This window comes from Telluria sp. RT2P19 (assembly GCF_059685725.1).
The window spans coordinates 1-113354 of record NZ_JCASIL010000013.1 but is presented as its reverse complement, the minus strand read 5'-3'; the positions used below and the strand labels follow the sequence as shown (position 1 = coordinate 113354).

At 67.0% G+C, this 113354-nt stretch carries 95 protein-coding genes, 5 tRNA genes, 2 pseudogenes and 1 other annotated feature (1 of these 103 running past the window's edge); of the genes and pseudogenes, 39 read left to right on the top strand and 63 right to left on the bottom strand.

Annotated elements, in window-relative coordinates; genetic code table 11:
- Positions 1–2152, bottom strand: partial view of a two-component regulator propeller domain-containing protein gene (locus AC56KW_RS16900; RefSeq protein WP_497171836.1) — the 5' portion only. 1730 nt of this gene lie to the left of the window's left edge; only the first 2152 of its 3882 coding nucleotides appear in the window; it begins with the start codon at positions 2150–2152; its stop codon lies beyond the left edge, outside the window.
- Positions 2153–2261: 109 nt separating this feature from the next.
- On the opposite strand from AC56KW_RS16900, the gene AC56KW_RS16895 reads away from it, so the two are divergent.
- The 6 genes from AC56KW_RS16895 (at position 2262) to AC56KW_RS16870 (ending at position 4696) form a co-directional block, all read left to right on the top strand.
- A tRNA-Arg gene (locus AC56KW_RS16895) sits at positions 2262–2338 on the top strand.
- A gap of 151 nt (positions 2339–2489) precedes the next feature.
- Positions 2490–2566, top strand: a tRNA-Arg gene (locus tag AC56KW_RS16890).
- Between the two features lie 93 nt (positions 2567–2659).
- Positions 2660–3307, top strand: a complete 648-nt coding sequence (locus AC56KW_RS16885; RefSeq protein WP_497171835.1) for an NUDIX hydrolase — start codon at positions 2660–2662, stop codon at positions 3305–3307.
- Positions 3308–3390: 83 nt separating this feature from the next.
- Positions 3391–3467, top strand: a tRNA-Arg gene (locus tag AC56KW_RS16880).
- Between the two features lie 713 nt (positions 3468–4180).
- Positions 4181–4257, top strand: a tRNA-Arg gene (locus AC56KW_RS16875).
- Positions 4258–4619: 362 nt separating this feature from the next.
- Positions 4620–4696: transfer RNA gene (locus AC56KW_RS16870), tRNA-Arg, on the top strand.
- A 704-nt stretch (positions 4697–5400) separates the two neighbouring features.
- Here AC56KW_RS16870 and AC56KW_RS16865 read toward each other — a convergent pair.
- Genes AC56KW_RS16865 through AC56KW_RS16855 form a run of 3 tightly spaced genes read right to left on the bottom strand, consistent with a single transcriptional unit; the run spans position 5401 to position 9837 of the window.
- Positions 5401–7293: a sensor histidine kinase, YfiR-like protein-associated gene (locus tag AC56KW_RS16865; protein WP_497171834.1), complete on the bottom strand. Its 1893-nt coding sequence runs from the start codon at positions 7291–7293 to the stop codon at positions 5401–5403.
- Positions 7293–7880 (bottom strand): TOL_0243 family YfiR-like periplasmic protein, encoded by a 588-nt coding sequence (locus AC56KW_RS16860; RefSeq protein ID WP_497171833.1) that lies wholly within the window; start codon positions 7878–7880, stop codon positions 7293–7295. Before AC56KW_RS16860 ends, AC56KW_RS16865 begins: the two co-directional genes overlap by 1 nt.
- Positions 7881–7896: 16 nt before the next feature.
- Entirely contained in the window at positions 7897–9837 is a 1941-nt protein-coding gene (locus AC56KW_RS16855; RefSeq protein ID WP_497171832.1) for a TOL_0244 family TonB-dependent receptor, read from the bottom strand.
- Between the two features lie 379 nt (positions 9838–10216).
- Between AC56KW_RS16855 and AC56KW_RS16850 the strand changes: the two genes are divergently transcribed.
- From AC56KW_RS16850 to AC56KW_RS16840, 3 genes are all read left to right on the top strand, one after another.
- Positions 10217–11053 carry a response regulator gene (locus AC56KW_RS16850; protein WP_497171831.1) on the top strand — a complete coding sequence of 279 codons (837 nt, stop codon included), beginning with the start codon at positions 10217–10219 and terminating at the stop codon, positions 11051–11053.
- 116 nt (positions 11054–11169) lie between these two features.
- Positions 11170–14208 (top strand): ATP-binding protein, encoded by a 3039-nt coding sequence (locus AC56KW_RS16845; RefSeq protein ID WP_497171830.1) that lies wholly within the window; start codon positions 11170–11172, stop codon positions 14206–14208.
- 144 nt (positions 14209–14352) lie between these two features.
- Positions 14353–15372, top strand: a complete 1020-nt coding sequence (locus AC56KW_RS16840; protein WP_497171829.1) for a response regulator — start codon at positions 14353–14355, stop codon at positions 15370–15372.
- 503 nt (positions 15373–15875) lie between these two features.
- Here the strand turns inward: AC56KW_RS16840 and AC56KW_RS16835 are convergent.
- A complete protein-coding gene (locus tag AC56KW_RS16835) occupies positions 15876–16295 on the bottom strand; it encodes a hypothetical protein (protein WP_497171828.1) in 420 nt (139 codons plus the stop codon).
- Between the two features lie 222 nt (positions 16296–16517).
- Here AC56KW_RS16835 and AC56KW_RS16830 point away from each other — a divergent pair, with 222 nt between their 5' ends.
- Positions 16518–18182, top strand: coding sequence for a response regulator (locus tag AC56KW_RS16830; protein ID WP_497171827.1), 1665 nt, complete (start codon positions 16518–16520; stop codon positions 18180–18182).
- 18 nt (positions 18183–18200) lie between these two features.
- On the opposite strand, the gene AC56KW_RS16825 is transcribed toward AC56KW_RS16830, so the two are convergent.
- The gene (locus AC56KW_RS16825) at positions 18201–18665 is read right to left on the bottom strand and encodes a hemerythrin domain-containing protein (protein WP_497171826.1); all 465 of its coding nucleotides are present in this window, start codon (positions 18663–18665) and stop codon (positions 18201–18203) included.
- A gap of 192 nt (positions 18666–18857) precedes the next feature.
- On the opposite strand from AC56KW_RS16825, the gene AC56KW_RS16820 reads away from it, so the two are divergent.
- Positions 18858–19580, top strand: a complete 723-nt coding sequence (locus AC56KW_RS16820) for a sensor histidine kinase (RefSeq protein ID WP_497171825.1) — start codon at positions 18858–18860, stop codon at positions 19578–19580.
- A 76-nt stretch (positions 19581–19656) separates the two neighbouring features.
- Here AC56KW_RS16820 and AC56KW_RS16815 read toward each other — a convergent pair whose 3' ends face one another.
- The 3 genes from AC56KW_RS16815 to AC56KW_RS16805 all read right to left on the bottom strand — a co-directional run bounded on the left by AC56KW_RS16815 (position 19657) and on the right by AC56KW_RS16805 (position 23103).
- Positions 19657–20958 carry an NAD(P)/FAD-dependent oxidoreductase gene (locus tag AC56KW_RS16815; protein WP_497171824.1) on the bottom strand — a complete coding sequence of 434 codons (1302 nt, stop codon included), beginning with the start codon at positions 20956–20958 and terminating at the stop codon, positions 19657–19659.
- A 104-nt stretch (positions 20959–21062) separates the two neighbouring features.
- On the bottom strand, positions 21063–21845 hold the full coding sequence (locus AC56KW_RS16810; RefSeq protein ID WP_497171823.1) for a LytR/AlgR family response regulator transcription factor: 783 nt from the start codon (positions 21843–21845) through the stop codon (positions 21063–21065).
- Positions 21835–23103 (bottom strand): sensor histidine kinase, encoded by a 1269-nt coding sequence (locus tag AC56KW_RS16805; RefSeq protein WP_497171822.1) that lies wholly within the window; start codon positions 23101–23103, stop codon positions 21835–21837. Before AC56KW_RS16805 ends, AC56KW_RS16810 begins: the two co-directional genes overlap by 11 nt.
- Before the next feature lie 287 nt (positions 23104–23390).
- Here AC56KW_RS16805 and AC56KW_RS16800 point away from each other — a divergent pair, with 287 nt between their 5' ends.
- Together AC56KW_RS16800 and AC56KW_RS16795 are read left to right on the top strand one after the other, a co-directional pair.
- Complete coding sequence (locus AC56KW_RS16800) at positions 23391–24068, top strand: hypothetical protein (protein WP_497171821.1); 678 nt, start codon at positions 23391–23393, stop codon at positions 24066–24068.
- Positions 24069–24376: 308 nt separating this feature from the next.
- Positions 24377–25621 carry a DEAD/DEAH box helicase gene (locus AC56KW_RS16795; RefSeq protein WP_497171820.1) on the top strand — a complete coding sequence of 415 codons (1245 nt, stop codon included), beginning with the start codon at positions 24377–24379 and terminating at the stop codon, positions 25619–25621.
- Here AC56KW_RS16795 and AC56KW_RS16790 read toward each other — a convergent pair.
- Both AC56KW_RS16790 and AC56KW_RS16785 read right to left on the bottom strand, forming a co-directional pair.
- Positions 25593–26081: a GNAT family N-acetyltransferase gene (locus tag AC56KW_RS16790; RefSeq protein WP_497171819.1), complete on the bottom strand. Its 489-nt coding sequence runs from the start codon at positions 26079–26081 to the stop codon at positions 25593–25595. The two genes, AC56KW_RS16795 and AC56KW_RS16790, sit on opposite strands and share 29 nt — an antisense overlap.
- The gene (locus AC56KW_RS16785; protein WP_497171818.1) at positions 26023–26964 is read right to left on the bottom strand and encodes an AraC family transcriptional regulator; all 942 of its coding nucleotides are present in this window, start codon (positions 26962–26964) and stop codon (positions 26023–26025) included. Before AC56KW_RS16785 ends, AC56KW_RS16790 begins: the two co-directional genes overlap by 59 nt.
- On the opposite strand from AC56KW_RS16785, the gene AC56KW_RS16780 reads away from it, so the two are divergent.
- Positions 26963–27388, top strand: coding sequence for a cupin domain-containing protein (locus tag AC56KW_RS16780; protein WP_497171817.1), 426 nt, complete (start codon positions 26963–26965; stop codon positions 27386–27388). The genes AC56KW_RS16785 and AC56KW_RS16780 overlap by 2 nt on opposite strands.
- Before the next feature lie 221 nt (positions 27389–27609).
- Here AC56KW_RS16780 and AC56KW_RS16775 read toward each other — a convergent pair whose 3' ends face one another.
- Both AC56KW_RS16775 and AC56KW_RS16770 read right to left on the bottom strand, forming a co-directional pair.
- Positions 27610–27936, bottom strand: coding sequence for a hypothetical protein (locus AC56KW_RS16775; protein WP_497171816.1), 327 nt, complete (start codon positions 27934–27936; stop codon positions 27610–27612).
- Between the two features lie 118 nt (positions 27937–28054).
- On the bottom strand, positions 28055–30733 hold the full coding sequence (locus tag AC56KW_RS16770) for a bifunctional acetate--CoA ligase family protein/GNAT family N-acetyltransferase (RefSeq protein ID WP_497171815.1): 2679 nt from the start codon (positions 30731–30733) through the stop codon (positions 28055–28057).
- A 54-nt stretch (positions 30734–30787) separates the two neighbouring features.
- On the opposite strand from AC56KW_RS16770, the gene AC56KW_RS16765 reads away from it, so the two are divergent.
- The 4 genes from AC56KW_RS16765 to AC56KW_RS16750 all read left to right on the top strand — a co-directional run bounded on the left by AC56KW_RS16765 (position 30788) and on the right by AC56KW_RS16750 (position 34570).
- Entirely contained in the window at positions 30788–30913 is a 126-nt protein-coding gene (locus AC56KW_RS16765) for a hypothetical protein (RefSeq protein WP_497171814.1), read from the top strand.
- A 449-nt stretch (positions 30914–31362) separates the two neighbouring features.
- The gene (locus AC56KW_RS16760) at positions 31363–31770 is read left to right on the top strand and encodes a hypothetical protein (RefSeq protein ID WP_497171813.1); all 408 of its coding nucleotides are present in this window, start codon (positions 31363–31365) and stop codon (positions 31768–31770) included.
- Entirely contained in the window at positions 31770–33179 is a 1410-nt protein-coding gene (locus AC56KW_RS16755) for a TolC family protein (protein WP_497171812.1), read from the top strand. Before AC56KW_RS16760 ends, AC56KW_RS16755 begins: the two co-directional genes overlap by 1 nt.
- Positions 33176–34570: a multicopper oxidase family protein gene (locus tag AC56KW_RS16750; protein WP_497171811.1), complete on the top strand. Its 1395-nt coding sequence runs from the start codon at positions 33176–33178 to the stop codon at positions 34568–34570. The genes AC56KW_RS16755 and AC56KW_RS16750 overlap by 4 nt, the downstream gene beginning before the upstream one ends.
- On the opposite strand, the gene AC56KW_RS16745 is transcribed toward AC56KW_RS16750, so the two are convergent.
- Positions 34567–35031, bottom strand: coding sequence for a hypothetical protein (locus AC56KW_RS16745; RefSeq protein WP_497171810.1), 465 nt, complete (start codon positions 35029–35031; stop codon positions 34567–34569). The two genes, AC56KW_RS16750 and AC56KW_RS16745, sit on opposite strands and share 4 nt — an antisense overlap.
- Positions 35032–35084: 53 nt before the next feature.
- Between AC56KW_RS16745 and AC56KW_RS16740 the strand changes: the two genes are divergently transcribed.
- Positions 35085–35309, top strand: a complete 225-nt coding sequence (locus AC56KW_RS16740; protein ID WP_497171809.1) for a hypothetical protein — start codon at positions 35085–35087, stop codon at positions 35307–35309.
- A 115-nt stretch (positions 35310–35424) separates the two neighbouring features.
- Here the strand turns inward: AC56KW_RS16740 and AC56KW_RS16735 are convergent, their stop codons facing one another.
- Both AC56KW_RS16735 and AC56KW_RS16730 read right to left on the bottom strand, forming a co-directional pair.
- On the bottom strand, positions 35425–38199 hold the full coding sequence (locus AC56KW_RS16735; protein ID WP_497171808.1) for a PAS domain S-box protein: 2775 nt from the start codon (positions 38197–38199) through the stop codon (positions 35425–35427).
- 167 nt (positions 38200–38366) lie between these two features.
- Positions 38367–40859, bottom strand: a complete 2493-nt coding sequence (locus AC56KW_RS16730; RefSeq protein ID WP_497171807.1) for a heavy metal translocating P-type ATPase — start codon at positions 40857–40859, stop codon at positions 38367–38369.
- Positions 40860–41051: 192 nt separating this feature from the next.
- Between AC56KW_RS16730 and AC56KW_RS16725 the strand changes: the two genes are divergently transcribed.
- The gene (locus tag AC56KW_RS16725) at positions 41052–42524 is read left to right on the top strand and encodes an aryl-sulfate sulfotransferase (protein WP_497171806.1); all 1473 of its coding nucleotides are present in this window, start codon (positions 41052–41054) and stop codon (positions 42522–42524) included.
- A 236-nt stretch (positions 42525–42760) separates the two neighbouring features.
- Here AC56KW_RS16725 and AC56KW_RS16720 read toward each other — a convergent pair whose 3' ends face one another.
- The 3 genes from AC56KW_RS16720 to AC56KW_RS16710 all read right to left on the bottom strand — a co-directional run bounded on the left by AC56KW_RS16720 (position 42761) and on the right by AC56KW_RS16710 (position 43886).
- Positions 42761–43087 carry a hypothetical protein gene (locus AC56KW_RS16720; RefSeq protein WP_497171805.1) on the bottom strand — a complete coding sequence of 109 codons (327 nt, stop codon included), beginning with the start codon at positions 43085–43087 and terminating at the stop codon, positions 42761–42763.
- Positions 43088–43158: 71 nt separating this feature from the next.
- Entirely contained in the window at positions 43159–43647 is a 489-nt protein-coding gene (locus AC56KW_RS16715; RefSeq protein ID WP_497171804.1) for a diguanylate cyclase domain-containing protein, read from the bottom strand.
- 101 nt (positions 43648–43748) lie between these two features.
- On the bottom strand, positions 43749–43886 hold the full coding sequence (locus tag AC56KW_RS16710; RefSeq protein WP_497171803.1) for a hypothetical protein: 138 nt from the start codon (positions 43884–43886) through the stop codon (positions 43749–43751).
- A 197-nt stretch (positions 43887–44083) separates the two neighbouring features.
- Between AC56KW_RS16710 and AC56KW_RS16705 the strand changes: the two genes are divergently transcribed.
- The 5 genes from AC56KW_RS16705 to AC56KW_RS16685 all read left to right on the top strand — a co-directional run bounded on the left by AC56KW_RS16705 (position 44084) and on the right by AC56KW_RS16685 (position 47962).
- Positions 44084–44617, top strand: coding sequence for a nuclear transport factor 2 family protein (locus AC56KW_RS16705; RefSeq protein ID WP_497171802.1), 534 nt, complete (start codon positions 44084–44086; stop codon positions 44615–44617).
- A 171-nt stretch (positions 44618–44788) separates the two neighbouring features.
- Complete coding sequence (locus tag AC56KW_RS16700; RefSeq protein WP_497171801.1) at positions 44789–45097, top strand: iron uptake protein; 309 nt, start codon at positions 44789–44791, stop codon at positions 45095–45097.
- 1 nt (position 45098) lies between these two features.
- Entirely contained in the window at positions 45099–46778 is a 1680-nt protein-coding gene (locus AC56KW_RS16695) for a PepSY-associated TM helix domain-containing protein (protein WP_497171800.1), read from the top strand.
- Complete coding sequence (locus AC56KW_RS16690; RefSeq protein ID WP_497171799.1) at positions 46771–47097, top strand: DUF3325 family protein; 327 nt, start codon at positions 46771–46773, stop codon at positions 47095–47097. Before AC56KW_RS16695 ends, AC56KW_RS16690 begins: the two co-directional genes overlap by 8 nt.
- Positions 47098–47323: 226 nt before the next feature.
- Positions 47324–47962: a superoxide dismutase gene (locus AC56KW_RS16685; RefSeq protein ID WP_497171798.1), complete on the top strand. Its 639-nt coding sequence runs from the start codon at positions 47324–47326 to the stop codon at positions 47960–47962.
- 63 nt (positions 47963–48025) lie between these two features.
- On the opposite strand, the gene AC56KW_RS16680 is transcribed toward AC56KW_RS16685, so the two are convergent.
- From AC56KW_RS16680 to AC56KW_RS16670, 3 genes are all read right to left on the bottom strand, one after another.
- Positions 48026–49033: a glycoside hydrolase family 43 protein gene (locus AC56KW_RS16680; protein WP_497171797.1), complete on the bottom strand. Its 1008-nt coding sequence runs from the start codon at positions 49031–49033 to the stop codon at positions 48026–48028.
- Between the two features lie 99 nt (positions 49034–49132).
- Positions 49133–51184 (bottom strand): TonB-dependent receptor, encoded by a 2052-nt coding sequence (locus tag AC56KW_RS16675; RefSeq protein ID WP_497171796.1) that lies wholly within the window; start codon positions 51182–51184, stop codon positions 49133–49135.
- Positions 51185–51293: 109 nt separating this feature from the next.
- Positions 51294–52064 (bottom strand): VOC family protein, encoded by a 771-nt coding sequence (locus tag AC56KW_RS16670; protein ID WP_497171795.1) that lies wholly within the window; start codon positions 52062–52064, stop codon positions 51294–51296.
- 587 nt (positions 52065–52651) lie between these two features.
- On the opposite strand from AC56KW_RS16670, the pseudogene AC56KW_RS16665 reads away from it, so the two are divergent.
- Positions 52652–53314: pseudogene (locus AC56KW_RS16665) on the top strand (L-dopachrome tautomerase-related protein); the annotation flags it as partial.
- 285 nt (positions 53315–53599) lie between these two features.
- Here AC56KW_RS16665 and fahA read toward each other — a convergent pair.
- The 7 genes from fahA to AC56KW_RS16630 all read right to left on the bottom strand — a co-directional run bounded on the left by fahA (position 53600) and on the right by AC56KW_RS16630 (position 62729).
- A complete protein-coding gene (fahA, locus tag AC56KW_RS16660) occupies positions 53600–54907 on the bottom strand; it encodes a fumarylacetoacetase (protein ID WP_497171794.1) in 1308 nt (435 codons plus the stop codon).
- 42 nt (positions 54908–54949) lie between these two features.
- On the bottom strand, positions 54950–55894 hold the full coding sequence (locus AC56KW_RS16655) for an alpha/beta fold hydrolase (RefSeq protein ID WP_497171793.1): 945 nt from the start codon (positions 55892–55894) through the stop codon (positions 54950–54952).
- Positions 55895–56008: 114 nt separating this feature from the next.
- Positions 56009–56986 carry a tripartite tricarboxylate transporter substrate-binding protein gene (locus AC56KW_RS16650; protein ID WP_497171792.1) on the bottom strand — a complete coding sequence of 326 codons (978 nt, stop codon included), beginning with the start codon at positions 56984–56986 and terminating at the stop codon, positions 56009–56011.
- Between the two features lie 87 nt (positions 56987–57073).
- Complete coding sequence (locus AC56KW_RS16645) at positions 57074–60058, bottom strand: sensor histidine kinase (protein ID WP_497171791.1); 2985 nt, start codon at positions 60056–60058, stop codon at positions 57074–57076.
- A gap of 150 nt (positions 60059–60208) precedes the next feature.
- Positions 60209–61411, bottom strand: a complete 1203-nt coding sequence (pcaF, locus tag AC56KW_RS16640) for a 3-oxoadipyl-CoA thiolase (RefSeq protein ID WP_497171790.1) — start codon at positions 61409–61411, stop codon at positions 60209–60211.
- Complete coding sequence (locus AC56KW_RS16635) at positions 61408–62067, bottom strand: CoA transferase subunit B (protein ID WP_497171789.1); 660 nt, start codon at positions 62065–62067, stop codon at positions 61408–61410. Before AC56KW_RS16635 ends, pcaF begins: the two co-directional genes overlap by 4 nt.
- Positions 62064–62729, bottom strand: coding sequence for a 3-oxoacid CoA-transferase subunit A (locus tag AC56KW_RS16630; RefSeq protein ID WP_497171788.1), 666 nt, complete (start codon positions 62727–62729; stop codon positions 62064–62066). The genes AC56KW_RS16635 and AC56KW_RS16630 overlap by 4 nt, the downstream gene beginning before the upstream one ends.
- Before the next feature lie 137 nt (positions 62730–62866).
- Here AC56KW_RS16630 and AC56KW_RS16625 point away from each other — a divergent pair, with 137 nt between their 5' ends.
- The 5 genes from AC56KW_RS16625 (at position 62867) to AC56KW_RS16605 (ending at position 67419) form a co-directional block, all read left to right on the top strand.
- Positions 62867–63676: an IclR family transcriptional regulator domain-containing protein gene (locus AC56KW_RS16625; protein ID WP_497171787.1), complete on the top strand. Its 810-nt coding sequence runs from the start codon at positions 62867–62869 to the stop codon at positions 63674–63676.
- A gap of 393 nt (positions 63677–64069) precedes the next feature.
- Complete coding sequence (locus AC56KW_RS16620; protein ID WP_497171786.1) at positions 64070–65524, top strand: pilus assembly protein TadG-related protein; 1455 nt, start codon at positions 64070–64072, stop codon at positions 65522–65524.
- A 50-nt stretch (positions 65525–65574) separates the two neighbouring features.
- A complete protein-coding gene (locus AC56KW_RS16615; protein ID WP_497171785.1) occupies positions 65575–65985 on the top strand; it encodes a hypothetical protein in 411 nt (136 codons plus the stop codon).
- The gene (locus AC56KW_RS16610; RefSeq protein ID WP_497171784.1) at positions 65972–66586 is read left to right on the top strand and encodes a TadE family protein; all 615 of its coding nucleotides are present in this window, start codon (positions 65972–65974) and stop codon (positions 66584–66586) included. Before AC56KW_RS16615 ends, AC56KW_RS16610 begins: the two co-directional genes overlap by 14 nt.
- A gap of 188 nt (positions 66587–66774) precedes the next feature.
- Positions 66775–67419, top strand: a complete 645-nt coding sequence (locus tag AC56KW_RS16605; RefSeq protein ID WP_497171783.1) for a VTT domain-containing protein — start codon at positions 66775–66777, stop codon at positions 67417–67419.
- Here the strand turns inward: AC56KW_RS16605 and AC56KW_RS16600 are convergent.
- The 11 genes from AC56KW_RS16600 to AC56KW_RS16550 form a co-directional block, all read right to left on the bottom strand.
- Entirely contained in the window at positions 67346–67864 is a 519-nt protein-coding gene (locus AC56KW_RS16600; protein WP_497171782.1) for a hypothetical protein, read from the bottom strand. The two genes, AC56KW_RS16605 and AC56KW_RS16600, sit on opposite strands and share 74 nt — an antisense overlap.
- Positions 67865–68086: 222 nt before the next feature.
- Positions 68087–70978 (bottom strand): TonB-dependent receptor, encoded by a 2892-nt coding sequence (locus tag AC56KW_RS16595; RefSeq protein WP_497171781.1) that lies wholly within the window; start codon positions 70976–70978, stop codon positions 68087–68089.
- Positions 70979–71102: 124 nt separating this feature from the next.
- Positions 71103–72065: a carbohydrate kinase family protein gene (locus AC56KW_RS16590; protein ID WP_497171780.1), complete on the bottom strand. Its 963-nt coding sequence runs from the start codon at positions 72063–72065 to the stop codon at positions 71103–71105.
- Positions 72062–73186 carry an ABC transporter ATP-binding protein gene (locus tag AC56KW_RS16585; protein WP_497171779.1) on the bottom strand — a complete coding sequence of 375 codons (1125 nt, stop codon included), beginning with the start codon at positions 73184–73186 and terminating at the stop codon, positions 72062–72064. The genes AC56KW_RS16590 and AC56KW_RS16585 overlap by 4 nt, the downstream gene beginning before the upstream one ends.
- A 14-nt stretch (positions 73187–73200) precedes the next feature.
- Positions 73201–75561, bottom strand: coding sequence for a GH32 C-terminal domain-containing protein (locus AC56KW_RS16580; protein WP_497171778.1), 2361 nt, complete (start codon positions 75559–75561; stop codon positions 73201–73203).
- Between the two features lie 60 nt (positions 75562–75621).
- Complete coding sequence (locus tag AC56KW_RS16575) at positions 75622–76599, bottom strand: family 43 glycosylhydrolase (RefSeq protein ID WP_497171777.1); 978 nt, start codon at positions 76597–76599, stop codon at positions 75622–75624.
- Positions 76600–76627: 28 nt separating this feature from the next.
- The gene (locus AC56KW_RS16570; RefSeq protein WP_497171776.1) at positions 76628–77512 is read right to left on the bottom strand and encodes a carbohydrate ABC transporter permease; all 885 of its coding nucleotides are present in this window, start codon (positions 77510–77512) and stop codon (positions 76628–76630) included.
- Positions 77509–78579: a carbohydrate ABC transporter permease gene (locus AC56KW_RS16565; RefSeq protein WP_497171775.1), complete on the bottom strand. Its 1071-nt coding sequence runs from the start codon at positions 78577–78579 to the stop codon at positions 77509–77511. Before AC56KW_RS16565 ends, AC56KW_RS16570 begins: the two co-directional genes overlap by 4 nt.
- Complete coding sequence (locus AC56KW_RS16560; RefSeq protein WP_497171774.1) at positions 78576–79859, bottom strand: extracellular solute-binding protein; 1284 nt, start codon at positions 79857–79859, stop codon at positions 78576–78578. The genes AC56KW_RS16565 and AC56KW_RS16560 overlap by 4 nt, the downstream gene beginning before the upstream one ends.
- On the bottom strand, positions 79856–80881 hold the full coding sequence (locus AC56KW_RS16555) for a LacI family DNA-binding transcriptional regulator (RefSeq protein WP_497171773.1): 1026 nt from the start codon (positions 80879–80881) through the stop codon (positions 79856–79858). Before AC56KW_RS16555 ends, AC56KW_RS16560 begins: the two co-directional genes overlap by 4 nt.
- Before the next feature lie 592 nt (positions 80882–81473).
- Positions 81474–81611 carry a hypothetical protein gene (locus AC56KW_RS16550; protein ID WP_497171772.1) on the bottom strand — a complete coding sequence of 46 codons (138 nt, stop codon included), beginning with the start codon at positions 81609–81611 and terminating at the stop codon, positions 81474–81476.
- Between the two features lie 537 nt (positions 81612–82148).
- On the opposite strand from AC56KW_RS16550, the gene AC56KW_RS16545 reads away from it, so the two are divergent.
- From AC56KW_RS16545 to AC56KW_RS16530, 4 genes are all read left to right on the top strand, one after another.
- Positions 82149–82685, top strand: coding sequence for a PEP-CTERM sorting domain-containing protein (locus AC56KW_RS16545; protein WP_497171771.1), 537 nt, complete (start codon positions 82149–82151; stop codon positions 82683–82685).
- Between the two features lie 605 nt (positions 82686–83290).
- Complete coding sequence (locus AC56KW_RS16540) at positions 83291–83452, top strand: hypothetical protein (RefSeq protein WP_497171770.1); 162 nt, start codon at positions 83291–83293, stop codon at positions 83450–83452.
- A 759-nt stretch (positions 83453–84211) separates the two neighbouring features.
- Entirely contained in the window at positions 84212–84301 is a 90-nt protein-coding gene (locus tag AC56KW_RS16535) for an AlpA family phage regulatory protein (RefSeq protein WP_497171769.1), read from the top strand.
- A 622-nt stretch (positions 84302–84923) separates the two neighbouring features.
- Positions 84924–85910: a LysR family transcriptional regulator gene (locus AC56KW_RS16530; protein ID WP_497171768.1), complete on the top strand. Its 987-nt coding sequence runs from the start codon at positions 84924–84926 to the stop codon at positions 85908–85910.
- 7 nt (positions 85911–85917) lie between these two features.
- Here AC56KW_RS16530 and AC56KW_RS16525 read toward each other — a convergent pair whose 3' ends face one another.
- From AC56KW_RS16525 to AC56KW_RS16485, 9 genes are all read right to left on the bottom strand, one after another.
- Positions 85918–86586 (bottom strand): methyl-accepting chemotaxis protein, encoded by a 669-nt coding sequence (locus AC56KW_RS16525; protein ID WP_497171767.1) that lies wholly within the window; start codon positions 86584–86586, stop codon positions 85918–85920.
- A 110-nt stretch (positions 86587–86696) separates the two neighbouring features.
- On the bottom strand, positions 86697–87359 hold the full coding sequence (locus AC56KW_RS16520) for a HAMP domain-containing protein (RefSeq protein ID WP_497171766.1): 663 nt from the start codon (positions 87357–87359) through the stop codon (positions 86697–86699).
- Positions 87347–87598 (bottom strand): hypothetical protein, encoded by a 252-nt coding sequence (locus AC56KW_RS16515; protein ID WP_497171765.1) that lies wholly within the window; start codon positions 87596–87598, stop codon positions 87347–87349. Before AC56KW_RS16515 ends, AC56KW_RS16520 begins: the two co-directional genes overlap by 13 nt.
- Positions 87599–87658: 60 nt before the next feature.
- Entirely contained in the window at positions 87659–88657 is a 999-nt protein-coding gene (locus AC56KW_RS16510) for a fumarylacetoacetate hydrolase family protein (RefSeq protein ID WP_497171764.1), read from the bottom strand.
- A 10-nt stretch (positions 88658–88667) separates the two neighbouring features.
- The gene (locus tag AC56KW_RS16505) at positions 88668–89480 is read right to left on the bottom strand and encodes a cyclase family protein (RefSeq protein WP_497171763.1); all 813 of its coding nucleotides are present in this window, start codon (positions 89478–89480) and stop codon (positions 88668–88670) included.
- 10 nt (positions 89481–89490) lie between these two features.
- On the bottom strand, positions 89491–90621 hold the full coding sequence (locus AC56KW_RS16500; protein ID WP_497171762.1) for an FAD-dependent oxidoreductase: 1131 nt from the start codon (positions 90619–90621) through the stop codon (positions 89491–89493).
- Positions 90605–90994 carry a Rieske (2Fe-2S) protein gene (locus AC56KW_RS16495; RefSeq protein WP_497171905.1) on the bottom strand — a complete coding sequence of 130 codons (390 nt, stop codon included), beginning with the start codon at positions 90992–90994 and terminating at the stop codon, positions 90605–90607. Before AC56KW_RS16495 ends, AC56KW_RS16500 begins: the two co-directional genes overlap by 17 nt.
- A complete protein-coding gene (locus AC56KW_RS16490; protein ID WP_497171761.1) occupies positions 90990–91946 on the bottom strand; it encodes a VOC family protein in 957 nt (318 codons plus the stop codon). Before AC56KW_RS16490 ends, AC56KW_RS16495 begins: the two co-directional genes overlap by 5 nt.
- A 289-nt stretch (positions 91947–92235) precedes the next feature.
- Positions 92236–93351 carry an amidohydrolase family protein gene (locus AC56KW_RS16485; protein ID WP_497171760.1) on the bottom strand — a complete coding sequence of 372 codons (1116 nt, stop codon included), beginning with the start codon at positions 93349–93351 and terminating at the stop codon, positions 92236–92238.
- 316 nt (positions 93352–93667) lie between these two features.
- Here AC56KW_RS16485 and AC56KW_RS16480 point away from each other — a divergent pair, with 316 nt between their 5' ends.
- Positions 93668–94720, top strand: coding sequence for a fumarylacetoacetate hydrolase family protein (locus AC56KW_RS16480; protein ID WP_497171759.1), 1053 nt, complete (start codon positions 93668–93670; stop codon positions 94718–94720).
- 141 nt (positions 94721–94861) lie between these two features.
- Here AC56KW_RS16480 and AC56KW_RS16475 read toward each other — a convergent pair whose 3' ends face one another.
- From AC56KW_RS16475 to AC56KW_RS16415, 13 genes are all read right to left on the bottom strand, one after another.
- Positions 94862–97312 (bottom strand): efflux RND transporter permease subunit, encoded by a 2451-nt coding sequence (locus AC56KW_RS16475; protein WP_497171758.1) that lies wholly within the window; start codon positions 97310–97312, stop codon positions 94862–94864.
- Positions 97309–98412 carry a WD40/YVTN/BNR-like repeat-containing protein gene (locus AC56KW_RS16470; RefSeq protein WP_497171757.1) on the bottom strand — a complete coding sequence of 368 codons (1104 nt, stop codon included), beginning with the start codon at positions 98410–98412 and terminating at the stop codon, positions 97309–97311. Before AC56KW_RS16470 ends, AC56KW_RS16475 begins: the two co-directional genes overlap by 4 nt.
- Positions 98413–98475: 63 nt before the next feature.
- Positions 98476–99828, bottom strand: coding sequence for a DUF1329 domain-containing protein (locus AC56KW_RS16465; protein WP_497171756.1), 1353 nt, complete (start codon positions 99826–99828; stop codon positions 98476–98478).
- 18 nt (positions 99829–99846) lie between these two features.
- Positions 99847–101556 (bottom strand): DUF1302 domain-containing protein, encoded by a 1710-nt coding sequence (locus tag AC56KW_RS16460; protein WP_497171755.1) that lies wholly within the window; start codon positions 101554–101556, stop codon positions 99847–99849.
- A gap of 286 nt (positions 101557–101842) precedes the next feature.
- The gene (locus AC56KW_RS16455) at positions 101843–102988 is read right to left on the bottom strand and encodes an MFS transporter (RefSeq protein ID WP_497171754.1); all 1146 of its coding nucleotides are present in this window, start codon (positions 102986–102988) and stop codon (positions 101843–101845) included.
- A gap of 172 nt (positions 102989–103160) precedes the next feature.
- Positions 103161–104387: a gallate dioxygenase gene (locus AC56KW_RS16450; protein ID WP_497171753.1), complete on the bottom strand. Its 1227-nt coding sequence runs from the start codon at positions 104385–104387 to the stop codon at positions 103161–103163.
- A 43-nt stretch (positions 104388–104430) separates the two neighbouring features.
- Positions 104431–104856, bottom strand: a complete 426-nt coding sequence (locus tag AC56KW_RS16445) for a nuclear transport factor 2 family protein (protein ID WP_497171752.1) — start codon at positions 104854–104856, stop codon at positions 104431–104433.
- Between the two features lie 23 nt (positions 104857–104879).
- Complete coding sequence (locus AC56KW_RS16440) at positions 104880–105578, bottom strand: alpha/beta fold hydrolase (RefSeq protein WP_497171751.1); 699 nt, start codon at positions 105576–105578, stop codon at positions 104880–104882.
- Between the two features lie 26 nt (positions 105579–105604).
- Entirely contained in the window at positions 105605–106288 is a 684-nt protein-coding gene (ligK, locus tag AC56KW_RS16435) for a 4-carboxy-4-hydroxy-2-oxoadipate aldolase/oxaloacetate decarboxylase (protein ID WP_497171904.1), read from the bottom strand.
- Positions 106289–106304: 16 nt separating this feature from the next.
- Positions 106305–107330 carry an amidohydrolase family protein gene (locus AC56KW_RS16430; protein ID WP_497171903.1) on the bottom strand — a complete coding sequence of 342 codons (1026 nt, stop codon included), beginning with the start codon at positions 107328–107330 and terminating at the stop codon, positions 106305–106307.
- Positions 107331–107361: 31 nt separating this feature from the next.
- The gene (locus tag AC56KW_RS16425; RefSeq protein WP_497171750.1) at positions 107362–108498 is read right to left on the bottom strand and encodes a 4-oxalomesaconate tautomerase; all 1137 of its coding nucleotides are present in this window, start codon (positions 108496–108498) and stop codon (positions 107362–107364) included.
- Between the two features lie 17 nt (positions 108499–108515).
- A complete protein-coding gene (locus AC56KW_RS16420) occupies positions 108516–109469 on the bottom strand; it encodes a PDR/VanB family oxidoreductase (RefSeq protein ID WP_497171749.1) in 954 nt (317 codons plus the stop codon).
- Positions 109466–110509 carry a Rieske 2Fe-2S domain-containing protein gene (locus AC56KW_RS16415; RefSeq protein WP_497171748.1) on the bottom strand — a complete coding sequence of 348 codons (1044 nt, stop codon included), beginning with the start codon at positions 110507–110509 and terminating at the stop codon, positions 109466–109468. The genes AC56KW_RS16420 and AC56KW_RS16415 overlap by 4 nt, the downstream gene beginning before the upstream one ends.
- Before the next feature lie 626 nt (positions 110510–111135).
- Between AC56KW_RS16415 and AC56KW_RS16410 the strand changes: the two genes are divergently transcribed.
- A complete protein-coding gene (locus tag AC56KW_RS16410) occupies positions 111136–111534 on the top strand; it encodes a hypothetical protein (RefSeq protein ID WP_497171747.1) in 399 nt (132 codons plus the stop codon).
- Here AC56KW_RS16410 and AC56KW_RS16405 read toward each other — a convergent pair.
- On the bottom strand, positions 111522–111662 hold the full coding sequence (locus AC56KW_RS16405; RefSeq protein ID WP_497171746.1) for a hypothetical protein: 141 nt from the start codon (positions 111660–111662) through the stop codon (positions 111522–111524). The two genes, AC56KW_RS16410 and AC56KW_RS16405, sit on opposite strands and share 13 nt — an antisense overlap.
- Positions 111663–112179: 517 nt before the next feature.
- Between AC56KW_RS16405 and AC56KW_RS16400 the strand changes: the two are divergent.
- A pseudogene (locus AC56KW_RS16400) lies at positions 112180–112884 on the top strand (IS3 family transposase); the annotation flags it as partial.
- Positions 112394–112510, top strand: a sequence feature (AL1L pseudoknot). Its footprint overlaps the pseudogene before it by 117 nt.
- Before the next feature lie 98 nt (positions 112885–112982).
- Positions 112983–113279, top strand: coding sequence for an IS66 family insertion sequence element accessory protein TnpA (gene tnpA, locus AC56KW_RS16395; protein WP_497171745.1), 297 nt, complete (start codon positions 112983–112985; stop codon positions 113277–113279).
- Positions 113280–113354 lie beyond the last annotated feature (75 nt).

Below are 113354 nucleotides of genomic sequence, written 5' to 3'. Positions count from 1 at the left end.
AGTGCAGCGCCGCGAATTCGAGGGTAAACACGGTGTCGCGGTGCGACAGCGTGATCTCGCGCCGCGTGGGCAGGTCGGGGATCGCGCGCGAGCGGTTCAGCACCAGCAGGTCGGTGATCGCAACCGTGGGTGGGAACGGATTGTCGCGCACGTCGGCCGGATGGAACGACGTCATGCCGCTGATGCCGCCGAAATGCAGTTGGCCATTCGCGCCGCGCCAGCCGGATCCGACGAAATACGAACCGTCGATCAAGCCATCCTTGGCCGTGTAGCTCTTGGTCTGGCCGTTCACCGGATCGACGCGCGTGATGCCGGCCGTGGTGCTGACCCACAGATTGCCGTCATCGTCCTCCAGGATGGCGCCGATCGACGGGGCAACCTCGGCGTCGGCGAAGGGATAGAAACGGAACCAGGTGCGCTGGCCGTCGCGCATCATGCAGTGCAGGCCGCCCGCGGTGCCCACCCACAGCGCACCCTTGGTCGATTCGTAAAGGTAGTTCACCCGGCTGTGGCGCAGACTGCCCGGGTCGGCCGGATCGTTGCGAAAGCGGGTGAAGGTACCAAGGGCGCGGTCGAACCTTTCCAGGCCCGACTCGGTGCCGATCCACACGACGCCGTGCCGGTCTTCGAGCAGCGCGCGGCCGTAGTTGTCACCCAGGCTGGTCGGGTCGAGTGGATTGTTGCGCCAGGTGCGCGTGGTTTCATGGCCGGGCTCCAGCGCCGACAGGCCGTCGCGGGTCGTCACCCACAGGGTGCCGTCGTGGCCGGCGCGGATCGCCTGCACGTGGTTCGCGTTCGGCCCCGGCCCCAGCGCCGCCCGTCCCATGCGCCCGTCGGGAGCACGCCACAGCAGGCCGGTCGCAGTGCCGATCCACAGCCGCCCGCGTGCGCGCGCCAGCGCAGTCACCCGGTCGCCGAGCAGTGCACCGGCCTTCAGGCGTGTGGCATGGCGGGTTGCCGGGTCGAGCAGGATCAGGCCGTCGCTGACGGTGCCGATCCACAGGTGGCCATCGGCGGCATCGGTGATGGCGCGCACCCGGGCGCGGCCGATGCCTTCCGTGTCGCCATAGCGCGCGAAGCCGCCGCTGGCCAGGTCGGTGCGGTTGATGCCGCCGAAGTACGTACCGACCCACAGGGTGCCGGTACGGTCGACCAGCACCGCCGGCACCTGATTGTCGGACAGGCTGTGCGGATCTTGCGTCGCGTTGCGGTAGCTGATGAAGCGGCCGCTGGAAGGATCGCGCCATTTGAGGCCGTCGTTTTCGGTGCCGACCCACAGCTGGGCGCCGCCGTCGTGGTAAAGAGTCCTGACGTGCACGTCGCCCATGCCGTCGGCCGCGCGCATGCGCTGGCGCCGCGGCTCACCCTCGCCCATGCGCCAGGCTTCGAGTCCCGACGCGGTGCCAACCCACAGCGTGTCGCGCGGCCCCATCGACAGCGCCAGTACGGTGTTGCGCTTGGTGTCCGCCGGCGGCGCGACCGCGAAATGCGTGAAGTGCGCGCTGCGTGGATCCATGCGGTCCAGGCCCGAGGCCGTGCCGACCCATAAGCCACCGGCATTGTCGAAGGCGAGCGCGTTGACGCGGTTGTCGCGCAGGCTGGAGCGCGCTTCCTGGTCGTGCACATGGGCCTGGTGGCGCCCGGTGGCCGGATCGAAGCGCAGCACGCCGTCGGTGGTCGCCAACCACAATGCGCCATCCGGCCCGGGGACGATGGCTACCACCGAACGCCGTACGCTGCGCCCGGCGTCGAGCAGCGCATGGCGCTGGAAGCGGCCGGTCGCCGGATCGTAGCGCGCCAGCCCGCCCTTGGTGCCAAACCACAGGTAGCCATCGGGATCCTCATAGGAAGCCGATACATAATTGTCGGGGAGGCTGGCGGGATCGTTGGTGACGTTGCGATACACATTGATCCGGTAGCCATCGAAGCGGTGCAGGCCGGCCTGGGTGCCGAACCAGATGAAGCCCTGGCGGTCCTGCAGGATGTTGATCACCGAATGCTGCGATAAACCGTCGTCGACCGACAGGCGTTCGAAACGCAGGCTGCGCTGGGCGGCGTCGGCGGGCATGCTGGCAGCGATGAGGGTGGCCAGGCACAGCAGCAGTACGAAGCGCAGCGGCCTTGCGAAGGCGGCGGAGGTAACACCCGGCATAGCGATCCAATGAAGTATTGTTCCGCCAAATCTACCAGAGGAATTTGCCGGCGTGAAATATTTTGAGTCTTCCAGAAATGACAAGCCGCTGCTATAATGCCTGTCTCGGGCGGCTGTAGCTCAGCTGGATAGAGTACTTGGCTACGAACCAAGGGGTCGTGGGTTCGATTCCTGCCAGCCGCACCAGAAAATACGAAGGGCCAGATCGCGAGATCTGGCCCTTTTCCTTTTCCTTTGCCGGCCCGGCTCGGCCGGAAACGGCTTTGCTTGCCCGATACGCAATTTGGCAATGAACCTTTGCCAAGACGGCGTCGTCTCGCTATAATGCCTGCATTGGGCGGCTGTAGCTCAGCTGGATAGAGTACTTGGCTACGAACCAAGGGGTCGTGGGTTCGATTCCTGCCAGCCGCACCAACCTTCTTCAGATAAGGGCACTTCGCAAGAAGTGCCCTTATTGCATTGGGCCTGCCATTCTGCCAGCCACGCCACTTCCGCCGCCATCCCGCCATGAACATCGACACCGTCCATCACCCGCAACCCGATGAGCGCGGCGATCCCGTGCTGATTTCGACACCGTCGCTGCCTACCGCACCCGGCGCCTGGCACGACCCGGCGCAGCTGGCGACCGTGATTCCGCTTGGCGCCCTGCCCCAGGCCTTGAACGGCGTGCCGTTCGCGCCATGGCTGGACGTGCCGGCCACGCATGCCGAGTGGGCCGGCGTCGCGGGCCAGGCCGACATCGTCGAGCCGGATTTTGCGCTGCCACGGTCGACATTCCCGGCCGCCGGAGTCGTGATCGTGGAAGACGATGGCCGGGTGTGGGCGGTGGCGCCGTCGAACCGGTTTGGCGGCTACGACGCCACCTTCCCGAAAGGCCGGGTCGATCCCGGCGTCAGCCTGCAGGCCACGGCGATTCGCGAGGCCTTCGAGGAATCCGGCTTGCGCGTCCAGATCGTGGCGCACCTGGTCGACTGCCCACGGACGCTTACCTATACCCGCTATTACCTGGCGCGGCGGGTCGGTGGCAATCCGGCGCTGATGGGATGGGAAAGCCAGGCCGTGCACCTGGCGCCGCAAGACCGACTGCCCACGCTCCTGTGCAATCCCAATGATCGGGTGATCATCGAGGCGCTGGCGCATGCACTTGCCCGGTAATGCCTCGTTTGAGCTCGCCGATGCAGAATTTCCCGATGAGCCTTTGCCAAGATGAATAAGCGCCGCTATAATGCGTGCCTCGGGCGGCTGTAGCTCAGCTGGATAGAGTACTTGGCTACGAACCAAGGGGTCGTGGGTTCGATTCCTGCCAGCCGCACCAACCGTTTTAAAGAGAATGGCTCAGAAGAAATTCTGAGCCATTTTTCTTTTCGCTCTTCGTGTTCACGCGAGACGGCAGCCGGCGGCTGGGCGGCTTGCGGCTTGCGGCTTGCGGCTTGCGGCTTGCGGCTTGCGGCCACAGCCTCCGATTTTGCTGTCGAATCGGCAATCGTGGCGCGCGCCGCGGAGATGGCTGCTCCATCGATGGCGAGCATGGGTCGCGACCTCGCGTCATACGTCACGCGATACATGTCGATCAGATCCTCCGCAGCCGGGAGGCCGTCAGACCAGTCGCCGCCCCAGGCAACCTCGACAAGCCGCTCGAGGGCAGCGTTCAATGGTTCGCCACCGCATCTGGAGATTGGCGGCCTCGCCGTCTCACCCGGGCGAGAAGCCACGCACATCCGGCGTGTGCTCGACGGTGTAGGGCACCATATCGTGCGCAATGATGCCTCGCTTCGGACAGCCGATTACCTCGGGGGAATGGCCCGGACGACTGGCCTGCACCGGTCGGACTCCCCCCACCTTAGATCAACGATATTCATGTGAAGTTCTCGCTTGTCGCGGCGCCACGCGTCGAGCGCGTGTTGCCATGAGAGGCAGAAGCGCCCAGTGGAAGGTGGCCCGGGCCGTCGAGCAGGCAGGTTCGGATGCCAGATGATGGCGACCAGCACTTTGCCAACTCGCCACATCCCGCTATAATGCGTGCCTCGGGCGGCTGTAGCTCAGCTGGATAGAGTACTTGGCTACGAACCAAGGGGTCGTGGGTTCGATTCCTGCCAGCCGCACCAACCGTTTTAAAGAGAATGGCTCAAAAGAAATTTTGAGCCATTTTTTTATCTGTCATCATACTGATCTCCCCCCTTCGCTGAATATCCGTCCGTCGAGACTGACCATGCTTGCAGCGCCAGCGCTTGCCAGGACTGTCACGGCAGTCGTTGTATGGACCCATGACCGCGATACGGTCCCGCACCCGGAGCGCTCGGTGAGCGGGGGCCGGTGCCGCGCCAGGCGTAACCAGTACAAGAGCGATTGAGCGCTGCACGGCCGTGGGCGGACCCGAGGCGCTCACAACGCTCCGACGAGCCTGCGCCGACCGCGCCAACACCCGGCTTTGCCATTACGTCACATGCTGCTATAATGCGTGCCTCGGGCGGCTGTAGCTCAGCTGGATAGAGTACTTGGCTACGAACCAAGGGGTCGTGGGTTCGATTCCTGCCAGCCGCACCAACTGTTTCAAGAGAATGGCTCAGAAGAATTTCTGAGCCATTTTTCTTTCCGCCTGCACTTCTTGCTCATGCGACCGTTCACCTAGGCATGTGGCCTCCAGAAGCTGTTGCCCCTCTCTCGCGCCACGTCTAGCAACTCGACCAGGCTGCCAACGGTCTCTGCGCCGGGAACATTCGTCACTCTTCGTATGGCCCGCCCCACCTCACCAGCACACATCATCCGGTAATTTCTGCTCTTCGACACGAGACAGGCACGCTCTCCTATGACGCGTGCTCTGATGGCGATCCTGCTGGCGCATAGCATGATCGACAACACGATCTGCCATGACCTCGACGCCGTGGTCGCCTCGATAGCCGCAGCGGCACGTCGGCCTGGACGGCGCCGGCCTTGCCCTGTACGGCGCGGACGATGACCTGATGACAAACGGCGTGGGAATGGAAAGCGGCGCCCTCGGCCTGTGCACCATCGCCAGCGACAATCTTGCCACCGGGACTACTACCTGCAGGTGAGGAGAACCGGTGTCGGATGCCGGCGCCAGCTGCGGCGGCGCGGTGCGCCAGCGCCAGCGCCGGTGCCGGTCCCGGTGCCTGTGGCCTCATGCCGGGTGGCCTGGGCGTGTGGGCTTCTGGCCGCCGCCGCACCAGAAGGGCTGAACCGCCCCGCCTGGCTCGGCAAACACAAACGCACGACGCGCTTGCGTTTTTCTACGTCCGCAGCTTCTTGATGACGCTGCGCGTGCCCAGGATTTCCTCGATCTGCTCGAAGCGCACCGGCTTGACCATATGGTGGTCGAAGCCGGCCTCGAAGGCGAGCTGGCGATCCTTCTCCTGCCCCCAGCCGGTCACGGCGATCAGCACCGTCATGACCCCGGTCGGCAGCTTGCGGATGCCGCGCGCCAGGTCATAGCCCGACATATGCGGCAGGCCGATGTCGAGGAAGGCGTAGTCCGGGCAGAAGCGCGCCGCCGCGGCCAGCGCGTCCGGGCCGTTATGGGTGATCACGACGCTGTGGCCCATCGCGGTGAGCAAGGCGCCGATGCTGTTGACGAAGTCGACGTTGTCGTCGGCCAGCAGGATGCGGTAACTCTCGGTGCTGATGAAGGCCGCCGGGGTCGGCTTGGTCGGCGGTTCGGGCTCGACCACGATCGGCAGGCGCACCAGGAAGCGGCTGCCCAGCCCCAGGCCTTCGCTGTGGGCGGTGATGGTGCCGCCATGCAGCTCGACCAGCTTGCGCGCCAGCGACAGGCCGACGCCCAGGCCGGCATTGCTGCGTTCCAGCGTCGAGTCGACCTGGACGAACATCTCGAACACCGAATCGAGCATGTCCGGCGCCAGGCCGATGCCGGTATCGGCCACTTCCAGCACCAGGGTCTTGTCCTCGACCGCCCCTTTGAGCATCACCTTGCCGCCGCGGTTGGTGTACTTGGCGGCGTTGTTGAGCAGGTTCGACAGGATCTGCGCCAGGCGTGTCGCGTCGCCGTGCAGGAACACCGGACGGTCCGGCAGTTCCAGCACCAGTTCGTGCCCGTGCAGCTCGATATACGAGCGCACCACTTCCAGCGCGTCGTTGACGACCGCCTTCAGCTCGACCCGCCCCATCTTGATCGTGAACTTGCCGGTATTGATGCGCGAGACGTCGAGCAGGTCGTCGACCAGGCGCACCATCTGGCGCAACTGGCGTTCCATGATGTCGGTGGCGCGCTGGGTGGCCTGGGCGTCGCCGCTGCGGATGCGCAGGATGTCGAGGCCGGTGCGGATCGGCGCCAGCGGGTTGCGCAGCTCGTGTGCCAGGGTGGCCAGGAATTCGTCCTTGCGGCGGTCGGCCACGATCAGGGCGCCTTCGGCGCGCTGGCGCACTTCCATCTCGTGCTCGAGCGTGCGGTTGGCCGCCTGCAGCGCGTCCGAGCGGCGTCCGATTTCGGCCAGCATATCGTTGAAGGCTTCGACCAGCACCCCGATCTCGCCCTTCTCCTTGCCAGGCACGCGCAGCGAGAAGTCACGCCGCAGCATGACCTGGCGCGCCACAATGGTCACCGCCTCCAGTGGCCGCGTGATCGACGCCTGCAGGCGCGAGGCCACCAGGGCCGCGATCACCAGGGCGCCCAGCAGCACGCCGCCGAGGATGGCGCCATAGCTCAGGGCCCGGTCGAGTACGCCGTAGCGCGAGCGCAGGTAGACGGTGCCGATCCGCTCGCCGTTCTCGACGATGTCGCGGTACAGCACCACTTCGCCGCGCTCGATGCGGTAGCCGGCCGGCTCCGGGCGCACCGGCAGCTGGGCCTGCACGTCGGGCCGCACATAGGTGGCAAAGCGGGTGCCGTTGGCGGTGTAGACCGCGGCCGCGACGATCTGCGGACGCACCCGCAACAGGGTCAGGTTCTGGGTGACGTCGGCCGCATCGTTGAACGAGACCGCGGGCGCGGTCACGCTGGCCACGATGTCGGCCTGGGTAGTGAGGTCGTCGATCCAGTAGCGCTGGAAAGTGCGCAGGTCGAGCAGCAGCATCGCCACGCCGGCGGTGAGCAGCGCCACGACGGTGGTCGCCACCGCCATCAGGATCAGTTTACTCCGGACCGAACCGGTGTCGTGCATCGGCATTATGAGGCTCCTTTCTGCACACGGTTCGCGACGGTGAGCAGGCGCGAACTGAGCTTCACATTCTTCTTTTCCGCCGCATCGAGCGAGACGTCGAAACGTACCCGCTCATCGACGATCGTAAAATTGATCACGCTGCCGAGCTGCAAGCCGCCCGCGCACTCGGTCACGGTCAGCCAGGATGGCGAGGCGCGCAGCAGGCGCGCGGCGCGCGCCTCATCCTCGCCGGCGACGAACAGCAGGTGCACCGGCTGGGCCAGGTCCGGTTCGCGCAGCGAGCGCACGGCGATCGTGCGTCCCGCCACCATGCGCCCGCTCGCAATCCGGGTCAATTCGGCCGCCAAGTCGTCGGCGCCGACCACCCCGATGCTGAGCGGCGTGCGGGCATCGGCGAACGATTGCGGCGGAAACTCGGCGTAGCCGAGGAATTTATACAGGAAAGCCGCCTTTACGCGCCGCTCGAGCGCCGGCGCCGCGGCCTGGGCGGCCACCGGCAGCAGCGGCGCGCCCGCGCCGGCCAGCAACAGGGGCAGCAGCAGGGCCCGGCATGCCAGGCGGCGCTGCGGGCGGTCAGGTTGGGTGATCGTCATGGAATCCATTGGCCAGTCAAAAACGCAGCGCAGCGCTGGCGAACACCGTTCGCTCGATGGGCTGGCGGCTTCCCGCCACGCCGAACTCGGCATGGCGTGGGTGCAGCAGGTTACGCCCGACAAGGGCGATCTCGAGATCGGGGCGTACCTGCCACGCCAGGCGCGCGTCGAGTTCATGATAGCTTGGCAGCATCGATTGCGGCAGGCGGGCGACATAACGGAGCGCCAGGTCGGCCCGCAGGCGCGCGCCCAGGTCGTGCGCGCTGCGCACGGTCCAGGTCAGGCGCGGATCGTTGCCGGCAACAAAGCTCAGGCCGGTATTGTCGCGGCTGGACGGTTCGCGGCCCACGTCGGGATCCTGCAGCACGGCACCCGCGTGCAGACGCCAGCCGCGCGCGACCTGCCAGTTGGCCCACAGCTCGACGCCGCGCAGCGCGCCCTTGCCCAGGCTCGCCAGCACATAGTCGGCCGGCCGGTTGCCCCCTGCCGGGGCCCGTTCGAGCGTGCGCAGGCGCTCGAAATCGGTGTAGAAGGCGGTCGCCGACCACGACAGCGCCGGCGCCGGCTGGGCGCGGTAGCCCAGCTCGGCCACGCGCGCCGTCTCCGACACGACCTCCGGGCCGCCCGCCACCAGGAAAGCGCGCGGGTCGAGTGGATCGATGACGTAGAAATCGCGGTCCAGGCGCGACGGCGCGCGCACGGTGCGCGACAGCGCCGCCCACAGCATCGAACGTTCATCGACATCCCAGGCCAGGCGCAGGCTGGGCAGCACCTCGCTGCCGGTATAGACATTGTGCTCGACGCGCACGCCGGCGCTGACGCGCAGGTCCTGCGCCAGGCGCACTTCGTCCTGCACGAACAGGTGCGACCAGCGCAGGCTGCGGCGCGCCGGCGTAAAGCGCAGCAAGGGGCCATTGTGGATCCGGTCACGGCTATGGCGATAGCCGCCGCCCCAGCTCAGGGAATGGCGCTCCAGGCGCAGCAGGTGCTGGGCCTCGACGTCGACCGTGTCGAGACGCTGCCCGCCGACGCGGTCGACGTCGCGCCGCGTGTGGTCGAGCCAGGCCTGCAGGCGCACGCTCTGGCGCGCATCCATCCGGTGCTCGATGCGCGCCAGCAGGTTGGCGCCGGACACCTCGGTACGGGTCTGCACGGCGGCGGCCCGCTGGCGGCCGCCGTGCACGTCGCCGCTGACGGTGACGTCGGTCGCATCGCCTTCCCAGTCGAGCCGGAAGCCCGCCTGCTGGCGCCGCAGGCCGCCAGTGGCGGCGCCGCGCGCTTCGCCGTCGAGGCCGTCGGCCTTCATGGTCCTGGCGTACGCGCGCCAGTGCGGGCCGCGCTCGAACTGGCCGCCGTAGCGCACGCTGGCGCCGCTGTCGTCGGCGCCAAGATGCGCCGTGACCAGGCCGCCATGGGTGTCGGCCGCGCTGCGGGTGATGATGTTGATGACGCCGTTGACGGCATTCGTACCCCAGGCAGTGCCGCCCGGGCCGCTGATCACCTCGATGCGCTCGACGTCCTCCAGGGCCACGTCCTGCATTTCCCAGAACACACCCGAAAACAGCGGCGAATAGACGCTGCGGCCGTCGATCATCACCAGCAGCTTGTTGGACAGCGACGACAAAAAGCCGCGTGCGCTGATCGCATACGCGCCGGCATCGATCCGCGCCACCTGCAGGTTTGGCGCGAGGCGCAATGCCTCGGGCAAGGTGGTGGCGCCGGAACGCGCGATCTCGGCGCCCTGGATCACGTAGACCGCGGCCGCGGCGCGCGCCAGCTGCTCGTCCTGGCGCGAAACCGAGCTCACCACGATGTCGGACAGCTGTTCAAGCGAATAGTCGGCCAGCGCGACGACTGGTTCCGGCGGCGGATCGGCCGGACGGGCCTGCGCCTGCACGGTGCAGGCGCAGGACAACAGCGCGATACCGGCGCAGGCGAGCAAGGAAGAAGATGGCATAGTTGCCATCGTAGAACATTTTCTCGCCTGCACCAAGTGCGCACGCGCTACAGTGCGCTCTTGACAAGCTGCCGGGATATTAATTAATGCTATGACTGGTATTGCAAATATAAATTGGACTGATTTGCCGCAATGCAGCATCATTCATCTGTCTCCTCTATTCTCCTCCTAGGAAATAGATTCAGCCCACTTCTCACGAGGTGGGCTTTTTTTTGCCCACTTCCGCCATATATTGATACCCATAGGGAAGAATACGGCCTACAAGGTAGTAAATTAGATACGGAACAGCGTCTGTGCGGCTGCGCACGGTTGCCGGAGCAGGTATTGGTCTTTTGGTGTAGGATGCCGCCCATATTTTCGTTTTTACAACTAGCTGCCAATGCCCGACCTTGACATCTCCGCCCGGAGCACTGCGTCCTACGACTGGTCCGCGACCGCACTGGGCGACGCTGCCCGCTGGCCCCTGCCACTGCGGCTGTGCAGCGACCTCCTGCTCAACTCCCCGCTTCCTACCCTCCTGGTGTGGGGCACGGAGACGATCGTGGTGTTCAACGAGGCCTACTCGCTGCTGGCGGGTCCCGGATATGGCCGCGTCCCCGGCGGTTCGGTGCCGCCGGTGCTGCCCCCTCCGCTGGCGGTTGCCGGCCGGGCCCTGGAAGCGGCCTGGCGCGGTGAAGCCACTGTCGTGCAAGACGCTCCCCTCACCTTCCGCCGCCTCGATGGCAGCCAGGAAACGCGCTTCGACCTGCGCTTGAGCCCGGTGCGCGACGAGACCGGCGCGGTGCGCGGTGTGCAGGTGGCGCTGGCGCCGGCCACCGAAGTCGCGGTCGAGGAAGACAGTACCGGCGGTGCCCTGCGCATCCTGGTGGTCGAGGACAACATCGACTCCCAGTACCTGGTATGCGAGATGCTCAAGGCCTTCGGCCACGAGGCCGACGGCGTGGCCCATCCCGACGACGCCCTGGCCCTGCTCGCGCGCCAGCGCTACGACGTACTGTTCTCGGACGTCAGCCTGCCCGGCATGTCGGGCGTCGACCTGGCCACGCGCGCCATCGGCGACGATCCGGCGCTGCGCGTGATCTTCGCGTCGGGCTATGGCGACACCCTGCTGCGCCACCTGTCCTTCCCTTACCAGTCGCTGCAAAAGCCCTACGAGATCGACCAGTTGCAGGACGCCCTGTCCAAGGTGGCGCGTGCGCCGGGCAAGACCGGCTGAGGCCGCGGTCGAACAACGGTGGAACCGAGCGTGCATCAAGCGTGTGTGGCGGACCGGCCTGGCTGGTCTACAATGAAACACATCCTGCCCGGTTTCGGGCGTTCCGCAACCCCGGCATGAACACTCCCTCCGACCATTCCACCAGCCCCCCTTGCCACGTGTCCGAGCAAGACCTGGCAGCCGCCCGGCAAGAGCTGCAGCGCGCCGCGGAGCGCATGGAAAACATGCTCGAAAGCCTTACCGACGGCTTTTGCGCGGTCGACCGCGACTGGCGCATCACGTATATCAACGGCCGCGCGCTGCAGATGGTGGCGCCGCTCAACAAGAGCCGCGACAGCCTGGTCGGACGCAGCCTGTGGGACGAATTCGAAGACCTGCACGGCACCTCGGTCGCCGCCGACTGCCGGCGCGCGATGGAACAACGCATCACCGTCAACAAGGAATTCTTCTACCGCCGCCTGCAGAGCTGGCTCGACATGCGGGTCTATCCCTCGCCCGACGGCCTGACGCTGTACTTCCAGGACATCACGGCGCGCAAGCTCGACCAGCAAGCCCTGGTCGACAACAACAACCGGCTGCAGCTCGCGATCGCGGCCGGCCGCCTGGGCGACTGGCGCTGGGACGCGGCCAGCGACCGCGTCACCTTCGGCGCCCGCGCGGCCGAGATCCTCGGCCTGCCGGCCGGCAGCGCTCTCGACTGGCCGCTGCTGCGCGCCCGGCTGGTCCAGGACGACCGTCCGCGCGTGCGGCGCGCCGTGCTCGAAGCTTTTTCGCAAGGCAAGGACCTCGACCTCGAGTGCCGCCTGTTACCGCTGGCCGGCGCCGACTCCGCTCAATCCGCCGCGCGTTGCGTGGCCCTGGTCGGCCGTCCCGACTACGCCAGTCCGGCCCAGGGCGGCGGCGTGCTGGGCATGAGCGGCATGGCCCAGGACATCAGCGCCCGGCGCGCAGCAGACGACCACCTGCGCCAGAGCGAAGAAGAACTGCGCGCGCTGGCCAACACCATCCCGCAACTGGCCTGGATGGCCGATTCCAGCGGCGCCATCGTGTGGTTCAACCAGCGCTGGTATGAGTACACCGGCATCACTCCCAGCGAATCGACTGGCTGGGGCTGGAAATCCGTGTACGACCCGGCGGTGCTGCCCGCGGTACTCGAACACTGGGATGAATCGGTGCGTACCGGCGCGCCGTTCGAGATGGAATTCCCGATCCGCGGCGCCGACGGCAACTTCCGCTGGTTCCTGACCCGCGTCGAGGCGGTGCACGACCGCGACGGCCGCGTGGTGCGCTGGTTCGGCACCAATACCGACGTCGACCAGGTGAAACGTGCCGAGCAGGCACTGCGCGAAGAGTCGCACGTGCTCGAACTGCTCAACAGCACCGGCACGATCCTCGCCTCGACGCGCGACCTGCGCTCGCTGATGCGGGCCGCCACCGGCGCCGCCGCCGGCGTCTGCGGCGCCCGTTTCAGCGCCTTCTTCCACTACGGCGAACAGGGCGCGGGCACGCGGTTCTCGCTGTACACCCTGTCCGGCGCCACCTCGGCGGAGTTCCAGGACTTCGCCGAACCGGGCACCAGCGCCCTGTTCGGGCCAGGCCTGTGCGCAGATGGCCTGGTGCGTCTCGGTGACCTCGGCCAGGATCCGCAGCATGTCGCCAAGGCGCCGCAATTCGGCCTGCCGGCCGGCCACCCGCCGGTGCGCAGCTACCTGTCGGTGCCGGTGACGGCGCGCTCGGGCGAGCTGCTGGGGTCGATGTTCTTCGGCCATCCCGAGCCCGGGGTATTTACCGAGCGCAGCGAACGCATAGTCAGCGGCATCGCGGCGCAGGCCGCGATCGCGGTCGACAATATCCGTCTGGTGGAGGCGGCCAGCCGCGCCGCCGAAGAGCGCAAGGTGTTGCTCGAAAACGAGCGCGAGGCGCGCGCCGAGGCTGAGCGCACCAGCCAGATGAAAGATGAATTCCTGGCCACCCTGTCGCACGAACTGAGGACGCCCTTGTCGGCCATCCTCGGCTGGTCGCAGGTGTTGCGCCGCGGCAGCCGCGACGGCGCCGACCTGCAGCGCGGCCTGTCCACCATCGAGCGCAATGCGCGCGCGCAGGCCCAGCTGATCGAAGACCTGCTCGACATGAGCCGCATCACCTCGGGCAAGGTGCTGCTCGACATGCAGACCGTGGCTCCCGCCAGCTTCATCGACGCCGCCATCGAGACGGTACGCCCGGCGGCGGACGCCAAGGGCATCCGCCTCGAGCGCCACTACGGCATCGACGTGCCGGCGGTGGCGGGCGACCCCGGCCGGCTGCAACAGGTGATCTGGAACCTGCTGTCGAACGCGATCAAGTTCACGCCGCGCGACGGCCTGGTAACAGTCGAGGTCGCCAAGCACGAGGAACAGGTCGCGATCACGATCCGCGACAATGGCGCCGGCATCGGCCCTGAATTCATCACCCATGTGTTCGAACGCTTCCGCCAGGCCGACGCCTCGATGACGCGCAGCCATGGCGGCCTCGGGCTGGGCCTGTCGATCGTCAAGCACCTCGTCGAGCAGCACGGCGGCACGGTGCACGCCGAAAGCGCCGGCGTCGGCCAGGGCGCCAGCTTCACCATCGAGCTGCCGCTCGCCAAGACGCCGCCGCGCGCCACCCAGTCGGCCCGGGCGCAAATGATCCTGCAGTCGGCGCCACGATCGTCCGACAGGACTCCCCAGGCCGACGAGGCCGCGGTGCGCGATATGCGCGGCACCTCGGTACTGGTGGTCGATGACGATCGCGATGCGCGCGAGCTGATCGCCCGCATCCTCGCCGACTGCCAGGCCAGCGTGCGCCTGGCCGCCAGCGCGCGCGAAGCTTTCGAGCTGTTGCGCGCCGATCCGCCCGACCTGTTGATCAGCGACCTCGGCATGCCCGAGGTCGACGGCCTGGAACTGCTATCATGGGTGCGCGCGCTGCCGCGCGATGCCGGCGGACTGATCCCCGCCATCGCCCTGACGGCCTTTGCCCGATCCGAAGACCGCCTGAGGGCGCTCGAAGCGGGATTCTCGGCCCATGTGTCGAAACCGGTCGAGCAGACCGAACTCATGGCGGCGATCGGCATGGTCAGCGCGCCGGCGACGGCGCCGCTGGTCAGCGGCGGCGCGCGCGTGCTCGGCCGTTGACCTGCGTTCCTTGATGATCCTACCAACGCACGCGGCGCTGTCCTACAAGAAATTTTGAGCTGTTTGCTAGACTAAATAGTGATGGGTTCAAGCCGATTCCACCCAGAAGGGAATCCGCTCCACACGAATAGAAGAGAAAAAAGCATGCCGAGCAGACAAGACATTTTGAACGCGAAGATCCTTGTGGTGGACGATTCGCCCGACAATATCGAATTGATGGAAGAGATATTGCGCGAAGAAGGCTACACCTGTGTCAGCTCGACGATGCTGCCGGAACAGGTGTGCCCGCTACATCGCGAACACAACTACGACCTGATCCTGCTCGACCTGCAAATGCCTGGCCTGAACGGCTTCCAGGTCATGAAAGGGCTCAAGGAAATCGAGCAAGGCGGCTACCTGCCGGTGCTGGCCCTGACCGCGCAGCCGAGCTTCAAGATCGCCGCGCTCGAAGCCGGCGCCCGCGACTTCATCAGCAAGCCCTTCGACCTGCTCGAAGTGCACAAGCGCATCCACAATATGCTCGAGGTGCGCCTGCTGTACAAGGAACTGGCCCAGTATTCCAAGGCCCAGCAAGAGCTGGCCCTGCACGACGCCCTCACCGGCCTGCCCAACCGGCGCCTGCTCGAGGACCGTATCGAAACCGCCCTGCAGCACGCCAACCGCAGCCATGCCAAGGCCGCCGTCATGTACCTCGACCTGGATGGTTTCAAGGCGATCAACGACACCTATGGCCATGCCTACGGTGACGAGATCCTCAAGATGGTGTCTCAGCGCCTGCTGTCGAGTTCGCGCAAGGAAGATACCGTGGCGCGTCTCGGCGGCGATGAATTCATGGTGGTGCTGGGCGATATCCACAGCCTCGCCGACGCCCAGGGACCAGCCTCGAAACTGGTCGAGGCGCTGTCGGAGCCCTTCTTCATCAACGACCTGACGCTGCGCCTGTCGACCTCGATCGGAATCAGCATCTATCCGGACGATGCCGAATCGGTCGATGCGCTGATCAATATCGCCGACTACGCGCTGTACGAAGCCAAGCGCGCCGGCAAGAACCGTTTCTGCTCGCCAGCGGCGAATCGCCAGGCCGCTGCCAAGACGTCGGCAGCCCCTGGTCAAACGACGACGCAGGCTGCCCCGCCGGTCGAGATGGCGGCGCAGCATCGCTGACACCCAGCGAGATTCGCGCTTGCAATCGAGGCCGGCGTCCCCCCAGCACGGGGCGCCGGCCTCGTTCTTTCGGGTGCTGTACTCGTTAGCCGCCGATGACGCCGAATACACGACGCAGCGCTTGCCCGACGTTAGTGACTCGGCCACCATCGAACGCCCGATGCCATCCTGCGTAACCGAATAGACGAGGCGACACGCCATGAAAACGTGCCAGCCAGTGCTCGCATCGCCGGTGGCAGGCATTGACGTTTGCACGTGGACAGTGCCTTCGACGCTGGTCCGAATCCGTTCGCCGGCGCTGACATTGACCGCCCGGTGCGTCATGCCGTGGACACGGGGGAAGGCCGGACAGGCTGCGGCCCAGCATTGCGATGCTCGTCCATACCCAGCGAGGACAGCGCCTGCTTTGGACGGATGAAAGCAGCACTCCTGGCGACCGCATAAAGCAAACAGGCCACGCAGCGCGCTGCGTGGCCTGTCAGGCATGCCGTGTCAGCAAGGAATCAGCGTTTCTCGCCTACCGGGCACTCGCGGATCGTGCTCGTCTCTTCGATCGACTGCGCGTGCTGGTGATCGTGCCCCGCGTCGACCATGTCCGGCGCCACTTCGATACGGGTGATGCCGGCATCCACCGAGATCGGATCGCTGGCCGGGAAGGTCATCTCGACCGCGTCGTCGAGCAGCGTTTCCTCGGCCTTTTCCTTGCTCGACAAGCCTTCGCAGCCCGACAGCGCCTTGATGGCGACCGCGTACTTGATCACGTCCAGGTTGGCCAGGTCGCCGATCGTCTTCACGCCCAGCGTGTCGGCCAGCGCAGCGGCCTGCTGCGCGCCGATGCCGCGCAGCGCCGACAGCGGCGCCCCGGCCAGCTCGCGGAAGGTCTTGCCATGGAATTGTTCGTTTACGATGCTATCGATATTCATATTGTGTCCTTTCTTGTAGGCCCCGTCCTCCAGCGAACCGGTTCGATTCCACTATGGCATAGCCCTTTGCCGGCGTATGTGCGACACCGAACATCTCCCCTCTTGCACGATTGATTTATTTGCCGAATGGCACTTATGTCACATGCTATCATGGCGCGTTTTGCAAGGTATTTACTCGAATATAACTACAAGTCTAGAATCCTTTGTCGGGCGAGCACAGCAATGTTGACGGAATCCATCGTGGCCAACAGCGATAAACCCAAGATCCTGGTCGTCAATGACGATCCTGCCAGCTTGCTCGCTCTCACCAGCCTGCTCGACGGGCGCGCCGACGAGGGCAACTACGCCGTACTCTCGGCCCGCTCCGGCCAGGAAGCCCTGCGCCAGGTGCTGCTGCACGATTTCGCCGTCATCCTGCTCGACGTGAACATGCCCGGCATGGACGGCTTCGAGACCGCCGAGGCGATCCACCAGCGTCCGCGCTCGGCCGACATCCCGATCATCTTCGTCACCGCCTTCCTGGCCGACGAGATCGACCGCCTCAAGGCCTACCAGCGCGGCGCCGCCGATTTCCTGTTTACGCCGGTCATTCCGCAGATCCTCCATGCCAAGGTGTCGGTGTTCGTCACCCTGGCCATGAAGAACGAGGAACTCAAGCGCCAGGCCGAGAAGCTGTCGCAGCACGCGCTGGAACTGACCGCCACCAACCGGCGCCTGGTGCGCGAGATGGAAGAACGGCGCGCGGCCGAGCGCAAGAGCCACGCCAAGGACGAGTTCCTGGCCATGCTGGGCCACGAGCTGCGCAACCCCCTGTCGGCGATCACCAGCGCCTCGAGCCTGATCGGTCTGCCCGGCGCGGCGCCCGACAGCGTGACGCGCGCGCGCGCCATCATCCAGCGCCAGAGCCAGCACCTGTCGCGCATCGTCGACGACCTGCTCGACCTGTCGCGAGCGATGTCGGGCAAGATCCTGCTGGCGCGCCAGTCGACCGACTTGTCGCTGCTGGTGGCCAGCTGCCTGGAAACCTTTCGCGCCACCGGCCGCACCGCTGGCTACCGGATCGCGACCGACCTGGCCCCGGGCTGGGTCGAGGGCGACCCGACGCGCCTGGAGCAGATCGTCTCGAACCTGCTGGATAACGCGCTCAAGTACACGCCAAGCGGCGGCAGCATCGATATCGCCTTGATCCGTGCCGGTGACGACGTCGTGCTCAACGTGCGCGACTCGGGCGTCGGTATTCCGTCCGAACTGCTGCCGCAGGTGTTCGACGTGTTCGTGCAGGGCGCCATCTCGATCGACCGCTCGCAGGGCGGCCTGGGGATCGGCCTGTCGCTGGTGCGGCGCCTGGTCGAGCTGCATGGCGGCAGCGTGGCCGCGGACAGTCCCGGCGCCGGCCTCGGCTCCAGTTTCACGATCCGCCTGCCGGGCGTCACATCGGCCGCGCCGGACGCGCCATGCGCGCCCGCGCTCGCGCCGCCCATCGAGACCGGCAAGCCATCGGTGCTGCTGATCGAAGACAATGAAGACGGGCGCGAGATGATGGCGACCATGCTCGCCGCCCACGGCTACCCGGTGTTCCAGGCCGCCGATGGCCTGCAGGGCGTGAACCAGGCACAGGCCTGCAAGCCGGATGCCGCGCTGGTCGACATCGGCCTGCCCGGCATCGACGGCTACGAGGTGGCGCGGCGCCTGCGCGCCGACCCGGCCACGCGCGGCATCCGGCTGATCGCGGTCACCGGCTACGGCCTGCCAGAGGACCAGCGGCGCGTGATGGAAGCCGGCTTCGACGAGCACCTGGTCAAGCCGGTGATGATCGGCCGGCTGCTCGAAGCGCTGGTTCCGGCGCCGAGCCCTGCCGCCGCGACGGCCGGTACAGCCGCCGCCTGAGGCCGACGCAACAGCCGATCAGGCCGTGGCGAGCAGCTCGTCGCGGCGCGCCGCCATTTCGGCGCCAAGGGCGTCGAGGTCGAGATCGAGCTTCTTCACCTTCGGGAACATTTCTTCTTCTTCCTCCTCGACGTGGTGCGCGACGTATTCGCCCAGTACCGTCACCTTGGCGTCGTACAGGTCGTCACCCGGCTCCATTTCCTGGATCTGCGTGATCAGGTCCTTGGCCGATGCGTGTTCGACCTTGGCTTCATCGAGCATGTCTTCCATCTCCTTCGACGCCGAGCGCAGCGCCGGGTAGAAGATTTCTTCCTCGATCTGCGTGTGCATGATCAGCTGCTCGCAGATCTCTTCGGCCAGCTTCTTCTTGCTGGTGGTGGCGCGATCGCCGAGTTTGTCGAACTGGTCGAACATTTCCTTGACTTCGTCGTGCTGGCTGGTCAGAAGTGCGATCGCATCCTGTGGCTTGTCGTTCTTGCTCATGGTAATACCCCCGATATTGTGTGTAGTGGATGGCTCGCTGGCCACGTCCCCAGCATGCGCCGCCCTTGCCCTGCAGACTGTACGGGAGCGCACACTGTTCGGTAACAACGTCGACAGGTCTTGCCATGCCGGGCGCGCGCCGCCGAAATGCCAATTGTTGTATGATTTGGGAAACATTTAACAGAGCCTACGATGACCGAACCGGCCCCACCGCCCCCCGACCCTGCGCTCGAGCGCCAGGTCGCGGCGCGCACCGCTGAACTCACCGAGATGCTGGCCTGGCAGGCCGATTGCTGGGACCAGGAGCGCCGCCAGCTGGCGCGCCAGCTGCACGACAGCCTCGGCTCGTCGATGACGGCCCTGACCATGCACCTGGCCCTGCTGACCCAGAACCTGCCGGCCGACGGCAAGGCGCGCGAACGCGCGTCCCAGATGAAGTCCCTGCTGGCCGGCATCATCGAGACCAACCGCAAGATGCAGCTCGAGCTGTGGAACGACAAGCTCGAATTCCTGGGCCTGCGCGCCGCGCTGGCCGAACTGGTGCCGGCCTTCGGCGCCGAGCGCGGCCTGACTGCGCGCGCCAGCCTGCCCGAAGAAGAAGGCGCCTGGTCGCGCAAGCACGGCGTGCTGCTGCTGCGCTGCGCCGAGGAAGGCTTGCGCAACGCCGCGGCCCATGCGCAGGCCACGCGCGTGGACGTGATCCTGGATGACGATGGCGAGATGGCCATGCTCACAGTGCGCGACGATGGCGTGGGGCCGCGCGAAAACGCGCTGGAGAACGGCGCGCCGCGCTGCCACGGCCTGCGCCTGCTGCGCGAACGCGCCCGCCACCTGGGCGGCAATCTGACGCTGGCGCGCGCCGAGGCTGGCGGCGCCATATTGCAAATGACATTGCCGCGCGAACTGGCGGCTTGATTACGGTTCGTTAACAAGCACCGTCGTTTCCGTGCGGACGGAAACCTTGTTGCGCGAGAACGACGTTGCCCGAGGGTCAGTGCAGCTTGACGAGCGGCGTACTGCGCCGGATCAGGAACCGCGCCACCGCCAGCAGCGCGGTGCGGGTAATCCCCATTACCGCCCGGTGATGCATCAGGTGCAGGCTGGCGTACATCGTGCGCGCCACGGCGCCTTGCACGAACCAGCTCGCCCCGCGCAGCGACCCCATCAGGCTACCGACACTGGTGCTCTGCCCCACCGACACCAGCGAGCCATAATCGCGGTACTCATAGGGCGTATCCTGAGGCGCTTGACCTTTGTCGATGCGCAAGAAGGCCGTCACCAGGTAATCTGCCTGCTGGTGCGCAGCCTGGGCCCGCGGCGGTACCGGAGCGCCATTGCCGTCGATGCACACGGCGCAATCGCCCAGCGCCCAGATGTTCGGCACGCCCTTGACCCGCAGGTGAGCGTCGACATCGAGTCCGCCGCCGCGTGCGGTCGGCAGGCCGAGGTTGCCCAGCAATTCCGGCGCACGGATGCCGGCGGCCCACACACACAGGTCGGCCGGATACACATTGCCCTTGCCGTCGATGACCTGGTCGGCCTCGATCGCGGTGACGCGGCAATCGGCCACCACCCTGATGCCGCGCTTGCCGAGCAGGTCGTTCGCCGCGCTCGACACCCGCTCGGGCAGCGGCGCGAGGATGCGCGGCGCACCTTCGAGGATGGTGATGCGTACGTCCCGCTTGACGTCCATCCGCGCGAAACCATAGCGTGCGTAGGCGCCCGAGGCTTCGCGCAGCTCGGCCGCCAGCTCGACGCCGGTGGCGCCGCCGCCGATGATGACCACGTCCAGGCCGGTTTCCTTGCCTTCTTCGCGCTGCTGCTCGACCGCCAGCATCAGGCGCAGCATGCGCAGGCGGAAGCGCTCGGCGTCCTCGGTCGCGTTCAGCGAGATCGAGTGCTCCTCGGCCCCCGGCACGCCGAAATAATTCGAGGTGCTGCCGATCGCCATCACCAGCGACTTGTAGCCCAGGCGCCGCAGTGGCAGCACTTCCTGATTGTCGCTGGCGGCGCGCACCGCCCCGATCTCGATCGCCTGGCCGGCGGCGTCGAGCCCGGTCATCGGCCCCAGCACGAAATTGAATCCATTGTCGTGCGCCAGCATGGCGTATGACAGGCCTTCCTGGTGGATGTCCAGGGTGCCGGCCGCGACTTCGTGCAGCGACGGCTTCCAGATATGGTAAAGGCGGCTGTCGACCAGCGTCACCTTGGATGGGCCCAGCTTGCGGCCCAGTTTGCAGGCCAGCTCAAGTCCGCCGGCGCCTCCACCCACGATCACGATATCGCTACGCAAGTTGCCTCCTTTTGATGCCTCGCCCGACAACCTTGCCGGGCCCTCAGGCAGTGTCGATTTTACTATGGGGGCGTGAATGGCGTTGCACTTGTCAATATTGTTGACTACATATTGCGAAACAGCCCCATGAACGATTGACTGATGGTCAGCGTCTCGGGCCGGCTCTTGAGCCGGATGGTCCCGCGTCCACTCTCGTCGCGCGCCACGCCCGCCACCGCGCGCAGGTTGACGATGGTCGAGCGGTGCACCTGCTTGAACATGGTCGGGTCGAGCACCTCGAGCAGGTCGCGGATGGGTTTGCGCAGCAGTGATTCGCCATCAAGCGTCATCACCACCGTGTACTTGGAATCGGCCTGGAAATACGCCACGTCGTCGACCAGGATCAGGCGCGTCTCGTGGCCGCGGCTGGCAGTGAGCCACACCAGCGGCTGCGCGCGCGGCGTCGGCGGCGACACCACCTGCAAGCGCGCCAGCAGTTCGGCCAGCTGGGCGCTGTCGCCTCCGCCGCGCGCCAGGCGCTCGCGCACCCGCGTCACCGTGGCCGACAAGCGCTCGCGCGACACGGGCTTGAGCAGGTAGTCGACCGCGCCGCGGTCGAACGCGTCGAGCGCGTACTGGTCGTAGGCGGTCACGAACACGACCTCCGTATGCAGGCCCGCCGCCAGCAGGTTCGACGCCACTTCGAGGCCCGACAGGCCCGGCATGCGGATATCGAGAAAGGCGATGTCGGGACGATGGGTCTCGATGGCTTCCAGCGCGCTGCCGCCGTCCTCGCACACGGCGACGATCTCCAGTCCGGGCCAGCATTGCGTCAACTGCCTGACCAGTTCGTCGCGCAGCAGCGCCTCGTCTTCGGCGACGACGCAGGTGATGACCTTATTCAGCATGGCGGGCTCCGTTTCCCTGCAGCGCCAGCGGCACCGTGATGGTCGCCGCCACGCCGCTCGGGAAGTTGGCGACGATGGCGAAGCTGGCGGTGTTGCCATAGGCCAGGCGCAAGCGCTCGCGCACATTGCGCAGGCCGATGCCGGTGCCGCCGCCCTCGGCCGAGAAGCCCCGGCCGTCGTCGGCCACCGTGACGGCCACCGCCTGGTCCACGCTGCGTGCCAGGATCCATACGGTACCACCGCCCGGCTTCGGTTCCAGCCCGTGCTTGATGGCGTTCTCGACCAGGGTTTGCAACATCATCGGCGGAAACACCAGCCGGCGCAACTCGCCCGGCACGTCGACCTGCAGCGCCAGGCGCGGTCCCATGCGGATCGCCAGGATGTCGAGGTAGGCGCGCGCCCGTTCCAGCTCCTCGCCCAGGGTCGATGGCGCATCCTCGGTGCGCGGCAGCGAGTGGCGCAGGTACTGGATCAGGTTGCCCAGCATGGCGTCGGCCCGCGCCGGATCGCTGCGGGTGAGCACCTGGGCGCTGGCCAGCGTGTTGTACAGAAAGTGCGGTTCGACCTGGGCGTGCAGCAGGTTCAGGCGCGCCACGGTGAGCTCCTTCTCGGTCACGCTCTCGCGCACCTGGTTCGCTTCCATCCGGCGCCGTTCGGCGATGCGGCGCGCGATGGCGCGCACCACCGCTTCGGCGTTTTCCAGGTTGGTCCCATGGTCGACCAGGAACCAGTCGGTCCAGGCCGGCGCCTCGGGCTCGCAGATCAGGGTCACGCTGCCAGCCACGTCACCGTTCGGCGTCACGGTCGCCAGGATCTGGTTGCGGCGGGCGACGATGCCGTCCAACCCCCACACTGTGGTCGCCGCCTTGCCGTAGGGATCGATGCGCGCGACCTTGGCCCGCACCTGCAGGCTGTCGCGTGCGCTGTCGACCACATTGGCGCCTGGCAGTTCGCGGATCGCGGCGTCGATCATGTCGAAGGCCTCGCCGGCCTCGAGGGGAATCTCGATCTGGCGCCGCTGGCGGTTCGACAGGGTGCCGGCGTCGAGGCGGCCCGTGACCAGGCGCACCCGGCGGATGTGCGAGAACACTTCCAGCAAGACCCAGCCGCACAGGGCGAAGCCGAGCAGCGGGCCGATGGGACCGAGGTCGAAGTCGACGTGCACGAGCCAGGTTTCGTTGAGCGTGATGCACAGGGCGAGATAGACCGTCAGCCATGCCAGCAGCAGGCGGAAGACGTGGAACAGGCTTGCGAACATGATGTGCTTTCTTGTGGTGGGAATGGGCCCAGCATAGGCAGGCCATTCCTTGCAAAACAGCATTATGCGACGGACGCGGGACTGGGCCGACGAAACCGCCCCGGCGCGGCCTCAATGGGGCCTCAATAGGGCCTCAATGGGGCCTCAATGCGGCGTCAATGCGGCTTCGCTGCGGCCGGTAAAACAATCCGGAAAGTGTTGCTTTCTAATTCAGAATACAATTTTCATACAGGCAAGGCCCTACCCCTAGCCGCTACAATTTCGCCTTTCTTCGAAAGGTTCCAACGATGCACCCGAAACGCCTCTCCTTCGTGCTGGCCGCCACCCTGGCCGCCGCTTCCGCCCACGCCCAGGTCGGCGTCGCCGTCACTGCCGATCTCGGCACCACGGGCGCCGGCGTCCACCTGGTCGTCCCGATGGAGAGCGATCTCAACGGCCGTTTCGGCCTTAACTACCTCAAGCACAGCAGCGACAAGCACTCGGGCGGCATCTCGTATGCCGCCCAGGCCAAGCTGCAGACCTTCGACGTGCTGTTCGACTGGTACGTCATCGCCGGCAGCGCCTTGCGCCTGACCGGCGGCGTGATGTACAACGGTAACGAGATCACGGGCCGCGCTCGCGCGCAAGGCGACGGCTACTACCACATCAATGGCCGCCGCTACCTGCCGTCCGACGTCGGCACGCTCGACGGCAAGGTCGACTTCCAGAAGGCCGCGCCGTATATCGGCATCGGCTGGGGCAATGCCTTGAGCCCGAACAGGCGCTGGAATTTCAGCGCCGACCTGGGCGCCTTCTACCAGGGCAATGCCAAGGTGAACCTGGTCAGCCGCGGCTGCAACAGCTCGCGCGTGACGTGCACCGTGCTGGCCAGCGACGTCGCCGCCGAAGAATCACGACTGACCGAGGAACTGTCGGACTACAAATTCTTCCCGGTGCTGCGCGCCAGCGTGTCATACAGCTTCTGAGCCGGCTGCCGGCCGCGCGCCATGGCTGGCGCGGCCGGCGTATGATGGGCTTTCACCAACGCTGGAGGACCATCATGCAACCTCGCCGAATGCTTGCCGCCGCGCTGACCATGACCTGCCTGCTGTTGGGAGGTTGCCGCGAACACAATGAGCCAGTAAAGCCGATCACCGACCTATCGGTGGGCGCCCAGGCAGTATCGCGCATGTGACGCCGGGCGCGCCCCTGCTCGCCCACGGTGATATCGCCATGCCAGCCTCGGCAGGGTAGACTACGGCCTGTCCATTTTCGTCCCAAGGTGTTTCTACCCATGTCGTTCGCATCCCTCGGCCTGATCGACCAGATCGTCCGCACTCTCGACACCCTCGCCTACACCACTCCCACCGCCGTGCAGGAACAGGCGATTCCGGCCGTGCTGGCCGGCCACGACGTGATGGCCGCGGCCCAGACCGGCACTGGCAAGACCGCCGGCTTCACCCTGCCGATCCTGCAGCGCCTCAGCAAAAGCGGCGCGGTCAGCCCCAACGCGGTCCGCGCCCTGATCCTGGTGCCCACCCGCGAGCTGGCCGAGCAGGTGCACGAGAGCGTGCGTGCCTACGCGGCCGGCCTGCCGCTGCGCACCATGGTCGCCTACGGCGGGGTGAGCATCAATCCGCAGATGATGGCGCTGCGCAAGGGCGTGGACGTGATGGTCGCGACCCCCGGCCGCCTGCTCGACCTGCAGCGCCAGAACGCGGTGCGCTTCAACGAGGTCAAGACCCTCGTGCTCGACGAAGCCGACCGCATGCTCGACCTGGGTTTCGCGCGCGAGCTGGACGGCATCATGAAACTGCTGCCGAAGAAGCGCCAGACCTTGCTGTTCTCGGCCACCTTCTCGGACCAGATCCGCGCGCTGTCGAACCAGATGCTGCGCTCCCCGGTGCGCATCGAGGCGACGCCGCGCAACACGACGGTCGCGGCGGTCAAGCAATGGATCATCCCGGTCGACAAGAAGCGCAAGTCCGAGCTGTTCGTGCACCTGCTGAAGCGCCACGACTGGGGCCAGGTGCTGGCCTTTGCCCGCACGCGCAAGGGCGTGGATGAACTGGTGTCGCTGCTGGAGGCGAAACGCATCACGGCCGACTCGATCCACGGCGACAAACCGCAGCCGGCGCGCCTGCGCGCGCTGGAGCGTTTCAAGGCGGGCGAAGTGCGGGTGCTGGTGGCGACCGACGTCGCCGCGCGCGGTATCGACATCGATGACCTGCCGGCCGTGATCAATGTCGATTTGCCGATCGTGGCCGAGGACTACGTGCACCGCACCGGCCGCACCGGCCGCGCCGGCGCCACCGGCGAGGCGGTGTCGCTGGTATGCGCCGACGAAGTCGAGCAGCTGGCGGCGATCGAGGTGCTGACGCGGCAGAGCCTGGAGCGGGTCGAAGAACCGGGCTTCGCACCGGATCACCGGGTGCCGCTGACGGACGCCAAGGGGCAGATCGTCAAGAAACCCAAGAAGCCCAAGAAACCGAAGGGCGATGCGGCGGTCGTCAGCGAGGATGTGCGCTTCCGCCGCTGAGCATGTCGGCGCTGGGCGCTTTGGCGCTCAGCATCTTCCGGAAGGCATAGCGCGCGCCACCTGGCGGGAAGCCGTCGAGCCGGCTCGATACCGTGTAGCCGAGCTTCTCATAGAACCCGACAGCCTGGAAGCTCAAGGTCTCGAGGAAGGCCTGTGTGCATTCACGACGCATGGCTTCATGCTCCGCGGCTTTCATGAGCGCACGGCCCATCCCCCGGGCGCGCATCTCATCGGCCACCCATAGCGCGTGCACCTGCAGCCATCCGACCCAGGTATCGCCCGAAAGACCTCCCACCACCTCGCCTGCCCGGTCGTGCAGCGTCACCAGGAGCTCTTGTGGCGCGGCGCCGCCGGCATGCGCCGCATTGAAATCGATCAGGCCTTGCATGATGCGATTTGCATCACGGTAGTCGGGGTTGGTGTCGACCGTGATCGACAGTTTGGTGCTCGGTTCCAGCATGGTTGGCCTGCAAATGAGATGGATTCCACGGTGAGGGGCGCGCGCAGCGTGTCATCTTGCGCCATAGCGCCGGGGAGACGCCGATCGCTCCCTTGAAGCGCCGCGTCAGGTGGCTCTGGTCCGCGAACCCGCAATCGAGCGCGACCATCGTGAGCGGCATGCCGCGCCTGATCAGCTCCTGCGCCTGTGCAACGCGCACCGCATTCAGGTAGACGTGCGGCGGCATATGGTACCTCGCGCTGAAGGCGCGCGTCAGGTGCGCGCGCGACAGGCCGGCCACGGCCGCCAAGTCCGATACCGTCATATCGCGTGCGTAATGGGTACGTATATAGTCCCTGACCCTGGCCAGCGCCGGGGAATTTGCATCCGGGGACGGCATGGCGGCCGCCTGCGCGCATTCGCCATGCCGGCCCAGCATGGCGCTCAGGAATGCGCGCATCAGGGTTTCCGACCGTAGCGATTCGGCCTGCGCCCCGGCCAGGCTGGCGGACAACAGGCCGAACTGCCTGGCCATCTGCCGATCGGTCACATGCGGCCTGGCGAAGTAGCGGCTGTGCGCCGCGCTCCCATCATCCGTCTCGCCGCTTGCGACGAATTCAGCGGGAACATACCAGATCGTATAGCGGAACCCCTCTTGCGTTCCGCGCCGGCCATCGTGGTCTTCGTCCGGATTGAATAGGACGAAGTCGCCGACCTGGCTGTCGTATTGCCGCCCCTTGCTGCGAAATCGCTGGATGCCGTGGGTCGTGGTCCCGATCACGAAGCAATCGTGACTGTGCCGCTCGAAGGCGTGATCGGAAAAATCCGCCTGCATGAGCGTCACGCCGCTGGCGAGCGCGCCGAATGTGGCCTGGTTGAGCGGCGGACGGGAAGGTTCACTCATGCAACAATTGTACAAGACCCCGGTGTGCGAAAAAGCAAGAATGGCGCTTTCAGTACGCGAGCACCTCATGCATACCCCAATCGACCTTGCCGCAAAGCTGGCGACATTCACCGAGGCGTGGCAGCCCCGCACAGTCGCTCTGTTCAATGGTCACGATGTGATGGTTGCCAAATTGCGTGGCGACTACCACTGGCACGTCCATGCTGGCACCGATGACTTCTTCCTCGTCCTCGACGGTGACCTTGAAATCGATCTCGAGGGTGGCGCAACGGTGAAGCTGGGCCCTGGGCAGCTGTACATCGTTCCCAAAGGTGTGCGCCACCGGCCGCGGGCCATCGGGGACGTCCATATCGTGCTGATCGAGCCGACCGGGACGCCGAACAGCGGCGACCCGCTGACCGCCGCCCCGCGCCGCGTCATCTGACTGTCCGCCGGCGCAAGCGCAGGCAATCGGACGATCCATTCATGTCCGTGGCGCCGGCTGCCCGCCCGACGCTTGCGCGTCGTGAGCCTTGAAATATGCGCGTGCGGCGACCTGCCCCGCATGCACGCCAAGTGCGAACGCGAGACCGGCAGCGACAATGATGCAGGCCTTCAGGCGTCGGCGCACGGTGCCGTCAGGCGCACATCGCATCGCCAGACTCCCTAGTCGTGCACTGCCACGAGCGCGCGCCTGCGGTCCAGAGAGCGCTCGAGCGTCGCACCCGCGGCATACAACAGGATGAACGCCGGCGTCATCAACAGGCCATATGCATCGGGCCACGAGATGACCGCCAGGGCCCGGTCCATGCCGAGCCAGTTCGCCAGCGCCAGTTGGGCCGTGATGGGCAGTTCCAGGTACCTGAGCTGCGACTGGTAGCCGACATTGCCCAGCGAGACAATGCCGAGGCAGGCCGCGACGAAGGCGGCGTACGGGGCGCAAAAGAAAAGACCAAGACGGGACATCGTGAGCGATTCGGATTCGATTTGCAAGGACTATGGCGGATCGTCACGACGTGACAGGGCGGCAAGTAACGCTAGAGATTGGGCGCTACGATACCACCGCGACTTCATCCAAAATGCACCGATTGTCACAAAATGGGTGAAATGGCTAACGTAATGCAAGCCGCATTTTACGGATGCCCTCTTCGCTATCGATCGTCACTTCGAATCCGAGCTTCTTGACCATGGCGACGATGCGGGAGTTCTGCGGCAGCGCTTCGCCCACGATCTCGCCCGTGCCGCGCGCGCGGCAGTAGTCGATCAGCTTTGTCATCATGATCCCACCCAGGCCCATGCCCTTCAGGTCGGAGCGCACGGTGACGGCGAATTCGGCGCTGGTGTTGTCCGGATCGGCCACGACCCGCCCTACTGCCAGCGTCTCGTTCACCCCCTCTTCATTCCTGCGGGTGGCGATGAAGGCCATCTCGCGGTCGTAGTCGATCTGGGTGAAACGCGCCAGCTGCGAAGGCTGCAGCTCGCGGATGCGCACGAACATCCGGTAGCGGATGTCGTCCGGCGTGAGCGCATCGAAGAAGGCCAGGTGGGCCGGGCCGTCTTCCGGGCGGATCGGCCGCAGCAGCAGCTGCGCGCCGTGCCACTCGATGGTCTCTTCGAGCTCGCGCGGATAGGGGCGGATCGCCAGGCGGTCGAGCGTGCTGCCCGAGCGGTCGGCCAGCGCCAGGCGCATGCGCGCGTCGAGCACCGTCGCGCCGCGGCTGTCGGCTAGCAGCGGATTGATGTCGAGTTCGACGATCTCGGGGATGTCGGACACCAGGCGCGAGACCTGGATCAGCACCGCCAGGATCGCATCGAGATTGGCCGCGGGACGGTTGCGGTAGCCAGCCAGCAGGCGCGCCACCCGCGTGCGGTCGACCAGGTCACGCGCCAGCACCAGGTTCAGCGGCGGCAGCCCTACCGAATGGTCGTCGGTCACCTCCACCGCCACCCCGCCCTGGCCGAACACCAGCACCGGTCCGAACACCGGATCGGTGGCGGCGCCGACGATCAGTTCGTGGCCGTGGGCGCGGCGGCACATTGCCTGCACCGAGAAGCCGTCGAAGCGCGCCTGGGGGAATAGTGCGTCGAGGCGCGCGCGCATGCGCCGGGCGCTGGCGCGTACCGCCTCGTCGGAATCGAGGTCGAGTGTCACGCCGCCGAAGTCCGACTTGTGCATCACGTCGGGCGTCAGGATCTTGACCGCCACCGGATAGCCGATGGCGCGCGCCGCCGCCACCGCGGCCTCGATGTCGACGGCGGCGCGGGTCTCGACCAGGGACAGGCCGTAGGCGCGCAGGATGGCCTTGGACTCGGGATCGGACAGCAGCAGGCGCTTGTTGGCGAGCGCCTCGCGCACCAGGGCCCGCGCGGCGCTGCGGTCGGGGGCCATGTGGCCGACCATCGAGGGCGGCACCTCCATCAGGAGGTTCTGGTTGCGCCGGTAGTGCACCAGTTGCAGGAAGCCGGCCACGCCGTCCTCGGGGGTGCGGAAGGTGGGCATGCGGGCGTTGGCGGCGAGCGTGCGCGCCTCGAGCACCGAGGCGCCGCCCAGCCAGCACGACAGGATCGGACGCGAGGCCGCCCGCGCCAGCGGCGCGATGGCGTTCGCCACCTCGCGGCTGTCGACGGTGGCGGTGGGCGAATGCACGACCAGCACGGCGTCGATCTGCGGGTCCTTGAGCAGGACCTCGAGCGCGGCGGCGTAGCGCTCGGGCGGCGCGCCGCCCCCGAGATTGACCGGGTGCGCTACGCCGCCCGCGGGCACAAGCGCGGCCAGTTGCTCGATCGACCCGGCCGACAAGGCGGCCTCCATGCCGCCGCCGTGGCGCAGCGCATCGCGCGCCAGCGCGCCCGGCCCGGCGCCGTTGCTGACGATGGCCAGGCGCTCGCCGTGCAGCGGGCGCGCATGGGCCAGGGTCTCGACCGCCGCGAACAGCTGCTCGGTGGTGTACACGCGCAGCATGCCGGCGCGCCGCACTGCGGCGTCGAACACGTCATCCTCGCTGGCCAGGGCCCCGCTCTCGCTGGCGACGGCGCGCACGCCGTCGCCGAGGCTATGCGACTTGAGCACCAGCACCGGCTTGCTGCGCGCCGCGGCGCGTGCGGCCGACATGAACTTGCGCGCATAGCGCAGCTGGTCGACATACAGCAGGATCGCACCGGCATGGCCGTCGCTGGCCAGGTAGTCCAGCACGTCGCCCAGGTCGACGTCGCTCGAGTCACCCAGCGCAATGAAATGCGAGAAGCCGATGCCGCGCGTGCGGGCCCAGTCCAGCACCCCGGTCATCAAGGAGCCCGATTGCGAGACGAAGGCGATGCGCCCCGGCAGCGCGCCGCTGTGCGCCACGCTGGCGTTCAGGCCCAGGCCAGGGACCAGCAGGCCGGCGCTGTCCGGCCCCAGCAGGCGCAGCAGATATGGATGGGCCGCGTCCAGCATGGCCTGGCGCAGGCTGCGGCCGCGCGCATCGCGGGCGCGCGCCATGCCGCTGCTGAGTACCACCGCAGCGCGCGTGCCCTTCTCGCCCAGCTGGCGCACCAGTTGCGGCACGCTCGCGGGCGGCGTGCAGACCACGGCGAGATCGGGCGTCTCGGGCAGGTCGGCCACGCTGTCGTAGCACGGCAGGTCGCCGAGCTGGTCGTACTTAGGATTGACTGCGTACAGCTTGCCCTTGTAGCCGCCGCCCAGCAGGTTGTCGAGCAGGGTCGTGCCCATGCTGCCGGGCCGCTGGGAAGCGCCGAGCAGCGCCACCGACTTCGGCGCGAACAGGTACTGCAGGTTGCGGACGCTCATGCCCCGGGCGCCTGCGTGGACGGCATGGCGGGTGAATGGCGAGCGGCGTCAAGCATGGTCGAACCCTTCCGGCAGCAAGTGTTGGAGCATCGTATCAAACGTCGCCACGCGATGGCGCGCATCGTGGTCGAGGCGGGGCTTGCCGGGGAATGGGGACGCCATGCTAGAATCGCCGCGTGAAATATTCCGTTCGTCTCCTGTTCGTGTGGCTCATGCTGCTGGCGATCCCGTTCCAGGGAATCGCTTCGGCAGCCATGCTTGCGTGCTCCCATGATGCGCCGCAAGGGGGAAAGCATACTGTTCAGGCAAGCGCGCGGCACGACGCCGCGAGCGGTCCCTGCCACGAAATGCAAGAGGCGACAGGCAGCGCTGCACCGGATTCCCACGACCACGACGGCAGTTGCAGCGCCTGCGCCGCCTGCTGCATGGGCGCCGCGATGGCGCCTATGTCAAGCGTCGCGCCAGCGCCGCCAGCCTTGAACACCCCCCTCCTCGCGGCCACATCCAGCCATCCGGTGGGGGTCGACCTTGCCCTGCCCGAACGACCTCCCCGCCCTTCGCTCGCCTGATATCGCCACTTGCCGCGCTGCGCGCGCGGCTATGACGCATCCATCCGAACGAGGAACACCATGTCGACCCACACCGCCACGCCCTGGGGCGCGGCCGCCTTGCTCGCTGCAAGCCTTGCAGCCATGCCTGCCGTCGCCCAGAGCACGGCCGACGATCCTGCCGCAGCTGTCCCCGCGACCCGCTACCAGGCCACGCACGTCCAGCGCCCCCCCGTCGCGGCCGCGTCCACACCCGACCGCAACTGGCAGGAAAGCAACCGCACCGTGGCCAGCCAGCCCGCGCATGGCGCGCATGGCGGGCACGGCGCACACGGCGCACAAGCCGGCCACGCCGGACCAGCCGACCAGGCGGCGCCCAGGGCCGACCCGCACGCCCACCACCACGGGCGCCCCCGGCACGAACACGAGCAAAAGCACGAGCACAAGCACGAGCACAAGCGCGAGCACAAGCACGAGGAACACCACTGATGCCCACGCCAATCATGGTTCGCTGCGCGCTGGCCACGGGCGCGGCGCTGCTGCTGGCCGGCTGCGCCAGCCTCGACCCTGCCGCCGCGCTGCGCGCCAGTGCGGGCGACGCCCAGGCCCGCACCGGCGTCGAACCGCGCCTGCTGCGTAGCGACGAAGACCGGCGCGCGCTGGCCACCGAGATCGACGCCCTGCTCGAGGAGCCCCTCGGCCTGGACGCCGCGGTGCGCATCGCCATCCTGAACCACCCCGGCCTGCAGGCCAGCTATTGGGATGCCGGCATCGCCCAGGCCGACCTGGCCCAGGCGTCGCGCCTGCGCAATCCGTCCTTCGGATTCTCGCGCATGGACGGTGGCGGCAGCCGCGAGATCGAACGCGGCGTGTCGCTCGACCTGGCCGGCCTCCTGACCTTACCGCTGCGCCAGCGCATGGCCGCGCGCCGCCATGAGGAAACGACGCTGCGGGTCGCCGCCGCGATCGAGCGCCATGCGATCGCCACCCGGCGTGCCTGGATCGAGGCCGTGGCCGCCGGCCAGGCGCTCGACTACGCGCGCCAGGTCGCGGCCGCGGCCGACGCTTCCAGCGAACTGATGGAACGCATGACCCTGGCCGGCAATGCCAGCGCCCTCGACCTGGCGCGCGAATCGGCCTTCCATGCCGAAGCCGGCGCCGCCGTGCTGCGCGCCGGCCGCGCGCGCGACGCCGCGCGCGAACACCTGACGCGCCAGCTCGGCCTGTGGGGAGCCCAGGCCGGCTACACGCTGCCCGAGCGCCTGCCCGAACTGCCCGTGCAGCCGGTCGAGCTGGCCGGCATCGAGCGCCTGGCGCTCGAACGGCGCCTGGACGTGCGCGCCGCGCGCGCCGCCGCCGCCGGCACCGCCGCCGACCTGGGCTTGACGCGCGCCACGCGCATGGTCAATGTGCTCGACCTGGGCTATGCCAGCAAGAGCGAGACGGGCGAACCGCGCAGCGAAGGCTACGAGGTCACCCTCGAACTGCCGCTGTTCGACTGGGGCGGGGCCCGGGTCGCGCGCGCGCAAGCCGTCTATATGCAGGCGCTGGGCCGGGTCGCCGAGACGGCGGTGAATGCGCGCAGCGAGGCGCGCGCCGGCTACCTGGGCTACCGCGCCAGCCACGACGTCGCGCGCCACTACCGCGACCACGTGATTCCGCTGCGCCGCAGGATCGCTGACGAAACCCTGCTGCGCTACAACGGCATGCTGGCCAGTCCCTTCGAACTGCTGACCGACGCGCGCGAGCAGGCGGCGGCGGTACACGCGACCATCGAGGCCCAGAAGGACTTCTGGCTGGCCGTGGCCGACCTCGAAGCCGCCCTGGGAGGCCGCCTGCCGGAGTCGCGGGCGAACGCCACGCCTGCCCACGCACACGACAAGAAAGAAGCACCATGACCAACCGCAGATCGTTCCTGACCGGCGCCGGCGTAACCATGCTGGGCGCCTCGCTGGTGAGCAAGGCCGGCGCCGCCGTGCTGCCCGAAGCCCCGGTGCACGGCTCCGCCGCCACCGCCGCCCCACTGGCCCCGGCCAGCGGCCGTCCCTACAACCCGGTGGTCACGCTCAACGGCTGGACCCTGCCCTGGCGCATGAAGGACGGCGTCAAGGAATTCCACCTGGTGGCCGAACCCGTGGTGCGCGAACTAGCGCCCGGCATGCAGGCCAACCTGTGGGGCTACAACGGCCAGAGTCCCGGTCCCACCATCGAGGTGGTCGAGGGCGACCGGGTGCGCATCTTCGTTACCAACAAGCTGCCCGAGCACACTAGCGTGCACTGGCACGGCCAGTTGCTGCCGTGCGGGATGGATGGCGTGACCGGCCTGACCCAGCCCGGCATCCAGCCTGGCAAAACCTTCGTCTACGAATTCGTGGCGCGCCACGCCGGCACCTTCATGTACCACCCGCATGCCGACGAGATGCAGCAGATGGCGATGGGGATGATGGGCTTCTGGGTGACCCATCCAAAAAACCCGCGCCAGCACGCGGTCGACCGCGACTACGTGATGCTCCTGTCGTCCTACGATATCGAGCCGGGCAGCTACACCCCGCGCACCAACACCATGCTCGACTTCAATCTGTGGACCATCAACAGCCGCGTATTCCCGGGCCTCGATCCGATGGTCGCGCGGATCAACGACAAGGTCCGCATCCGGGTCGGCAACCTCACCATGACCAACCACCCGATCCACCTGCACGGACACCGCTTCGAGGTGGCCGGCACCGACGGCGGCTGGGTGCCGAAATCGGCGCGCTGGCCGGAGGTGACCACGGACGTCGCGGTCGGCCAGATGCGGGCGATCGAGTTCGTGGCCGACGCGCCCGGCGACTGGGCCTTCCATTGCCACAAGTCGCACCACACGATGAACGCGATGGGCCACGACGTGCCGACCCTGATCGGGGTCGACCACCGCGGCGTGGCCGAGAAGATCAACAAGCTGGTGCCGGGCTATATGGTCATGGGCGACAAGGGAGGCTCGATGGGCGACATGAAGATGCCGCTGCCGGCCAACACGCTGCCGATGATGAGCGGCGACGGCCCCTTCGGCAACCTCGAGATGGGCGGCATGTTCACGGTACTGAAGGTGCGTGAGGGCCTGGCGCGCAATGACTATCGCGACCCGGGCTGGTACCGCCACCCGGCCGGCACCGTCGCGCGCGAATGGACCGGCGAGGCGCCGGCGCCGATCGGCGCACCCGATGCCAGGCCGGCGCCGGCGCCGGCCGGCCAGGCGCTCGATGCGCGCAAACCCGGTGCGAAGGACGCGGGCGGGCACGACCACCACTAGGCGTTTTTTCGTATCGGGAACAGCGAAGTCGGGCGCGAAGCGTTCGGCGGCCTGCCCGGATCTCCAGATGCGCGAAGCCGCGGATTGCGCCGCGGCTTCGGGTAGATCAGGTGGCACGCCTGCGGGCGCAGGAAACCGGCGCCGAGCATGCCGATGGCCGGCAGGCCCAGGCTGCCCGGTTCAGGCGCATCGGCCGGCACCTCGACGTCAAGCAGGGTAAGGGGGCGAGTTGATTTTGTGGAGCGCTCGGAACGGTCGAGATCTCCAGGTCGAACAGATCGATCTGGTAGCGGCCGGTCGTGCCGACGTTGCCAGTCAGCGGCGACCAGGTCAGCGTGTAATCGACTGCGCTGTCCTGGATACTGCGCAGAACGGCAGTACCAACCGCGACGATCGAGTACGTCCGACGCCCGGGGCGAGGAAATCCTGCGCGCACGTGACACCCGGATCATCCATTTCATTCGTCCTGATGCCCTGGCTGTCATCCGGTCCGCGCAAGCGGACACTGCCAATCGTGAAGGTGCTGCTCCCCTGGTTCCCCGTGGTCAGGTTGAACGTCTGCGTGACGCCGCCGGTATTCGGAAACGCCACGTCGAGCAGTGTCGCCGAGTTAGCACTCGCCGAGGCATCGACACCGCGACCGCCACCCGAGGTGACGGACGAACCGCTCACGGTGAAGACCGTAGCCGAAGCGATGCTGGTTGCTGCGAACGTGCAGGCGGCGAGTATGGCTTGTTAACTGGGTTCATATCGATTTGTCCGCGCACGACATCGCCCATTCGGCGACGCCACCAGTGGCACTCTTTACTTGTCGCCGCTCGTGGACAACGCCGAGGAACAGACGGAAGAACAAACTAGCCGCGAACCGGCTCTTCCCCCACCGTGCGCAACAGTTCGATCAGTTCCTGCGGCGCCACCGGCTTGGTGAAATGCTGGTCGAAGCCGGCCGCCCGCGACGCCGCACGGTCTTCCTGGCGGCCGCGCCCCGTGACCGCGATCAGGTAGGGCCGCGGGCACTTCTCGGCCAGGATGGCGGCCACCTCCAGCCCGCCCATCTCCGGCATGCCGAGATCGAGCACGACGATGTCGGCGCAGCGCTCGTGGTACAGCCGCAACGCCTGGGCGCCGTCGTGCGCCACCGTCACGGTCGCGCCTTCGGAGCGCAGCAGCCAGGCCAGCGACTCCGCGGCGTCGACGTTGTCGTCGGCGACCAGGATATGCCGGCCGATGACGGCGCCATCGGGCGCGTGGCGTTCTGCGCTCGCTTCCGGCTCGGCCGCCTCGCACAGCGGCAGGTGCACCAGGAAGACCGCGCCCTTGCCCGGCCCTGCGCTCTCGGCGCGGATGCTGCCGCCGTGCAGTTCGACAAAGCCCTTGGCCAGCGCCAGCCCGATTCCCAGGCCGCCCTGGGCCATGTGGCTGGCGCTGCTGACCTGCACGAAGGGATCGAAGACGCGCTCGATCATGCCGGCGTCGAGCCCGACCCCGTTGTCTTTTACCCAGGCCACCGCTTCGCCGTTCTCGGAGCGCAACCCGATCTCGAGCGCGCCGCCGGGCGGCGTGTATTTGGCCGCGTTGTTGATCAGGTTGGCGAACACCTGGGTCAGGCGCAGCGCGTCGGCCTCGACCCACAAGGGCTCGTCCGGCAGCCGCATGGTCACATGATGGCGCCCGGTCTCGATCAGTGACATGCTGGTCTGCAGGGTGTCGCGGATCAGGCGCCCGAGCTCCACCCGGCTGCGCCGCAACTCGATCTTGCCGCGTCCGATGCGCGACACGTCCAGCAGGTCGTCCAGCAGGCGCGCCATCTGGGCCGCCTGGCGCCCGACCATGGCTGCGATCCACTCGATGCGGTCGGGCGGCAGCGTCTTGCTGCGCAGGAGCGAGGCGGCGTTGGCGATCGGCGCCAGCGGGTTGCGCAACTCGTGGGCCAGGGTAGCAATATAGATATCCTTGCGCTGGTCGGCCACGCGCAGCCCGTCCATCGCCTGTTCGCGTTCGGTCACGTCGAGCACCAGCGAGAACACGGTCTGGACTTCGCCCGCCTCGTCGACCAGCACCGAGTTGTACCACTCGCAGCACAGTACCCGGCCGTCGCGGGTGAGGTTGCGGTTGCTCGACTTGGCGTGGCGGGTCGGCGATTCGAGCAGGCGCCGGATCATCTGCTCGACCTGGTCGGCGTCGCTTTCGTGGATCATCGGCAGCGCATCGATGCGCTCGCCGAGCACTTCTTCGTGACGCCATCCGAACAGCTCTTCGGCGCGGTCGTTCCACAGGGTGACCAGCCGCTCGCGGTTCCATTCGATCACGGCCAGCGGGGTATTTTCGATCAGGTAGCGGGTCTGGTCCAGCGCGCGCGCCAGCGCTGCGCCGGCCTCGGTGCGCTCGGTGATATCGTCCAGCACGATCACGGCCGCCGCCAGGTCGGCTGCGCCCTCGCGCAGTGGCGCGCCGCTCACCGTGTAGACGCGTCGCACGCCGTCGCGCTCGCTCTCGAGCAGGGCGTCGCGGAAGGTGTCGCCGCCCAGTGCGCGCGCCACCGGATCCCTGACCAGGTCGAGCATGGCCGACACGCCGTACGGCTTGCCGTCGGTGGCCGCGCCATCGGGATCGGGACCGAGCCCGGGCGCGAAGCAGGAAGCCATCCGCCTGGCCTGGTCGTTGGCCATCACGCAACGCCCTCTCGCGTCGACGATGAGTACGCCGTCGGGCAACTGGCGCAGCACCGTCCCCAGCAGGCTTTGCCACTGGGCATGGGCGCGGGTCTCCATCATTTCCTCGAACGTCGCGTGCAGGCGCGCATGCAGCGCGATGCTGTCGATCGCCAGCGCGCCGAGCACGAACAGCGAGGCCGCCAGGCCATACAGGCGGCCGGCATAGAAACCAAGGTCGTACATGCCCGCGTTGAGCACGCAGGACAGCCCGACTTCGAACACCCAGGCCGCCATCGCCACCGCCAGCCAGATATCGAGCACCGTGCGCGGCGCCTTGCGCACGATCGCCCACAAGACCCAGAGCGACAGCACCAGCACGCCGCTGGAGATCCAGTGATACAGGGGCAGCGTGCGCATGCCGGAAATCAGGGGCGGCAACCAGGATGCACCCGACGTCGACACCAGCACCAGCAGCGCCACGCACAGCACGATCAGCAAGGCGCCGACGCGCATGAAGTGCGGGGGCAGCGGCGGCGCCGACCTGGACGTCTGCGTATAGCCGAGCACGAACAGGGGGAACAGCACATGCCAGGCCAGGAGCAGCCAGGGCATGGTCTGGATATTGCCACCCAATACTCCCTGCGCGGCGAACAGTCCGGGGAAGGTCAGCAGGTGGGCGCCGGCGATCAGCGCCGTGAACAGGTAGCCCAGCACCAGGATGCCGAGCGCGCGCGAGCGCGCCGTGTGGACGTGCCCCAGCAGCAGCACGCCGGTCAGGAGGTTGGCGCCAACCAGCACCGCCCCGTAGATCGGAATGAATTCCGGCGCCTGCGCCAGCGGCGTGCGGGCGACCGGCGCCAGCAGCGCGAAGACCAGCGCCAGACCGGCCAGCACCCAGACCACATGGCGCAGCTGGACACTGCTCGGCGGATGCTTTACCAGGTTCGTCGGTTCCGCTAGAACGCCATGTCGCATGGTTCTCCTCGTGGAGGATCCGGCGAGGACAGCGGGGTGATACTGGGCTGTCCGGGGCGGCGCCTGTATTTATTGTCGTTTCAATAAAATATAGCGCAATTTCCTGTGCATAGGGAGGGATATTGATGTCTTTCCGTCCATGATTGATACTTTGGACGGAGAAATCGCTACACCGAAGCGCGCGCCGTCACCGGATAGCCGGCGCCGTCGATGGCCGCGACGATGCGCTCGAGGTCGGCCCGGCTGTCGATGCGAACGCTGGCCTTGTCGAGATCGATCGCCACCTTGGCCTCGGCGTCGACCGCCTGCACAGATTTGGTGACGCGGCCCACGCAGTGCTTGCAGCTCATGCCTTCCACGGTCAGTTCATACATGCTGTGTTCTCCTGATGGTTGGGGCGGCGTCGCCCCGGTGGTTGAAGTGGATTCGGATTCGGATAATGGGTGCGGCGCGCTTGCCGGCAGGGGCGGCGCCGCCTTCCAGCGCCGCAGCAGCAGGGCATTGGCGACCACGCTGACCGAGCTGAGCGCCATGGCGGCGCCGGCCAGCACCGGGTCGAGCAGGCCGAAGGCCGCCAGCGGCAGGCCGATCACGTTGTAGACGAAGGCCCAGCCGAGGTTCTGGCGGATCTTGCGGTAAGTGCGGCGCGACACCGCGATGGCGTCGGCCACCAGCCGCGGATCGCCGCGCATCAGGGTCACGCCGGCGCTGTGCATCGCGATGTCGGTGCCGGTGGCCATCGCCATGCCGACGTCGGCCGCCGCCAGCGCCGGCGCGTCGTTGATGCCGTCGCCGACCATCGCCACCTTGCGCCCTTGCGCGCGCAGCGCGGCGATCAGTTGCGCCTTGTCGGCCGGCAGCACCTCGGCATGCACCCGCTCGATGCCGAGCGCCTGCGCCACGCCGCGCGCGGCGCCCAGGCTGTCGCCGCTGAGCAGGACCGGTTCGATGCCGATCCGCTTCAATTGCGCGACGGCGTCCAGGGCGCCCGGCTTGATGCGGTCGCCGAAGGCCAGCAGGCCCACCACGCTGACCTGGCCCGCGCGGCGTTCGGCCAGCCAGGACACGGTGCGGCCCTGCGCTTCGTGCTGCTCGGCACCCGCCGCCGGCACGCCCAGTTCTTCCATCAGGCGCCGGTTGCCGAGCATGATCGTGGCGCCGCCGACCTCGGCCTCGACGCCACGGCCCGGCAAGGCGCGCGCGGCGCCGGCGTACTGTGGCGCCAGGCCCCGGCGCGCGGCTTCTTCCAGCACGGCGCCGGCCAGCGGGTGGGAACTGCCCTGCTGCACGCTGGCGGCCAGCGACAACAGCCGGGCCGGGTCCGCGCCTTCGTGGGCCAGCAGGCGCGGCTTGCCTTCGGTCAGGGTGCCGGTCTTGTCGAACACCACGACGTCCAGCGCGTGCGCGGTCTCGAGGGCTTCGGCGTCCTTGATCAGGATGCCGTGGCGCGCCGCGGCGCCGGTGCCGACCATGACCGCGGTCGGCGTCGCCAATCCCAGCGCGCACGGGCAGGCGATCACCAGCACCGCCACCGCATTGAGTAGGGCCGCCTGCCAGTCGCCGCTGGCAAGACCCCATCCCAGCAGGGTCGCCAGCGCGAGCGCCAGCACGACCGGCACGAACACGGCGCTGACCCGGTCCACCAGGCGCTGGATCGGCGCCTTGACCGCCTGCGCATCCTCGACCATGCGGATGATCTGCGACAACATCGTCGCCGCGCCCACCGCCGTCGCCTCGACCAGCAGCAGGCCATCGGCATTGACGGCGCCGCCGGCCACCTTGTCGCCCGGCCCCTTGGCCACCGGCAAGCTTTCACCGGTCAGCAGCGATTCGTCCAGGTGGCTGCGACCGTCGACCACGCGGCCGTCGGCCGCCACCCGGGCGCCGGGCTTGAGCACCATCAGGTCGCCTACCCGCAGCTCGCCCAGCGCGATGGACACATCGGCGCCGGCGCGCCGCACCAGCGCTTCTGAAGGCCGCAGGCGCCCGAGGGCGTCCAATGCGGCCAGGGTCTGGCGCTTGGCCCGGCCTTCCAGCCATTTGCCGAGCAAGACCAGGGTGATCACCACCGCCGACGACTCGAAATACAGGTGGGGCTCGGCATGCGCACCGCGCCCGCCCGCCGTGAGCAGCAGGTACAGCGACAGGCCATAGGCGGCGCTGGTGCCGAGCGCCACCAGCAAGTCCATATTGCCGCTGCCGGCGCGCAACGCCTTCCAGCCGGCGCGGTAGAAGCGCGCGCCGAGCCAGAACTGGACCGGCGTCGCCAGCGCCAGTTGCAGCCAGCCCGGCAGCATCGCGTCATGGCCGAAGGGTGCTGCCAGCATGGGCAGCACCAACGGCAGGCTCAGCAGCGCGGCGGCGGCCACCGGCCACCAGACAGGCAGCCGCGCGGGGTGGTCCTGGCGCATGGGCGCCGCGCCGGTGGCGTCGGGCGATCCCACTTGCGCTTCATAGCCGGCCGTGCGCACGGCCGCCGCCAGGGCCTCGGCCGCCGCGCTACCGCTCACGCTGGCCTTTTCGGTGGCGAGGTTGACGCTGGCGCCCGTCACGCCCGGCACCGCGTGCAATGCCTTTTCGACCCGCGCCACGCAAGAGGCGCAGGTCATGCCGTCGATAAGCAGGACTGTCTTGTTCATTTGCTTGTTCCCATGATCCATACCATGAGGATAATCCTTCCCACGATGGGAAGGTCAAGCGTTTTTCATTTAGTTCGCGCAAGCGCCTTGCGCGGGTCGCAGGCACGGGTTCGTCAAAGGCTTACAACTGAGGCTGGCCCTCGTCGCGAGGATTCCGCCCCCACCGCAGGAGTACCGATGAAGCCGTCAATCACGCTCTTCCTCTGGATACTGATGACTACCCTCCTGGCCGCGTGCGGCGGCAGGGACGACGACAAATCGCAGGCCGAGCGCGCCGGCATCGGCGTCATCGCCCAGACAGCCGGCACTACGCCCTTCGTGGCGCAGCTGAGTTTCGCCCTGGGCGACTTCGCCCACATCGACAGCGTGCACTACACCATTGCCGGCCGCGCCGGCTCGCATTCGCGTCCGGTGTCCGTCACCTACGACCGCGCCTGGCTGGGGCGGCGCGCGGCCTGGGATGGCGCCAGCGGACGCCTCGCCTTTCCCGTGTTCGGCTTGTATGCCGACCATCGCAACGAGCTCACCCTCACCACGCGCTTTCTCGACGGCTCCATCCACGAGTCCAGGGTGGAGGTGGTTACCGGGTCCTATACCGGCCCGGCCACGCTGTATGCCACCCCCGAGGTGCGCACGGCGCGCGGCGCGGCCTCGCCCGGCTTCGACTACATGCTCGTCAAGAACGGCATCACGACGCCGGTCATCCTCGACAGCGACGGCCAGATGCGCTGGGCCGGGGCCGGGCCCGGCAACTCGTTCTCTTCACTGTTCGGTGACGACGCCTTTTATGTCGGGGACGCGGCCGCCCCACTCCTGCACCAGGTCGACGTCGACGGCAGCGTGCGCAGCAGCCGCCTGGACGATCCCAGGTTCACCAACTTCCACCATGAACTGGCGCGCGGCAAAACCGGTTTCCTGGCCGAACTCGACGCCCAGGTCGGGGGCGTGCTGCTGATCGAGTCGATTCTGGCCGAGATCGACATCTCGGGGCGGGTGCTCAAGGAATGGGACCTGGCCCAGATCTTCCGCGCGGCGATGCGCGCGGGTGGCGACAATCCCGATGATTTCGTGCGCGACGGCGTCGACTGGTTCCATATGAACTCGGCCATTTACGATGCCCAGGACAATGCGCTGCTGATCTCGAGCCGCGAGAACTTCGTGGTCAAGCTCGACTACGACACCGGTGCCATCCGCTGGCTGCTGGGCGATACCAGCAAGCACTGGCACGTCAACTATCCTTCGCTGCGCGCACTTGCCCTGAGGGTCACGGAAGGCAAGGCGCCGATCGGCCAGCATACCCTCTCGGTCGGCCCCAGCCGCGAGCTGCTGCTGTTCAATAACGGCCTGGCGAGCCTCAACCAGCCGGCCGGTGCGCCGGCAGGCGAAAACCGCAGCTTCAGCACACCGTCGCGCTATGCGATCGACGAGAAGGCGCGCACGGCGCGCGAAGTCTGGACCTGGGACGCCAACCGCGAGTTACTGTCGGATATATGCTCATCTACCTATGAGGGCGCCCCCGGTCAATACCTGGTGGCCTACTCTGCGCTGGCGGCCCGCACCCAGGCGCGGCTGGTGGCGGTGAGCAGCGGCGGCCAGGTCGCTTTCGACTATGCCTATCCGAGCGAGGTGTGCGATACGGTATTCATTGCCGAGCCGTTCAAGCTCGACGGCATGCGGCTGCGCTAGCGAGCCAGACGCGCGGAAAGACGGCGTGGCGCGGGCTGCGCGGCGCCCGGACGCGTCACCCGGGACGCGTCACCGGAACGCGTCATCCGGGCGCGTTACTTGGACGCAATGCTCGGGCACGTTTGTCGGGCGCGTTACTTGGACGCATTGCCCGGGCGCGTTTGTCGGGCACGTTCCTTTGCACGTCTCTCGGGCGCGATTCCCGGGCGAAATACCTGCGCGCGGCGTGGCGTGGCTTAGCTGCCGATACCAAAGAACACGCCGACCGCCAGCTCTACCCAGGTCGCAGCGCCGGCCATGGCCACCACGCCCACGGCCATGACTTGTTGCCACGGCCGCAGGCGCGCGACCCGGCGCGCGGTGCGCAGGCAGGCCAGTCCGGCGCTGGCCAGCAGCAGCGCGGCGGCGCCGAAATCGAGACCGGTCCATGCCACTTCGCGCGTGAACTGCATGGCGACCAGCGGCACCAGCAGGATCATCGCCGTCGCCAGGCCGATCCGCAGCAGGTCGATGCCCATCGTACCCTTGTTCGCCTGGATGTCTTGCCCGCCTGCGGTATGCATGATGTTCTCCGGTAGATGAACCAATCGGTCGTGCGCAGCGCCAATGCGGCGCGCATGCCATGTTCACCATCTTAATCCGCTTGCGCCGCGGACGGAAGCGCCAATACGCAGCCGCGCCCGGATTTCCTGGCCTCGGACATCCCGTGGTCGGCTTGCTTGATCAACGCTTCCGGCGTGGGTGCGAGTCCGGGTGACTGGACCGCGATGCCGATGCTGGCGCCGACCTGGACCGTGTCACCGTACAGCTCGACCGGGACCGACAGCGTCCCGACCCGCTTGCGCCCGACCCGGCAGGCAGGCAGGCAGGCATCTTCCAGTGCGCCGTTGATGTGTTCCAACAGCACCATGAATTCATCGCCGGCCAGCCGGAACACGCTGTTGGTGCCCCGTCCCGCCTGGCGCAGGCGCAGGACGATCGCCCGCAGCAGCGCCAGGCGCGACGGCCCTTCGTGGTCGAGCCGGTCGTTGACCGCCTTGAAGCCGTCCAGGTCGATGAACAACAGGCCGCGCCGATACCGGATGCGACCGGCGCGCGCCTGCGCCAGCGGCAACGCCTCCATCAGCGCGCCGGTTCTTCAGGCCGGCCAGCACATCGTGCCGGGTTCGTATCCGCCCTGGGCCTCGCACTGCTTGCGCAGAATGACGTCGTGCAGGAAGGCGCTCAAGGCAGGCCCGCCGCGCGCCTGATGGCGGCGATGCGCACCTCGACCGTCAGGCGGCTGGCGTCGCGCCGCAGCGCCGGCAGCTCGACCGGGCGGTCGATCATGCGCAAGGCGCCCGTGCGCAGGTGCAGCCGCATCCCGCTGCGGTGCGCGGCGGACAGCTCGACCGGAACGATCAGCGCCGAATGGCTTGCCGAGACTGCGGTAGAGCACGCCGGCCGTGGTTTTCCTTGCCATGCTGGGGCTGCCGATGGAGGCGCAATGTCGCATTGCGGCAATAATTTGTTACAACGCGACGTCCGAAAAAATATACACTTGCTTTGGATCCACACTAATGCCGACCATGCGCTTCCTGCCTGTCCTGCTGTTTCTTGCCGCTTCCGTGCCTGCCGCAGCCGTCAGCATCGTGCCGGACGCGGCCTCGCCCGCGCCCCGGCCGCGTGCAAGCGCCACCGATTCTGCCGGCATGCGCGAATCGGCGTCCCTGCGCGCCGCCGAGCAACGGCGCGCCCAGGCCGTCGCCAGCCGGGACATTACCGCACTGCGTAAGCTCATCAGCGGCGACTATTATCATGTCGAAAGCACCGGCCGCGCGCGCACTAAGACGGAATTCCTGCAACTGCTGACGCGCGACGAGTCCGAGTACCGCTCCTACGAAGTCGACGATATTGAAACCAGGATGTTCGACAATGGCCGCGCGGCAATCGTCACCGGACGTTTTCGCGCCGAGCTGCAGGGCGCCCAACGCATGCGCGGACGCTTTGTCCGCCTGTGGGTGCTGGGACCGGACGGTTGGCGCAATACGATGCAACAGACGACCGAAATACGTCCGCTTGCCCTGCAGCGCGGCGCCCGGGCGCAACAATAGTTCTCCCGCCCCTGCTGGCGTGCACGACGCGCGCTGCCCGTGTCGAAATACCGTTCAAATTCCCGGTGACGCCTTGTCAAGGCGGCGTGATGCATCTATCATGAGAATGATTATCATTCGCCGTCTCATTTACCCCTCTACTCCCATCAGCCACGCCCAACCAGCGCGACCATGACTTCGATCACCCTCACACCACGTCACATCGCCGCGCGCACCGCCGTGGCCATCCTCGGCGGCTACGCCTTCACCTGGGGCGTCATTTCCCTGGGCATCGCCGCCTTGTATGGCGCCGGCATGGAATTCCACGACGCCGAACACCTGCTCTACATCCTCGGTTTCCTGGTCTTCCTGGCCGCCTTCCTGGTGGCCTTCGCCACAAAGGGGCTGCATAGGATAGCGCTGGTGCTGGTGGGTGGGGGCCTCTTGATGAGCGCGGCCGCCTCGTGGGTGCAGAGCCTGATCATCCAGGCGGGGGGCTGACATGTTTCCAAATTTCCGCCACACAATGGCTTGGCTGCACACCTGGTTCGGCCTGGCGCTGGGCATGGTGCTGATGGTCGTGTTCTTCTTTGGTTCATTGTCGGTGTTCGACCGCGAGATCGATCGCTGGGCCATCCCCGACACCCGCTACGAACCGCAGCCAATGCCGTCGTTCGACAAGATGCTGGCGCCAATCTTCAAGGAGATGCAGCCCGACGCCGCCGCGCGCGCCATGACCGCGCCACTGGCCGACGGTCCGCTGCCGGCCCATTTCGACACCCCGCGCAACTGGGGCGCCTACACTACCCACCGCGACCCGGTGCTGCTGCTGTTCGCGGGCTATGAAGTACCGAACGCCAAGGACCACGAGACGGCAATCTGGGCCAACCGCACCGTCGATCCGCGCACCGGTCAAGCCCTGCCGGTCGACCGCCTCAAGATCGGCAGCGAATTCTTCTACCCGCTGCACTACAGCCTGACCCTCGACTGGAAGAACGTCGGCTACTGGATCGTGGGCTTCTCGGCCCTGATGATGCTGATGGCCCTCGTGACCGGCGTGGTCATGCACCGCAAGATCTTCCGAGAACTGTTCACCTTCCGCCCGAACAAGAGCACCCAGCGCAGCATGCTCGATTTGCACAACCTGACCGGCGTCGTGGCCCTGCCCTTCCATTTCTTCTTTGCGCTGACCGGCCTGGTAATCTTCGCTTATATCTATTTCCCGGTCACCCATACCCAGCTGACCCCGCTGCACGATCGTCACGAGATGGTCGAAGCGAAGGAAACTGGCCTGCCGCACGACCGCGCCGGTGTGGCCGCGCCGCTGGCCTCGGTCGACGCCATGGTGGCCGAAGCCCAGCGCCGCTGGGCCGCGAAGGGCATGGCCGGCGACGTCGGCTACCTGAACCTGACCCACGTCGGTGACGCCAACGGCTATGTCAGCGTGTACCGCGCCGGCACCGACCGCGTCCAGCTGACTGGCGAAGGCATCCACTTCAAGGCTTCCACCGGCGAACTGCTGCGCGAGGATCCGCCGCCGACCGTCGTGGCGCGCATCAATGAATTCCTGACCGGCCTGCACCTGCAGCACTTCAAGCACTGGCTGCTGCGCTGGCTGTACGTGCTGGGTGGCCTGTCGGGCGCGGCCTGCATTGCCACCGGCCTGTTCTTCTTCGTCGAGAAGCGCAAGCGCCAGCACGCCAGGCAGGGCGTGAGCGGCGCGCGCGTGGTCGATGCGCTGGCTGTCACGGTCGTGACCGGCATGCTGGTGGCCACCCTGTCGATGCTGATCGCCAACCGCCTGCTGCCGGATGTGATGCCGGCCGGCTGGCCATTGCGCAGCGCCATGGAGAAAACCCTGTTCTGGGGCGCCTGGCTGGCGGCCGGCGTCCACGCCTGGTGGCGCACCGCCGTCGTCGCCGAGGGCCGCCTGGCACCCGCCTGGCGCGAACAATGCCTGGCCATCGCCGTGCTGGCGGTGACCGCGCCGGTGCTCAACTGGATCACCACCGGCGACCACCTGCTGCGCACCATCGGCTCCGGCTACTGGCCGGTGGCCGGCGCCGACCTGTTCATGCTGGTCGGCGCCGCGCTGGCCGTGCTGGCGGCGCGCAAGCTGCAGCAGCGCGCGGCCAGGCCGCTGGCGGTCAAGAACGTGACGCTGGAGGCCGGACATGCCTGACGCGCTGCTCTTGCTGCTGGGCCTGCTGGCCTCGGTAGCCGGCATGGGCTGGCTTGCCCTGTCGATGGACGTGCACTGGTCCCGGGTGCGGGGCAATGCGCTCCCCTCCCCGGCGCCGGTCAAGGCCCTGCGCCTCGCTGGCGCCGGCGCCCTGCTGCTGTCGCTGGTCCTCTGCCTGACGGTCGATTCGCCGTCGATCGCGGTGCTGGTATGGTTCATGGCGCTGGCCGGCGCCACGCTCGCGATCGCCTTCACGCTCACCTGGCGCGCCAGCATCCTCGCGATGCTGGTATTCTGGACAGGACCAGGCGCCCGGTAAGCTGTCTCCGGGATGTGCAGTTGCGCGTCCCGTCCTCTTGCCGTGTCGCCGCATGGCACCAAGTCGCCGGAACTGCGCGAACGCAGAGGTCGCGCATTTCACTTGACCTCAAGCATGCTTGAGGTTGTGTAATGTGACCAGCACATGCTAACCGCGGGACCGACCGGTCCCGGTGCAACGTTTTATGCCGGAACAGCGTTCCCAACCATCTGAACGGAGAATGATCATGCCCTACGCACTGCCCCCACTGCCGTACGCCTATGACGCACTCGAGCCGCATTTCGATGCACGCACGATGGAAATCCATCATACGAAGCACCACCAGACCTATATCACCAACGTCAACAACGCCCTCGCCGAGGCGAACGTGGCCGAGGTGCCCGTCGAAGACCTGATCGCCGATATCGGCGCGCTGCCGCAAGGCGTGCAGAACGTCGTGCGCAACAACGGCGGCGGCCACGCCAACCACGCGCTGTTCTGGACCGTGCTGAGCGCGGACGGCGGCGAACCCTCGGGCAAGCTCAAGCAAGCCATCGAGGATGACCTCGGCGGCTACGAGCGCTTCAAGGATGCGTTCACCAAGGCTGCCCAGACCCGCTTCGGTAGCGGTTGGGCCTGGCTGACCGTGGGCAAGGATGGCAAGCTGCTGGTCGAAAGCAGCGCCAACCAGGACAATCCGCTGATGGGCCAGTTCGCCGGCATGTCGGGCGGCACCCCGATCCTGGGCCTGGACGTGTGGGAACACGCGTACTACCTGCAGTACCAGAACAAGCGTCCCGACTACATCGCGGCCTTCTTCAACATCATCAACTGGGCCGAGGTCGAGCGCCGCTACGACGCGGCGCTGAGCAGCCAGGTCGGCTGATCGGCGTCAGCGCCTCCGGGCTCCGGCCAGCCGGGCCCGGGCCCGGGCCTGGCTGGCCGGGCTTCAGCGGCTGGCGTCAGCAACCGGCTCGCCGAAATCCGGCGTGCCGTCGGCACGCCACCGCACCACCTGCGCCCGTGTGTGGCGGTTCGGATCATGCAGCGAGTCACCCACGATGTCGCGGTAGTTACGCGCGTGATACACCAGGATGTCGGTCTTGCCGTCCGGCGTCGTCGTGAAACTGTTATGCCCGGGGCCGTACTGGCCTGTCGCCACGCTGCTGCGAAATACCGGCGTCGGCGACTTGGTCCAGGCGCTCGCCTCCGTTAAATCGGCATTCTCGTTGGCCGTCAGCAGGCCCAGCGCATAATTAGCGTCGGTCGCGCTGGCCGAATACGTCATGAACACCCGGCCATGACGCACCAGCACGGCCGGCGCCTCGTTCACCTCGAATTTCACTTTTTCCCAGTCATGGTGCGGCGCCGTCAGCAAGGTGGCCGGACCAGCGATCGCCAGCGCTGAGCTCATCCGGGCGATATAGACTGCGGTCATGTGCTTGCCGGCCGCGGGCGGAGTCTGCGTCCAGGCCAGGTAGCGCTGGCCGCGCACCGTGAAGGTGGTCGCATCGAGCGCGAACGACTCCCAACCGGTCTTGAGTTGCCCACGCTCGATCCACTCTCCCTCGAGGGGATTGGCCGAGGCGTTCTCGAGCACATACAGGCGAATATCCATCGGCGCATCCGCCCGCCCGGCCGTAAAGTACAGATACCACTTGCCGTCGATCGGGTGCAGTTCCGCCGCCCAGATATTGCGGCTCATCGGTCCGCTGGCATGCTGGCGCCACACCACCTTCGCTTCGGCCCGGCCCAGTTCGTCGAGGCTGCGGGCGCGTCGCACTTCGATACGGTCGTATTCGGGAACGGTGGCCGTGTAATAGTAGTAGCCGTCCTCGTGCAAGGTTACTTGCGGATCGGCGCGCTGCGTTACCAGCGGATTGGCGAAGGTCGGCGACGCGCAGGCGTCGCCGATGACGAAGGCGGTTGACAGCAGCAGGCAAAGGATACGCGGCATGGACTCTTTCGTGGCGACATCGATGTCGTCATCGTAAGAACATGCCGCGCCCAATTCCAATCACTTTTTTTCGCCGAGCGATACCAATCCTGCTCCAGCTCAGAGCTTGAAGTTCAGCGAAACATAAGCCGCACGGCCATTGCCCGACGAGTACATCGGCTGCGACTGCGCCGCCGGCCAGAAGAAATTGTCGTACCACGCATACTGATAACGGCGGTCGGCGATATTCTTGAGCTGGAGGTCGACGCTGACCTTCGGCGTGATCGCATAGCGCACATTGGCGTCGAACAGGACGAAGCCACCGTATTTGCCCAGCTGGTTGGGGTTGTCGATGTAGTAACTGCCCTGCGCCCTGCCCTGCACCCCTAGGTGCCAGCGTTCGGAAGGGTGGTAGTCGAGACCCACGTTGCTGATATAACGTGGCGTCGAAAACACTTCCTTGCCCGCCAGCGAGACGCCATCGGCAGCGAAGGCGCTCACCACTTCGGCTTTTTGCAGCGAATGCGAGGCCCACAGCTCGAGCTCATCCGTCAGCTTGCCCGACAATTGCAGGTCGATGCCCTCGCGGCGCGTCTCGCCCAGGCCCACCGTGGTGCCGGTGGCCGGCATGTTCGCCACTTCGCCGGTCGCGTCCTGGCGCCAGAGCGCCAGGCGCAGGTCGGAATGCTGGCCCGGCTTGAGCTTGACCCCGACTTCCTTGCCGGTATTGACCGAGGCGTCGAAGCGGGCCTGGCCCGGCATCAGGTAGGCCGGCGCGACCGAACCGGTCAGGATCTGGAAAGTCCGGCCCCAGTTGCCGTACACGCTGATGTCGCTGGCCGGGCTGTACACCATGCTGAACTTGGGCTGCTTGATCCAGCCGTAGTCCTGCAGCGCCGCCGCGCCGCCGCCCGGCAGCGGGTTGCTGCCGGTGAAGCGGTCGACCCGGTAGCCCGGCACGATGCGCAAGCTGTCGGTGGCCTTGATCACCGCTTGCGCGTAGGCGCCGACATTGTTCAGGTAATAGCGGTCGTTGTTCTGGGTCGTGGCCGGCGTGCCGAAATCCGACGGTAGCGCGTAGTTGAAGCGCAGGCGCCGGTAGCGGTTATCCTGGCGCTCGGTGTTGACGCCGCCGTCCACCGTCACGCGCGCGCTGGCGCGCCAGGTCAGGGTACTCATGAAGCCGCGCTGCTCCTCGTCCCACAGGCGGCGCTGGCGCGGCGCCGTGCCGGCCGGATTGCTGGTAAAGGTGACGCGGCGGTCGTCCTGGTAGTCGTTGTAGTAGAACTTGTTACTCAGGAACGCGTCGGGCGAGATCTGCCAGTCCAGGTGGACGCTGGCATGGCGCATGTCGCGGTTGGTGAAGTCGTTCGCGTTCTTGGCCGGCGACTGGCGCCGGTCCGCGGCCAGTTCGGCGGCCGTCAGGAAGCCCGGCTCCTCGGCATCGTGCTCGTAGGTGCGCAGCACCAGGCCGGCGCTGAGCGACTTGTCCTTCGATGTCACGAACCACTTGCCGCCGAGCGTGTATTTGTCGGAATCGCCGTGCGCGCGGAAGCTGTCGGTCTTTTGTTTGGCAACGAAATAGTTTTGCGAGAAGCCGTCCGCTTCGCGGCCGTAGGCCAGCTGCGCCTCGCGGGTGTTGAAGCTGCCCACGGCGAGCCGGCCATCCAGGTAGTTGCCGCCCTGACGCGTGCCCAGGTTGATGTTGCCGCCGATATTGTGCAGGCCATAGCGCGGGTCGTTGGTGCCGCGCACGACCTCGATGAAATCGACTTCCAGCGGGAAAATCATGTCGATGAAGCGCTGGTTGCCGCTGTTGACATTGCTCGGAATGCCGTCGATCAGCACCTTGATGCCATTGATATAGCCTTCGCCATTGAAGGCGCGGAAGGTCACCTTGCCCGACTCCGCGCCCATGCGGGTCTCGGTGAGCTGGATGCCCGGCAGCTGGCCGACCAGTTCCCAGCTATTGGTCACGTTCTTGTCTTCGATCTTGTCGGCGCCGAGCACGTCGACCGAGGTCAGAACCGTGCTCGAGCGCAGTGCGCCAGCATCGCGCTGGGCGCTGACGCGCACTTCACCCATGACGATGGTCGGATCGGCGGCGTGGACGGGCGCGCCAAGCAAGGGAACACTGGCTGCCAGCGCCAGGGGGAGGAGCTTGATCTTCATGATTGGAGTCGTGGGGGTATCGGAAAAGAATGCCAGCGCATCAATTCGATAATGATATCTCACTCTCAATAAGAAGCGCAAGCCACCTCCCTGCCGTGTCCCCTTGCGGCTAGTTGCTGGCCGTGGCCGTCATACGTTCGCGCGCTTCCAGCGCAGCGCCGAACACCCGCTTGGCCTGGCCGCGCACCTGGACGAACTCGAGCTGCTCACCTTCCGGTTCCCTGGCGTAGATCAGCGTCCAGCCATCGGACTTGCCGCTCGTGATACGGTTGGTCAGCGTGTCGAGCGGCGCCTGCTGTCTGGCCTGTTCACTGCCGGATGCCACGATGCGATTTGCCTTCACATTCTGCATCCCGCGCCGCGCCGCCTCCGCTTCCAGGTCGTGGATGAACTGATTGAAATCGACATCCTCGCGCACATAGAAGCAAACGTGCATCGACTTCGGGAAAGCCGGACTGGTGAACGCCTGCGGCGGAGCGAAGCTGTTGCCGCTCCCCTGGGGTTGGGCGCTGTCGCGGTATTGCAGCAGTTCGATCACGACGTTGTCGAACTGGATGAAGCGCACGTCGAGCCGCTGGGCGCCGCCGCGCAAGTCCGGCACGCCAAGCGAGATCGGATTCACGCCGCGCTGCCTGGCGTCGAGCTCCTCGTTCAACAGCAAGGTGTTATGGATGACGTCACCCTGGAAATCGCCGTCGCGCATGATCTCGGTGCCGCCCAGCACCTCGGTATAGAAGACATGGGCGCGGTCCATATTCTGTACCGTGACGCCGATATGCTGGACGCCCTGCAGCCGGGCGCCCAGCGCGCCGCGGCCACGCGCGGGCGCCGGCCTGGATGCCAGGGCTGGTCCCTGCGCGTCTGCCGACGCGCCCGTCATTGCCGCGGCCTGGCCCGGCAAGGCGGTGATTGCGCCAAGCCGGCGGCCTTGACCAGCGTGCGGCGCACGGGGTTATCTGGTGGATCGAGGGGTAAGTGATGAGTGGACACGTGCGGTCTCCTTCCAGGTCGGGATCGGGCGGCGAGGACGGGCCTCGCGCTGGTCGGCCAATGCCGCTACGGCGCAGGCTGTCGTCGGACAGTGGAATGCCGCGCGCCCCGGATGGCGCAGTCGGTTCTCGTGCATTGTGGTGAAGATGCGGCGGCGTTCACAGTACAAGAATAGACAACACAGGACCCTAATCAATTGGCCCCAAGTGCTAGCCTGATTCACGTCGCGCACATCGATAGAAAGGAGTTTTCCGTGCGAAACAGGGCTCTGTGTATGGCGTTGACCATGGCCTTGCCTGGCGCCGGCTTGCCAAAAAAAATGCGCCTGCGCCGAGCGCTCCCGCCGCCGGGGCCGCGCCCGCCGTGGCCCCAAGTGCGCCCACGGTGGGCCAGATCGAGATCGTCGCCGAACTCGCCATCACGCCGGGCAATGTGACGGTCACCAAGGATGGCCGCGTCTTCGCCAGCGTCCACGGCATGCGCCGCGGCCCTGTGCAATTGATCGAGGTTACTGGCCCAAATGGCTGTACGCCCTTCCCCGACGCCGGCTGGAACGCCAAGCCGGGATCGGGCCGGACGTGCTCAACACCCCGTACGGCGTGCTGGTGGACGCAAAAGACAGTTGTGGGTAGTCGACCACGGCAACTGATGGACAAGCCGCGACCGCCAAAGCTGGTGGCCTTCGACATCGCCAGCCGCAAGCTGGCCTACCGCCACGACTTCGGGCGCAAGGTGGCGCCGCCCGGCCAGATCCTGCAGGACCTGGCCGTGGACAGCGAACGCGGCTTCGCCTGCATTGCCGACTGCGGACCGGATCCGGCCATCGTGGTGGTCAATACCGGCAACAGCCAGGCGCGCCGCTACAGCGGCCACCTTCGCTGGCGTCCGAAGACGTCGAACTCGTGGTCGAGGCAAGCCGCTGCTGTTCCCCGGCGCCGATGGCCGCGTGGGACCGGCGCGCGTCGGCATCAATCCGATCACCCTGTCGGCCGACGGCGAACCCTGTATGTCGGCGCGATGAACGGCACCACCTGGTATCCGCTGCCGGCGCGCCTGCTGCGCGACGGCGCTCCCGACGCCGACATCGGCGCCGCCATCGCCAAGGCCGGCAGCAAGCCGATCTCGGACGGCGCCGCCACCGACGCCGAGGGCAACCATTTCTTCACCAACCTGTCTGCCAACGGCATCGACGTGCTGGACAAGGACGGGCAACTGCGTCCCCTGGTGCGCGACGCGCGCTTCCTGTGGCCCGACAACGCCCACTTCGGTCCCGCATCCTGGCTGTACGTCGCGGTCAACCAGCTGCACCGCAATCCGATCTTCTCGGGCACCGCCGACCAGGGCAAGCGCCCTACCTGGTCGCGCGGGTCTGGACCGGCACCCGCGGCCAGCCGGGCCGCCGAGCGCGCACGTGCGGCGCCGGCCTCAATCGGCCGCGCAGCGGCGCGGCAGGCCACGCGCCGCCAGGACGGTGCCCGCGCATTCGCCGAAGCCGATCCGGCGGTAGCCGGGCCGCTCGCAAAAGCCGCGCAGGATGACGGTGTCCCCATCCTGCAGCCAGCTGCGCGTCTCGCCATTCGACAAGGCCAGCGCGCGGCGCCCGGCGGCGCCCAGTTCGAGCAGCGAGCCGCCCTGCTCCGGCCGCGGTCCGGACAGGGTGCCCGTGCCGAGCAGGTCGCCGCTGCGCAGCGGGCAGCCGTTGACGGCGTGGTGGGCGATCATCTGCGCCACGGTCCAGTAGGCGTCGCGGTAGTTCGACGTCATCAGGCGTTCGGGCGGCAGGCCGGCGCGCGCCATGGCCGCGCTCAGGAGCCATACCTCGAGCGTGATGTCGAACGCGCCGGCCTCGCGGTTGCGCCGCGAATCCAGGTAGGGCAAGGGGCGGGGATCCCCCTCGGGCCGCGCATGCGGCGCGCGAAACGGCGCCAGCGCCTCCGGCGTGACGATCCAGGGCGAGACCGTGGTGGCGAAACTCTTGGACAGGAAAGGGCCGAGGGGCTGGTACTCCCAGGCCTGGATGTCGCGCGCGCTCCAGTCGTTGAGCAGGGTAAAGCCGAACAGGTGCTCCTCGGCGTCGCCGATGGACACCGGCGTTCCGTCCGCGCTCGGCATGCCGATGTAGGCCCCGAGCTCGAGCTCGAAATCGACGCAGGGCGACGGCCCGAGCACGGGCGCCGCATGGCCAGGCGCCAGCGCCTGGCCATGCGGGCGATGGAAGCGCTGGCCGCTGACGCCGACCGACGAGGCGCGGCCATGGTAGGCCAGCGGCATCCACCTGTAGTTGGGGCTCAAGGGCTGGTCGGGAAAGAACATCCGGCCGACGGTGGTCGCATGATGGATGCCGGCATGGAAGTCGGTGTAGTCGCCGATCGGGCACGGCAACGCCAGTTCGGCACCCGCCTGCGCCACCAGGGCCCCGCACGCCAGCCAGGGTTCGCGCTTGGCGCTGCCCTCGCCCAGCCCGCGCGAAATCGCGCAGCGCAAGGCCTGGCGCGCCGCCGCTCCCTGGCCCATCAGGCGCTGCATATCGTGTCCAGCCACCAGGCCGGCGCGCTCCAGGTCGAGCACCTGGTCGCCGATCGCCACGCCGATTCGCCAGGCCGCGTCGCCCTGGCGCCGGAAGCGCCCGAACGGCAGGTTCTGGATCGGAAAGTCGGTCTGCGGCGCATTGGCCGACGCCACCCAGCTGCGCAGGCCGGCGTCAAGCGTGCGGTCGAGCTGCAAATCATCCATATCGTGTCCTCGATGGTGAAGCGTTGCGATGCGGCGCGCGCATCAACGCCCGAGGAAGTCGAGCAAGGCCTGGTTGAAACCGGCCGGATCCTGCCACGGCGCGAAGTGGCTGACCCTGCGCAGCACGAGCAGGCGCGCGTCGGGAATCGCGGCGGCCGCGTACTTGAAGTGGCGCATGGTGATGAATTCGTCGCGATCCGCCGCCGCGATCGCGATGGCCGGGCCGCGCAGCGCCGCCAGCTGGGCATCAAGATAGTCCGGCTCGCGCGCCTGCATCGCCGCCACCGCGTCGCCCAGGCGCATGAAGCCCTGCGGATCCGGGGCGATCGCCTCGTAGTCGGCGCGCAGGCGGGCTCCGATCAGGGGCAGCACCGGCGACGGCAGGGGCGCCTCGATATGGCGCCGGTTGACGTTGGGACCGAAGGCGAACAGCCGGCTCACGCGCTGCGGCTGGCGCATGGCCAGTTCGAGGCCGACGATGGCGCCATCGCTCCAGCCGACCAGCGCCGCGCGGCCGAGCCCCAGCCGGTCCATCACCGCCGCGACGTCCTGCGCCATCAGTGCATACGAGAGCGGCTGCGCCCCCAGCGTGCTGCGGCCGTGGCCGCGGCTGTCGATCAGGATCACCCGATGCCTGCGCGCCGCCAGCGCCCGCACCTGATGGCCCCAGGTGAGGCTGCTGGCGCGGCCGCCATGCAGCAGGATCACTGGATCGCCATGGCCCACGATCCCGTACCAGATGCGCGCACCGGCATGGTCGACGTGGCCCTGCTGGTCCAGCGCCGGCAGCGGCGGCACCGCAGGAAGGGTTTCGTGGCGGGGCGTGGCGGCGCCGGCGTTCGCGCCGGCAACGCCGGCGGCGTCGGCCGGGGCGGCGACCGCCGCGGCCAGCAGCGCCGCCGCCAGCAAGGTCGTGACGGCGCGCAGGCAGGCGTAAGGCAGCGTCGAGGATAAGGCAGGGGCGGCATGGGTGGAGGTCTTGCTCATCGTGCTTTCCAGGGAAGTGGGTGGAGTGCGGCGTTCCCAGGTAACTACGTCGCGCCGCGCCCATTGGATGCACGATCCCGCCGCCCGGGTCCGCGGGCCGCCTGCCGGGTGCCTTCAATCCATCACGGAGCCCGACTGCCTGACCAGGGCCGTGTGCCGGGCCAGTTCGCTGGCGAAGAACGCAGCCGCCTGGTCCGGCGTGTTGCCGATCACGGTCATCCCCTGGCGCGCCAGGGCGGCGCGCACCTCCTTGTCGTCCAGGGCGCTGCGCACCAGCGCGTGGTGGCGCGCCACCAGGTCGGGCGCCATGCCACCGGGCGCCACCAGCGCCACCCAGGCGTCGAAGCTGTAGCGCGCTAGCCCCTGCTCGGCCAGCGTCGGCACTCCAGGCAGGAAGGCCGAGCGGGCCTGGGTCGACACGCCCAGCGCGCGCAGCCTGCCGCTGCGGATCAGGGGCGCCGCGACCGTCACCGACAGGAAGCCGAACTGGATCTGGTTGCGCAACAGGTCGGCCGACATCTGCGCCGAGCCGTTATAGGGCACGTGCTGGACGTCGAAGCCTCCCGCCTCGACCCGCAGCAGCTCGGCGGCCAGGTGCAGCAGGCTGCCGCTGCCGCCGGAGCCGTAGTTGAGGGTCCCCGGCCGCTTCCGGGCCAGAGCGATCAGGTCCTGCACGCCGTGCACCGGCAACGAAGGCACCGCCACCAGGACCAGCGGGAAGCTGCCGACCACGCTGATCGGCACGACGTCCACCAGCGGATCGAAGGGCAACGGCTTGCCCATGGCGGGATTGATGACGTGGTTCGACGCCACCACGCCCAGCACCGAGCCGTCCCTGGCGCCGCGCGCGATGTGCGCGGTCGCCGGGACCCCGGCGGCGGCGGGCTGGTTCTCGACCACCACCGGCCGGCCCGTCGCCAGCGCCAGGCGCTGGCCCAGGATGCGCGCCACGAAGTCGGCCGTCGTGCCGGCCGCCAGCGGCACGATCAGGTGCACCGGCTGTCCTGCCTCGGCGGCGAGCGCAATGGGCGCCAGCCAGCAGGTGGCAAGCGCCAGCAGGGCCGGCGCCAGGAGTCGGCGTGTCGGGTTCATATGCATCCGGGCTCCTTTGCTGGTCGATCGCGTTTCGACGCCGATGACGATAGCAGATCGGGATGTCCGACGCATCCCCTCTTCGGCTCACGCCGGCGCACCGCGCCTGCGCCGGTATGCCATGCGCGCCGGCAGCGCGAGCACGACCCGCGTGCCGCAGGCAGCCGCGTGCCCCGCGCCGCCATGGATCTCGAGCCGGGCGCCGATGCGCTCGGCGCGCTCGCGCATGCCGCGCAAGCCCCAGTGGTCCGGCCTCCCCTGTCCGGCGAGCCAGGCCGGGTCGATGCCGCAGCCGTCGTCCGCCACCGTCAGCACGAAGGCGGTGCGCCGGTAGGCCAGGTGGACCGTGACTTGCGCCGCCCGGGCATGGGCGAAGGCATTGCGCAGCGCCTCGAGCCCGATCCGGTAGACCTCATCCAGGACGGCCGGCTGGAGTCGCCGCACCGCGCCGCTCGTGGCGAGCGCGAAGGCGCAGGCCCATTCGGCGGCCAGTTCTTCCCCCGCCGCCGCCAGCGCTTCGTGCAGCTCGCGCGTGTCGTGCGGGCCGCCGCGCAGTTCGCGCACGCGGTCGCGCCCCTCCACCAGCACCTGGTCGGCGCGCAGCAAGGCCTGTTCGAGGCCGGCCCTGGCCGGAGCGTCATGGGGTAGTTGGTCGGCCGCGGCCTGGAACCGCAGCACCAGCCCGTGCACGCCCTGCAGCAGCGTGTCGTGCAGTTCGCGCGCGATGCGCTCGCGCTCGCGGTGCCGCTCTTGCAGGCGGTCGCGTACCCGCAGCGCGGCGCGGCGCGCGGTCGCGCGGTAGACCAGCCACAGGGCGGCCAGCAGCAGCAGGCCGATACCGGCCAGGAACAAGGGGTGGCGATAAAAGGCCTGCGCGACGCGAAACGACAGCACGGCCTCGCGCGTGCTGGGCACGCCGTCCTTGTTCAGGGCGATCACGCGAAAGCGGTAGGCGCCCGGCGCCAGCCCGGTATAGATGGCCTGGCGCGTGCGGCCGGCGTCCAGCCAACCCTCGTCGAAACCGTCAAGCCGGTAGCGAAAGCCCAGGCGCTCGGGCGCGGCCAGGCTCGGCGCCGTGTAGTCGATGGCGATGCGCTGCGCCCCCGGCCGCAGGCTGAGCGGCGTGGCCAACGACACATTGGCCCCATCGACGCTGACCGCCTCGATCTCCACCGCCGGCCCGGGTTCGGCCGGCGGCAGGCGCGCCGGATCGAGCGACACCACGCCGCCGCTGGTCGAGAACCACAGCTGGCCGTCGCTGCCGCGCACCGCGGTCGGCAGGGGCAGTACCTGGTGCGGATCGTTCGCCAGGCCGCCCAGCGCGTCGAAGGAGCGGTAGCGGATGCGGTATCCCGGCGTGGCCATGGCGCGCCGCAATTCGGCGGCGCCGATCTGGAAGATGCCGCTCCTGGCATGCAGCCACAGGTCGGCGTCACGGCTTGCCGGCGCCGCCACAGGAACGATGGCGTAGATATTGTCGAACGCACCGTCGCCGGGGAGCGCCACCTGATGCAGGCGGCCCGCCTCGACATAGGCCAGCCCGTGCTGGCCGCCGAGCCAGGTGCGGCCCGCATGGTGGGCCAGCGCCGTGACGTGGCCGATCGCGAGGCCGTCGGCCCGGGTCCAGCGTCTTGTCTCATCGCCGCGGCGCGCCTCCAGCAGGCCGTCGCGGTAGCCGAACCACAACCAGCCGTCGGGCGCGGCCAACGCGCTGACCGGCATGCGCTGGCTTTCTTCGCTGGAGCTGCCAGCTATCTGCTGCCAGCGCCCCGCCGCGTGCCGGAACAGGCCGACCTTGTTGATCGACACCCAGAGGCGGCCCTGCGAGTCGCGCGCCATCGCGCGCACCGGCGCCTGGGCACCGGGCGGCAGCGGCGCGAAATAAGCGAGCTGGGCGCCGCGCGCACGCCAGATGCCGGCCGGACCGGCCATCCAGACGCCGCCGTCGCCATCGCGCATGGCGCTGTTGACCGGCGCCGGCATCGACAGCCGATGGACCTGCCCGTCCTGCAGCCGCAGCGCGCTGCCGCTTCCCGGCCCGCCCCACAGGCTGCCATCCGCGCCGGCGGCCAGGGCCACGTTCAGCGCGCCGGCCGGAAACGGCGCCGGCGCCAGCAGGCGTGGCCGGAAGCGATCCAGGCCGGCGTTGGTGCCGACCCACAGATTGCCTTCGCGGTCGGCGTGCAGCTTCCAGACGAAGTCCGAGCTCAGGCCCTGCCTGGCCTTGAAACGGGTGGCGCCGGCCAGCGCCGCCAGGCTGTCCGGACGTGCGACGTGCAGCAGGCCGCTGCCGGTCGTACCCAGCCACAGGCCGCCGGCGGCATCGACGACGAGGCCGGTCGCCGGCGCATCCAGCCGCGCCGTGCCGAAGGAAACCACGTCCCCGTCCAGCACGACACGGTGCACCTTGCCGCTATGGCGCTCGGCCAGCCAGATCGCGCCGTCAGGGGCCTGCGCAAGCTGGCCGGCGCCCTCGAGCGCCAGGCCGCTGGCGACAAACCGCTGCGCCCCGCGGCGCAGGTAGAACAGCCGGGTGGCGCCCGCGACCCACAGCACGCCGGCGCGATCGAAAAGCACGGCGCGCGCGCCGGTATCGTCGAAACCCTGGTCACGGCCCATGCGTCGCCAGGCGCCGTGCGCGCGCCGCGCAAGGCCATCCTCGGCGGCCGCCCACAAGGCCCCGCTGCGGTCCTCGGCAAGGCCGAACACCACCCCGGCCGGCGCGCCCGGCCCTTCCTGGCGCGCGAGCGGCAGGCCAGCACGCGCCAGCGCCACGCCGCCGCTGCGCAAGCCGACCCACAAGGCGTCGCCCTGCGCCAGCAATGCCGAGACGATGGCAGGCGCCCCGCGCGCGCCGGGAGCGTGGCGCCGGAAGCGCAGGCCGTCGAAGCGCACCAGGGAATCGTTGGTGCCGAGCCAGAGGTAACCGTTGGCGGCGTCGACGATCGCGCCGACCTGGCCCGGCCCGCCGTCGGCGGACAGCCAGCGCCGGTGCTCCAGGCTGTCCGGCGCCATCGCCTGGACGCCGGGTGCGAGGAATGCCGCCAGCGCGGTCCACAGCGCCGCCAGCATGCGCGTTCCAATCAGGAGCGGACCTTGGCGAGCATGGCGGCAACACGGTGTTTTCATTGCCGGATGATAGCATCGGCAATGCCTGCATTTGGCGTCAGCAGCCTCGAAAGCCCGGCGCAAGCCCCGCGACTACTGCAGCATGCGCAGCGCTCAGACCCGCTCGATGGCCAGTGCGATCCCCTGCCCGACGCCGATGCACATCGTGCACAGCGCAAGGCGGCCGCCCGTGCGCTGCAGCTGCCAGGTCGCCGTCGTCACCAGGCGCGCGCCGCTCATGCCCAGCGGATGGCCCAGCGCAATCGCACCGCCGTTCGGGTTGACGCGCGGGTCGTCGTCGGCCAGGCCGAGCTCGCGCAGCACCGCCAGGCCCTGGGAGGCAAAAGCTTCGTTCAGTTCGATCAGGTCGAACTGGGCCAACGTCATGTCCAGCTGGCGCAGCAGCTTTTGCACCGCCGGCGCCGGGCCGATGCCCATCACGCGCGGCGCCACGCCGGCGCTGGCCATGCCGATGACGCGTGCGCGCGGCGTCAAGCCGTACGCGCGCACCGCGTCGGCGCTGGCCAGCAGCAGCGCGCAGGCGCCGTCGTTGACGCCCGACGCATTGCCGGCGGTGACCGTGCCGTCGGCGCGCACCACCGGTTTCAGTGTCGCCAGCGCTTCCAGGCTGGTCGCGCGCGGATGCTCGTCGCGGCTGACCTCTAGCGGTGCGCCTTTTTTCTGGGGAATCACGACCGGCACGATCTCTTGCTCGAAAGTGCCGTCCTGTTGCGCGCGCGCCGCATTGGCCTGGCTGCGCAGGGCGAAGGCATCCTGGTCGGCGCGGCTTATGCGAAAGTCGTCGGCGACGTTCTCCGCCGTCTCGGGCATGGCGTCGGTGCCGTACAACTGCTTCATCAAGGGGTTCGGGAAGCGCCAGCCGATGGTGGTGTCGTAGATCGTGCTGCTGCGCGAGAAGGCGCTGTCGGCCTTGCCCATCACGAAGGGCGCGCGTGTCATCGACTCGACGCCGCCGGCGATCATCAGCCGCGCCTCGCCGCTGCGGATGGCGCGCGCCGCGATACCCACGGCGTCCAGCCCCGAACCGCACAGGCGGTTGACGGTCGACCCGGGAACCTCTTGCGGCAGTCCGGCCAGCAGCGCCGACATGCGCGCCACGTTGCGGTTGTCCTCGCCGGCCTGGTTGGCGCAGCCGTAGATGACGTCGTCGACGGCGTTCCAGTCGACGTCCGGATTGCGGCGCATCAGTTCGCGGATCGGAATGGCGCCCAGGTCGTCGGCGCGCACGTCCTTCAGGGCGCCGCCGTAGCGGCCGATCGGGGTGCGGATGGCATCGCAGATGAATGCATCGATCATGCTGGTTCTCCTTCGTTCAACTCGGGCAGCAAGGGTGCTGCGGTAACCGCTTGCAGGTCGGCGAGGGTCAAGCCGGGCGCCATCTCGCGCACCCGCAAGCCCGCCGGCGTGACATCGATCACGGCCAGGTCGGTATAGATGCGGCTCACGCAGGCCACGCCGGTCAACGGGTAGCTGCAGGCGGCGACGACCTTGCTTTCGCCCGTCTTGGTCTGGTGGTCCATCATGACGAACACCTGCTTGGCGCCGATCGCCAGGTCCATCGCCCCGCCGACGGCGGGGATGGCGTCCGGCGCGCCGGTATGCCAGTTGGCCAGGTCGCCGTTGCCGGCCACCTGGAACGCGCCGAGCACGCAGATGTCGAGATGACCGCCGCGCATCATGCCGAACGAGTCCGCGTGGTGGAAATAGGCCCCGCCGGTGAGCAGGGTCACCGGCTGCTTGCCGGCGTTGATCAGGTCTTCGTCTTCCTCGCCCGGCGCCGGGGCCGGGCCCATGCCCAGCAAGCCGTTCTCGCTGTGCAGGAACACCTCGCGCTCGGACGGCAGGTAGTTGGCGACCTTGGTCGGCAGGCCGATGCCGAGGTTGACGTAAGCGCCTTCGGGGATGTCGCGCGCGACGCGCTCGGCCATCTGTTCCCGGCTGTAACGGTTCATGCTGCCTCCTTGACGACGCGTTGGACGAAGATGCCTGGAGTGACGATGGTTTCCGGATCGAGTTCACCCAGGTCCACGATCTGCGCCACCTGGGCGATGGCGACCCTGGCGGCGGCGGCCATGATCGGGCCGAAGTTGCGCGCCGTCTTGCGGTACACGAGATTGCCCCAGCGGTCGCCCTTGAGCGCCTTGATCAGCGCGAAGTCGGCCGACAGCGGCGTCTCGAACACGTAGCCGCGGCCATCGATGATGCGGGTTTCCTTGCCTTCGGCCAGCAGCGTGCCATAGCCGGTCGGGGTGAAGAAGCCGCCGATGCCGGCGCCGGCCGCGCGGATGCGCTCTGCCAGGTTGCCTTGCGGGGTCAGTTCCAGTGCGATCTCGCCGGCGCGGTACAGGGCGTCGAAATGGTGCGAGTCGGCCTGGCGCGGGAACGAACAGACGATCTTGCGCACCCGCTTCGCCTTGATCAGCGCGGCCAGGCCGGTCTCGCCGTTGCCGGCGTTGTTGTTGACGATGGTGAGTTCGCGCGCGCCTTGCGCCAGCAGGGCGTCGATCAGGCTGGAAGGCATGCCCGCGTTGCCGAAGCCACCGATCATGAGGGTGGCGCCATCCGGGATGTCGGCCACCGCGCGTTCGAGCGTGTCGCAGGTTTTATCGATCATTGTGCAGGTCTCGTCTCTGATAGATTTGTGCGATTATCGAACAAATGCTCGATAATCGAACATCAGTGTATGTCCGCGATCGGCGCGGGTCAAGCCGAAATTCGTTTCGGCGTCGCGGCGTCGATTACAATTCGGGCATGTCCACGTCTCCCAACTCTTCCGTTCGCGGCGCCGCCGAGGAGATCGACGCCCCCGCCGATCCCGATTTCATGACCTCCCTGGCGCGCGGACTTGCCGTCCTGCGCGCCTTCTCCGACGTGCCGGGGCCGCAGACCATCGCCCAGCTCAGCCAGCAGACCGGCATCCCGCGCGCGGCCGTGCGGCGCTGCCTTCACACTCTTCGCCAGCTCGGCTATGTGGATTCGGCCCTGAACAATTTCAGCCTGCGCCCGAAGGTGCTGGCGCTGGGCTACGCCTACCTGTCGTCGACGCCATTGACGACCTCGGCCCAGCCCTGCCTCGACGGACTGAGCCGCCAGTTGGGCGAATCGAGTTCGCTGGCGGTGCTCGAAGACGACCAGGTGCTGTACGTGGCGCGCGCCTCGGCGTCGCGCGTGATGTCGGTCTCGCTCGGGGCGGGCAGCAAGTTGCCGGCGTATTGCACGTCATTGGGAAGGGTGCTGCTGGCGCATCTGCCGCACGACGAGCAGGACGCCTACCTGGCGCGCACGGCCCTCGCACCGCGCACCGAGCACACGGTAACCGACCGCGGCGCGCTGCGCGCCGTGCTGGCGCAGGTGCGCGAGCAGGGGTATGCGCTCAATAACGAGGAACTGGAACTGGGCCTGCGCTCGATCGCGGTGCCGGTGCGCGGCGCATCGGGCCGCGTGCTGGCCGCGCTGAATGTCGGCGCCCAGGCCACGCGGGTGTCGCCCGAGCGGATGGTGGACGAGTTCCTGCCCGTGCTGCGCCGTAGTGCGCAGGAACTGTCGATGCTGGTACCCTGACTGGCAGGGTCGGACGAGGCGCAGGAACGCTTGACCAGCTGTGCACGCTCGACCACCCGGAGCGAAAAAATTCTCCGCCGCCCTGGCCGCGTAGATTGCCGGCGGCACCGCCAGGGACCGGGTCTTGCACCTGCTGGCCACGCCGCAGATCGAGGCCGGCGGCGATAATCCGTCCGACATGCGGTCCAACTGACACACATCGGCGCCCAAATCTTGGGCGACCTTGTAGGTAATCAATTTAGCTGCGCACCACAAGACTAGAATTCGCTTGTCTGCATCGGCGGCCCGATTGTACCGCCTGCTGGAGGATCGATGGACAGTCCTGGACCACGAAGCATTGACGCTGGAAGCGACCCGAGACGTCGGGCGCTTGCCCATGCGCGGACGGCGGCGGTGCGGCGGACCGAGTCCGGCGTCTTCGCGATCCTGTTCGTGCCGCTGCTGTTCATCATCATCGGCTTGTTCGGAATGGCGCTGGACCTGGGCTTCGTCTATCACCGGAAGGCCGAACTCCAGGCCATCGCACAGAAGGTCGCGCTGACGGCGGCGCGGGAACTGAACGGCACCGGCGCCGGCGTCACGGCGGCGCTGGGCCGGGCCGCGGCCGAGGCGCGACGCAGAAAGTTCGATTATGGCCGTAGCGTCAGCTGGAGCGATGCGGCGATCACGTTCAGCAATACGCCCGCCGCGGGCGCCGAATGGGTCACTGCCGAGGTGGCACGAAGCGCGCCGGACAACAAGTACTACGTCAAGGTCGATACCGGCGCCCTGGCCCAGGCCGTGGGCGTGGTCGACACGATATTCATCAAGATCCTTGCCAGCGCGTTGGCCACGGTCGCCGTGAACGACCGCGCCATCGCCGGACGCTCGACGATCAACGTCACGCCCCTGGCAATTTGCGCGATGTCGCCGGAGGCCGCCACGGCGCGCGCGAATCCGGGCCCGCCGGTTGCCGTCGAACTGGTCGAATACGGATTCCGGCGCGGCGTCAGCTACGACCTGATGCAGCTCAATCCGGATGGCGTCACGCCTGCGAACTTCGTGCTCGATCCCCTGGCGCCGCCAGGTGGCCTGGGTTCGGCCTCGAATACCGGCGCCAGCGCGGTCGCGCCGTTCCTCTGCACCGGCCGCATGTGGGTGCCCCGCGTTAGCGGCGGCGCCATCCGGGTGGGCTCGCCCTTCCCCCTCGCGCTCCTCTACCATGCGCTGAACGCGCGCTTCGACCAGTACACGGACGGCAGGTGCGTCGCCGCCGGCGCGCCGCCCGACTACAACATCAAGGCCTACTCGCACGGCGCCAGCGGCGGCGCATCCTGGATGAGTCCACGTGCCGGCAGCCCGAGCGCCACGCCATCGACATCCGGCGGCCGCCTGCACACGATCGCGGACCTGTCGACACCGCCCGCGGGGACGGCGCCGGGCGCCTATGGCCCGCTATGGGCCCATGCCAGGGCGGTCAAGTTCGCCGACTACGTGGCCGGCTCCCCCGAACCCGAGGGCGGCTATGCCACCTTCGCCACCAGCGACTGGAAAAGCCTCTATCCTGCGTCCCCGATGGTGGCAGCCTCGGGCTATCCGGCCCGGCTGCAGCCCCATCAGGCAGCGTCGGGAAGCACCTATGCCGCTCCGTCGGACGACAACCTGGGTATTGCGGTGCTGGGCCGGCGGGTAATGCATGTCCCGCTGCTGCGCTGTCCGGTCGCCGCGGGGGCGAACGTCGGCGCAACCGCCGTCGCGATCGGCAAGTTCTTCATGACCATACCGGCGTCGAGCACGAGCATCCACGCCGAGTTCGCGGGCATCGTCCCCGAACACAGACTGACCGGCCAGGTGGTCCTGTACCCATGACGCCCATGTCTCCATGCAAGCGCAGGCCAGGCGCCGCCGCAGCTGTCGAGGTGGCGCTGCCGCCGCCCTTCTTCGTCCTGCTGTCGTCGCGTGCTCCGTTCCCGGGGCGCGGCTTCCGGCATTCCACGACGGTGCACAAGGCCGCACAGCATGCGCAGCGCTATCTCGCCACCATCTCCAGGGACGAAATGCGCGCCCCGGCCCTGGCGCCGGCCGCCGCCGAAATCGCCCGCGACATCGCCGGGATCGCGCTCGCCGGACCCGACCCCGGGCAGACTTTGTCACGGGTCGCAGTCCAGCGTGGCGGCAAAAGCTGCTCGGGAGTGAAATCCGACCTGCTCCCGGAAACCGTGGCTGCCATCGTGCGCATGGATATGTTCGACCCGGTGTTCGAGGGCGCCGTCGTACGCCACAAACTTGTGCCGACCGCGTATCCGGAATTGCGCTATGGCGGCAATTGACATGCAGCGCCGACCGTCATGCATGCCTGGTACGCGTCAGGCTGGCGTGGCTGCGGCCGAATTCGCCCTTCTTGCAATCCTTTTCTTTACACTTGTTATCAGCGTCATGGAACTGGCGCGCGCCGTGTACGTCTTCAACACGATGTACGAAGCGACCCGGTATGCCGCGAATGCCGCATCGATGACGAGCCATCGCGACACGGCGGCGCTCGACCGCATCCGGCAGCACGCGATGCTGCGCACGTCACCGGGCAGCCTGTTGCTCGGAGCGCCTGTCGGCGACCAGAACGTCAGGATCGACTACCTGTCGCTGCGCCGCGAGGACGACGACAGCATGACCCTGCAAGAGATTCCCGCCGGTGCCCTCCCTCTCTGCCCCAGGCAGAACCGCGAGATCTGCATGCGCGATCCGCATGCCGCCAACTGCATTCGTTTCGTTCGCGCGCGCATCTGCGCCGACGACGACGAGACGCAGTGCGACGCAGCCTCGTTCGGCACCTTCCTCCCCCTGCTGTCATTGCGCTTCGACGTGCCGCGCGCGACCACGGTGCGGCTCACCGAGTCGTTCGGCTCGATGCCGGAAGGTACGCCGTGCCTGTGACGCCTGCCGCTGTGCGCGGGCGCTCGACGACGTCCCGAAAAACGCTGCGCCAGCGCCGCATACGGCAAACATGATCCCGCGGTGGTAAGCTGCTGCGCGCAAAGCATGCGCATGCTGCGCGCGCATCGCATTTTCGCGTTCGCCCCTGCGACGCGAGAAGTACGTAACCACGAACCAAGAAGACCCCTATGCTCACTACCCTGCTCGACTGGTTTCTCCACCTCGACCGCCACCTGGCCGTGCTCGCGGCCGAATACCAGATCCTCGTCTACGTCCTGCTGTTCGCCGTGATCTTCGTCGAAACCGGCGTCGTCGTGATGCCTTTCCTGCCTGGCGACTCGCTGCTGTTCGTAACCGGCGCACTGGCGGCAAAAGGCATGCTTGCGCTGCCAATCCTGATCCCGCTCCTGATTGTCGCGGCGGTCATCGGCGACATCGTCAACTTCGCGATCGGCACGCTGTTTCGCAACCGGGTCAAGCACGGCTACCGGCTGCGCTTCATCAAGCCGGAACACATCGCCCACACCGAGCGCTTTTTCGAGCGCCATGGCCCCAAGACCATCGTGCTGGCGCGCTACGTGCCGATCGTGCGCACCCTGGCCCCCTTCGTGGCCGCGCTGGGCAGCATGCGCTATCGGACCTTCCTGTCCTATAACGTGGCCGGCGGCACGCTGTGGGTGGTGTCGCTGACGGTCGCCGGTTTCGCCTTCGGCAATATCACCTGGGTCAACGACAACCTGACGGCGGTCATCATGGCGATCATCGTGCTGTCCCTGGTGCCCGGCATCGCGGCCTGGCTGCAAGAGCGCCATCGCGCGAAACGCGAGGCGTGATCCGTTTCTCGGGCACGAATGCGAGTCTGCGGTAGATGGCAGGGTTCAGCGCCAGGTCGCTTCGCCCCTTGTTACCGCGAAAGAAGTCGATCCGCACGGGGGCGACGACAGGCAATGCGGTGCCATCCAGCGCCACGATCAAGGTCATGCGTGGATCGAAGAAACGATTGGTGCGCACCACCTGGAGCACCGTGACGGTGGTCCCCGATTGCAGCGGCAGCCGGAAGCCGACTTCGGGGCCCCGCACGCCTGGCGGTGGAATCAATGTGATGTAATCGACAGGCGCTTGTGCGGTTTGCCTGACACCGTAGGCGTCGAGCGGACCGACCACGAGATAGCGCGCTCCGGGTATGGCCCTCGATTGCGGTTCGGCGCCGGCATCCTGGTGTGCCTCACGCACGTCGCAGCCGATCAGAACGCCCATCAATAAGAAAAGGATTCGCATGCCCGATCATGGCGGCAGTCGGCCCATGCGAATTTGATGGGCCGCAGGCCTGGCCGCAGCCACGATCTTCCCGCGCGTGGCCGCACTCCACCATGTCAACACCATGGGGTGGGCGGGGCGGCGACCGGCAGTGCAAACGCGGGCGGGTCGTGACAGTCGTGACGCGCACGGTCGACATCGTCAACATGGCGCCGGCAGGCTGGCTGCCGGCGCCGGGCCTGTCTAGAACCTGTATGTCAGGCTCGCACGGATCGTCCGACCGAACAACGGCCGTGCAACGCCGCGATTGCGTGTCCCATCCGGCGACAAGAGATCCGAAAACAGCGGATCGCCTTCGGTGAAGGTCAGCGAATCGCGCAGGTTTGCCACGTGCACCTGCGCCATCAGGCGCGGGGTGACCTCGTACTGTGCGCCCAAATTGATGATGCTGTACGACGGCAGCAGGGTGACATTGGTATCGGTCGCCTCGGAGAAGCGGTCGCCCGTGTACTGGTATTGCCCATAGATCGTCAGCGGCAGGCCGGTCAAGGCGCGCAGATCGTACGACGGCGTGAAGTTGGCCATGAACTTCGCCAGGCGCCGCGGACGGCGGCCATCCTCGCTCACCTGCACGTAGTGGTAACCCGTGATGACGCCGTCCGGCGTCTTGTCTTCCTGCGTGAAGGTATAGTTGGCGCCTTCGATCTTGGGCTGCTGGACCAGGAAGTTCCCTTTCAGTTCCAGGCCGTCGATGAAGCGCGGCCGGTAGGTCAGCTCGACCTCGGCGCCCACGTTCTCGACACCGCGCTTGTACAGCTGCGCCACTTCGGGGCAGGAATTGATCTGGGTGACGCCGCCGATCGCCGAGCACTGGCTTGATTCGATGTCGCGATAGATGTTGACCGCGCTGCGTGGCGAGAACTTGTTGTAGAACACCGCCACCGACGTCCCGAATTCGCGCGTCATGTAGCGCACGCCGCCTTCATACTGGCGGATGCGCTCGACCGCGTCGATGTCGACCGGCTCGCCGTTGGCGCTGATGGTGCCGGCCGCGCTCAGGTCGACCAGGTCGCCCACGCTCGGCAGGCGGAACGAGCTGGAGGCCAGCGCATAGACCGACAGCGGCCGGCTGATGCTGTAGTTGGCGCCGATCGACCAGCCGACCGCATCGAACTTCTTCTTCAGGCTGCGCGCGGCGGAAGGAAAGAACACCTCGTTGTCGGCGGTCGTATCGCCGGTCGAGCCGACCACCACATCGGCCGGGGTCAGGTCGAGCGCCGTCTCGCGGTTGCGGCGCACCACGTTCGCATCCAGGCTCTGCCAGCGCACACCGGCATCGATGCGCAGGCGCTTGTTCATCGTTTCCCAATGGTCGAGCAGGTACACCGCCCGGCCATCGCCCTTGAAGTCGGCCAGGTGGCCGTTCCAGCCCGGCAGGATCGCACCGCCCAGCGTCAGCGACGGCCCCACCTGCTGGCCGCCTGCGTCCACCGCGATCAGGTCGGCCAGGCGGCTGCGCGCGGCGCTTTCGCCCACCAGCAGCCCGGTCTGGAAGTTGACGTCATACGTGTAGCGGCTGCCGTAGACGCCGAAGGTCACGTCGTGGGTGCCGGCGGCCTGGAAGGTCTTTTGCGCCTGCAGGTCCAGCACATTGCTGCTGGCGTCCATCTTGGCGATGTACGGGATCAGGAAGTTCAGGTAGGCGTCGCCCGCGACCGCCGAGCCGTCGTTGGTCCAGCGCCCCTGCACGCCGCTGGCCTTGGCGTAGTTGCGGATGAAGTCCTCGCGGCTGATATTGGCGAAGGCCGAGCAGGCGCCATTGGCGGGCACGTTGAAGTAGCCGACCAGCTTGGCGTTATCGAGGTTGCAGTTCAGGGCCGCGCCGTGGGCCGGCGAGATCACGTCGTTCTGGTAGCGCGCATTGAGAAAGTTGCTGGCGCTGGCAGTATCGTTGCCGGTGAAGACGGCGTTGAAGCCGCTGCCGCCGCCGGTGTGGCGCAGGTTGGCCGACAGCTTGATCCCCGAGTCGAGCACGTGGGTCGCCTTGGCGCTGAACATGCGGAAGTTCGGGTGCAGGCCGTCGGCCTGGTCGATCTCGCGGCTGCCGTACTCGCCGAGCATGGTGAAGCGGCGGTTATAGGGCGAGGCCGTGGTGCCGCTACCGAAGTCGATCCCGAGCGGCTCGATCGAATCGTTGTTCAGCACCGTCGGATTGGCCGGCGTGCCGCTCTGGGTAAAGCGCGGCACCGAGATCGGCAGGTTCTGGTAGAACGCGGTGCGGTCGTTCAGGTAGTGGCCGTCGAGGCGCAGCGTGGTGCGCTTGTTATCGCTGGTGAAGATCAGGTTGCCGCGTACCTGGCCGCCCTGGTCGGCCGTGTAGCCGGTATCGCGGATGCCGTCGCTGCGGCGGTAGAAGCCGCCGATGGCGCCGGTCAGGTTGTCGTTGATCGGGCCCGAGACGAAGGCGTCGTGGCGCCAGAAGCCGTAGTCGGCGTACTCGATCTTGTAGCCCGCTTCCAGGCTCTTGCCGCCGGTGCGGGTGATGTGGTTGACAGTGGCGCCCAGGCCGTTCGAATACAGGATGCCGCCGGGGCCGCCCTTGACCGCCTCGACCGCTTCGGTCATCAGGTCATCGCGCACCAGCACGTCATTGTTCATGAACGGCACTTCCGGTTCTTCATACGCCGGCAAGCCGTCGATCAGCTGCGGCGAGAAGCGGAACCCCCCGGCCACCGGCAGCCCGCGCACCGTGATGTTGTTGCCGGCTTCGCCGGCCGTGCTGCCCTCGGCGTAGATGCCGGGCAGGTTGCCGAGCAGGTCGGCAGTACTGATCGGCGCCAGGCGCTGCATCTCTTCCGCGCTGATCGTATTGATCGAAAAAGTCGCGTTCTTCTTGCTGGTGGTCTGGGTGACACCGGTGACGATGACGACGGCGGCGCCGTCTTCGGCCTGGGCCTGGGCCTGGGCTTGGGCTTGGGCCTGGGCTTGGGCTTGGGCCTGGACTTGGGCTTGGATTGGGGCTTGGGTTTCGGCGGCGGCGCTGGTGGCTTGCTGCTGGGCGAAGGCCAGTGCCGGCATCAGGCCGATGATCAGGGCGGCCGAGCGGCCGATATAGGATGAAATCGAGTAAGGCATGGAAGCGTCTCCTGAGGGTGGTTTTATATACTGCTTTTGTGTTCAAGAACTGTTGCCGTGCTCACGACAGCTGCTAGCTGTCCATCGTTGTCATGAGCGACCGGCCAAAGCACGCCGGACACCGCTATACCGCACCGGGCGCCGCCGGTTCGGCGCCTGGCATGACTTCGTTCAGATACGGCAGGTCGGCGCCGCGGCGCGCGCAGGTGATGGCGGCGGCGCGCGCCGCGAACGCCAGCGCCGCGCGCAGTTCGTCGGCGCCGATGTCCTGCACCGCCTGGCGCGTGAGTCGCCCGGCGCGCTGGAGGCAGGCCAGCAGGCCGGCCTGGAAGGTGTCGCCGGCGCCGACGGTATCGACCACCGTCACCGCCACGGCCGGCAGCGTAAACGCCGGCAGCGCGCGGGTCGCCGCCAGGACGCCCTGCTCGCCCCGGGTGACCACCACCAGCGCCACGCCTGCCTCCAGCGCCCGCTCGACGAAGTCGGACAGGCCCAGCCCCGGATACAGGGCGTGGATGTCTTCTTCGCTCACCTTGAGCACGTCGGCGCGCTCCTGCATCCAGCCGAGCGCTTCGCGCCAGCGGTCGACGCGTGGCTCGATCGTCAGCCGCACATTGGGGTCGTACACGATCAGGCTGCGGCGGCGCTGGCGGTCGACCAGCGCGCGCAGGGTCGAGGCGACCGGCTCCACCACGATGCAGTACGAGCCGACGTGGATCGCCTGGGCGTCGTGCGCGACGAGCGCGAGGTCGGCCGGATGCACCATGCGCTCGGCGGTATCATTGCCATAGAACGCATAGTGCGGCACGCCCCGGTCGTCGACGCTCACCATCACCAGGGCCGAGGGTGCGTCGGGACGCGGCGCGGCGTCAAGATTGACACCCTCGGCCTGCAGCGCCGCGTGCAGCTTGCGGCCGAACATGTCCTTTGAGAGGCCGCCGAAGAACTGGGCGCTGCCTTGCAAGCGCGCCAGGCCGATCGCCAGGTTGAAGGGCGAACCGCCCTGGCGCGCGGACAGCTCGATACCGGCCGCGACTTCTTCACGCGCGAATACGTCGAATAACGCTTCTCCACATACGACAATCATGCAACCTCCGAATGACCATTGAAACCGTTGAGCTGGATAGCCCCGGCCGCCGGCGCCTGCGGCTCGATGCGCGCGCCGTCGGGGCCGAACACATGCAGCGCACCGGCGACGGGCCTTACCGCCCAGGCGCTGCCGGCGACGGGCGGCGCATCCTTGACCGATACCACCAGCGGCTTGGACAAGCCGGCCACGTCGAGGTGCACGTGCGACTCGGCCCCCAGGCGCTCGACCAGCACCACCACGCCGCGCAATGGGCCGTCCGGGTCGGGCACCAGGTGTTCAGGGCGGACGCCGGCGGTGACCGCCTGGCCGGCGGCGTCGAGCCGCGTCCAGCCGAGCGCCACCGCGCCCAGCGCCAGCCGGCCGGCGCCGTCGAGCGTGGCCTCGACCAGGTTCATCTTGGGCATGCCGATGAAGCCGGCGACGAAGACGTTGGCGGGCCGTTCGTACAAGGCCATCGGCGCGCCGATCTGCTGCACCCCGGACGGACCCAGCACCACGATGCGGTCGGCCAGGGTCATGGCCTCGACCTGATCATGGGTGACATAGACCATGGTCGCGCCGAGCTGCTTGTGCAGGCGGGCGATCTCGACCCGCATATCGGCGCGCAGCGCCGCGTCGAGGTTCGACAGCGGTTCGTCGAACAGGAAGGCGCGCGGTTTGCGCACGATGGCGCGCCCGATCGCCACGCGCTGGCGCTGGCCGCCCGACAGTTGCGGAGGCCGGCGCTCCAGCAGGTGCTCGAGCTGGAGCATGCGGGCGACCTCGTGCACCGCCAGCTTGATCTCCGCCTTCGGCACCCGCGCCAGGCGCAGGCCGAAGGCGATATTCTCGAACACGCTCATGTGGGCATATAGCGCATAGTTCTGGAACACCATCGACAGGCCGCGCCGCGCCGGTGGCGTGTCGTTGACCCGTTCGCCGTCGATGGAAATCTCACCGGCGCTGATCTCTTCCAGCCCAGCGATCATGCGCAGGACCGTCGACTTGCCGCAGCCCGACGGACCGACCAGCACGACGAACTCGCCGTCGCCGATCGTGAAGTCGATGTTCTTGAGGATGTGGTTGCTGCTCTTGCCGGGGTAGGTCTTGCCGACGCCGGCCAGCTTGATGGATGCCATGCTGATGTCCTTGATTAACGTCCTGCGCCGGCTGGCTGTGCGGGGACAACCGACTTGCCGTTCGATGCCCCCATCCGCCAGACCTTCAGCTTCACGATGCGGTCGCCCGGCGCCGCGTTCAAGGCCAGGCCGGTCGCATCCAGCCGGCTCGGGTAGACCCGGCTGGTCAGGCTCTTGCGTTCGTTCAGGTAGGCCTCGACCATCGAGCGGTCGAGGAAGACGCGCAGGCGCAGGTGCTCGCCGCGCGCATCGAAGGCGCCGCCCTGCACGCCGCGCGAGCGTGCGTCCGGGTCGAGCGTGGTGTGGGTACGGTCGATCTCGAAGCGCTTGTTCGCCGGGTCGATCGACAGGATCGTGCGCTCGGCATTGTCCGGCGTCTTGCGCAGCACCAGAGCGCGCGCCGCGGTGCTGGCGGGCCCCGGCGCCAATTCCAGTTCGACCTCGAGCAGGTCGCCCTTGACGCCTGCCAGGCGCGCCGCGGCTGTAGCTGGCGTCACGTCGCTCAGGTCCAGCAGCAATTCCTGGCGCAGGCTGGCCAGCTCGGCGATCGGCGCCAGGCGCAGGTCGCCGTCCGCACCGATGCCCAGCGTGATCGGCAGCCCGGCATTGTGGGCCCAGCCGCTATCCCATTCCTGCTGCGCGGTGCGCTGGCCCTGGGCGATCGAGAACACGATGCTGCGTCCGGTCTTCGGATCGACGAAACCGCTCGGGCCCGAGAAGTGGCCTTCTCCCAGGTCGAACACGCGCGGCGCCTCGCTGTCGGGAATGAAACGCGCGCTGGCGCTATCGAACACGCCGGTCCAGTAATAGGCTTGCGCCTTGACATCGACCAGGAAGGCGTGGCGCGGCCGGCCATCCTTGCCCTTCCCGATCGGCAGCAGCAAGGGCAGCTCCCAGGTGCGGTCGAAGGCCGGGTACTTGACCGGGTCGATCGTAAACAGCGGCCCGCGCGCGTTCCAGTTCATCAGGTCGGTCGATTCGTAGACCAGGGCGGTGCCGCTGCGGCCTGGCTCGCGCGACGCGACCAGCTGGAACCAGCGGTCGCCCTCCTCGTCCCGGAACACGAAGGGGTCGCGGAAATCGCCCTTGCGGCCCTTGCCCTCCTCCTGCACGGTCACCGGCACCGGATGCTTTTCCCACTGCACCAGTTCGGGGTCGCCGGGATTTTTCGGCCACGCCACGCCGCTGCGCTCGCGCACCGGCGCCGAGTCGTTACCGGCCGTGAAGAACAGCGTCGGCGTGCTGTCTTTCTTGTACGTCGCGCTGCCCGACCAGATGCCGTCCGGCGCCAGCGTATCGTCTTCGGGCGCGAGCGCCATCGGCAGCTCGCGCCAGTGCACCATGTCCGGGCTGATCCAGTGGCCCCAGTGGATCTGGTGCCAGAACGGGCCGAACGGATTCTTCTGGAAGAACAGGTGGTACCGGCCCTTGTAGTAGAACGCGCCATGCGGCTCGTTCATCCAGCCGAAATCGGGCATCGCGTGGTACTGCGGGCGATGGCGGTCGCCGGAGAACACGGCGGCATCGATCGTGAGGTCGGCGCGCGCCAGTTGCGGCGCCCTGCCGCCGCGCGCGGCCAGATCGGCGCGCATCGCGGCCGCGACCGTCGCCGCGTCGCGCGCGCCGGCCTCGATGCGCACCTCGTCCATCAGGCCGAGGAAGGTATTCATTTCGAACACGTCGGCCACCTTGCGCGGCTCGGAATGGCGGCCGATCGTCAGGCCGCGCGCCGGCACGGTGAAAGCGCCCTCCTTCGGCCCGGCGCCGCTTGCCACCAGTTCGCCGTCGAGGAAGAGCCGCACGCGCCGGCCGCGCGGATCAATGCTGGCCGCCACGTGCGACCAGCGGTCTTTTGGCAGCTTGCGGTCGTTCACGCGCAGGTCGAACTCGCGGGCGCCGAACCCAAGCTTGATGCCCCAGGCGCCAAACCGGTACATGCCGAACGAGAAGCCGGACCTGGCCTGTTCGTCATACTGGCTCACAAAGCCCGAATACTGGCCGCCATCACCCCACTCGAAGGCATGCGGTGCGACCCAGGCGCTGATCGTCCAGCCGGCGGCCAACTGCTGCGCCGACAGGCCGGGCGCCTCGATATCGGTCGAGTAGCCGTCGAACAGCAGGCAGCCGCCCTTGATGCAGGCGCGCGCGGCGCGCCATTGCGGATCCGAATTGGGCTTGTAGCGCGCTTCGTTGAATACGAAGCTCACCGGATCGCGGCGCTTGGACACCGCTTCGAGCGTGTCGCGGCCGCGGCCTTCGTCCAGTCTCCAGGTGGCCAGTGGCTGGCCGGGCGTTGCGGGCGCGGCGCCGATGGCGGCCGCGGGCAACAATGAGGCCAGCAACAGCGCGAAGCCAGTCTTCAGGGATGGTTTCACCGGGTCTCCTTGGTTGTTTGGATGGCCGCTCGTCGGCGGCCTACTTCGTGTCTATCGTTGTCATTCGTGGCCGGAAGAATCGGCCAGCCGGTAGCGCCCATTCTCAAGGCGCAGCGGGATCGGATCGCTGATCTGGCCGACGAACTGGCCGTTCGCGCCGGTATCGAGGAAGGCCATCAGGCAGTCGTTGCCGGTCAGCGGGTCGCGCAGGATCTTGCCGGCGTAGCGCCTGCACGGCACATCGCCGTCGAGGAAACCTTCGGCCGGCGTCCATGGACCGAGTGGATGGTCGGCCACCAGGTAATGGGTGCCGGACACGCCGCCGCCGTGGCCGGCGCGCTGGGCCTCGGACCAGTGTTCGCGCACATTGCAGAAGGTGCAGAACCAGCGGCCGTCGCGCTCGAATACCTGCGGCACCTCGAGCTGGCCGTAGTGGCCGCCCCCGTACACCGGCGCGGTCGCTTCCCAGTGCAGCAGGTCAGTCGAGACGGCATGGCCGATCACGCCGCGCGCGTACTTTTCGCCATCCTTGCGGCGCGCGGTGAAGAACATATGGTAGGCGCCATCGATCTTCTCGGGCAGCACCCATGGATCGCGCAGCGCGCGGTCGTGCCAGCTGCCTTCGGCGAATTCCTCGTAGTAACGTTCATCGAGGTCCAGCGCCAGGCCGTCGCCGACCCGGGTCCATGGGCCGTCGATGCTGTCCGAGGTGGCGTGGCCGATGCGCTGGCGCATGCCGTTCTCGCTGCGGCTGGTGCCGGTATAGAACAGGTGGTAGCAGCCTTCGGCGCGGATCACCGACCCGGTCCAGGTGGTGAAATCGTCCCAGGCCGGGCCGGCCGACGGCTGGAACACGGTGCCGCGATAATCCCAGTTGCGCAGGTCGCGCGAGACGGCGTGGCCGACCGACACGTTCCAGTGGCGCAGGTCGGGGTTGCCGATGGCGCGGTCGGCCTGCAGCATGAACAGGTGCTGTTCGCCGTCCTCCTCGAAATGCCAGAAGTCCCAGATGAATTTGTCGTCGATGCTCAGTGTCATTGTGGTTAGCGAGAGTAAAAGTAAGGCCTTAGCCCTTGATGCCGGAACCCGCCACCGAGGCGACGAACTGGCGTTGGAATGCGAGGAATACCGCCAGCACCGGCAGGGTCACCACCGACGCGTAGGCCATGATCTGGCCCCAGGAGTTGGACCGCCCGAAGAACTGCTGGATGCCCGGCTGCACCGGCCGCGCGGCCTCGCCCTGGACCACCATGATCGGCCACAGGTACTGGTTCCAGGCGGCGATGAACAACACGATGGCGGCGGTGGCGATCACCGGCCCGCTATTGGGCAGGATGATCCTGAAGAACAGGGCCCAGGGGCCGGCGCCATCCATCTTGGCCGCCTCGTCGAGTTCGGGCGGAATATCGCGGAAGAACTGATAGAACAGGAACACGCAGAAAGCATTGGCCAGGAAGGGGATGATCTGCACGTGCAGGCTGTTGAACCAGCCGGTCTGCCAGGTGAGCATGCCCGCCTCGAAGCCCGGCCACGGCAGGCGCGCGACCAGCGACAGCAGCGGGATGGCGATGACCTCGAACGGGATCACCATCATCGCCACCACCACCGACAGTACCGCGCCGCGGCCGCGCCAGCGCATGCGGCTGAGGGAAAAGGCCAGCATGCTGTTGACCAGGATCCCGCCCACCACCACCAGCGCCGCGATGATGGTCGAATTGAGCAAGAACAGCGGCAGGTTGCTGCGCTCGAAAATGGCGGCGTAGTTGGCCAGCGACCAGCCGGCGTCCGGCACATAGCTGGTCCAGCTGGCGAGGTTGGCGAAGATGGCGTCGTCGTGCTTGAACGAGGCCGCGAACATGAACAGCAAGGGAGTCGCGAACACGACGCCGAGCGCGCACATGGCCAGCAGCATGGGTAGACGCAGCAGGGTCCGGCGAATCATGCTTGTCATTTACTTGCTCCTTTCGCCAGCAGCATTCGTTGCAGCAGCGAGACCAGCAGCACGATGCCGAAGAACACCACGGTGATGGTCGATCCATAGCCGATGTCCTGCTGCCTGAAACCGCTGCGCACCGCGTGGTAGACCACGGTGGTGGTCGAATCGAGCGGCCCGCCCGAGGTCATCACGTCGACCTGCGTGAACAGGCCGAAGGCCATCAGCATGGTCGACACCAGCACGAACACGATGGTGTTGCGCAGGCCCGGCAGGGTGACGTGTACGAAACGCTGCCACGCGTTGGCGCCCATCAGCGTGGCCGCCTCGTACAGCTCCGACGAGATCGACTGCAGCCCGGCCAGGAACACCAGCATCTGGAAACCGGCGCCCTGCCAGGCCGACATGATGGCGATCGCCAGCAGCGCGTGGCTGCTTTCTCCCAGCCAGTCGGGGCCGGCGTCGGGGTTGCCGCTGAGCGCGCGCAGCAACTCGTTGAGGAGGCCGCGGTCGGTATTGAGCATGAACGACCACACGATCGACGCCACCACCATCGAGGTCACCACCGGCGCGAAATACACGGTGCGAAAGAAGATCCGCCCGGCCATGCGCTGGTTGACCAGCAGCGCCAGGCCGAGCGCCACGCCGCACTGCAGCGGCAGCACCAGCAGCGCGAACAGGAACGTATTGATCAGCGAGCGATAGAACAGCGGATCGGTGGCCGCCAGCACCACCCGGCGCTCACCGAGCTCGAATTGCCAGGCCGGCCGGTAGCCGGCCAGTGCGGGCTGGGCCTGGCGCACCTGGCGCCACGTGGGATAGCGCAGGCCTTCTTCGTCGCGCTGCACATCGCCCGCCGCATTGCGCAGCGGCGCCACCGTCGTCACCTGCAACGCCAGCAGTCGCGCGTAGTTATCCATTCCCACGTAGCGGGTGGGCTCGGGCGACACCAGGCGGTGATTGGTGAAGGTGGCCGCCGCCGCCAGCAGCAGCGGCAGCAGCACGAATACGCCGAACAGGATCAACGCCGGCCCGGCGAAGCCGCTCACCGCCAGCGGATGGTCCCGACCAAGTATCGTCTTCATTTGCTGGCCGCCTCTCGTGCGTGGCTATTGCGATAGCCGTTGTTGCGCGCGATGTCGTACTCGATCGCTTCGACCGCCTCGTCCATCGCGTCGTCGGGGTCCTTGCCGCCGCGCAGGTCGGACATGGCTTTCTCGAATGCCGCCGAGATCGCGGGATAGGCCGGCGTGGCCGGCCGCGCCACCGCATAGCGGGCCGCGAAATCGAAATAGATGCGGCCATCGCCGCCCGGGCGATAGCGCTCGGTGAGCGCCGCCGCTTCCAGCGTGACCGGAATCAGGCCGGTGGCGCGCGACATGGCCGCCATCTCGGGCGCCGACAGCACGTGGGCCAGGAACGCGGCCGCGCCTTCCGGATGCCGGCAATTGCGCGCGATCGCCCATTGCCATGAGGCGGCGCCGACCCGCGGGCCGTGGCCGAAATCGGGCGGCGGCATGACCACCAGGTCGTCGCCGAAACGCTTGGCATAGTCGCGCGCCTTCCATGAGCCGGTGTACTGGATCAGCGAGCGGCCCTGTTCAAAACCCTTCTCGTCGGCCGGGTTGCGTTCGGCCAGGCGCTCCTTGAACAGGCGCGCGTAGTAGCGCGCCACGCCCAGCGCCGGCGCGCCATTGAGCACCCCGTCCACGCGCCGGTAATCGGCGCGGTCGATCAGGTCGGCGCCGGCGCTCTGGAACCAGGGCGAGAAACCATAGCTGACCCATTCGCCCTTGGCCTTGCCGTTGAGGTCGAGCGGAAAGCGGTAGCGACCTGCGCGCTTGGCTTTCGCGACGATGTCGTACAGTTCCTGCGCCGTGTAAGGGTGCTCGATGGTGGCCGCGCGCACGCCTTCGCGCGCCAGCGCCGAGCGGCGCGCGAACAGGGCCAGCACCACATCGAACTGGCCGACGCTGTACAGACGGCCGTCGTACACGCCACGGCCGCCCGGCAGCAACGGCTCTACGACCGCCGCGGGCAGCAAGTCGTCAAGCGGGCGGATATTACCGGCCCAGGCAAAGTTGGGCACCGCCGGCTGGTCGATCGTCATCACGCACGGCAGGTGGCCCACCAGCGACGCGGCGGTGACCGATTCGGTGTAAGAACCCTGGGGGATCGATTCGACCACCACTTTCCAGCGGTCCTGGCTGCGATTGAAACGCTCGACCATCTGGCTGCTGGCGACCATTTCGGCATCGCCCGTATCGTGGCGCCAGGCCTTGATCTCGACCGGCGCGGCCTGCGCGTGACAGGCCAGCGCATGGCAGGCCAACGCTGCGGTCAGGGACAACAGGAGCGGCTTCATCGGCGCGTGCCTTTCGCCTTGGCCGGCGCGCTCAGGGTACCGCGCAGCACCGGGCGGCAAGCCACGCGCACCATGCCGGCATCCTGGTCGCCGCCGAGGGCCCGGCGCGCCGCCAGCTCGCCGATCTCGCGGTATGGCAGCGCGACCGTGGTGAGACCCGGATCGAGGGCCTCGGAGATCAGGCGAAAATCGTCGAAGCCGACCACCGAGACATCCTCGGGCACCCGCAGGCCGCGCCGCTGCAGGATGAAGATCACGCGCATCGCCATCTTGTCGTTGCCGCACAGGATGGCGCTGGGGCGGTCGGCGCCGGCGACCAGGCCGTCGATCGTGGTGTCGAGCTGGGCGAATTCGTCCTCGGCCTCGGTAGCGCCGTGCAGCAGCCAGTCGGCACGCGGCGCGACGCCATGCTCCTGCATCGCGCGCTGGAAACCCTGCATCCGCAGGCGGGTCGCGACCATGTCTTCGATCAGCTGGAGAAAGGCGATCTTGCGATGGCCGGCCTGCAGGACGGCGGCGGCGGCGGCGTGCCCGCCTGCCTCGTCGTCGGGCACCACTTGCGGGTAGCGCGGCTCGGCCTCGAAGCAGTTGGCCAGAACAGTCGGCGTCTGCCCCAGCATTTCGTTGAGGGTGATCTCGCGGTGGAATGGCGTGGCGAAGATGATCGCCTCGACCCGCCGTGCGCGCATATCGGCCACCAGGCGGCTGGCGACATCGGCACGTCCGCCGGTCTCGCCGATGATCAGCATCTTGCCCATTTCCTCGCACACCGACTGGATGCCCTTGATGATCTCGGACGAATCGGGCGTGGTGGTGAGTTTTTCAGCGATCACGGCGACCAACCCGGTCGGCACGCCGCGCAACATGCGCGCCGCCGCCGACGGCGCGAAATCGAGCGCCTGCATGGCTTGCTCGATGCGGGTGCGGGTCTTTTCCGACACGCTGCTCGCGTCGTTGAGCACCCGCGATACGGTCTTGATCGATACGCCGGCCTTTTCAGCGACGTCGTGGATAGTGGACAAGCTGTCTCCTTGGGCCTGCGGCCTATGCATCGGATCAACTGGTTCCAGAACCTCGCCCCGGCCAATTGTCCAACGTTGTCATTTTTAAGGATGCTATCGCCTTTCCGCGCCCGGGTCAACAGGCGACATGTCGAAAACGGTTACCGATGTGGGGCGTGGCTGTCGCTTGCCGTGCGGGACGAGGTCGGCGCCCGGTCAGCCTGGAGGCGCTCCATCTCGGTTGTGATCTGCTCAAGCGCTGCGCTACGTTGCCACCAACCGCGACCGCGCCGATCTCGCCGTACCCGTGCCTGCGGCACGGCGAGTGCGCGCACTCGCCGCCAGCGGTGATCACGTCATCGTCGGCGCTGACACTGCGCGCCCGCCGGGCCAGCGACAGCCGCCATGCCAGGCTTCATATCCGCAGCGCTCGAGCCGTTCACGCTGTCTCCCTTGCGGTGACCCCGGTTTCGCGCCGACCGGCCAAAGCGTGGTGGCTTGCACCGCATGGGCTGACAGCGACATCGAAGCACGGTGGAAGCGAACGGTTTCCGGCGACGTAAACGGCAGCGCCCCGCACTGGGCGGGGCGCTCGAAAGGATGACTATGTCGCTTACAGCGGCATCGCGCCATCCACGTACGGGGCGCCTGCCATCGCGATCATGCGGCGCAGTTGCGAGCCCATGCGAGCGAACAGGAGGCGTAGGCCGGATGCGGATTTGGGTTGGCGAAGGGTGGTCGAGATAGCCATGACAGCTCCTGATTGGTTGGCGTTGAGCGATGGAGCAAGCTTAGCCAGGATCAGGATATAAATCCAATTTCTATTTGCGATCTCCGCCATACATAAAGTAAATATCTCCCGCTAAGGTAGTTCGCCGGCGACGTGCTCCATATCACCGCGACTTATTTCCTGACATTGCTCATACCCATGAGCTTAGGCGTTCTCCGCCTTGAGACAGCCATGTCGACGAGGCGGCGCGCTATTGCAAGTGGCCCGTATGTGCGCCAGCCTGTCCCTGCAAGCAAGGTCGGCACGGCGCCCATCGGCTGTGGGCTGATTCGGTGCTTCAGCCGGGATGCCAGGCAGCCCTCGCGACAAGGCCGCCACCAAGCGTTGAGGTAACTGAGTGAATTGCCTGTCGGCAAATTTTACATGTCGTGTATCGCGAAATCTCTTCGATACTCATATGTTGTTGATTGGAAAGGTATATGTAACTATGGCATGAGTATTGCTTTAGGGAGGAGCACTGGGCTGGACTCGCCTGACATATAAACCTAAGGGATCTCGATGAATATGAATAATTTTCGCGTGGCTGCCATGACTGCAGCGCTGATGTTGGGGCCAGTGGTGCCAGCGCAGGCTGCGCTGCTGACCTGGACGCTGTCCGGCGTTGAGTTGTCCGACGGCACCACCGCCACCGGTGCGATCAGCCTGGATCCTATCGCACGCACTGCGGGCAGCTTCAATGTGTCGACCTTTGACGGCGCCCTGACCGGGTACACTTTTGATAGCAGCAATAGCGGTCTGTACTTTGGCAGCGCTGTAGGAGCAAACGGCTTTATCTTATTTGCTAACGCTGGCAATCGTTACTTCAACTTCTCATTCGCCAATCCGCTGGATGCCCTTGGGGGAGAATTCGCGCTCGATACCGCAACAAGCTATGAATGCGCGAACTGCAGCCCGTATCGGCGTGTGACCGCTGGATCGCTGACCACGCTTGGCACCGCGGAAATTCCCGAACCCGGCACCGGCGCCCTACTGCTTCCTACCCTCGGCTTGATGGGCTGGATGGTGCGCCGCCGCAAGCAGCGGACGGCTAAGTAAAACATCCGGCCCGCGCCTCCGCATCGCCACGGGCTATCCCGATGCTCTTGCCGGCTTCGCGGACGAATCGCACGGTCAAGTTCCAAGCCCACCAATTGCGCCGATTCGTTCCTGCTTGAGACGCCACGCCAACAGCGCAAGCGGAGCCCGTGATTGGCGCGAATAACCCTGGATCCGCGTTCGCTGCATTCTGCGACCGTGAATGCTATCCAAGCGACCGCGGAATGGATGGTGCGCTTCGCGCCGCGCTCTACGTAGGCATCCAGTACTGCGTACAGCCAGCCGCCCAGCATGCAGGGAGCGGTGCACAGGCTGTGGCTGACGATCTCGAAGCGTTCGTCGCTTGGATGGCCTACCCTGCCGGACCTGAACAGCGACGGCCAGTTCGACAAGGACTGGCTGCATGGGGAGTTCGTCGCATTCAAGGCTGGTCGCCGCCAAGCTATCGGCGCTCAGTCCCGAGGTGCGCGATGCGGCGGCGGCGGCTCGGGCGCCGCGCTGCAAAGCGGCGGGACGGGTCAATCCATGGATGAGCGTCGAGGGCGACTACCTGTATATCGGCCGGTGCATTTGGCTGTACCGACCGCCATTGAGGACGCCCCCCGATGAAAAGCTATGCTGCGATCGGCTTAAGGGATGGCGACATCGCACTGTCGTGCAAGGGCACCTATCTTGATGCCGCGCATACGGCAACGATGCTCGCCACCTTGCGGGGCCCGCGGCCCGTGCAGGCCGATCGAGTTGCAGACGACGCAGAGCACGGCTAATGGTCGACCCGGGGCGACTTGACGCACCTGGCGCGGCGCGACCACCTTTGCGCCTTCCGCGGCCTGACCGTCCCGGCTGGCCAACAGCATGTGCGAGCACCGGTGCCGGGCGGCAGGCTGCTGGCGAAGCGCGCGTTTCACGGCACGCGCTATCCCGCCCTGGTCGCCAGCGGTCGCAAAGCGAATCCGGCGAAGAAGGAGAAGCACCATGGATGAACCTAGACGCTTTTGCGCCTGCCGGCCGTAATGGAAAGGCTGGGATCAAGCGCGCCACGATCTATGAGCGGATCCAGGCCGGTACCTTCCCGGCGCCGGCCCAGCCAAGTCCACGCGCGGTTGCCGGCGGACGAGGCCGCTATCGCGGAATGGCAGAGCAAGCTGCAAACCGGACCAGAACGAGCCTCGGCCAGGACGGGTGTAGAAACGGGGGTAGGCGGAAAAGAAAAAGCCCCTTCATAGGGGCTTTTTCAAGTAACTGGCGGAGACGGTGGGATTAGGATTCGCCAAAAAGCGCCTCCGCACTATCAAGAACTTCTTGTGCGATCCCTCGCCGCTACCCTCACCCATACCCCTATAAACTTTGTTACCTCAGAAATTTGACTCACCCGAACGTGGCTGGAAATACCTACTTTAAACCTGATCAACCATCGACATACGCACATGCCAACTTCATCAACACAGCGGAGCTTAGTATTGCCATAATTACAATAAAAACGCTATCTCTGCAAGGAACCATCATGAATTTTCCCGCAGTTCGTTTTGTGCAAGGCTTCAAAAGGGGGATTTCCCCGCCAAGTCAACCTGTCGAAAAAAGCGTCGGGTTGGATGCACAGCGAAGTTGCGCCTTAGCAACTGCTCGGATCGCAGAGCGGTCCAAGTCTAGCCAGCTAAGGATTGTTAAGCTGCAGGTTAACGCAACTGAATACGCTGCCAACGCTTAAACGGCTTTGCAGGGTATTTCGCACCAATAATCAACGACATAGTCGAGAACCACGCTTCCTACCACATGAGTTTGACCAATTCAAATTTCGATTGTGCTCAAAATGGGTTGAGAGGATTCGTATTACCCCTTAGTGGCATTCAAACCTGTACGTCATCGGAAGCGTTAATAGGCACGGCTGCAAACGGGGCATTCAACGCGACGAGACATACACAAATTCCGCTCCTCGAAACCCTAGGCAGCTTATCCGTCCGCGCGCCAGCCGTTATTTCAGTGATGACATTAGACACTGGGAGAAACTCGTCAGCAGCGAAGCCATTCCCGCGGATACGCCCAGCATTGGAGAAGTGGCTACAACCGGGCGTGTAACCCGGCCAGCATGGCCAGCACCTCGGCAGGCAATGCATCCAGTCCGCAGTATACGGATGCAGTAGCCGCCGACAAACCTCATGACGACTTGGCGTCGGTATGGCATCATCGTCAGTTGAGAGCGCAGCGACATGAGACGCTCGCCCACAATAAGGAGACACCATGCGTTTCAACCGCCTAGACCTGAACCTGCTTGTCGCGCTTGACGCGCTGCTCAGCGAGCAGAGCATCACGCGCGCATCACGCCGCTTGAACCTGAGCCAGTCCGCGACGAGCGGCGTCCTGGCGCGGCTGCGCGACTATTTCAAGGATGAGCTGCTCATGCCCGCAGGCCGCAACCTGGTCCTCACGCCGCTCGCCCTCAGCCTGATGGAACCGGTGCGCGACGTGTTGCTGCAGATCCAGCGGACAATCGAGATCAAGCCCGAGTTTGATCCGGCAACGGCCGTGCGCGAATTTCGCATCGTCGCTTCCGACTTCGTATCGACAGTCCTGCTGGGTGAACTCGGCCGCCGCATAGACTCGGAAGCGCCAGGCATATCAATCGACATCTCGCTGTCCTCTGCGGTCTTCGCCGAACGGCTTGAGCGTGGAGAAGTCGAGCTGGTGATCCTCCCCAAGAAATATATGTCGGAGTCGCAGCCCATGCAGATGCTATTTGAAGAGTCCTATACCTGCATTGTCTGGGCCGGCAATGAACTCGTCGGCGACACAATCTCGCTAGAACAATACATGAAGCTAGGCCATGTATCTTCCCGTTTTGGTATCGCACAAACAAGTTTCGAAGAGCATTTCCTGAAAGAGAACGGCTACGACCGCCGTATCGAGGTGTCGACTCCCAACTTCACGAGCCTCCCGCATTTCGTCATCGGCACCAACCGCATCGCAACGATGCACACCAGGCTAGCACGCATGCTGGCCTGCTATTATCCGATCCGGCTGGTCGATCCGCCGATAGCGTTTCCAAAGATCGAAATGTGCATGCAGTGGAACCGCTATCTGGAGAACGATCCATCGCACAAGTGGTTGCGCGCACTGCTGACCGACATCGCGAGCGGAGAGCCTGGTAGCAACGAGGGCCCTGCGCCGAATGATCCGATGCTTGCTACCCAGGAGCATGCTATTCCCGCGATGCGCATGTGGGCCTGAGCAGCGATCACGGCAACGCAAAGCGCTCGACTTCCCGCTGCCGGGCCGGCACATGCATGGGATTGAATAGTGCTTCCCGTCCTGTATCATCGTTGACGTGGAAACTACTCACCACACGCGACAATTCAACCGACTCGCCCTGCATCACGGCCGCGGCCTCCGACTGTTCTACCGCGAGCGCTGCATTTTTTCGGGTCGTCTGCTCTAGCTGAAGCACGGTGTCGTCGATGCGGATTGCAATACTACGCTGACGCAACGTCGCCTGCGCGACTCCATCCACCGTACGGGTAACACTATCGGCGGCGGCCACCAATTCGTTGACCGTGTTGGTGGCTGCAGCCAGGCTGGTTTCACCCTGTTCGATACTTGCGCTGGTCTCGGCGCTCAAGCTTCGGATCTGGTCGGATGCCTCGGCAGCGCGCTGCGCAAGTTGACGCACCTCGGCCGCCACCACCGCGAAGCCGCGCCCCTGCTCACCGGCACGCGCTGCTTCTACGGCAGCGTTCAGTGCCAGCAGATTGGTCCTGAAGGCAATGCTATCGATCGCTTCAAGGATCTGCGTGATCTGGCGCGACACCAGGGCGATATATCGCATACTCGCCGTAAGTTGAACCACCGCAGCGCTGCCATGCTGAGCGTCATCGCGCGCCTTACGCGCCATTGCGCTCGCCTTCATTGCCGTGTCGACGCCAACGCTCAGCTCTTGCGCAAGTTCGCGTGCCGCCAGCGACGTCTCCTTCAGGCAGATTACGGCCTCGTCTGTGCGCCTGGACAAGTCATGACTGCCTATGCTGATGTCGCTGCAGGTACTGCTGACGGTGTAGGACGACTTTCGCAGGGCCAAACGGTGTGACGCAAGCGCTGCTGCATTACGTCCATCGCGCCGAGTAACCTGCCGAATTCATCTTGGCGAGCAGCGTCGACGGGTGTGTCCAGGTGGCCGTCGGCGATGCGCTCGGCCACCACCGCCATCTCCGCCACGAGGCGCGTGATATAGCGCACGATGCCGATGGCAGCCAACACTGCGGCCAGCACAGCAAGGCCCGAAATCACGCCGATACCCACGGTAGCGGTCCGGCTTTGCTCACGCATGGCCTGAAACTCGCGCCGGCTGGCGCGGTCGGCAGCATCCACCATTTCGAAAATCTGCTGGCGCCACCTGGCCTCAGCCCCCTCTGCCGGCAACAGCACGCCAAGCGCGGCGTCCGCGCCAGCGCCAGCGCCATTCATGACGATATTGGTCGCAGCCTCATGGCCGATGGCCAGCTCTTCGCGAAGCTTGCGTACACTGAGCAGCTGGGCCCGCATCGCCAACGCTTCCCTGTCGCTGCCGACCAGTGATGCATCGAGTGCACGTTCGATGGTTTCGTAGCGCTGCTTTACTTCGGTCAAGGTGTCGACCTGGGCCTTCAGGTCGTCCGGGGCACTCAACATGATCAGCGTGCGCATTTGAAGCATCCAGTCGAGCTGCGCCGCATTGAGCCGGTGTGCAATATCGCTACGCCGATTGTGCTCCCTTCGACACGTTCTACCTGGACGTTCAGTGCGCGCATCTGCCACACCATGCCAGCGGCCAGCAACAGCAAGAGGCCAATGACGAGCGCGAAGCTGAGTGCCAGCCTTTGCCGGATACCGAAGCGCAAGCCATTCTTCCCACGCAAGATGCGTCCATGCTTTTCAGACTCCATCCCTGCTCCTTGTAGCTCGTTCGAATTCCATATGTCGCACCGCGGCGACAGGCCTCGGAATCAGACGCGCCCGCCTTCCTCTGCATGAACCACGCGCTGATCGATCGCGCCGAACGGCGCCTCCCCGCTCGCCATGCGTGCGCACATGCGGACCCGGTCGCCGAAACGCATGAAGCCGGTGACGGGCGCACCCTGCGCCAGGATCTCGATCACGCGACGCTCCGTGATGCAGGCCGAGCCGCGCTCGCCACCGGCATTCGACACCGTGCCGCTGCCGACGATGGTGCCGGCGCCCAGCTTACGGGTGCGCGCCGCATGCGCCAGCAGCTCGCCGAAGCTGTAGTGCATCTCGCCGCCGTGGGGGTGACCGAAGCGTTGTTCGTTCCAGGTCACCTCCAGCTCGAGCTGCACGCGGCCGTCGCGCCAGCCTTCGCCCAGTTCGTCCGGAGTCACAGCGACTGGCGCGAAGCTGGTCGATGGCTTGGCCTGCAGGAAACCGAACCCGCTGCGCGCTTCGCGCCCGGCCAAGGCCCGCAGGCTCCAGTCGTTCAGCTGCACCACCAGCCGGATCGCGCCCTCGGCCAGCTCTGGGCTTGCGCCCATCGGAAGCGGCCCGGTCACGACACCGAATTCGCCCTCGAAGTCGATGCCCAGCGCCTCGTCCGGCATTGGAACCGGATCGCAGGGGCCGAGGAAATCGTCGGAGGCGCCCTGGTACATCACCGGGATGGTGTCGAAGTCCGGAATCGGCGGCGTACTGAATGCGCGTTCCATCAGTCGGCCATGATTGAGGAAGGCCGAGGCGTCGCACCACTGGAAGCTGCGCGGCAGTGGCGCCATGCAGCGCGCGGGGTGGAAGGTCTCGACGCCGGAGCTGTCTGCATGAACGTTTAGAACGTCGGACAGCTGCTGCAGTCCCGGTGCGACTTTCTCCCAGTGCTGCAGCGCATGCAGCAGGTTGGGCGCGATAGCGCCGGCGTCAAATGCGCGCGTCAGGTCGCGCGACACGACCATCAGCCGGCCGTCGGGCTGGCCGTTGCGGTAGGTGGCGAGTTTCATCCGTACTCCCTCATTTGCGTGGCAGCGCGAGCAGCGCGTCGTCGATGATCGCCACCGCACGGGTCCAGCCGGCCGAGCCGCGCCGCACCTTGTGCGGGAAGCAGCTGATGAAGAAGCCATGGTCCGGCAAGGCTTCAAGGTTGTGCAGCTTCTCGAGGTGGCAGTAACCAATGTCGCGCCCGGCCTTGTGGCCTTCCCAGATCAGGGACATGTCGCCGGTCTCGGCAATCTTTTGCGCGGTATACGAGAACGGCGCATCCCAGCTCCAGGCGTCGGTGCCGGTCAGGCGCACGCCGCGCTCCAGCAGATACATGGTGGCCTCGTAGCCCATGCCGCAGCCAGCCGAGACGTAGTCGTTATTGCCGTAGCGGCTGCCGGCGCGGGTGTTGACCACCACGATGTCGAGCGGCTGCAGGACGCGGCCGATGCGTTCCAGCTCGGCCTCGACGTCCTTGGCGGTAGCGACGTAGCCGTCCGGAAAGCGACGAAAGTCGAGCTTCACGCCCGGCTGGAAGCACCATTCGAGCGGTACCTCGTCGATCGTGATCGAAGGCTTCTGCTCCCCGTTCTTGGCATCCATCGTCGAATGGAAGTGCCAGGGCGCGTCGAGGTGGGTACCGCTGTGGGTGGTCAGAGTCACCCATTCGGCGGCGGCGGCTTCGCCATCCGGATAGTCGGCGGGGGTGGTGCCCGGAATCATGTCGATGAAGCCCTGCAGCGTCTCGTCGTGTTTCTGGTAGGTGATCTTCGGCGCCAGCGGCGGCGGATCGGACAGCACCTCGTTCTCGAGGAAGATGGAGAGGTCGATGAATTGACGGGTCATAGTGTTTCCTTCAGATCGGGCCGGCGAGCGCCACCATGGTCTCGCGCATGATTTTTCCGTGTTCTTCCTTGTCGCCGCCGGCGATCTCGATCTCGCCCAGCCGGCCGGAGTTCTCGACCACTAACCGGCAGCGTTCCCAGCGGCGTTCCTGGTAACGCGCAAGCGCCTCCGCGACCGGCCCGCCCTTGCCCACTTCTTCAGCGAGCACGATCGCGTCCTCGATGCCGATGCAGGCGCCGGCGGCCATGTGGGGCGTGGTGGCATGCACGGTGTCGCCCACCAGCACCAGCCGTCCCTGATACCAGGGACGCGGCATCAGGATGCTTTCAAGCGGGCGGTACACGATCTGCGAATCGGCGTCGAGCTGCTGCGCGACCTGCTGCATCAGCGGCGCCGGGAAGCGCGCCAGCAGGCCCTTGAGGGTGGCGAGGAACTCGCCTGGGGCGATGTGGGTATTCTCCGGACGGTCCTCGGTCACGAACAGGTACATGTGATCGCGCGACACCGGATTCAGGCCGGTCTTGACCTTGTCGCCGACCCACATCGTGGCGCCCGTGATTTCCGCCGGACGCGGCAGCACCGCGCGCCACACTCCCTGGCCGGTGTAGCGCGGCGTGGGCGCATCCGGGAACATGCTCTCTCGCACTTTCGAATACAGCCCGTCGGCGCCGATTACCAGGTCGTAGCGCCCGCTGCTGCCGTCGCTGAAGCTGACGTCGACGCCCTGCCCGTCCTGCTCGATCTGGGTGAAGGTGCAGCCCAGGCGCACCTTGACGCCGGCAGCGCGGGTGGCCTCGGCGAGGATGCCGGCCAGTACCGGCCGCATGATCCCGCCGTTGCCCGGCACGTCCGGCCCGGCCAGGCGCGGTGTCGGCAGCGTGGCCACCTTGACGCCGGTCGGGATGCAGATGTCGACGTTGTCCGTAGCCGCGCCATGGGCCATGAAGGCGTCGAGCACGCCCAAGCGCCGAAACGCGCGCAGGGTGGCGCCGCCCAGGCTGATGCCGGCGCCGTAGGAGCGCCAGCCGGGGTCGATCTCGACCAGTTCGACTCTGACGCCCTGGCGGCGCAGTTCGATGGCCGCGGCCATGCCGGAGAACCCGCCTCCGATGATGAGTACTTTGTCAGCCGTGTTTGTCATGTTCCCTGTCTCCTCCACTTTCGCGCTGGATGTAAATTTCGTGTTCTGTCGTAATGACGATGTCGATGCGCTGCAGCGACTGCCCCATACAGGGCCCCAGCGTGCAGGCGCCGCTGGCGATGTCGAACTGCGCACCATGCGCCGCACAAACGATGCGGTTGCGGTCGGCGTTCAGGTAGGCGTCCTTGCGCCAAGCCATAGGGGTGCCGCCATGGTGCGGGCAGGCGTCGCGCCACCCGTACACCTGGCCGCCGTGGCGCACCAGCAGCACCGTGTCGCGCCCCTCGCCCCAGGGATCGAAGCCGCGCGACTGTCCTTCGGCCAGCTCGGCGGCATGGCACAGGAAGCCCGCCCCCTCGGGCTTGCGCTCAATGGCGCTCACCGGCTCCTCCCGCACCCGGCGGCGGACCGCCCGGCGCCCACTTGTCGCGCTGCTCGAACAGGAACAGCTGCGACGCGTCGGCATCCATCGGAACGGCGCGCGCAGACCACGCCGCGTCGTGGGTGTCCATGTCGGCGTCGTACTCCACGTGGCAACCAAGCGGGCTGTTGAAGTACCAGAACCAGTTCGATCCCATCTTGTGGCGGCCCGGCCCCCAGAACGACTGGTAGCCCTTGTTCACGAAGCGGGTCCCCGCCAGCATCACTTCGGTCGGGCCGCCCATGTGGAAGGCGAAGTGCTCGCAGCCCTTCATGAACGGAGGGGTCTGGATCATGAATAGCGCATGGTGGTCGGCACTGCCGGCCGGCCGCAGGAAGGGACCGGCGCCGAGCAGACGGTCGGTGATGATAAAGCCGAGGCGCTGGTAGAAGGCCTCGGCCCTGGCCGTGTCGGGCACGAAGTACACTACGTGCGAGAGCGTGCGCGGCAGCGCTGGCGCGTCCTCGTCCACGCCGGGCACATTCGCCCGACGCCCGGCCGGCGCTCCCGGTGCGTTGATGGCCTCGGCCGGCAGGTCGAGCGGACGGCGCCTGCTTACCTGGAAGCCCAGCACGAAGCCCATGTCGTCGAGCGCTTCGATGCTGCCGTCGTCCAGGCGCCGGACCTCGCGGTCGCGCCCCAGCTCCTCGGCGATCGTACCGAGCGCCTGCTCGTCGGCTACGCCGTACACGGTCTTGCGTAACATGCTGGCGGTGCCCATGGCGGGCGGCAGCGCAGGGTCGTCCTTGTGCGCGATGACGATGGCAGTGCCGTCCAGCGCCTCGAAGCGCCCGCCCCGGCCGTCGGCGTCGACCGGCGCCAGTCCGTAGTCGCTCAAGTATTGCGCGCAGGCGGCGACGTCGTCGACGCCGAACAGCAGCGCGTCTGGTCCAATGATGTTCATGCGATGTCCTCGAATGGTGAAAATGATGCGGTTCGCGCCGGCTGCCTGGCCCGACGCCTGGAGCGGCGGGCGCTCCGGCGCTGCCCAGCACGGCGATGGCTCACTGTATGGAGGCGCGGTGCATCCGTAAAATGGATAATTCCGATACGAGCTATCGGCCCGCTGAATGCGATGCGGGCACCGGGACGATGCCTGGCGCGGCCGTGCCGGACGCACGCCGGCGCACCGCTCCCGGTCTGGAAGCGGTGACCGCCATGCGTGTTGCGGGAGGCTGTTTGCCTGCCGCGCTTCAGGATGCGGCGGGTGCCTGCCAGCCGGCGGGGCGCAGGCGCTGGCCGAGCAGCCGCTCGGCATTGCCGTAGGCGATGCGTTCGCGGTCTTCCTGCGACAGGCCCGGCACTGCGTCGAGCAGTCCGCCGAACGCGTACTGGCCCATGTCGAAGGGATAGTCCGATCCTGTCACGACCTGGCTGATACCGGCCTCCTGGATCAGGTGCCGCAGCGCCTCCGGCTCATACACCAGGTTGTCGAACCAGATCTGGCGCAGGTACTCGCCCGGCGGCCTGGCGCAGCCGCGCGTATCGGTGCGCGCGCGGTAGGCGTGGTTCGAGCGTCCGATGTAGGAAGGCAGGTAGCCGCCGCCATGCGCCGCCAGGATCTTCAGGCCCGGGTAGCGGTCCAGGACTCCGCCGAAGATCAGGTGCGACAGCGCGATCGTCGTTTCGAGCGGCTGCCCGATCACGTTCGACAGGTAGTGGCGGTCCAGGCGCGATCCTAGCGTGGTGCCGAAGGGATGGATGAAGACGATGCAGCCCAGCTCCTCCACCTTGGCCCAGAACCGCTCGAACATCGGATCGGCCAGCTCCCTACCGGCGATCATGGTCGATATCTCGACGCCGCGCAGGCCCAGCGTGCGCACGGCATGCTGCAGCTGCTCCAGCGCAAGGGCGGGGTGCTGCAGCGCCAGCGTGCCCAGTCCCAGGAAGCGGTCCGCATGGGTGGCGCACAGCTCCGCCATGCCCTCGTTCTGAATCCGCACCACCTCGGCCGCCAGCTCCGGCTCGGCCCAGTAGTAGTGCTGAGTCGAGGTTGGGCTGACCAGTTGCATGTCCACGCCCATCGCATCCATGTCGGCCAGGCGCTGCGCGAGATTGGTCAGCCTGGGTCCGGCCTGTGGCAGCATCACCCGGTTGTTGTACTCCACCGTGGCGGCGCCGAGCGCACGCAGCATCATGTCCGGCTCGGCCAGCTTCTCCGGCTGGCCGGCGACCAGTTTCTCGACTTCCGGGAACAGCGCATGGCAGTGCAGGTCGACCGTGAAGGTCCTGGCCTTGGCGCGCACCTGGGCGGTGGCGCCCTCCGGGCAATCACGCGGGCATTGCGGCGTACATTGATGGAACAGCATGGATTCTCCTGATGATGGATCGGCGGGCGGGCCGCGAGGGGCGGCCGTAATCCGGTCGATTCTACCGACGCGCTGCCGGTCCCTGGCATGGCTTTTTCGGATCGAAGCTATCGGCCGGACCGATGGATCGCATGGCCCGCCGGTGCCGCCATCTATCGGTTTTTCCGAAGCGTGCTGTCGGAATTCCGCATTCGTCAAGCGTTCCGGCCGTCCCTATACTGGGCCACGCTGGCCGGTCCCGGCTCCCGCCGGACCGGCCCCTTGCCGTCGGGTCTTCCACCTTCCCGCACCACCTACTGACAAAGGAACACGCTTCATGACAGACACCCACGATCAGGCCGGATCCAAACAGGCCGGCTTCCGGCTCGGCACCTTCTCGGCGGCCGGCTCGAGACCCTTCGCAGGACTCGTGCGGGGCGAGCAGGTCATCGCCCTGCATACCCTGCAGCGGCTGGCCGACGACAAGGGCCTGCGGCTGAGCGGCAGCGAATCGGTATTCGCCCTGCTGCAGAACTGGGAATCGAATTTCGCCGCCTTGTCCGAGGCGCTCGCGCTGGCCGACCAAGGCGACGCGCTGAATTGGGCGCCGGTATCCAGCCTCCAGGTGCACGCGCCGGTCGACCTGCCGCGCCAGATCTTCTGCACCGGGGCCAACTATTTCAAGCACGTGGTCGACATTCTGGTCAGCATGGGCCCCGGCGCCCATCCGGGTACCGAGCACATGACGCCTGCCGAACTGCGCACCCATGCGGAAGACATGATGCGCGAGCGCTCCAGGACCGGTTCGCCCTATGTCTTCAGCAAGATCCCTTCCGCCATCACCGGTCCCTACGATCCGGTCATCCTGCCCGCCCTGGCCTCGCAGCCCGACTGGGAGCTGGAGCTGGCAGTGGTGATCGGCAAGGCTGCGCGCCATGTGCGGCGCGAGGATGCTGCCCAGTACATCGCCGGCTACACGATCGCCAACGACATTACCAGCCGCGACCTTATCTGGTGCAAGGAACCGAAAGCCATGGGCACGGACTGGATCTCGAGCAAGAACTCGCCCACCTTCCTGCCGCTCGGTCCCTACCTGGTGCCGGCCGCCTTCGTGGAAGATCCGGCCCAACTGCAGATCGTCCTCAAGCTCAACGGCGAGGTCATGCAGAACGAAAGCACCTCGGACATGATCTTCGACATCGCGCGCCAGATCGAGTACATCTCCAGCCGGGTGCAGCTGTGGCCGGGCGACGTCATCTGCACCGGCTCGCCTGCCGGCAACGGCATCCACTTCGGTCGCTTCCTGCGTGACGGCGACGTGATGGAGGCCTCGATCACCGGCCTGGGCTTGCAGCGCAATCCCTGCGTCGCAGAGCACCGCAGCCGCTGACCCGGCTCCCCTTCCCTCCCTGGCGCCGATGGGTCCGGCGCTGCGGAGGCGTACCTGACTGCGCCAGAGGGTTGCACCCTGGCGCTCCCTTCCTGGCGCCGCAAGACAACCTGAGCTGGATGTCTTGCGGCGGACCGGCGACTAGCCGTTCAGCACCCCATCGCTCACGGGCGCCAGGCCACCGGCAGCTGCCTGGCTCGCCGGACGCGCCACTGCCGGGCGCAGCAGGAAGTGACCAAGCGCCGGCAGCAGCACCAGGGCGCCGATCATATTCAGCAGGAACATAAAGGCGAGCAAGATGCCCATATCAGCCTGAAATTTGATCGGCGAGAACACCCAGGTCGCGACGCCGACCGCCAGCGTGACCCCGGTGAGCATCACGACCTTGCCGGTGAAGAGCAGTGCCCGGTAATAGGCGTCCGACAGGCTCATCCCCTCCTTCATGCGCGCCTGCGTAACGCTCAGGATATAGAGCGCATAGTCGACCCCGATCCCAACCCCGAGCGCGATTACCGGCAGCGTCGCGACCTTCACGCCGATGCCGAGCGCCACCATCAGGGCTTCGGCCAGGAGCGAGGTCAGCATCAGCGGCAGCACCGCGACCACGACCGCGCGCCAGCTACGGAAGGTGAGAAAGCACAGCAGGGTCACCGCGCCATACACCAGGAACAACATCTCGTACCAGGCGCGCTTGACAACGATGTTGGTGGCCGCCTCGATGCCGGCGCTGCCGGCCGCCAGCAGGAACTGGATATCGCCGGTGTTGTTGGCGGCCGCGAAGCCTTCCACATGCGAGACCACGCGCGCCAACGTATCGGCGCGGTGTTCCTGTAGGTAGACATACATCGTCAGCAGGCCGCAGGACTCGTTGTACAGGCCGCGCGGGGCGCCGGCGGTGACCGAGTTGAGCATGTTCTGGTTCTTCACCAGCTCATACCATTTCGGATTGGCCTCGTTCAGGCCGCTCAGCATGCGGCGGTTCAGCAGCGCCAGCGTGTTGACCGACTCGACGCCCTCGAGCTGGCGCAGCTGCCAGTCGAGCGCGTCGACTCGCTTGAGCACCTCGTAGCTGGAGCAGCCGCCGTTGTCCGGCGTCTTCACCATCACGGCGAACACGTCGCTGCTGGCGCCGTAGTGCTCGCTCACGAAGGCGACATCGCGGTTGTAGCGCGAATCCGGACGCAGTTCCGGGGCACCGGGGTCGAGGTCGCCGATCTTCAGCTGCTGGCTCATCACGGCGCCACCCGCCGCGAGCACGCAGGCGCAGGCCACGGCTACGCCCGCGTAGGGCTTGCGGGTGAACAGGTCGAGCAGGCGCCACAGCCCTTCCTTGCGGCCGCCGGCACCGTCGGCATGGTCGGTGTTTTCGGTGTGCAGGCTGCGCCGGGCCGCCCGCGCGCTCACCCCGGTGTAGGACAGCAGGATCGGCAACAGGATCAGGTTGGTGAAGATCAGCGCCGCGACGCCGATGCTGGCGGCGATCGCCAGCTCCCGGATCGCCTGGATGTCGATCAGCAACAGCACCGCGAAACCGACCGCGTCGGCCAGCAGGGCCGTCAGGCCGGCCAGGAACAGACGCCGGAAGGTGCAGCGCGCCGCCACCAGCTTGTCCGCGCCGCGCCCGATGTCCTGCATGATGCCGTTCATCTTCTGGGCGCCATGGCTCATGCCGATCGCGAAGATAAGGAAAGGCACCAGCAGCGAGTACGGATCGAGCGCATAGCCCAGAGTCGGCAGCAGCCCGAGCTGCCAGACCACCGCGACCAGGGAGCTGAGCACCACCAGCGCGGTCGAGCGCGCGCAGCGGGTATACCAGAACACCATGGCGGCGGCGATCGCGATGGCGGCAGCGAAGAACAGCAGCACCTGGTGCAGTCCGTCGATCAGGTCGCCGACGATCTTGGCAAAGCCCGTGATATGGATGCGCACGCCCTGCGGCTCGTACTTCGCACGGATCTGCTCGAGCGCGGCGGACAGCGCCTGGTAGTCCAGCGGCCTGCCCTCGGCGTCGCTGGAAAGCAGCGGCACATAGATGACGCTCGAGCGCCCGTCGCGCGCCACGGTCTGACCGGTCTCGCCGGAGCGGGCGACGTTGGTCTCGAGCAGGCGCAGGCTGTCGCGCCGGCCGTCGTAGCCGTCGGGGATCACCGGCCCGCCTTCGAGGCCCTCTTCGGTCACGCCGACCCACCGGGTGTTTGGCGTCCACAGCGATTTCATGAAGGGACGATCGACGCCGGGCAGCAGGAACACCTCGTCGTTGATCTTCGCCAGCGTCGCCAGGTAGCGCGCATCGTAGATGCTGCCATCCGGATTCTCGACCACGATGCGCACGGCATTGCCCAGGCCACTCAGCTCCTTCTGGTAGCCCAGGTAGTTCACGATATACGGGTGTCCGGTCGGGATCGCCTTTTCGAAGCTGGCGTTCAGGCGCAGCTTGCCGGCCTGGTAACCGAGCAGGCAGGTGACGAGCGCGCACAGGAGCACGACCGCCAGGCGGTGGTTGAACAGCAGGCGTTCGAGGAAGGAGCCGGAGCGTGGGTCGAACGGCGCCGCACCGGGGGCGCCATGGGTGCTGAGTGGGGTCGGGATCATTTTGCGGCGTAAGAATGGGGAATGGCGCCCGGTTGGGCGGAAAGGCGCACGGCGCCGGACATGCCGACCGCGACGATCGCGCCGTCAGGCTGGGCGAGCACGTCGCTCAGGGGGCCGAGCGGGCGCGCCGGGAGCACTGCGGCCGGGCCACCGGCAGGCGCGCACAGCAGGATCCCGGCCTGATTGGCCATCAACAGCGTGTCGCCCTGGGCGCGCATGGCGGTGATCGACACAGGCATCGGGACCGCAATCCGGTCCCAGCGCATACCCCTGTCGACGGAACGGAAGGCATTGCCGCCGAGTCCGGCAACCGCGACCTGCCCGGCGCCGGCCGTCAGAGCGAAGAAGCTGCCTTTATAGGGAAGCTCGAGTCGCTCGAAACGCTCGCCGCCGTCGGCCGAGCGCAACAGCAGGCCCTGCTCGCCGGCGATGTAGACCTCATTACCGGATGCGGCGACCGCGTACATGTGATTGCCGCCGGGGTTGTCCAGGCGGTTCGAGATCGGGGTCCAGCTCGCACCGCCGTCGCGGGTGCGGAAGGCCAGGTTGTAGGCACCAACCACGATACCGTTGCGGGCATCGCTGAAATGCAGTGCCAGGAAAGGCTTGTCCGGGCCGTCGGCCACCAGGCGCCGTGCTTCGGCGAGATAGGCGGCGGACTCACTGCCAGTGTGGGCCTCGGCATCCTGCAACACCAGTTGCGCAGCCTGGACGCCGTCCAGCTGCCGGATCCAGGACGCGCCGCCATCGCGGCTGTGCAGGATGACGCCGTAGTGGCCGACCGCCCATCCGTGGGTCGGCGTCGGGAACTGGACCGCGGCCAGCGTCACGCTGGACGGCACCTTCGCCTGGCGCCACGAAGCGCCGCCGTCGTCGGACAGGATGATGATGCCGCGCTCGCCGACCGCCACGATGCGCTTGCCGGCATGGGTAACCGCGGTAAGGTAGGCTTTGGCCGGCTGGCGCACGATCTCGGCGGTGCGCACGACCGGGTCGGCCAGCGGTGCGCCTGCTGCTGCCGCGGCCGCCGGGGCCGCCGCGCAGGCCAGCGCCAGGGTTAAGGACAGGGCCAGGGCCGGAAGGGAATGCTTGTCATGCATGAGTTGCTCCACTATGCGCCGGCCCGGCCGTCGGCCGCGCCGGCGCCAATCTGCCGGGTCGGATCAGCGGGCGCCGCTGCCGAGCGAAGCCGGCGCGAAAGTCGCGTCCGGGTAGCGCGCCATGATCTTGTACTGCTCCGATTTTTCGTTCAGAACCAGGTTGGCGAACCAGGTGTTCGACAGCAGGTCGTAGAAGCCGAATGTGACGCCGGTTGTCGCCGGCAGGTCCGGCATCGTCACCGGCAGCTGCCACATGGTCTTCCACAGCTGGCCCTTGGCATCCCAGCGGTCGCCCAGCACCGCCATCCAGGTATCCTCGTCCAGGTAGTAGCGGCCCTTCGGCGCCACGTGGCGCACACCCGGCTTCACGTTCGCTTCCACCACCCAGACCCGGTGCAGTTCCCAGCGCACCATGTCGGGGTTCAAGTGCTTGCCGTTGATCAGATCCAGGTCCTTGCCTGCCAGCGAGCGGTTGGTGTTATACGGGATGAACATCTCCTGCTTGCCGACCAGCTTCCAGTCGAAGCGGTCCAGGCGCCCTGCGAACACGCTCACCTCGTCGAAGCTCATCACACCGGCAGTGGCCGGGGTCGGGGTATCGCAGCAGGCGTTGGGCAGCTTGCGCGTGCGGCGCTGGCCAGCCAGATAGACGTAGCCGAGGTCGCGGTCCGAGTCCAGGTTGAGGCGTCCGAGGATGGCCTCGCCGGCGCGGATCGGTGGTCCCGCGTTCACCAGGCGCAGATTCCAGTAGTTGCCGTCGGCTGCTTCCGGCGTGCCGTCCTTGTAGAAGTAAGGCATGCTCTGGTCGGCGATGCCGTCGACCGTCATCACCGGCTTGCCGGCGGATGTGACCAGGTAGGCCCGGTTATTGAACTGCCAATCGGCGCCGCGCCAGGACAGCAGGTGGTTCCACATCGCCTCGGCGCCGTCCTTCGGGATCGGGAACGGGATACCGCCATAAGCTCCGACCGGGATCTGGCGCTCGTTCAGCTTGGCCGCTATGGCATTCTTGCGGGTGTTATCGTAGACCCATTGCGGCGCCGCCGCGGTGCGGTGGGTCGGGTAGACGTCGATGCGGTAGCTCGCGTGCTTGGTGAGCATGGCCTTGGCGCCGTCGCTCAGCTTGTCCGCGTACTGGCCCATGTTCTTTGCGGTGATGGTATACAACGGCTTCTCGCCGGCGAACGGGTCCTGGTCGCGCCGGCCGCCGGCCTTGAAGCCGGCCGGGGCCTTGGTCAGGCCGCCATCCCATGCGGGGATGCTGCCATCCTTGTTACCGGCCTTTTCTGCACCCAACGGAGTCAGGGTCTTGCCCAGTTTGCCGGCCTCCTCGGCGCCGACTGCGGCGCCGGCGATGCCGTGGATGCCGACCAGGCCACCGATGCCGGCCGCGATGATTGCTCGCTTGAAGTTCATACTGTGTCTCCCTGTTGATTAGAATGTGCGGCGCAGCGAAACCGAGGCGAAATCGCGGTCCTTCAGCGCCTGCTTGTAGGTGTAGACGGCACCACCATTGCCAGGGATGGCGGTCGGGGCGGCGCCGCCATAGTAATGAGTGATGCCCAGGCTGAAGTGCCAGGTGTCTTCGTAGCGCCCGGCGATGCCGATGCTGATGTCGCCGCCCTTGTCGGGACCGAACACCGACCCGAACACGGCCGAGGTGCCCTTCGGCGTGTAGCCGATCCCCACCGGCACGTCGATGTCCAGGCCCGGCCTGAACTGGCGGAAGGTCGGCGTATAGACCACGCGCATGCCCCATGCGTCACGGGTCGCGTTGGGGTCAAGGTGGTCGGCGTGCGAGGTGATGCTGGTGACGCGGTTCCAGGCCAGTTCGCCCAGCAGCGTCGATTCCGGCGAAATGAAATTGGGTGCCAGCGCCGCCAGCGTCGAGATGTTCAGGTGGGCAGTCCGTCCCAGCGGATAAACCGTGTTGTCGCGGTTGTCGGAAGGCGCCGTCGGGCCGCCGAACTGTGCCGGCACGATGCCGTACAGGTCGGTCGATCCGGCATGGCTGAGCGGCGAGTTATGACGCACCGAGACTTCCGCGGAAACGTTGAATTCACCAAACGTCCTGCTGGCGCTGATCCCGTAGGTACGAATGCCCTCGTGGTACAGGTAGCGGAAGCCGGCCGGTGCGGGACCGGTCGGGGTCGGGGCCATGCTCATCACGATGTCCATCGACTTGCTGTGATAGCGCGCCGCGTAGAAGCCGAGGTCGACGTCGCTGCCCGCGGGCGACCATTTCAGCTGGATGCCGCCCTGCCCCGAGTCGCTGGCATCGACGTCGCCTAAGTAACGCGCGCGCGGCGCCGGCGGCGGGCCGAGGATCAGGCTCTCGCGGCCCGGCCCGATATTGTCGCCAGAGCTGAAGTAGCTGCCGGATCCAGGCAGCCTGTTCTTCTCCCATTCGTACTGGTAGTATGCGCCGAACGTCAGGTTCGAGGACAGCTGGATCTCGCCGGACACCTGTCCCACCGGCCGGATCAGTTCCTTGAACGGCGTGTTCGGGACCGACTGGCCCTTGAGCACGTCGATAGGCTGCTGGGCCGCCGCGATCCCGTTCATGCCATAGAAAAGAGTTTCGCCGTAGACCAGGGCGTGGCGCCCTGCCCGCACCGACACCGGCAAGCCGCCGACCTCGGCATTGGCAAACACGAAGGCTTCGAGCAGCTCGCCCTTGCGGCCGTGCAGCTTACGGGTCGCTTCGGTGAATTCCGTATGCGGTACCGACAGGGCATTGTAGGTGAACGGCGAATCATTGTCGGTCCGGCGGTTGTACACCGAGTCATACCAGGCCGCGCCGCTCACGCGCGCGCCGAAGCGCTTGTAGGTCAGGTCGATCTCGGACAGCAGGTCAACGCGGTTGGAGACTAGGCCCCTGCTGAAGTTGCGGTCGCCGTCGTCGCCGTTGGTAGCGTTCGACCCGTCCACCAGCTCCGCGCTGCGCTTCTTCAGGCGGAACGCCGCGCTGTACTTGACCGTGTTATCCCAGCGCAGCTTCAGGTCTGGATTGCCGGTATCGATATCGGTCGCGGCGGCGTCGGGCAAGGTCAGCAATGCGCCGAATGCCAGCGTCAGCAACAGTGCCGCATGGCTTGCCTTGCCGGGCTGCGTACGGTCGTAGGGGCTTGCGTTGTATGTCATGGAGTCTCCATTCTGGTTATTCATGGGCAGCTTGTGGTCCGCTGCCTTGCCGATCAAGATGCCGCTGCGGGTCAAGGATGGCCACGGCGCAGGCATGTCGGACGGCGCCTGCAGGCACTTTGCTTGCAACGATCATATCGACGAACTCGGCGGGGATAAAATCGTTTCTTCCGATTCGAACCAACGGAAACATGGATACCTTCGCGCAGCCGCCGTCTCACACAGGCCCGACATGCGAAGGGCCGGCATGAAGCCGGCCCTTCGGGGCTCTGCGCCTCTCGGCGATTCAGGAGTGCGACAGCACCGCGCCGGCGGCGCGGCGCGGCAGGAAGCAGGCGACCGCGCAGCCGGCGATCAGCACCGCGGCCACGCCCAGGCTGGGATAGCCGGCAAGCTTGACCAGGGTGCCGCCGAGCAGCGGCCCGACTGCTGCCCCGGTCATCACCATGGCCGGGGTCGCCCCCACCGCGCGGCCGCTCGGATCGAGCGCCGCGATGAGGCCAAAGGCGAAGGTGTGAGTAAAGATCATGACAGCGGCGAAGAACAGTGCACCGGCCGCATAGGGAAGAAATGCCTCGCTCTGCGTCAAGAGCAGGGCCAGTACCGCTTGCAGGACCGGGCCGCACACCAGCACTGTGCGGGCATTGATACGGCGCTGGAGCAAGGCAGCCAGCGGCGCCGGCACCAGATTGACGAAACCGAGGGCGATCAGCACTCCGCCCACTGCCGCCGCGCCATAGCCGCGGTCGGCGCCAATGCGCTCGACGAAGGCAAACATCATCGCCTGCGTCAGGGCCATGCAGCTCACGCCCATGGCCGCCAGCCAGACAGCGCGCGGCAATTTACCGTGTGCGCCGGCCGGGGTGGCGCTACGTGCACCAGCACCGGGGAAGCCGGCCGCCGATGCACACGCGGCGATGGCCATGACGCTGGCAAAGGTCCAGAACAGCGCGGGCGCGCCCACTGCGGCGACGATGTTCGGCACGCCGCCCATGAAGACGACGCCGAACACGCCCAGCGCCGCCCCAACGAGGGCAAACAGACGGTGCGGATTGCTGCTGCAACCGATCGCGGCATGGGTGAGACTAAGCGCCGTGCCCGCCGCCAGGCCGGCGCCGAGGTGAAGCACGGCCATGAGCGCGAACGTATCCACAAGCGCGACGGCGCCGAAGGCACAGGCGGCGGCCGCAAAGCTGCCGGCTGCCACGGTGCGTGCAGGCATGCGGTTGGAACGAGGAGCGACCCAGGCGCTCGCGGACACGGCGCCGATCAGAAACAGGGTGGCCAGGCCGCCGGCCTGCTGGGGGTCGAGGCCGTAGCCGCCGATCAGGACACCGACCCAGACCGGCAAGGCCACCAGGTCGACCATCCCGGCGCAGTGCGCCACCATCAGGGCGGCGCGGCCGCCCCAGTTTTCCGAAGTCGTTCCCATTGCTGTCTCCTTGGTAATTAGCCCCCGCCCCGCATGCGTCGTGCAGGGATCTGGCAGGGCCTGGCGCCACGTGGCCGTTCCCCTAATGTAGCGGCTGTTCGCTTCCCCTACCAATCGGACCTTCCGATTGCAGGTATCGGGACAACCAATAGCTTGCGCCGGCTGGCGCCGCTCAGGCCGATTCCGGCACCCTGCGCGTGCGCAGAAAGTCCTCGAGGCTTTCGCCGCGCATGCTGGCGTAGACTTCCAGGTTCGACATCCGCTGCACCCGCGCGAACTTCTCGAGCACGAAGAAAGAGACCCCGTACCTGATCAAGCCGAGCCAGTCGCGGCTGCGTACCAGCGCGGTTTCCGGCTCAGTGAGCCCAGACTCCTCGAATGCCGCCTCGATATCGCGCATGACCAGTTCGCGGAAGGCGGGTTCGCGGTGCCGCCAGAAGAATCGGTTCAGCCGCAGCGCCTTGACGCTGTGTGCTATGTCGAAGGCATAGGTGCCGGGAATATCCTCGATTCCCAGCAGTTGGTCGTTGGCATGCGCGCGTGGCGCTTCCGGCGGCGGCGCCCCGACCTGCTCGTAGATCGCCACCGCCATATTGGTGGTCGTGGCCAGGTAATGATTCTGGTGCAGGCAGCGGATTTCGCCGTCAAGGGCGCCGCGCATTGCCAGCCACATGATCACCTCGGCGCTCTCCGCGCCGCCGCGGCGGATCAGCTCCGCGTGCGTCAGCCCGGCGAGAGCGTCTGGATCCTCGACGAACAGGCGCAGGAACTCCTCGTCCCAGTCGGTATCGTTGAAGCCGGTGCGCTCGCCGTGGATCTGATGCGACAGCCCGCCGGTGCCGACCACCACCACTTTCAGGTCTTCCGGAAAGGATTCAATGGCGCGCCGCACGGCCTGTCCCAGCTTGTAGCAGCGCGCGGCCGTCGGCAAGGGATGCTGAAGCACATTGATGGCGATCGGCAGGATCGCGCCCGGCCAGGCCGGCTCGTGCGGCCACATCAGTGCCAGCGGCGAATTGCAGCCATGGTCGAGCGACCGGTCCTGGAACACCGTCATGTCGAATTCCTCGTTCACCAAGCGGTTGGCGACGTGTTCGGCAAGCTTCGCGTGGCCCTGGATGCCGGGCAGCGGTCGCCGCCCCGCGCCTTCGTCGGCCATGTCGAATTCCGGCGACACGCCGATCGAGAAGGTGGGGTAGCAGTCGAAGAAAAAACTGTTCCCATGGTCGTTGTAGAAGAAAACCAGGACGTCCGGCTGCTTCTCTTCCAGCCATGCCGCGACCGGCTTGTAGCCCTCGAACAGCGGTGCCCAGGCCGGGTCGTTGTGGCGCTTCCTGTCGTAGGCCAGGCCAATGGTCGGGACGTGGGAGGTCCCGATACCGCCAATGATGTGTGCCATGATGGCTCCTGCGTGGTGATGTGGGTGGGCGCTGGTGCGGCGGTCAGGCGATCCAGAACGAGCCGCGCCGCTCGGCGAACTTCCAGCCTTGCGGGGTCAGGACCAGGAGGTCGGCGAACACGCCCGGCACCGGCGCGCCCGACTGTGGAACGGCCCCATCCGCGGGCCTGGCGGCGGACAGCAGCAGGATGCGCGACCGGGCGCGCGCCGCACTGTCGCTGTCAACCTCGACCAGGATGTCGCTGCAGACGTGGAAGGTCATGGTGTCGGCCGGCCGCTTGCGGAAGGCCGCCAGGATTGCCTCGCGTCCCTGGATCGCCACGGTCGGCGCCGAAGGGCGGTATAGCGCCGCGTCGTCGGTGAACAGCGCAGCCAGTTCCTCGAAGCGGCGCTCGTCGTTCAGGTAGGCATAGCGCGATACCAGTGCGCTGCAGGCGCGCTGTATCGCTGCTTCGTCTTGCATCAGCATGGAATTCCTTTGTTCCAAAAAAATCAGTTTGGCAGGGCCAGCCATTCGTGCAGCGCGTCCAGCACCGCGGCCGGCTGCTCCATCATCGACATGTGGCCGCAGTCGGCCACCAGCCGTAGTACCGACCGCGGCGCCAGCCCCGCCATGCGGCGGTGGCGCTCCGGCGGGCTCCATCCGTCCTCCATGCCGCACAGGATGAGCGTCGGGCAGGTAATCCTCATCAGGACGCTGGTCGCATCCGGCCGGCCGAGCAGAGCGCAGGTCTGGGCCTGGTAAATGGCACCCGACATCCGCCCCACCATCGCGGTGACAGCCGCCACCAGGGCCGCATCCCCTCGGCGCTGCGGCGCCAGCATCGGCAGCCCCCAGGCCGCCGCGATCGCACCGATGCCCTGGTCCAGGGCCTGGTCCACCAGCACGGCGCGCCGCGCCGCCTCGCCTTCGGTGGGTGGCTCGAAGCCGGTATCGAGCAGGGCCAGGCGCTCGACCCGCGGCGCCGCGCGGCGCAGCACCTCGAGCGCCACCCGCCCTCCCATCGAGTGACCCGCCAGCGCGAAGCGCGCGGGCGCCTGGCGCAGGACATGCTCGGCCATCGCCTGCAGGGAATCCTGTTCCGTGAATGTCACGATGCGCACGTCATAGTCGCCGCGCAAGGCATCGGCCTGGGCCTGCCACACGACTTCGTCGCACAGCAGGCCGCACAAAAGCATCACTGTCTTCATCGCTGGGGTCCGGTTCGCACGCGTGCTCAATCGATGTAGCGCAGGCCGGCCTGCGCCAGCGTTCCGCGCATGTCGTACATATCCAGCCCAAGGACGCCGGTCGCCAGTTTCGCCCGTTTGGCAACCTCCAGCTCTTCGCGCCGCTGCGCCAGCTCCGCCACCCGCGGCGCATCGGCGGCCGGCACCACCACCACCCCATCCTCGTCTGCGACGATCACGTCGCCCGGATTGACCAAGGCGCCAGCGCACAGCACCGAGATGTTGACCGAGCCGAGCGTCGACTTGATCGTGCCCTTGGCGCTCACGCACTTGCTCCAGACCGGGAAGCCCATCTCGCGCAGCACCTTGACGTCGCGCACGCCGGCGTCGATCACCAGCGCGCGGGCGCCGCGCGCCTGAAAGCTGGTGGCCAGCAGGTCACCGAAATAGCCGTCCGTGCACTCGGCCGTGATGGCGGCGACCACGATGTCGCCGGGCTGGATCTGCTCGGCCGCCACGTGCATCATCCAGTTGTCGCCCGGGTGCAGCAGCACGGTGACGGCAGTGCCGACGGCCGCAGCGTCCTGGTAGATCGGACGCAGGTAGGGCTTCATCAGGCCGACCCGGCCCATCGCCTCGTGCACGGTGGCGCTGCCGAAGCGTTCCAGCTGTGCGACGGCGGCGGGATCGGCGCGTTCGATGCGGCGGCGCACCACCCCCAGTTGGTTGATCAGCGGAGTAGCCATATCAGAGTCCTTTGCGTTGCAGTTGTGCGTCCAGGCGTGGGAATACGGCGCGGGCATTACCCTCGTAGATGCGGTAGCGCTCCTCGTCGCTGAGCGCGGCCGCCTCGATGTAGCGCCGGGTGTCGTCGTAGTAGTGGCCGGTGTCCGGATCGATGCCGCGCACGGCGCCGATCATCTCGGAGGCGAACAGCACGTTCTTCACCGGGATCACCCGGGTCAGCAGGTCGATTCCCGGCTGGTGATAGACGCAGGTATCGAAGAAGACGTTGTTCAGCAGGTGTTCCTGCAGCAGCGGCTTCTTCAGCTCCTGGGCCAGGCCACGGAAGCGCCCCCAGTGATAGGGCACGGCGCCGCCGCCATGGGGGATCAGGAACTTCAGGGTCGGGAAATCCAGAAACAGCTCTCCCGTCAGGCACTGCATGAATGCGGTCGTGTCGGCGTTCAGGTAGTGCGCGCCCGTGGTGTGGAAGCAGTCGTTGCAGCTGGTCGACACGTGGATCATCGCGGGGATGTCGTGCTCCACCATCTTCTCGTACAGCGGATACCAGTGGCGGTCGGTCAGCGGCGGCGAGGTCCAGTGTCCGCCCGACGGGTCGGGGTTCAGGTTGATGCCGACGAAGCCGTAGTCGCGCACGCAGCGTTCCAGCTCGGGGATGCAGGTTTCGGGCGCCACGCCGGGCGACTGCGGCAGCATCGCCGCGCCCACGAAATGGTCCGGGAACAGCTGCGCCACGCGCGCGCACAGCTCGTTGCAGATGGCGGCCCAGGTGGCGCTAGTCCGGAAGTCGCCGATGTGGTGGGCCATGAAGCTGGCGCGCGGCGAGAAGATGGTCAGGTCCGAGCCGCGCTCCCTCATCAGGCGCAACTGGTTGCTCTCGATGCTCTCGCGCAGTTCGTCGTCCGAGATCCGCAGGTCCGACACCTTCGGTCCCAGCGCCGGCGTGTTAAGGTTGGCGATCTGCAGCTTGCGCCAGTTCTCCAGCGCTTTCGGGGCAGTGGTGTAATGGCCGTGACAGTCGATGGTCAAGGGTGGGCGCATGGCAGGGTTTCCAGTGGCATCAAAGGGATTCGGAATCGGAGGTCGCGGGAATCAGGACTTCGCCGCGCATGACGAGGCGGGCGGTGCGCAGCAGGGCCGCGCGAGCCACCTGCTGCGGGTCGTTCGGATCGAGCGTGAGTTCGACGCTGAATTCACCGCTTGGGTGTTCGACCGATACACGCTGCGCCAGCCCCCCATCCACCTGCGCCAGCCCTTCGGTGACCGTACCTGCGAGCATGCAGGCGGTGGCAACCGTCACCGCAGCCAGCACACCGATGGCGTCGTGGCAAACGTGCGGGATGAAGCAGCGGGTCGCGATACTTCCGCCGGCCGCTGGCGGCGCTACCAGGCACATCTTGGGATAACTCCTGAGCCCCACGTCGCCCAGCCCCATCAGCTGGCCGGCGGCGCGCCGCAGCGCTTCGAGCGTCTGCTTGAGCTGGACGTCGGCGTTCAGCGCGGCCACGGTTTCGTAGCCGCTGCGCCCGAGGTCGGTGGCCCGCAGCAGCACCATCGGCATGCCGTTATCGATGCAGGTCACCTCGATGGCCAGCGGCATGCCGTCGGGGCCGGTCACCTCGATGCGGTCGCGCACCCTGCCGGTGGGCAGCAGGCCGGCGCAGACCGAGCCGGCGGTATCGAGAAAGTTGATGGCGACCGGCGCCGCGCTACCGGGCACGCCGTCGATGCGGGCATCGCCGCCGTAGCGCAGCTTCCTGCCGGGCGTCCGCACCGTCACGTCGCATTGCATGCCGGTGTTGAGCGTGAGGATGCGCGCGCTGGTCGTCCCATCCTGGAGCGGCAGCAGGCCGCGCTCCAGCGCGAAGGGCAGTACCGCGGCCAGCATGTTGCCGCAGTTTGGCGTGAGATCCACCTGATCGGAGGCCGGCTGCAGCTGGGCGAACAGGAAATCGAGGTCGACGCCCGGCGTGGTACTTGGCCGGACGATGCCGGCCTTGCTGGTGAGCGGATGGGCGCCCCCTAGGCCGTCGATCTGGCGCGGATCGGGCGAACCGAGCGCGGCCAGCAGGACGCGGTCGCGCGCCGCGGGCTCGCGGGGCAGGTCGGCCTCGAGGAAAAACGGGCCGCGCGAGGTGCCGCCGCGCATCAGCATGCAGGGAATGGCGCGCTGGTCGCTATCGACCGTGGTAGTCATGGGCGTGTGCATGATTGTTACAGGTCCAGGACCAGCAGCCCGGTCCGGGCACGCGAGCAGCAGGGCGTAAACTGGTCGTTAGCGGCGCGCTCCTCGTCGGTCAGATACAGGTCGCGGTGCTCCGGCACGCCTTCCAGCACCCGGGTCAGGCAGGTGCCGCAAACACCCTCCTCGCACGAGTACTGCACCGCGACGCCCTGCTCCGCCAGCACCTGGATCACCGTGCGTCCCGCTGGCACCGTGTACACCTTGCCGTTCGACGCCAGCTTCACGGTGAAGGTCTGGTCGCCAGTGGTGTCGACCGCGGCTCCAGCGAAGTATTCGACGTGCAGCTGCGCCTCCGGCCAGCCCTGCGCGCGCGCCGTGTCCAGCACGTGCCCGATAAAGCCGGTCGGACCGCACACGTACAGGTGGGTCTGGCCCGGCGCTGCCAGCAGGGCCGGCAGGTCGAGCCGTTGCGCCGCGTCTGCGCTGTCAAAATGAAAGTGCGCCTGGCGCGCGAAGCGGGAAGCCGCGATGCGCTCGCGGAAGGCGGCACGCTCGGGCGAACGGGCGCAGTAATGCAGTTCGAAGTCGGCGCCTTTCGCCGCCAGCGCTTCGGCCATCGCGAGGATGGGCGTGACCCCGATCCCGCCGGCGACCAGCAGCACGCGGGGCGCCTCCACCAGCTGGAAGTGGTTCCTAGGCGCCCCGATGGTCAGCACCGATCCGACCTGCACGGTGTCGTGCATCGCCTGCGAGCCGCCGCGCGATGCGGCGTCGCGCAGCACGCCGATCAGGTAGCGGTGCGTTTCATGCGGCGCGCTGCACAGCGAATACTGGCGCACTTGCCCGGCGCCGACATGCACGTCGATGTGGGCGCCGGCTTCAAACGGCGGCAACGGCGCGCCGTCAAGGCGCACCAGTTCGTAGCTGCAGATGCCCTCGGCCTCGCTTACCTTGGCGGCGACGCGGACTTCGATCGTGCTCATGCCGCCTCCTGTGCCGCAGCTTCGCGCGCCAGCCACGCGTCAATGATACGGCGCGACTGGACCCCGCCTGCATCGATGTTCAGCATCAGAAGCTTGCGTGCGGGATGGCGCAGCAGATTCTGCTGCTGGCGCTCGAGCATCTCGCGGTCTTCGCCGAAGATTTTGCCCTGCCCTTCGCGGATCCTATCGGTCAGCTCCACATCCTGCGGCCGGAAGTTGCGCGCCATGCCCCAGAAATACCAGTGCGAGGTCTCTGTCTCCGGTGTGATGAAATCGACTACCACGCTCGACACCTTGTGCGCCGGATCCGCGTGGTAGCCACCCTTGCCCGCATGAGCCACCCCGACCTCAATCATCACGTGGCTCGGAGCGCTGAAGCGGCAGACCTGCCAGCGGTCCACCGGCACGTCGCCGTCAAGACCGTTCCATTGCAGGGCGGCGCGCCAGAACGGCGGCGCGCCGACGTTCTCCATAAAGCGGCTGGTCACCACCTGCTCGCCCTCCAGCCTGGTAGTCACCGGCGCCTCGTCGATTTCTTTTTGTCCGATACTCGACGCATGCACATAGGTCTCATGGGTGAGATCCATCAGGTTGTCGACCATCAGGCGGTAGTCGCAGTTGATGTGGTAAAGCCCGCCACCGTAAGCCCATTCCGGATTCTCGGCCCATTCGAGGTGGTGGATCGCTGCCGGATCGGCGAGCTTGTCGTCCCCCGGCCAGACCCAGACGAAGCCATGACGCTCCTCGACCGGGTAACTTCGGATACAGGGAAAACCACGCACGCGCTGTCCCGGCATACTGACCGTCTGGCCCTCGCATCCCATCTCAAGACCGTGGTAGCCGCATACCAGTCTGCCGTCGCGGACGAAGCCGAGCGAGAGCGGCGCGCCGCGGTGCGGACAGAAGTCGTCCACTGCGGCGACTTTGCCGCCCTCCCCCCGGTAGAACACGATCTTCTCGCCACAGATCTGGCGGCCAAGCGGCTTGCCCGCGATTTCGTCGGGGGTGCAGGCCACGTACCAAGCGTTTTTGGGGAACATGCCCGTCTCCTTGATTGTTCGTTTCAAACTTGATCTTAAGTACATTGAACGTTGATAAAATTGCTATCTCGTCACGTGATGCGCAAGTATTGCTTCCGTGATGTTCAGTCCCGCAACACAATTCCCAATTCGTCGTGCCCAGCAACCAAACATCCGCACGGCCCGATCGCAGCTTGCTCGATCCTTATCTGCAACCGGGCCAGCTCCTGCGCCACGCGCAACAGATCGCCGTCTCGTTCTTCTACGACGAACTCGGCAGCGAGCTCTTCCCGTCCAGTAGGCCCTCCTGAGGCAGCTAGCGGTTGCCCGGCATCGCCAGGTTTCGCTGGCTGGCCTGGCCGCCATCGATACCTCGACTGGTGCCACCGTCTGCGCCCGCCTCGAAGAGAAGGGCCTGCCAGAGCGCAAGGTCATCCGCACAACCGGCGCCAGCGCGCTACCGATCACCCCAAGCGGCGCACGCTTCCTGGCAAGCCTCGACACCGGCGCCCTGCAGCGACGCGAACGCCTGCTGGTACCGCTTACGCCTGCCCAGCAAGGCGAGTTCATGGCACTGCTGGCCAAGCTGGTGCACGAGAACAACGAGCAAAGCCGCGCTCCCTGGCCCTGCCGCGTCGGTGATGGCCATGCTGGCCCTGGCCATTCCGGCGCATCGCTGGATCCGCCTCATGCCCGCTGCGCCGATGCCGCGTGTCCGCCAGGTTGGAGCAAGCGCCCCAACTTCCGGGCATTACGGCGGTGGGCGACGATCCTGCCTGCTGTTGGAGCCTGAACCTGCCGACGATTTCCGACAGCCTTTGCGCCTCGCGCAGGATTGCCGCCGTCTCGCTGCCTTGCCGCGCCATGTCGGCGTTGTCACGAGTGGCGCCGTTCATGTCGACGATGCCTCCCACATGGCGGATGCCCCTCGTCTGTTCGCCACTGGCAAGCGAGATCTCCCCCATCATTTCAGTGGCACGGCGCACGCTGGCAACTATGTCGCCGATCGTCTCACTAGCCTGGCCGACCAGCTTCAACCTTCCTGAACGCTGCCCGTCGATTGGCCGATATGGGCTTTGATATCCTTGGCTGCCACGGCCAAGCGCTGAGCGAGGCTGCGCGCCTCGCCGCTGACGACGGCAAAGCCGCTGCCGTGCGTCAGGTCGGAAGACAAGGCATGGTCGCCCCCCCATGATTTGTCACCCGTGATCGGTAAGCGGCCGATCCGCCTGCCCTACCTCGATCCCGAGCCCGTTTCCTGTAACTTCATCATAAGAAAATCTGCTTCGCAGGAGAAATCGAATTTTCCGTTGCCAAACATCGGCAGGACCGATCGGTCAAGCTTTCATTGAAGTGGCTGGACACGGAGAAAGGAGTTTTTCGCTGGTGTGTTCGGACGCTGGTATTCGGCGTGCTCATAAGCGCCGTGCCGGTTTGCCTGGCCGCCGTCCGACAGCTTCAACCGGAATAGATTCGTTTGGTCGGCGCATCGTGGCTGACGGGTCCGGCGCTCGATGTGGCCAGTCTTCTTGCTCGATGCGCTTGAGCAGGCGTCAGCACGCGAGCCAGATTCAGCTTGATGCGCAGCACTCAGTTTCGATTGGTTCCGGGGCCCGTTCATGAAGAGCCAAAGACATCCTTGAACCGCCCCGGGTTTTGTCGAGGCTCCATTTTTTTGAGAAAACGGAGCTATGAATAAGCAACCAATGTGCTCCCCCGAAGTCACCGGGCGCGCTGCGCGCATGGTCAGCGAGGCTGCCAGCGAGTGCAAATCGCAGTGGGCGGCCATCACGTCGATCGCGGCCAACGCCCGGGACCGACCGCTGCCGAAGAAGAACGCATCAAAGCCTTGGAGCGAGGGGTGCGCGAGCTGCGCGAGGCAAACGAGATCCTGCGTCTGGCGAGTGCGTTTTTCGCCCAGGCGGAGCTCGAGCGCCGCTTCAAGCCGTGAAGGCGTTTATCGACTAGTAGCGCCAGACCTACGGCGTCGAGCCGTTCTGCCGCGTGATACAGATCACGCCGTCGGGATACTCGCAATATGCCGCGCAAAAGCGCGATCCTGAGTTGCGTTGCGCACATGCCCAGCGTGACAACGTGCTGAGCGTCGATATCGAGCAGGTCTGGTATGCGAATTTGCAGGTCTACGGCACCGACAAGGTCTGGCGCCAACTGCGGCGTGAGGGAACCGAAGTGGCCCGCTGCACAGTGGGGCGCTTGATGCGCAAGGCCGGCCTGCCAGGCCTCATGCGCGGCAAGGTGGTACGCACGACGGTGGCCGATGCGAAGACACTATGCCCGCTCGGCCGGTCAACCGCAAGTTCAAGGGTTGTGGGTCAGCGGTTTCACTTACGTGACAAGGCTTGATTTACGTCGCCTTCGTTATCGACGTCTTCGCCGACGCATCGTCGGCTGATGGGTGGTAAGCGTGCAGCCCACCCACCTGTGAATAGCGCCGTTTATTGGCAGACTCGAGGTTTTCTACTTCGAGGAACCCATGACCCGTCACCGAATTCCCGCATCGACCTGGCATGAGCGCGTGGCGCAATGGCGCAGCAGCGGTCTCACGGCTGAGACCTATGCCCGTGAGCACGATATCGGTCTGGAGCGCCTGATGTATTGGGCCCGCCGCGTCAAGCGCGCCGCGGACGGCGTGCAGCTCTTGCCGGTGCGTGTCACCGTCCCGGCAGCAGCCAGTCCTCTGGAACTGCGCAGCCCTTCCGGCTGGAGCATGCGCATGGACGCCGGCGTTGATCCCGTCTGGCTGGCCAGGCTGCTGCAGGAGTTGCGGTGAAGCTGCTGCCCGAATCGATCTGGCTGGCGCTCGATCCGGTCGACATGCGCACCGGCGTCGACGGCCTGTCCCTGC

What these genes read in the sequence shown, in the direction of transcription:
- AC56KW_RS16540 (WP_497171770.1), top strand. Translation starts at nt 83,291, where the DNA reads ATGAAAAGCTATGCTGCGATCGGCTTAAGGGATGGCGACATCGCACTG.
- AC56KW_RS16735 (WP_497171808.1), bottom strand. Translation starts at nt 38,199, where the DNA reads ATGCGACATGGCGTTCTAGCGGAACCGACGAACCTGGTAAAGCATCCG.
- AC56KW_RS16550 (WP_497171772.1), bottom strand. Translation starts at nt 81,611, where the DNA reads ATGGCTATCTCGACCACCCTTCGCCAACCCAAATCCGCATCCGGCCTA.
- AC56KW_RS16545 (WP_497171771.1), top strand. Translation starts at nt 82,149, where the DNA reads ATGAATATGAATAATTTTCGCGTGGCTGCCATGACTGCAGCGCTGATG.
- AC56KW_RS16450 (WP_497171753.1), bottom strand. Translation starts at nt 104,387, where the DNA reads ATGGCACACATCATTGGCGGTATCGGGACCTCCCACGTCCCGACCATT.
- AC56KW_RS16825 (WP_497171826.1), bottom strand. Translation starts at nt 18,665, where the DNA reads ATGAGCAAGAACGACAAGCCACAGGATGCGATCGCACTTCTGACCAGC.
- AC56KW_RS16445 (WP_497171752.1), bottom strand. Translation starts at nt 104,856, where the DNA reads ATGCTGATGCAAGACGAAGCAGCGATACAGCGCGCCTGCAGCGCACTG.
- AC56KW_RS16425 (WP_497171750.1), bottom strand. Translation starts at nt 108,498, where the DNA reads ATGACTACCACGGTCGATAGCGACCAGCGCGCCATTCCCTGCATGCTG.
- AC56KW_RS16685 (WP_497171798.1), top strand. Translation starts at nt 47,324, where the DNA reads ATGCCCTACGCACTGCCCCCACTGCCGTACGCCTATGACGCACTCGAG.
- AC56KW_RS16650 (WP_497171792.1), bottom strand. Translation starts at nt 56,986, where the DNA reads ATGAACCCGACACGCCGACTCCTGGCGCCGGCCCTGCTGGCGCTTGCC.
- AC56KW_RS16800 (WP_497171821.1), top strand. Translation starts at nt 23,391, where the DNA reads ATGCACCCGAAACGCCTCTCCTTCGTGCTGGCCGCCACCCTGGCCGCC.
- AC56KW_RS16860 (WP_497171833.1), bottom strand. Translation starts at nt 7,880, where the DNA reads ATGACGATCACCCAACCTGACCGCCCGCAGCGCCGCCTGGCATGCCGG.
- AC56KW_RS16785 (WP_497171818.1), bottom strand. Translation starts at nt 26,964, where the DNA reads ATGAGTGAACCTTCCCGTCCGCCGCTCAACCAGGCCACATTCGGCGCG.
- AC56KW_RS16530 (WP_497171768.1), top strand. Translation starts at nt 84,924, where the DNA reads ATGCGTTTCAACCGCCTAGACCTGAACCTGCTTGTCGCGCTTGACGCG.
- AC56KW_RS16745 (WP_497171810.1), bottom strand. Translation starts at nt 35,031, where the DNA reads ATGAAATGGATGATCCGGGTGTCACGTGCGCGCAGGATTTCCTCGCCC.
- AC56KW_RS16565 (WP_497171775.1), bottom strand. Translation starts at nt 78,579, where the DNA reads ATGAAGACGATACTTGGTCGGGACCATCCGCTGGCGGTGAGCGGCTTC.
- AC56KW_RS16470 (WP_497171757.1), bottom strand. Translation starts at nt 98,412, where the DNA reads ATGCATGACAAGCATTCCCTTCCGGCCCTGGCCCTGTCCTTAACCCTG.
- AC56KW_RS16645 (WP_497171791.1), bottom strand. Translation starts at nt 60,058, where the DNA reads ATGCTGGCGGCGCTGTGGACCGCGCTGGCGGCATTCCTCGCACCCGGC.
- AC56KW_RS16710 (WP_497171803.1), bottom strand. Translation starts at nt 43,886, where the DNA reads ATGCGGCTGCACCTGCGCACGGGCGCCTTGCGCATGATCGACCGCCCG.
- AC56KW_RS16835 (WP_497171828.1), bottom strand. Translation starts at nt 16,295, where the DNA reads ATGAATATCGATAGCATCGTAAACGAACAATTCCATGGCAAGACCTTC.
- AC56KW_RS16850 (WP_497171831.1), top strand. Translation starts at nt 10,217, where the DNA reads ATGCCCGACCTTGACATCTCCGCCCGGAGCACTGCGTCCTACGACTGG.
- AC56KW_RS16515 (WP_497171765.1), bottom strand. Translation starts at nt 87,598, where the DNA reads ATGGAGTCTGAAAAGCATGGACGCATCTTGCGTGGGAAGAATGGCTTG.
- AC56KW_RS16465 (WP_497171756.1), bottom strand. Translation starts at nt 99,828, where the DNA reads ATGAACTTCAAGCGAGCAATCATCGCGGCCGGCATCGGTGGCCTGGTC.
- AC56KW_RS16805 (WP_497171822.1), bottom strand. Translation starts at nt 23,103, where the DNA reads ATGTTCGCAAGCCTGTTCCACGTCTTCCGCCTGCTGCTGGCATGGCTG.
- AC56KW_RS16705 (WP_497171802.1), top strand. Translation starts at nt 44,084, where the DNA reads ATGCCGACCATGCGCTTCCTGCCTGTCCTGCTGTTTCTTGCCGCTTCC.
- AC56KW_RS16485 (WP_497171760.1), bottom strand. Translation starts at nt 93,351, where the DNA reads ATGCTGTTCCATCAATGTACGCCGCAATGCCCGCGTGATTGCCCGGAG.
- AC56KW_RS16590 (WP_497171780.1), bottom strand. Translation starts at nt 72,065, where the DNA reads ATGATTGTCGTATGTGGAGAAGCGTTATTCGACGTATTCGCGCGTGAA.
- AC56KW_RS16885 (WP_497171835.1), top strand. Translation starts at nt 2,660, where the DNA reads ATGAACATCGACACCGTCCATCACCCGCAACCCGATGAGCGCGGCGAT.
- AC56KW_RS16520 (WP_497171766.1), bottom strand. Translation starts at nt 87,359, where the DNA reads ATGCGCACGCTGATCATGTTGAGTGCCCCGGACGACCTGAAGGCCCAG.
- tnpA (WP_497171745.1), top strand. Translation starts at nt 112,983, where the DNA reads ATGACCCGTCACCGAATTCCCGCATCGACCTGGCATGAGCGCGTGGCG.
- AC56KW_RS16595 (WP_497171781.1), bottom strand. Translation starts at nt 70,978, where the DNA reads ATGCCTTACTCGATTTCATCCTATATCGGCCGCTCGGCCGCCCTGATC.
- AC56KW_RS16790 (WP_497171819.1), bottom strand. Translation starts at nt 26,081, where the DNA reads ATGCTGGAACCGAGCACCAAACTGTCGATCACGGTCGACACCAACCCC.
- AC56KW_RS16630 (WP_497171788.1), bottom strand. Translation starts at nt 62,729, where the DNA reads ATGATCGATAAAACCTGCGACACGCTCGAACGCGCGGTGGCCGACATC.
- AC56KW_RS16755 (WP_497171812.1), top strand. Translation starts at nt 31,770, where the DNA reads ATGCCCACGCCAATCATGGTTCGCTGCGCGCTGGCCACGGGCGCGGCG.
- AC56KW_RS16730 (WP_497171807.1), bottom strand. Translation starts at nt 40,859, where the DNA reads ATGGATCATGGGAACAAGCAAATGAACAAGACAGTCCTGCTTATCGAC.
- AC56KW_RS16455 (WP_497171754.1), bottom strand. Translation starts at nt 102,988, where the DNA reads ATGGGAACGACTTCGGAAAACTGGGGCGGCCGCGCCGCCCTGATGGTG.
- AC56KW_RS16415 (WP_497171748.1), bottom strand. Translation starts at nt 110,509, where the DNA reads ATGTTCCCCAAAAACGCTTGGTACGTGGCCTGCACCCCCGACGAAATC.
- AC56KW_RS16510 (WP_497171764.1), bottom strand. Translation starts at nt 88,657, where the DNA reads ATGAAACTCGCCACCTACCGCAACGGCCAGCCCGACGGCCGGCTGATG.
- AC56KW_RS16655 (WP_497171793.1), bottom strand. Translation starts at nt 55,894, where the DNA reads ATGAGCAAGACCTCCACCCATGCCGCCCCTGCCTTATCCTCGACGCTG.
- AC56KW_RS16840 (WP_497171829.1), top strand. Translation starts at nt 14,353, where the DNA reads ATGCCGAGCAGACAAGACATTTTGAACGCGAAGATCCTTGTGGTGGAC.
- AC56KW_RS16410 (WP_497171747.1), top strand. Translation starts at nt 111,136, where the DNA reads ATGCTGGCCCTGGCCATTCCGGCGCATCGCTGGATCCGCCTCATGCCC.
- AC56KW_RS16715 (WP_497171804.1), bottom strand. Translation starts at nt 43,647, where the DNA reads ATGGAGGCGTTGCCGCTGGCGCAGGCGCGCGCCGGTCGCATCCGGTAT.
- AC56KW_RS16680 (WP_497171797.1), bottom strand. Translation starts at nt 49,033, where the DNA reads ATGCCGCGTATCCTTTGCCTGCTGCTGTCAACCGCCTTCGTCATCGGC.
- AC56KW_RS16490 (WP_497171761.1), bottom strand. Translation starts at nt 91,946, where the DNA reads ATGAACATCATTGGACCAGACGCGCTGCTGTTCGGCGTCGACGACGTC.
- AC56KW_RS16560 (WP_497171774.1), bottom strand. Translation starts at nt 79,859, where the DNA reads ATGAAGCCGCTCCTGTTGTCCCTGACCGCAGCGTTGGCCTGCCATGCG.
- AC56KW_RS16695 (WP_497171800.1), top strand. Translation starts at nt 45,099, where the DNA reads ATGTTTCCAAATTTCCGCCACACAATGGCTTGGCTGCACACCTGGTTC.
- AC56KW_RS16720 (WP_497171805.1), bottom strand. Translation starts at nt 43,087, where the DNA reads ATGCATACCGCAGGCGGGCAAGACATCCAGGCGAACAAGGGTACGATG.
- AC56KW_RS16625 (WP_497171787.1), top strand. Translation starts at nt 62,867, where the DNA reads ATGTCCACGTCTCCCAACTCTTCCGTTCGCGGCGCCGCCGAGGAGATC.
- AC56KW_RS16690 (WP_497171799.1), top strand. Translation starts at nt 46,771, where the DNA reads ATGCCTGACGCGCTGCTCTTGCTGCTGGGCCTGCTGGCCTCGGTAGCC.
- AC56KW_RS16675 (WP_497171796.1), bottom strand. Translation starts at nt 51,184, where the DNA reads ATGAAGATCAAGCTCCTCCCCCTGGCGCTGGCAGCCAGTGTTCCCTTG.
- AC56KW_RS16480 (WP_497171759.1), top strand. Translation starts at nt 93,668, where the DNA reads ATGACAGACACCCACGATCAGGCCGGATCCAAACAGGCCGGCTTCCGG.
- AC56KW_RS16750 (WP_497171811.1), top strand. Translation starts at nt 33,176, where the DNA reads ATGACCAACCGCAGATCGTTCCTGACCGGCGCCGGCGTAACCATGCTG.
- AC56KW_RS16670 (WP_497171795.1), bottom strand. Translation starts at nt 52,064, where the DNA reads ATGACGGGCGCGTCGGCAGACGCGCAGGGACCAGCCCTGGCATCCAGG.
- AC56KW_RS16500 (WP_497171762.1), bottom strand. Translation starts at nt 90,621, where the DNA reads ATGACAAACACGGCTGACAAAGTACTCATCATCGGAGGCGGGTTCTCC.
- AC56KW_RS16770 (WP_497171815.1), bottom strand. Translation starts at nt 30,733, where the DNA reads ATGAGCGTCCGCAACCTGCAGTACCTGTTCGCGCCGAAGTCGGTGGCG.
- AC56KW_RS16700 (WP_497171801.1), top strand. Translation starts at nt 44,789, where the DNA reads ATGACTTCGATCACCCTCACACCACGTCACATCGCCGCGCGCACCGCC.
- AC56KW_RS16865 (WP_497171834.1), bottom strand. Translation starts at nt 7,293, where the DNA reads ATGCCGATGCACGACACCGGTTCGGTCCGGAGTAAACTGATCCTGATG.
- AC56KW_RS16475 (WP_497171758.1), bottom strand. Translation starts at nt 97,312, where the DNA reads ATGATCCCGACCCCACTCAGCACCCATGGCGCCCCCGGTGCGGCGCCG.
- AC56KW_RS16460 (WP_497171755.1), bottom strand. Translation starts at nt 101,556, where the DNA reads ATGACATACAACGCAAGCCCCTACGACCGTACGCAGCCCGGCAAGGCA.
- AC56KW_RS16725 (WP_497171806.1), top strand. Translation starts at nt 41,052, where the DNA reads ATGACTACCCTCCTGGCCGCGTGCGGCGGCAGGGACGACGACAAATCG.
- AC56KW_RS16605 (WP_497171783.1), top strand. Translation starts at nt 66,775, where the DNA reads ATGCTCACTACCCTGCTCGACTGGTTTCTCCACCTCGACCGCCACCTG.
- AC56KW_RS16845 (WP_497171830.1), top strand. Translation starts at nt 11,170, where the DNA reads ATGAACACTCCCTCCGACCATTCCACCAGCCCCCCTTGCCACGTGTCC.
- AC56KW_RS16765 (WP_497171814.1), top strand. Translation starts at nt 30,788, where the DNA reads ATGGTCGAACCCTTCCGGCAGCAAGTGTTGGAGCATCGTATCAAACGT.
- AC56KW_RS16760 (WP_497171813.1), top strand. Translation starts at nt 31,363, where the DNA reads ATGTCGACCCACACCGCCACGCCCTGGGGCGCGGCCGCCTTGCTCGCT.
- AC56KW_RS16810 (WP_497171823.1), bottom strand. Translation starts at nt 21,845, where the DNA reads ATGCTGAATAAGGTCATCACCTGCGTCGTCGCCGAAGACGAGGCGCTG.
- AC56KW_RS16505 (WP_497171763.1), bottom strand. Translation starts at nt 89,480, where the DNA reads ATGACCCGTCAATTCATCGACCTCTCCATCTTCCTCGAGAACGAGGTG.
- fahA (WP_497171794.1), bottom strand. Translation starts at nt 54,907, where the DNA reads ATGGATGATTTGCAGCTCGACCGCACGCTTGACGCCGGCCTGCGCAGC.
- AC56KW_RS16610 (WP_497171784.1), top strand. Translation starts at nt 65,972, where the DNA reads ATGGCGGCAATTGACATGCAGCGCCGACCGTCATGCATGCCTGGTACG.
- AC56KW_RS16820 (WP_497171825.1), top strand. Translation starts at nt 18,858, where the DNA reads ATGACCGAACCGGCCCCACCGCCCCCCGACCCTGCGCTCGAGCGCCAG.
- AC56KW_RS16440 (WP_497171751.1), bottom strand. Translation starts at nt 105,578, where the DNA reads ATGAAGACAGTGATGCTTTTGTGCGGCCTGCTGTGCGACGAAGTCGTG.
- AC56KW_RS16830 (WP_497171827.1), top strand. Translation starts at nt 16,518, where the DNA reads ATGTTGACGGAATCCATCGTGGCCAACAGCGATAAACCCAAGATCCTG.
- AC56KW_RS16525 (WP_497171767.1), bottom strand. Translation starts at nt 86,586, where the DNA reads ATGAAGGCGAGCGCAATGGCGCGTAAGGCGCGCGATGACGCTCAGCAT.
- AC56KW_RS16570 (WP_497171776.1), bottom strand. Translation starts at nt 77,512, where the DNA reads ATGACAAGCATGATTCGCCGGACCCTGCTGCGTCTACCCATGCTGCTG.
- pcaF (WP_497171790.1), bottom strand. Translation starts at nt 61,411, where the DNA reads ATGATCGATGCATTCATCTGCGATGCCATCCGCACCCCGATCGGCCGC.
- AC56KW_RS16795 (WP_497171820.1), top strand. Translation starts at nt 24,377, where the DNA reads ATGTCGTTCGCATCCCTCGGCCTGATCGACCAGATCGTCCGCACTCTC.
- AC56KW_RS16855 (WP_497171832.1), bottom strand. Translation starts at nt 9,837, where the DNA reads ATGCCATCTTCTTCCTTGCTCGCCTGCGCCGGTATCGCGCTGTTGTCC.
- AC56KW_RS16600 (WP_497171782.1), bottom strand. Translation starts at nt 67,864, where the DNA reads ATGCGAATCCTTTTCTTATTGATGGGCGTTCTGATCGGCTGCGACGTG.
- AC56KW_RS16420 (WP_497171749.1), bottom strand. Translation starts at nt 109,469, where the DNA reads ATGAGCACGATCGAAGTCCGCGTCGCCGCCAAGGTAAGCGAGGCCGAG.
- AC56KW_RS16635 (WP_497171789.1), bottom strand. Translation starts at nt 62,067, where the DNA reads ATGAACCGTTACAGCCGGGAACAGATGGCCGAGCGCGTCGCGCGCGAC.
- AC56KW_RS16585 (WP_497171779.1), bottom strand. Translation starts at nt 73,186, where the DNA reads ATGGCATCCATCAAGCTGGCCGGCGTCGGCAAGACCTACCCCGGCAAG.
- AC56KW_RS16780 (WP_497171817.1), top strand. Translation starts at nt 26,963, where the DNA reads ATGCAACAATTGTACAAGACCCCGGTGTGCGAAAAAGCAAGAATGGCG.
- AC56KW_RS16575 (WP_497171777.1), bottom strand. Translation starts at nt 76,599, where the DNA reads ATGACACTGAGCATCGACGACAAATTCATCTGGGACTTCTGGCATTTC.